This is a genomic window from Streptomyces sp. NRRL F-4489 (genome assembly GCF_001509485.1).
GTDB lineage: Bacteria > Actinomycetota > Actinomycetes > Streptomycetales > Streptomycetaceae > Streptomyces.
This window is the reverse complement of the sequence record NZ_LLZI01000057.1, coordinates 1-97,520: the sequence shown is the minus strand read 5'-3', so window position 1 is coordinate 97,520 and position 97,520 is coordinate 1. Positions and strand designations below refer to the sequence as shown.

Below are 97,520 nucleotides of genomic sequence, written 5' to 3'. Positions count from 1 at the left end.
CCACCCGCCCACCGCCACCACCGTGCCGCAACCGCCCCCGCTCCCGCCGTGCCCGGCCTCGGCTCAACTTTCAGCAGCGCCAGGTCTTGGGGGCTGTCGCGCTAGCCCGGTATGCCGTCGCGGCCTTCCGGCCGGCGGGACGGCTCCCGCTGGGGGGACTTCTCCCAGGGGTACGGCCAGCGCTTACGCGGATCCCGGGCCGTGATCGCCGGGGGCTCCCCGGCCTCGTCAGCGGACGCTCCCCAGGAATACCCCGCGCCACCCGAGCCGGAGGCCCTGCCGGCACCCGGCGCCCCGGCCGAACCGGAGCCCGCGGCACCCGCGGCCTGGCCCGCACCCGCGACGTGGCCCGAACCCGCGCCGCCCCGTGCTTCCGCCCCCTGGGGCCGTTCCCCGCCCGTGGACACGTCCGTCCAGTGCCGCAGGGCGCCCGCCTCCATGTCGATCTGATCGCTCAGCGCGGCCAGATCGTCGTCGGCGAACTTCCGGGCGCGGTCGCGCGCGGCCCAGCGCAGCGACTCCGCGGAGTGGGTGATGCGCTCCAGGCGCTCCCGCAGCTCGGGGAGTCTGGCGGCGATGGCGGCGCGGTCCGGCTCGCGCTCCAGCCGGCGGAGGTCGTCGTCCAGCTCACGGCCGTGCGCGCTGAGCCGTTCGAAGAGGCGGACCGCCTCGCCGAGCGACGGGTCGTCGGCGGAAGCGGTCCCCAGGACCTCCTGGGTGGCCCGCATGGACGTGCGCAGGGAGAGCCGGAGCTGCGCCAGCTCGCCGACCGCTCCGGGCTGGGTGAACTGCCGGGCCCGCAGCGTGGTGTCCTCGACCGTGCGCCGGGCCTGGGCGACCTTGCGGTCCACCCCGCGCTTGGCCGCCTGCGCCGCCTTGACCGTGAGGAACACCCCGGCGGCCACGAACAGCAGGAAGAGCAACCCGAAGATGGCGACGGCAACTTCCATGGCACTCCCCTGATGCGGTGTCGGCGGCGCCGCTTCTCCGCCGGCGCCCGTACCTCCACGGTAAACGCGCCGGACAGGTCGCGGGTTCCCTTCGAACCCCCAACCTGCCCGTAGGGGAAACCACCTATACGCCCGAGGGAGACCGGCCCGGCACGCGCCCCGCCGGGCCGCCCGAACCCGCGAATCCCCAGGTCAGAGCCCCGCCGCGAGTCGCGTCCACACCAGAAACCTGATCAACGCCGGGCCCCGCTCACGAGCGGGGTGCCCGAAACCAGCCCCAGGCCGGAGGCCGGACGGAAACCGAAGCCGGCCCCCGGCCGCGCCCCCGAGGCGCGAGACCCGAGGCCGGCCCGAAGCCGGCCCGAGGCCCCACCCGTCACCCAGGAACCACATTCACCAGCTTCGGCGCCCGGACGATGACCTTCCGGATGGCCGCGCCGCCCAGGGCCGCGACCACCGCCGGCTCGGCCAGCGCGGCCGCCTCCAGGTCCGCCTCCGAGATCGACGGCGCGACCTCCAGGCGGGCCTTGACCTTGCCCTTGACCTGGACGACGCAGGTCACCGTCTCGTCCACGACGTAGGCCGGGTCGGCGACCGGGAAGTCCGCGTGCACGACCGACTCGGTGTGGCCCAGCTTGCGCCACAGCTCCTCGGCGATGTGCGGGGCCAGCGGGGCGATCAGCAGCACCAGCCGCTCCGCGACGGTGCGCGGCACCGGGCCGCCCGCCTTGGTCAGGTGGTTGTTCAGCTCGGTGATCTTGGCGATGGCGGTGTTGAAGCGCAGGTTCGCCATGTCCTGGGTGACGCCGTCGATCGCCTTGTGCAGGGCCCGCAGGGTGGCCTCGTCCGGCTCGGTGTCGACCACGGTGGCCTCGCCGGTCGCCTCGTCCACCACGTTGCGCCACAGCCGCTGCAGCAGGCGGTACTGGCCCACCACGGCGCGGGTGTCCCACGGCCGGGAGACGTCCAGCGGGCCCATCGCCATCTCGTACAGGCGCAGGGTGTCCGCGCCGTACTCGGCGCAGATCTCGTCCGGCGTGACGGCGTTCTTCAGGGACTTGCCCATCTTGCCCAGCAGCCGGGAGACCTTGCCGCCCTCGTAGTAGAAGACGCCGCCGTCGTGCTCCTCGACCTCGGCAGCCGGGACGGCGATACCGCGGCTGTCCCGGTAGACGTACGCCTGGATCATGCCCTGGTTGTACAGCTTGTGGAACGGCTCGGCGGACGAGACGTGCCCCAGGTCGTGCAGCACCTTCGACCAGAAGCGGGCGTACAGCAGGTGCAGTACGGCGTGCTCGGCGCCGCCCACGTACAGGTCGACACCGCCGTGCGGCTGGCCCTCGCGCGGGCCCATCCAGTACTGCTCGACCTCCGGGTCGACCAGCGCCTGGTCGTTCTCCGGGTCCAGGTAGCGCAGCTCGTACCAGCACGAACCGGCCCAGTTGGGCATGGTGTTGGTCTCGCGCCGGAAGCGGCGGACCCCGCGCCCGTCGCCCAGGTCCAGCTCGACGTTGACCCAGTCCTCATTACGGGACAGCGGGGTCTCGGGCTGGGTGTCGGCGTCGTCCGGGTCGAAGGTGCGCGGCGAGTAGTCCTCGACCTCCGGCAGCTCCAGCGGCAGCATCGACTCGGGCAGCGGGTAGGCCACGCCGTCCTCGTCGTAGACGATCGGGAACGGCTCGCCCCAGTAGCGCTGGCGGCTGAACAGCCAGTCGCGCAGCCGGTAGTTGACGGTGCCCTCGCCGATACCGCGGGCGGTCAGCCACTCGGTGATCCGGGCCTTGGCCTCGGACACGCCCAGGCCGTCCAGGGAGATCTCCCCGCTCGCCGAGTTGATCAGCTTCGCGTCGTACGAGGCGAAGGCGTCGTCCCAGGTGGCGGGGTCGGTGCCGCGGCCGTCGGTGGGCTCGACGACGCACCGCACCGGCAGCTCGAAGGCGCGGGCGAAGGCGAAGTCGCGGGTGTCGTGGGCCGGGACGGCCATGATCGCGCCGGTGCCGTAGCCCATCAGGACGTAGTCGGCGATGAAGACCGGGACCCGCTCGCCGCTGACCGGGTTGGTGGCGAAGACGCCGGTGAAGACGCCGGTCTTCTCCTTGGCGTCGGCCTGCCGCTCGACGTCCGACTTGGCGGCGGCCTGCTTGCGGTACGCGGCGACGGCCGCGGCGGGCGTGGCGTGGCCGCCGGTCCACACCTCGTGGGTGCCCTCGGGCCAGGCGGCCGGGACGATCGAGGCGGTGCCCTCGCCGGCGATCAGCGGGTGCTCGGGGGCCAGCACCATGTAGGTGGCGCCGAACAGGGTGTCCTGGCGGGTGGTGAAGACGGTGATCTCCTGGCCGTCACCGACCGGGAAGTCGACCCGGGCGCCCTCGGAGCGGCCGATCCAGTTGCGCTGCTGCAGCTTGATGGCCTCCGGCCAGTCCAGCGCGTCCAGGTCGCGCAGCAGCCGGTCGGCGTAGGCGGTGATGCGCATGTTCCACTGGCGCAGCTTGGCCTTGAAGACCGGGTAGTTCCCGCGCTCGGAGCGGCCCTCGGCGGTGACCTCCTCGTTGGCCAGCACCGTGCCCAGGCCGGGGCACCAGTTGACCGGCGCGTCGGAGGCGTACGCCAGGCGGTACTCGCCCAGGATGTCGGCGCGCTCGGCGGCGGTCAGCTCCGCCCAGGGGCGGCCGTCCGGGGTGGGCCGGGTGCCGGCCTCGAACTGCGCGACCAGGGTGTCGATCGGCCGGGCCTTGTCGGCCTCCGGGTCGTACCAGGAGTTGAAGATCTGCAGGAAGATCCACTGGGTCCACTTGTAGTACGCGGGGTCGATGGTCTCGATCGAGCGGCGCTGGTCGTGGCCCAGGCCCAGGCGGCGCAGCTGGCGCCGCATGTTGACGATGTTGGCCTCGGTGGAGACCCGCGGGTGGGTGCCGGTCTGGACGGCGTACTGCTCGGCGGGCAGGCCGAAGGCGTCGAAGCCCAGGGTGTGCAGGACGTTGTGGCCCGTCATGCGGTGGTAGCGGGCGTAGACGTCGGTGGCGATGAAGCCCAGGGGGTGGCCGACATGCAGCCCCGCGCCGGAGGGGTACGGGAACATGTCCATGATGAACTTCTTGGGACGGGCCGCCGCCTCCGGGTCGCCGGCCAGCCGCCCGGTGGGGTTCGGGGCCTCGTAGGTGCCCGCCGCCTCCCAGAAGTCCTGCCAGCGTGCCTCGATGTCGGCGGCCAGCTCGGCCGTATAGCGGTGCGGCGCTGCCACCTCGGCAGCGGTGGTCGTCTCGCTCATCGTCCTCAAAGCTCCATCGATCGTCTCTGCCTGCGGCTGCTGCGGACACGGTTTCTGCGGATCTGCGGAAACAAAAATGCCCCTCGCTCAGGAGGGGACGCCGCGCCGATGCCGACCCGGGCGGCCACAGCGAAGGGCCCGGTCGGGACTGATCAGCGCGGCCCGCTAAGCAGAAGGCGTACGGCACACATGGCGTCAGGGTACCGCAGGGCGTACGGGGCCCGCGCCCGGGATTGCCCCGGCGCGGGCCCCGCCCCGATAGCGCCGCCCCGCCGCTACCGGGCCCGAGGGGTCGCGGACCAGTGGTACGGCGGAGCGGCGGCCGGTGTCAGCGGCGGTAGGAGCTGATGTAGCCGGCTCCCGGGCTGCCGACGCCGGTGACGTCGTCGTAGCCGACGGTGGCGTGCAGCGAGCTGTCCTTGCCCAGGCTGCGCAGCGAGGTGATGGTGCCCTTGCTCGCGTCGGTGCCGTTGGCGAAGTCCATCCGGACGACCGCCAGGTCGCGGCCGGCACCCAGCGGGTGGTCGGTCACGTCGTGGTACGCGGCGGTGCCGTAGCGCTGGTAGATCGCCGGGTTGGCGAAGCCGATGGCGATGCCGTGCCGGGCCTGCTGGGCCAGCGCCTGGACGCCGGCGATCACCGGCGCGGCCAGCGAGGTGCCGCCGATCCGGTACTCGTCGTAGCCGAGCTTGCCGTTCGGCAGGGTCTGGGTCTGGCCGACCAGGAAGCCGGTGTTGGGGTCGGCGACGGCCGCGATGTCCGGGACGGTGCGCTTCGCGGCGCCGCCGTTGGCCTTGGCCAGCACGTCCGGGACGATACCCCGCTGGTAGAAGGGCTGCGGCACGGTCTTGCTGGTGCCGCCGCCCGCGCCCCCGTTGAAGGCGCCGGGGAAGCCCGTCCAGTCGTTGCCGTCGGCGGACAGGACCGCCTTCTGGGTGCCCCAGCCGGTCTCCCACTGGTAGCTGTCGCCCTTGCCGACGGCCAGGGAGGTGCCGCCGACCGCGGTCACCCACGCGGAGTTCGCCGGGGTGTCGACCTGCTTGGTGCCGGTGTTGGCGACCTCGTCGCCGTTGTCACCGGAGGAGAAGTAGAAGCCGATGCCCTGGACCGCGCCCTGCTGGAAGATCTGGTCGTAGGCGGCCGCCGAGTCCGGGGTCTGGTTGGCCTCGATGTCGCCCCAGGAGTTGGAGACGATATCGGCCAGGTGCCCGTCGACGATCTTGCCGAGCGAGTCCAGCAGGTCGTCGTCCTGGCAGGAGGCCGCGCCGACGTAGACGATGTCGGAATCGGGGGCGACCGCGTGCAGCGCCTCGACGTCGAGGGTCTCCTCGCCGTACCAGCCGGCCGCGCCGCAGTCCTTGATGTGCGTGTAGTCGCTCGGCAGGACCTGCGACAGCTGGCCCTTGCGGTAGCGGGCGTCGCCGTTGCGGGCGGCGTAGGTCTGCGCGTCCTTGGCGATGGTCGGCGAGGCGTAGGCGTCGGTGATCGCGACGGTGACGCCCTTGCCGGTCCACTTCTTCGCCCCGTAGGCGGCGCGCAGCTGCTTGCCGGTGTAGCCCCGGACCGCGTACGGGGCCTTGCTCCCGTAGGCCGAGGGCAGCGACTGGTTCGTCCGCGAGCCGTAGTACGTGGAGAACGGCCCGGAGTTGCGGAAGACGGGCGACGGCGGCGGCAGTTCGGTGGAGTGGTGCCGGGCCATCCGGGGCGCGTTGTCCAGGCCGGTGACCGTCAGGACCGCGTCGGCCACCGTGGCGGGCGCGGAGGCGGTGGCGGACGGCGCGTGGTACGTGTGGCCGCTCTTGCGGTAGTTGTGCAGGTCGGTGGCGAAGGCCCGCTCGGCGGCCGCCGCGTCGCCGCTGACCGTCACATAGCGGCTGTTGGTGCCGGTGACCGCCAGGCCGGACTTCTTCAGCCAGGCGGTCACCCTGGCTATCTGGTCCTGCGTGGCGCCGTAGCGGGCGCGCACCTGGGCGGCGCTCAGGTACTTCCCGTACGCGGCGGAGTGCGGGTCGGAGACGGCCCTGGCGTAGTCGGCGAGGCCCTTGGCGTCCCGGCCGGCCAGGTAGACCCGGGCGGAGACCTGCGTGGCGGCCGCCGTGGCGCCCTGGTCGGCCCGGTCGGTGGCCCACTGCGGTTTGGTGCCCGCCAGGGCGTGCCGGCCGCCGTCGTGGCCCGCCGCGCCGGCGGTCGGGGCGCCGAGCGCGAGCGCTCCGGCGACCAGCGGCAGCGCCGCTGCCAGGGCCAGACCGGCGCGGGCGCGCGGTGATCCGGTGCGGATTGCTCTCATGTAACCCCCTGCTGTGGCGTTGCGGTGCGCTGCGTGGTGACGCCGCGCCGGTGCGCCGGTGCGCGACACCTGGTCAGCGGTGAATGCGTCGGATGTGACGCTCACGCGATTCGCCACTCTTTCGGTGAACCGTTCATGTCAGGGTTATGCGATCACCAAGAAGAGACCAAAGAGCGGTTCCAAGCGGGCGGAAACGGTCACCAGGGAACGGCCAACGGCCGGAATACGCCAGGTACTTGACGCGTCAGGCGCTTGACGCGACAGGGGGGCGGGGACGTGGCGCGGCAGGCAGGCGACCGGCGGGGAGATCGGTGCCGGCGGGGCCTGCCGTGCCGGCGGGCACTCGGCACCGGCGGACGCGTGCCGCGGTCGGAACGATTGCCGGAGCCGGACGGCCGACGTCATCGACCCACGCCCCACTGCCCCGGAACACAACACAGAGCGGGCCGCCCTTGACGGACGGCCCGCTCTGCCTTCTGTGGAGCTAAGGAGAATTGAACTCCTGACCTCCTGCATGCCATGCAGGCGCTCTACCAACTGAGCTATAGCCCCAGGTCTTGCCCCGCTGCGGTTTCCTTCCGGCTCCCCGCTGCGGCAACGCCTACATTACACGGACCCCCCGGCCTTCTGCCAAATCGGTTCCCCGGAGCCCTCCGGTGGGGCCCGGGGTACTGTCGGCAAGCCTGTCCGATTCGTCCTGGGGAGCCGTACGCCGTGACCGTGCCGGAGCTGGATCAGCCCACCGACCCCCGCGGCGCGCGCCGCGGCGCGGCCGCCGTCCGCCGCCATCCGGTGCTCGCCGCGGCGCTGGCCTGCCTGGCCTCCTTCACCGCCTTCTGGATCGCCCAGCGGCTGGCGCACGTCTCGATGGTCGACCTCATGGTCTACCGCGCCGAGGGCCAGACGGCCCGCGACGGCGCGGACCTCTACGACATGGTCGCCACCTCCGCCCGGCTGCCCAACACCTACCCGCCGTTCGCCGCGCTGCTGTTCATCCCGCTCACCTTCTTCGGCGTCCCGGTGATGCGCACGCTGGCCACCGCCGGGAACCTCGTCCTCCTCCTCGCCGTCGTCCACCTCTCCCTCCGCCTGGTGGGCCGGCCCCGGCGGCTGCCCCCGCTCGCCGCGACGCTCGCCCTCTCCGCGCTGCTGGTGTGGTGCGAGCCGGTCTGGACGACGCTCCGCTACGGGCAGATCAACCTGCTGCTCGCCGTCCTGGTGCTGTGGGACCTGACCCGCCGGAACGGCAACCGCTGGGCGGGCATCGGCATCGGCATCGCGGCCGGGATAAAGCTGACCCCGGCGCTGTTCGCGGTCTTCCTCGCGCTGGCCGGCGCGGTCACCGCCGCCCGCCGGCTCCGCGCCGGCGCCGGATGGCGCGCCGCCTGGAACCCGTGGCTGCGGCAGGCCGCCGTGGCCACCGGCACCTTCGGTGCCACCGCCCTCCTCTCCGCGGTCGTCCTCCCGCGTGACGCGCACCGCTTCTGGACCGAGATCGTCTTCGCCGCCGACCGGGTCGGCGAGGTGGAGATCACCGCGAACCAGTCGCTGCGCGGCGTCCTGGCCCGGCTGCTGCACACCCACGACCCCGGCGCCGCCTGGCTCGTCCTGGCCACCCTGGCGGCCGCCGCCGGACTGGCGCTGGCCGCCGCGGCGCTGCTCCGCGGCGAACGGGCCTGGGCGACCCTGACCTGCGCGGCCACCGCCCTGCTGATCAGCCCGATCTCGTGGTCGCACCACTGGGTCTGGGGCGTCCCGATGCTGATCCTGCTGGGCTCCGAGGCGATGCGGCACACGGGCCCCGCCGCCCGGCGCCGGTGGGCGGTGACCGGCGTGATGGGGCTGCTCTTCTGCTCGTTCGCCCTGTGGTGGGTGCCGCACCGCTGGCACCAGCACGAGGAACTCCACCAGAACGCCGGGCAGATGCTGCTCTCAGCGGTCTACCCGCTGGCCGGGACAGCCCTGCTGGTGATGACCGCGCTCCGCCTCCGGGAGCGTCCGACCGCCGCCACCACCAGCACGCAGGCACCAGAAGCGCCCAGAGCAGTTGAAGCGCCGGAAGTGGCGGCGGAACCCACGCCCGATTCACGACCCGCGCACTGATCACACCCCGCCCCCTGATCAGGCCGGCGCCCCATCCCCCGCCGCCTGCCATGCCGTTGCTCGCCATGCCTTCCCCCGTTCCGCGCGGCCGGCCGCGTCCAGCCGTGCCGTCCCCGTTGTCTGTGTGGCGTCCCGCCGGCGGGCGATCCCGCGGCGGTGACACAGCGTGAACGCCCGGCCGCGCGACGGCAGTTCCGGCTCACCGGAAATGAACGAAGATGAGCGGTAACGCTCGACGGATGCCCGCAACTGGCAGGCGAGGGACGGAAAGTGACCGCCCGGCAGGCGGCCGGGGCGGAAACGGCAGCACGCCCGGACCGCCGCCCGAAGAACGAAGGGCGAAGAATGAAGAGCGACGAGCCACGCCCCCCGGCCCCGGCCCCCGCCTCAACTCACGCCGTGGCGAAGGAGTAGAACCGTTTCAGCGTGCAGTGCTCGTCCAGCAGACGGCCGTAGATCGGCTCCCCGTCGAGTTCGCGGTAGGTCTCGATGGGATCGCCTTTTATGACCAGGGCGCGCGCGCATTCCTCGCACCAGTACTGGTAGTCGGCGTTGACCGGTTCCATATCGCGGACGATCGGCGTACCGCTGCCGCACCAGTCGCACTTCCTGCTGTGGGCGCCCATCCATCAGCTCCAACTGTGGCCGCAGGCCGTACAGACGTAGGAAACGCCGCCGTTGTCGCCCAGGACCTGCGCGACATGGGAGGAGCCGCAGGAGGGGCACTGGAGAGCCGCTCCCCCGGCGGTGCGCGCGGTGGCCGGGCCGGGCAGGTCGTCGACCTCCCCAAGGATGCTCGTGGGCATCGCGATCTCTCCTCCCCTGGCGGCGCCGTCCGATTCTGCCACGGACGGCGCACCAGGTCAGGTCCGCCCGCGGAGCATCCGGGCGGCCTTGCGGGCGCCACGGGCAGTGAGGTACGTCACGGCGGCGGATCCGGGCCCGCCGCACCGGGGAGCGCCCGCCCGCAACGCGAAGATCCCGCCTCCTGCTGGAGACGGGATCTTCCGGTTTGTGGAGCTAAGGAGAATTGAACTCCTGACCTCCTGCATGCCATGCAGGCGCTCTACCAACTGAGCTATAGCCCCGGGTCTTGTTCCGCTCCTCCGGGTTTCCCCGGCGGCGCCGCGAACAAGAAGAACTTTAGCCTGCGACCTGCCCAGATGTGAAATCCGGGTCCGGCCGGCCCTCTCGGGGGGCTCAGTCGTCGTCGCCGAGGACCGGCTCGGGCAGGGTGCCGGCGTTGTGCTCCAGCAGCCGCCAGCCGCGGGCGCCCTCGCCCAGCACCGACCAGCAGCAGTTCGACAGCCCGCCCAGGCCCTCCCAGTGGCGGGCCTCCAGGCCGAGCAGGCGCCCGATGGTGGTGCGGATGGTGCCGCCGTGGCTGACCACGACCAGGGTGCCCTCGTCGGGCAGCTTGTCGGCGTGGCGGAGCACCACCGGGGCGGCGCGGTCGGCGACCTCGGTCTCCAGTTCGCCCCCGCCGCGGCGCACCGGCTCACCGCGCTTCCAGGCGGCGTACTGCTCGCCGTACCGGGCGAGGATCTCGTCGTGCGTCAGGCCCTGCCAGGCGCCCGCGTAGGTCTCCCGCAGCGCGGCGTCGTAGGTGACGTCCAGGCGCGTCAGGGCGGCCAGCTCGCCGGCCGTGGCCACCGCCCGGCTCAGGTCCGAGGCGATGATGGCGTCCGGCCGCAGGGCGGCCAGCAGCCGGGCGGCGCGGCGGGCCTGGGCCCGGCCGGTCTCGGTCAGCTCGATGTCGGTCGAGCCCTGGAAGCGGCGCTCCAGATTCCAGGCCGTCTGGCCGTGGCGCCACAGGACGAGGCGGCGGCCCCGGCCGCCCTTGGTGCCGTTCAGCGCAGGTCTCCGTCCTCTTCGCCCGCGGCGGCGTGCGCGGCGGCCTTGCCGCGGGTGGCCTTGGCCTCCTCCGGGAGGTCGATCTCCGGGCAGTCCTTCCACAGGCGCTCCAGCGCGTAGAACACCCGCTCCTCGCTGTGCTGGACGTGGACGACGATGTCGACGTAGTCGAGCAGCACCCAGCGGGCCTCGCGGTCGCCCTCGCGGCGGACCGGCTTGGCGCCGAGGTCCTTGTTGAGTCGTTCCTCGATCTCGTCGACGATCGCCTTGACCTGGCGGTCGCTGGGCGCGGAGGCCAGCAGGAAGGCGTCGGTGATCGAGAGGACGTCGCTGACGTCGTACGCGATGATGTCGTGCGCGAGCTTGTCGGCCGCGGCCTGGGCGGCGGCGTTGATGAGCTCGAGGGAGCGGTCCGTGGCGGTCACAAGCGGCTTTCCGGGTCGGGGGGTGCCGCTCCGGAGGGCACGGGAGGCGCGGCGGAGCCGGTGGCGCACCGCGGTCCCGGGCTGCCGGATCGGCGGTCAGGTACCCCTCAAGGGTCTCACGGACCGCCGACAGTCCCGGCGGGGTTTTCCCGCCCGCCGGGACGCGGTGACATCGGCCCTGGTCAGCGCGGTGGCCGACCCGGTGCTCAGCCCTTGTAGTCCTGGCCGAGGATCACCGCGATATCGGCGTTGGCCTCGACCTTGCCCTGGCGGACGGCGCCGGCCGGCAGGCCGAGGGTCTTGGCGACCTCGGCGGCCTTGGCCTGCTGGGAGGCGTCCGCGTAGACGACCTGGGAGGCCGCCGCGGTGCCGGCGCTGCCGTCGTCGACGAAGGTGTAGCCGCCGTTGAGGAGCGCGACCTGGGCCTTGCCGGTGGCGGCCTTGGTGCCGGTGGCGTTGCGGACCGCGACCCGGGGCGTGGCACCGGGCGAGGTCTTCTTGACCGTGCCGCCCAGGATGTCCTTGACGACGCCGGCGGCGGTGCCCTGGCCCAGTGTCCCGTCGGCCTGTACGGGCAGCACCTCGGTGGTGTACTTGCCGGTCTTGGCCAGTTCCGCCCGCTGCGCCAGCGAGCTGCCCAGCTGGCCCTCGGTGAGCGGCGGGTCGAGGATCTGGAGCAGCGACTTCACGGTGGCGGTGGCGCCGTCCGCGTCGCTGGAGACCTTCTTCAGGGTGGCCTGCATGACCTGGCCGAACCGGGTCAGCTGCTTGGTCTGGTTCTCCCCCGGGCCCTGGTAGGTGGCGTACGCGACGGCCGCCTGCCCGTTGAGGAGCTGGCCGCTGCCCTGTTTGACCAGCGGGTCGTCGCCCTTCTTGGCGCCGGGGACGGCGGTGTCGGTGTCGACGGTGATGCCGCCGACCGTCTCGACGAGGTTCTCCAGGTAGGGCGTGTCCAGCCGCCAGCTGGCCTTGAGGTCGGCGCCCAGGAGGGTGTTGAGGGCCTCCCGGGTCGCGTCGGTGCCGTCGTCCTTGACGGACTTGCCCAGGGTCGTGGTGGTGCCGTCCTCCTTGGGGACGACGAGGCTGTTGGGCAGCAGCAGGGTGGTGCCCTTGCGGGTGGTCTCGTTGTCCACCAGGAGGGCGGTGGAGCTGGTGCCGGTCTTGGTGTCGCGGAGGTTCACCACCAGGACGTCGCGCTTCTGGCCGCCGGCCTCGGCCGCGGCGCCGCCGGTCCCGCCGGACAGTCCGGGCAGCTCGCCCGCCCACCACAGATAGCCGACGCCGCCGGCCACCAGGAGGGCCAGCACGACGCAGAGCGCGATGAGCCGGCTGCGGCCGCGCCGCTTGGCCTCCTCGCGCCGCTCGGTGCGGCTCTCGGTGAACTTCAGCCAGTCGATGACGTCCTCGGACTCCTCGTCCGGGTCCTCGACGAAGGCGAACTGCTCGGTGCGGTAGTCCTCGTCGGCCGCGCCCCCCTTGGCGCCGGGGGTGCCCTGCGGCCCGGTGGGCGCGGCGGGGGCGGGCGGCTCCTCGGGGGCGGTGGCCGGCGCGCGGTCCTGGTGCGGCTGCGGCTGCTCGTGTTGGGGCTCGTGGTGGGGGTCCCCGTAAGGGAGCTGTTCGTACGGCGGCTGCTGGGCCTGGTGCGGAATCCAGCCGTCCTGGTGGGGCGGCTGCTGCTGCGGCTGGGCGTACGGGTCGTACTGCTGGGGGTAGCCGGGCTGCTGCGGGGCCTCGGGGCGGCCGTAGGCGTCGTAGCCGTACTGCTGCTCGCCCGGGTACGGCTGCCCGTCCGGCGGCGCCTGGTGGCCGGGCGCCCCGTAGGGGTCGTACGGGTCGTAGGGGGGCGCGGCGGCGGGGGCGGCGGTCTGCCCGTAGGGGTCGTGGGGCTCCTGCCCGTAGGACTGCTGGGCCCCGTAGGACTGCTGCTGCCCGTACGACTGCTGCGCCCCGTAGGGCTGCGGCGCCTCCTGGTACACCGGCCGGCCGTACGCGTCGTAGGCGTGGCCCGGCTGCCCCTGCTCCCCGGGCTGTCCCGGCTGCCCCTGGTGCCCGTGCCGCTGGGCATAGGGGTCCTGGGCGTATGGGTCCTGCGGCCCGTACGGATCCTGTCGGTCGCTCACCGGTGCCCCTTTCCGTCTGCCCCGTCAGCGGTCGTCGCGGTACAGCTGCTTTTTGTCGATGTAGCGCACCACACCGTCCGGTACGAGGTACCAGACCGGATCCCCCTGGGCGACGCGCGCCCGGCAGTCGGTCGAGGAGATGGCCAGCGCGGGCACCTCTACCAGGGACACCGCGCCCTCGGGGAGCCCGGGGTCCGCGAGGACGTGCCCGGGCCGGGTCACCCCGATGAAGTGGGCCAGCGAAACCAGCTCCGCCGCGTCGTGCCAGGTCAGGATCTGGCTGAGGGCGTCGGCGCCGGTGATGAAGAACAGGTCCGCGTCGCGGTGCAGGGTCCGCAGGTCACGCAGCGTGTCTATGGTGTACGTCTTGCCGCCGCGGTCGATGTCGATGCGGCTGACGGAGAACTGCGGATTCGACGCGGTCGCGATGACCGTCATCAGATAGCGGTCCTCGGCCGGGGACACCTTCTTGTGGCTCTTCTGCCACGGGTGTCCCGTGGGCACAAAGATGACCTCGTCGAGGTGGAACTGGCTGGCCACCTCGCTGGCGGCGACCAGGTGTCCGTGATGGATCGGGTCGAAAGTGCCGCCCATCACGCCGAGCCGCCGCTTCACGGGCCCTGTGTGCTCTCCCATGCGTGCAGACCCTACTTGGCGGGGCGCGGTGCCGGGGGCCGGGGCCGGAAAGGCTTAGCGGTCGCGGTTGAAACGGGTGGTGATCCAGAGCAGGAGCAGCAGGATGACCAGGGCGCTGCCGCCGGTGACGGCGGGGTTCAGGCTCTCGTGGTTGCCGCCTCCGTGCCCGGCTTCGGCGAGGGAGACCAGGGACTGTGCGGCGGAATTCAGGCTCATCGTTGGCAGACCAATCCGGGCGGGTATTCGGACAGAGGCTTCCGCCACATCGTAAGCGCCACGTCACCGGGGGCTCACGCCGACTCCGCCCGAAGGCGTCCGGCCGGGGTCGCGCGGCTGCGCGGCGGGCTTCCGGACGGCCCGTTACGGACCGTTTCGCCCCTTCCGGCCCGTTCCGGGGCCCGGGGATCAGTCCTGGTTGCCGTAGCCGCGCAGCAGGAACCACGCGAGCAGCGCGGCGCCCACCACGCCCACGATGATCACGGTGCGCAGGATCCAGCCGGGGCCGCCGTCCCGGGAGGTCTCCTGGGCGGCGGCGAGCAGCAGGCTCGGGTGCGGCATGGCGATGGCTCCCTTTGCGTACGGGCCCCGTCGGGCTTTGGTGCACTCGCCAGCGTACGCCCGGGCATCCATTCGACTGTCAGTGGCGTCCTCTAGTCTGAATCCACGCAGTCGAACAGGGGGAGGCCCCAATGACGGAGAGCCCAGACGGCGGCGCGAGCGTACCGAGCCGGAACCGCAAGCGGTTCCCCGGTATCTCGTCGCGCTCCTACGAGCACCCGGCGGACCGCTCGGCGCTGGTCGCCCTGCGCAAGCTCAGCGGCTTCGACACCGTCTTCAAGACGCTCAGCGGCCTGCTGCCGGAGCGCAGCCTGCGGCTGCTCTTCCTGTCGGACTCGGTGCGCGTCGGCGACCAGCAGTTCGCCCATCTGCACGCCATGCTGCGCGACGCCTGCTACATCCTGGACCTCGAGAAGGTCCCGCCGATGTACGTCAATCAGGACCCGCAGCCCAACGCCATGTGCATCGGCCTGGACGAGCCGATCATCGTGGTCTCGACCGGCCTGATCGAGCTGCTGGACGAGGAGGAGATGCGGGCCGTCATCGGCCACGAGGTCGGCCACGCCCTGTCCGGGCACGCCGTGTACCGCACGATCCTGCTGTTCCTGACCAACCTCGCGACCAAGGTCGCCTGGATCCCGCTGGGCAATGTCGCGGTGATGGCGATCGTGGCGGGGCTGCGCGAGTGGTTCCGCAAGTCGGAGCTGTCCGCGGACCGCGCGGGCCTGCTGGTCGGGCAGGACCTCCAGGCGTCGATGCGCGGCCTGATGAAGCTGGCCGGCGGCAACCACCTCCACGAGATGAATGTGGACGCCTTCCTCAAGCAGGCCGAGGAGTACGAGGCCGGCGGCGATCTGCGGGACTCCGTGCTGAAGATCCTCAACCTCCTCCCCCGCAGCCACCCGTTCACCACCGTCCGCGCCGCCGAGCTGAAGAAGTGGGCCGCCAGCCGCGACTACCAGCGCATCATGGACGGCCACTACCCGCGCCGCGACGAGGACAAGGACGCCTCGGTCTCCGACTCCTTCCGGGACTCCGCGGCGCACTACGCCGAGTCGGTGCGCACCAGCAAGGACCCGCTGATGGGCCTGGTGCGCGATCTGGCGGGCGGCGCCGGGGACTTGGGTGGCAAGCTGCGCGACACCGTCTTCGGCACGCGGGCGAACGGCGCCAACGGCACCGGCCGCCCTAGTGGAGCGGATGGTCCGGAGTCGGCTGGCTAGCGGCCGAAAGCTCGCCGCACAGCGAGGCGTTGGCCCGGCCCCGGGCGTAGGGGTCGGTGCCGGCGGGCCGGCCGGAGCCGGCGTGCTGCCCGGCGAGCAGCGGGTGCAGCACCCCGGCCGGCTGCGCGGAGCAGGCCAGCGGCCCGGCCTGGAGGCTGCTCTGGACGACCGACAGCCGGTGGTCGGCGAGGTCGTCCCGGCCGATCCGGAAGTGCAGTTGGCGCCGGACGGTGACGAGCGAGGCGGCGCCCGGCGTCGGGGTGCCGGTATCCGGGCCCGCGGCGTCCGGCCGCGCTCCGGGGGCGAGCTGGACGGCGTAGACGAAGGTGTAGTCGGCGGCGACGTCGAGGGTGTCGGCGCTCAACTCCGTCGCCCTCATCGTGCCGTTGACGCGGACCTCGCGGTCCGCGAGGCGGACCTGGTGGGGGTCGAAGCGGACGAGCCAGCCGGTGGCGGCGTCCCGGCCGTTGTCGTCCGGGTGCGCCATGCTGCGGTCGAACTGGTCGAGCTGGCCGGTGTCCAGCAGCAGTCTGACGGGCCGTACGGCGCCGCCGGTCAGGGTCGCCGGGTCCACCGACGAGCGGACGAGGTAGTCCTTGGCGATGGTCAGCGCGTCGACGAGCTGACCATCGGAGAAGTGCGCGGTGCGCCGGAGGTCGGGGAGGTTGATGCCGGCCTCGCCGATGCGGTAGGCGGCCGCCGGGCTGTGGGCGAAGAGGTCGGCGGGGGTCGCGCCGGGGACGGTGCCGGGCGGCGCCAGCGGCACCACCGAGGAGCGCAGCAGCTCCGCCCGGACGGCCTCGGGGGTCTTGTAAGGGTGCCGGACGCCCATGTAGACGGCGGTGCCGAAGGCCAGCACGATCAGCAGCACGAGCAGGACGGCCTGCCGGGAGCCGCCGGGCCGGAGCCAGGTGTGGCGGGTCCGGACGGCCGGGGCGTGGTGCTCGCCCAGCCGCTCGTCGGCGGAGAACTCCTGAAGCCGCGCAGCGCGGACGAACCGCTCGTCGAAGACGACGGATCGGTATTCGTCGTCACCGCCTCCCGGGGCGCCGTCGGGCGTCCCTTCGGGAGGGTCACCAGGCCCGGTCATACAACAAGGGTAGGTCTGACGGGGCCGCCGTAAACGCCGGGAAGCGGCACGACTTCGCGTCAGTGCGGGGCCGGGCCGGCCGAGAACGAGGGGCGCGGCGGCGCGGACGCGGACGGCGGCAGGCCGGGGCGGGGGCTGCGGAGGGTGCCTGGGCCGCCCTCGGGAGGGGCGCCGGAGGGCGGGGTGTCGACGCCGGAGGAGCTGGCCGGCGGGGCGGGGCTCTGGCCGCGGCCGGCGGCGCCTCTGTAGACGGCGCTGAAGGCCAGGGCGACCAGGCCGACGCCCATCACCACGGCCAGCACCCAGGCCATCGGGCGGTGCCAGCGGGCGGTGCCGCGGTAGGGGCGCAGGGAGCCGCCGTACGGTCCGTAGGGGTCGTCCTCGGGGTCGTCGTCGCCGGCGGCGCGGGGGCGGGCGCCGGGGTCGCGGCCGTAGTCGTCGTCGGTGCCGAAGCCGGCTCCGGGGCGGGCGGCGGCCTCGGCCTCGGCGCGCGCCTCGGCGGCCGCCAGCATCCGCTCGACCGCCGAGGGCTCGTGGATCGTCGCGGCCCGTACGAAGTCCTCGTCGAAGACCACGGATGCGAACTCCCCGTCCGCCTGTCCGTGGCTCCCGTGGTGGTGCTCGTCGGGCTCTTCGCCGTCCGGGAACGGCGTGCCCCCCGCGTCGTCCGGCACCCGTCCAGGGTAGCCCCGACCGGACGTCTTGGGCAGGGAGAGAAGCGGCCGGAAGCGGCCGGACCGCCGGCGGAACGGGGCCGTCCGCCGGCGCCGGGTCAGCGGGTGTGGCCGTCGCCGGTGAGGATGTACTTGGTGGACGTCAGCTCCGGCAGGCCCATGGGGCCGCGGGCGTGCAGCTTCTGGGTGGAGATGCCGATCTCGGCGCCGAAACCGAACTGACCGCCGTCGGTGAACCGCGTCGAGGCGTTGACCGCGACGGTGGTGGAATCCACCAACTGGGTGAAGCGGCGGGCGGCGGCCTGGGAGCCGGTGACGATGGCCTCGGTGTGGCCGGAGGACCAGCGGCGGATGTGCGCCACCGCGGCGTCCAGGTCGGGCACCACGGCGGCCGCGATGTCGTACGAAAGATACTCGGCAGCCCAGTCCTCGTCGGTGGCCGGGGCGACCAGGCCGGGGCCGGCCTGCTGCCAGGCGGCATCGCCGTGCACCACGACGCCTGCCTCGGTCAGCGCCTCCAGGGCGCGGGGCAGGAACTTCTCGGCGATGCCGGCGTGCACCAGGACCGTCTCGGCGGCGTTGCAGACGCTGGGGCGCTGGGCCTTGGAGTTGACCAGGATGCCGATCGCCATGTCGAGGTCGGCGGCCTCGTCGACGTAGACGTGGCAGTTGCCGGTGCCGGTCTCGATGACCGGGACGGTGGACTCCTCGACGACGGTGCGGATCAGGGCGGCGCCGCCGCGCGGGATCAGCACGTCGACCAGGCCGCGGGCGCGCATCAGCTCGCGCACCGAGTCCCGGCTCTCACCGGGCACCAGCTGCACCGCGTCGGCCGGCAGCCCGGCGCTCTCCACGGCGCCGCGCAGGACCTCCACCAGGGCGCTGTTGGAGGCGTAGGCGGAGGACGAGCCGCGCAGCAGGACGGCGTTGCCGGACTTCAGGCAGAGGGCGGCGGCGTCGACGGTGACGTTGGGGCGGGCCTCGTAGATGATGCCGACGACGCCGAGCGGGACGCGGACCTGGCGGAGGTCGAGGCCGTTGGGCAGGGTGGAGCCGCGCACCACCTCGCCGACCGGGTCGGGCAGGGCGACGACCTTGCGGACGTCCTCGGCGATGGCGGCGATCCGCTCGGGGGTGAGGGTGAGGCGGTCCACGATCGCCTCGGAGGTGCCGGCGGCCCGGGCCTTGTCCACATCCTTGGCGTTGGCGGCGACCAGGGCGGCGGTCTGCGCGACCAGGGCGTCGGCGATGGCGAGCAGCGCGCCGTCGCGGGCCGTGCGCGGCAGCGGGGCGAGGGCGGCGGCCGCCTCGCGGGCGCGGCGGGCGGTGTCGAGGACGGGCGAGGACTGGGATGCGCTGCTGGTCATGGCCGCAGCCTAACGCCGCGCCGGGCGCCCGCCGCGCCGGATTCCACAGAGCGGGACGGCCGGTCGCACCGGCGGGCGGGGCCTGTGGACGGCGCGCCGGGCCCGGCGGGGTGCGGCGGCCCGCCCGCGTACGAGCCCGGCCCCGGCCCGCCCGCGTACGCCGCCGGGCGGGCCGGGCCCCGACCCGCCCGGCCGGCAGCCGCCCCCTAGGCGGACACCCCCTAGTACGGATGCACCCCCACCGGAGACGCCGGCGGCGGCCCGTAGCCCTCGGCGACGCGCTGGTGGTAGGTCTCCCGGTCGATGACCTCCAGGCCGACGATCTCCCAGGGCGGGAGTTTGGCGGTCGACCGGTGCTCGCCCCACAGCCGGAGCGCGACCGCCGCCGCGTCGTGCAGGTCCCGGGCCTCTTCCCAGTAGCGGATCTCGGCGTGGTCGTTGGCGTAGCGGCTGGTCAGCAGGAACGGATGGTCGTGGGCGAGCTGCTCCAGCGCCCGCCGGACCTCCTTCAGCGGGGCCTCGGCACCGGAGACGCTGAGCGTGACGTGCCACAGCCGGGAGGTCTCCCGGCGCTCGTCCTCCCGGGCCCGCGGTGCCGTCCGGTCCCGCTCCGCCCGCCGGGCGTCCTCCGGGCGGACGGCTCTCGCGGCGGACCCGACGCTGGTCAGTGTGCGCTCCGCCGTCCCTCGGGCCGGAGCCCCTGGGCGCCCTCGTGTCACCGGCGGCCTCCTGTGATGCGAATCGCTCCGCCCCTCGGGGTGCGGAGCCGACTGGTGCGGTCGTCCTTCGGCGTGACGCGCTCGCGCGCTGCGGGCGCCGCTCCCCCGTGGCGCCCGCAACAAAGTTGACCAGTCCGCGGCCGCCCGCGGGGCCGTTTTACCGAAGGTGCCCGGTGAAAGGCTGATGAAGGCCGGTCCCGTACGCCCGCCCCGGCCCCTGCGGGCCGAGCCCCCGCGCCCTACGGGTCAGTGGTCCAGCAGCACCAGGTCGTCGCGGTGCACGACCTCCCGCTCATACGCCGGTCCGAGCTCGCGGGCCAGATCCCGGGTGGAACGACCAATCAATCGGGGGATTTCCCGGGCGTCGAAGTTGACGAGTCCGCGGGCGACCGCGCGGCCGGCCGGGTCCCGCAGCTCCACCGGGTCGCCGGCCGAGAACTCGCCCTCGACGGCGGAGATCCCGGCGGGCAGCAGCGAGGACTTCCGCTCCACGACGGCCCGTACGGCACCGTCGTCCAGGACCAGGGCGCCGCGCGGCGTGGAGGCGTGCGCCAGCCACAGCAGCCGGTCGGCGGAGCGCCGGCCGGTGCGCAGGAAGTGGGTGCCGGTGGGGGCGCCGGCCAGCGCGTCGGCGGCGTGCACGGCGGAGGTCAGCACGACCGGGATGCCGGCCGCGGCGGCGATCCGGGCCGCCTCGACCTTGGTGACCATGCCGCCGGTGCCCACCCCGGACTTGCCCGCGCTCCCGATGGAGACGCCCTCCAGGTCCTGGGGGCCGGAGACCACGGCTATCCGGGACGTGCCGGGGGTGGCCGGGTCGCCGTCGTAGAGGCCGTCCACGTCGGAGAGGAGGATCAGCAGGTCGGCGCGGACCAGGTGGGCGACCAGGGCGGCCAGCCGGTCGTTGTCGCCGAAGCGGATCTCGTCGGTGGCGACGGTGTCGTTCTCGTTGACGATCGGCACCACCCCCATGGCCAGCAGCTGGTCCAGGGTGCGGCAGGCGTTGCGGTAGTGGCCCCGGCGGCTGGTGTCGTCGGCGGTGAGCAGCACCTGGCCGACCCGGCGGCCGTAGCGGGCGAACGAGGCGGTGTAGCGGGCGACCAGCAGGCCCTGGCCGACACTGGCGGCGGCCTGCTGGCGGGCCAGGTCCCGGGGGCGGCGGTCCAGGCCCAGAGGGGCCAGACCGGCGGCGATGGACCCGGAGGAGACCAGCACGATCTCCTTGTCCTGGTGCTTGGCCAGGACGTCCACCAGGGCGTCGACGCGGTCCGCGTCCAGTCCGCCGGCGGCGGTGGTCAGCGAGGAGGAGCCGACCTTCACCACGATCCGGCGCGCGGCCGCCACGCCCTCCCGGCGCGCGCCGCCCCCGGCCGAGGCCCCGTGGTCCGCCGCTCCGTCTTGCCTTGCCCCTGCCACCTGCACAACCCCTGTTGCTCGTGTCCGCGCGTCCCCGCTGCCCGCGGGGCCGCCGATGCGTCCCGTACAGCCGCAATCTACGGCAGCGGCCCCGGCGGCCGCCTCGCCATATCGCCTGGCGGACGCCCCGGTGGACACCGGGGCCGACGGCCGGCCCCCGATAGCCGCGCATGCCCGCCATCCAGGATGCCGAGCGCATGACCGTCATCCAGGACTACCAGCCGAAAAGAACTAAGACGGAAAACGGCACCCGAAGGTTGCGTTCGATTGGTCCGTTTCGCGGCGAAGAGCGCCACAGCAGATTGTCACCAGGGCCAACAAGGTCATACGGTCGGGTGTCCATCGGTCCCGTTTCGCCGCTCCGGCGGCGTCGCAGCGCGGGACCGGGCCGCCGTCCCCGGCCTCCCCCCATGCCCTTTCTGCTGCCAGGAGCCCTCCCCCGTGCTTTCCGCCGGAATCGCCCCCAGACGAGCCGTGCAGCTCGCGGCGCTGATCGCGATGATGGTCGCGTTCACCGCGCAGCTGGTCGGCGCGCTGCTGCCCGTCATTCCGCTGTTCATCGCCGCGTCCGTGGTCAACCTGGGTCTCGACCTGGTCCTCCAGCACCAGCAGCCCGGTCTGCTCTCCCTCCTGGGCCGGATCCGCTTCGATGTGACGGTGCGTCAGCTCTTGCGGGACATGCTGATACTGGTCGGCCTCCTGCACATCGACGGCATCAACCCCCTGGAGGAGCAGGCCCCCCTCACCATCACCCTGCTCGCCTTCTACGGCACCCACTTCGTGTGCCAGGCCGTCGCCGTCCTGGTGCGCCGGTCCCGCGCCCTGCCGTTCGTCACCCGCAACGTCGACGCGACCGCGCTGGGCCTGACCGACGCCCCGCCGCGGCTGCTGTACCGCCAGACCGGGCGGCGGCTGCTGCGCTTCTCGGTGCCCACCACCGCCGGCATGATGATCACCGCGGTGACCGGCAACGCCTTCTGGGGCGGCGCCGGCATCGGCGTGGCCCTGGTGCTCTCCGCCGCCGGCACCCTCTACCTGAGCACCTGGCTGCTGCCCCGCAAACAGGTCATCGGCGAGCAGCGCGCCCTGGAGTGGCTGGACGCCTGGCTGGCCGCCTACCGGCCCACGGTCGGCATGTACTTCTCCGGGGGCTCGGCCTCCGCCTATCAGGCCAACATGTGGCTGGGCACCCTGGCCGGGCTGGACGGCCGGCCGATCATCGTGCTGCGCGAGCGGTTCATGGTGCAGAAGATCGAGGCCACCGACATCCCGATCGTCTGCATCCCCAAGGTCGCCCACCTGATGCGCCTGGAGCACACCACCCTCAAGGTGCTGCTGCACCCGGCGAACTCCGGCAAGACCTCGCAGATCCTGCGGATCCCCTCCATCAAGCACGCCTTCATCAACCACGGCGAGAGCGACAAGCTCTCCTCCTGCAACCCGTACGCCAAGGCGTACGACGAGGTGTGGGTGGCCGGTCCGGCGGCCCGGGACCGCTACCAGCTCGCCGACATCGGCGTGGAGGACAAGGACGTCGTCGAGGTCGGCCGCCCCCAGCTGGCCCCGATCCGCCCCTACGAGGGCGCGCCCCTCGGCCCGTACACCACGGTGCTCTACGCGCCGACCTGGGAGGGCTGGGACGGCAATCCGGGCAACACATCGGTGATCCTGGCCGGCGAGAACATCGTCCGGGCGCTGCTCGCCGACCCCGGGGTGCGGCTGCTCTACAAGCCGCACCCGATGACCGGCTCGGTGGACCCGCGGGCGGGCGCCGCCAACGCCCGGATCCAGGCGATGATCGCCGAGGCCAACGCGCGCCGCGGCGGCCCGCTGCCCGGCCCCGAGGCCGCCGCCGAACTCGCCCGCCGCACCGCCGAACTGGACCGGCTGACCACCGCCGACTTCCGCAAGAGCGCCGACGAGCTGGAGCGGATGCGGCTCCAGAGCACCCCCGAGGCGGGCCGCGCGGCCGCCGTCGAGGCCGCCGTCGCCGCCTGGGAGCGGGCGTACTGGGACTCCTTCCCCGAGTGGGAGCACCAGGTCATCACCGACGCGCGCCCCTCCATCTTCGCCTGCTTCAACGCGGCGGACCTGCTGATCAGCGATGTCTCCAGCGTCGTCTCCGACTACCTGACCAGCGAGAAGCCGTACGCGGTCGCCAACACCTCCGGGCTGGCCGAGGACGACTTCCGGGCGCAGTACCCGACCGTGCGGGCGGCCACCGTCCTCGCGCCGGACGCGGCCGGGGTGCCGGCGCTGCTCGCCGCGGTCCGCGACCCGGCCCGCGACGGGCTGGCCGCGGCCCGCGCCGAGCTGAAGGAGCATCTGCTCGGCCCGTCCGACCCGCCCTCGGCGGTCCGCTTCAACGAGGCCGTGCTGGAGCTGTGCGCCAAGGCCGACGAGCGGCGCCGCCGGATGGAGAGCCGGCTGTCCGGCATCCCCGTCCAGCGGCAGGCCGCCGGCGCCGCCGGGACGGCCCCGCCGGCCACCGGTGGCGCCCCGGACGCCCCCGCCGCCGTCTAGCCCGCAGCGGGCCGCCCACGGCCCCGCACGGGCATGCACAAAGGCCCCGGGAGGAACGCTCCTCCCGGGGCCTTGCTACGTATCGGAACCGGCTCGTACGTGGCGGATCAGCTCGTACGCGTCAGGACGATCCCGTACGCATCAGAACGAGTCCGTACGCATCGGTCCTAGAACGGCGAGAAGCCGTCGTAGTCGCTCTGCGCCTCGTCGCGCTCCGCCTCGCGGTCGCGGCGCCGCTGCGCGGCCGGGCGGGGCGCCTCGAAGCGGTGGTCCTCACCGCGCCGGCCCAGCATCTCCGCGCCGGCCGTCACCGAGGGCTCCCAGTCGAAGACCACCGCGTCGTCCTCGGGGCCGATCGCCACACCGTCCATGGCGCGGGCGCCGGCCTTGAGGAGCGCGTCCTCGACGCCGAGGCGGTTGAGCCGGTCGGCCAGATAGCCGACGGCCTCGTCGTTGTTGAAGTCGGTCTGGCGGACCCAGCGTTCGGGCTTCTCGCCGCGGACGCGGAAGAAGCCGTCGCCCTCCTTGCTGACCGTGAAGCCCGCGTCGTCCACCGCCTTGGGGCGGATCACGATCCGGGTGGCCTCCTGGACGGGCTTGGCCGCGCGCGCCGCGGCGACGATCTCCGCCAGCGCGTACGACAGCTCCTTCAGGCCCTGGCGGGCGACCGCGGAGACCTCGAAGACGCGGTAGCCGCGCGCCTCCAGATCCGGGCGGATCATGTCCGCGAGGTCCTTGCCGTCCGGGATGTCGATCTTGTTGAGGACGACCACCCGCGGCCGGTCGTCGAGCCCGCCGTACTGGGCCAGTTCCTCCTCGATGACGTCGAGGTCGGAGACCGGGTCGCGGTCCGACTCCAGGGTGGCGGTGTCCAGGACGTGGACCAGCACCTCGCAGCGCTCGACGTGCCGCAGGAACTCCAGGCCCAGGCCCTTGCCCTGGCTGGCGCCGGGGATCAGACCGGGCACGTCGGCGATGGTGTAGACCGTCGCGCCGGCCGTGACCACGCCGAGGTTGGGCACCAGGGTGGTGAAGGGGTAGTCGGCGATCTTCGGCTTGGCCGCGGAGAGCACCGAGATCAGCGAGGACTTGCCGGCGCTGGGGTAGCCGACCAGCGCGACGTCCGCGACGGTCTTCAGCTCCAGCACGATGTCCCGGGTCTCGCCGGGCTCGCCGAGCAGCGCGAAGCCGGGGGCCTTGCGGCGGGCCGAGGCCAGCGCGGCGTTGCCGAGGCCGCCGCGGCCGCCCTGGCCCGCGACGAACCGCGTGCCCTGGCCGACCATGTCGGCGAGCACCTCGCCGTTGCCGTCCAGGACGACCGTGCCGTCCGGCACCGGCAGGATCAGGTCCTTGCCGTTCTTGCCCTCGCGGTTGTCGCCCGCGCCGGGCTGGCCGTTGGTGGCCTTGCGGTGCGGGTGGTGGTGGTAGTCGAGGAGGGTGGTGACGTCCTGGTCGACGACCAGGATCACATCGCCGCCGCGGCCGCCGTTGCCCCCGTCGGGGCCGCCGAGCGGCTTGAACTTCTCCCGGTGGACGGAGGCACAGCCGTGGCCTCCGTTACCCGCGGCGATGTGCAGCTCGACGCGGTCCACGAAGGTGGTCATGGTGGGGTGCCTCCAGATCAGCGGGGTTGTCTGCGTACGGAGCGGAATCGTCCGCTCACGACGGGGCCGCCCGGTGCGGGCGGAATGGTGTCGTCATAACGCGCCAAGGGCGGACCGGTCTTCCCGCTTCCGCGGAAAGAGGCGGTCCGCCCCTGGCGTGCTACGACGTACGTCCGGGCCCTCGTTACTGGGCGGCCGGGACGATGTTCACGACCTTGCGGCCGCGGAAGGTGCCGAACTGCACCGCGCCGGGCTGCAGGGCGAACAGGGTGTCGTCGCCACCGCGACCGACGCCCTTGCCCGGGTGGAAGTGGGTGCCACGCTGGCGGACCAGGATCTCACCGGCGAGCACGGTCTGACCGCCGAAGCGCTTCACACCGAGCCGCTGAGCGTTGGAGTCGCGACCGTTCCGAGTGGACGATGCGCCCTTCTTGTGTGCCATGTCTCCTCAGTCCCTTACTTCGCCGGAGCGTCGATGCCGGTGATCTTCAGCGCCGTGTGGAGCTGGCGGTGGCCGATCCGCTTCTTGTAACCGGTCTTGTTCTTGTACTTCTGGATCCGGATCTTGTCGCCCTTGTGGTGGTCGACGACCTCGGCCTGGACCTTGACGCCGGCCAGGACCCACGGGTCGCTGGTGACCGCGTCGCCGTCGACGACCAGCAGCGTGGAGAGCTCGACGGTGTCGCCGACCTTGCTGGTGGACATGCGGTCAACTTCGATGACGTCGCCAACAGCAACCTTCTGCTGGCGTCCGCCGGTGCGCACGATCGCGTACACGCGGAACTCTCTCTCGCTAGGTTTCGATCCTCTGACGCCAGCCGCTCTCACGGGCTCAGGGACGTCCCGTGGAATCCGGCCCGCACAGCGGCGGGCGGGACGAGCGGCCTCCCTCGGCGGGGCCGAGAGGTGTCTGCTCAGAAGTTGTGGTGCCATTCAGACACCGACGCTCAAGGTTACGGTGCCTTGACCGGGGGGTCAAACCGGCCCCGGGCCGCCGTGGAAGCGGCCCGGGGGCGGGTGCTGCTCGTCAGTCCTCCGCGGACGCCGGCGCCGCGGCCGCGGTCTTCTTGGCCGCCGCCTTCTTCGCCGTCGTCTTCTTCGCGGTGGTCTTCTTGGCCGCGGCCTTCTTGGCGGTGGCGGTGGTCTTCTTCGCCGCCGTCTTCTTGGCCGTGGTCTTCTTCGCCGCGGCCTTCTTGGCCGTGGTCTTCTTGGCGGCCGCCTTCTTCGCGGTCTTCTTGGCCGCGGGCGCCGCCTCGGCGGCCTCCGCGCCCTCGTCCGCACCGGCGGGCGCCTCGGCGGGCTCAGCGGCCTCCGGGGCCTCGGCAGGCGCCTCGGCGGCCGGCTCCGGCGCGGCGGCCGGCAGCACGATCGCGGCGGCCTCCTCGGCGGCGGTGCCCGGCGAACCGGCCGGTGCGGACACCCGGCGCACGGCCCGGCGGCGCGGACGCGGCGGCGCGGCCTCGGCGACCGGAGCGGCCTCCTCGGCGGGCGCGGCGGCCTCGGCGGCCGGCGCGGTCTCCGCGGCCGGCTCCGGAGCCTGCTCCGCCTCGGCCGGCGCGGCGGCCGGCAGCACGATCGCCGCGGCCTCCTCGGCGGCGGCCTTGGGCGCACCCGCCGGCGCCGACACCTTGCGGCTCGCCCGGCGGCGGCCCCGGCCGCGCCCGGCGGCGGCCTCGGCCTCGGCCGGGCTGCTGAACCACTCGTCCGTACCGTCCACCGACGGCTGCAGCTGCGCCTCGGTGACCGCGACCGGCTCCAGCTCCGGCGCCTCCTCGATGGCCGCCTCGACGGCCTCGGCCTCGGCGGGCTGCTCCGGCTGGGCGCCGTTCGCCCCGGCCTTGCCCTTCTTCTTGCGCTTGCCGCCGGCCGCCGGCTGGTCCATGTGGACGATCACGCCGCGGCCGTTGCAGTGCACGCACTGCTCGGAGAACGACTCCAGCAGGCCCTGGCCGACCCGCTTGCGGGTCATCTGGACCAGGCCCAGCGAGGTGACCTCGGCCACCTGGTGCTTGGTGCGGTCCCGGCCCAGGCACTCCAGCAGCCGCCGCAGCACCAGGTCGCGGTTGGACTCCAGGACCATGTCGATGAAGTCGATGACGACGATGCCGCCGAGGTCGCGCAGCCGCAGCTGGCGGACGATCTCCTCGGCCGCCTCGAGGTTGTTCCGGGTGACGGTCTCCTCGAGATTGCCGCCCTGGCCGGTGAACTTGCCGGTGTTGACATCGATCACGACCATCGCCTCGGTCTTGTCGATCACCAGCGAACCGCCGCTGGGCAGCCAGACCTTGCGGTCCAGCGCCTTCATCAGCTGCTCGTCGATCCGGTACGTGGCGAAGACGTCGACCTCGGAGGTCCACCGCTGGAGGCGGTCGACCAGATCCGGCGCGACGTGCGAGACGTAGCCGTGGATGGTCTGCCACGCCTCGTCACCGCTGACGATGACCTTGGAGAAGTCCTCGTTGAAGATGTCCCGGACGACCCGGACGGTCATGTCCGGCTCGCCGTAGAGCAGGCTCGGCGAGCTGGTCGAGGCCGCCTTCGCCTTCTTCTGGATCTCCTCCCACTGCGCCTGGAGCCGCTCGACGTCGCGGCGCAGCTCGTCCTCGCTGGCGCCCTCCGCGGCGGTGCGCACGATGACGCCCGCGTCCTCGGGGACGATCTTCTTGAGGATCTGCTTCAGCCGGGCGCGCTCGGTGTCCGGGAGCTTGCGGCTGATACCGGTCATCGAGCCCTCGGGCACGTAGACGAGGTAGCGGCCGGGCAGCGAGACCTGGCTGGTGAGCCGGGCGCCCTTGTGGCCGATCGGGTCCTTGGTGACCTGGACGAGGACGGACTGGCCGGACTTCAGCGCGGTCTCGATGCGGCGCGGGCCGTTGGCCATGCCCAGCGCCTCGAAGTTGACCTCGCCGGCGTAGAGCACGGCGTTGCGGCCCTTGCCGATGTCGACGAAGGCGGCCTCCATGGACGGCAGGACGTTCTGGACCTTGCCCAGGTAGACGTTGCCGACGTAGCTGGTGGCCTGCTCCTTGTTGACGAAGTGCTCGACGAGGACGTTGTCCTCCAGCACGCCGATCTGGGTGCGCTCGCCGCTCTGGCGGACCACCATGACCCGCTCGACGGCCTCGCGGCGGGCCAGGAACTCCGCCTCGGTGATGATCGGCACCCGGCGGCGGCCCTGCTCGCGGCCCTCGCGGCGGCGCTGCTTCTTGGCCTCCAGGCGCGTCGAGCCCTTGATGGACTGGACCTCGTCGGCGCCGGTGCCCTCGTCCTTCTTGCGGGGCTCGCGGACCTTGACGACGGTGCGCTCGGGGTCGTCGGTCTGCGCGGCCTCGACCTCGGCGGGCTCGCCGCTGCGCCGGCGGCGGCGCCGGCGGCGGCGGCTGCTGCTCGTGCTGCCGGCCTCGCCGGCCTCCGGCTCCTCCTGCTCGGCCTCGGCGCCCTCGGGCTCCTCCTCGGCCTCCTCGGCGGTCTCGGCGTGCTCGCCCTCGCCCTCGGCGGACTCCCCGCGGCGACGGCGGCGGCCACCCCGGCGGCGGCGGCGCGAGGGGCGCTCGCCCTCCTCGCCGGCCACGGCCTCGGCGTGCTCCTCCTCGGCCTCCTCGGGCTCCTCGGCGGGCTCGGGGGACTCGATGACCTCGGGCGCCACCGGCTCGGCGACCACGGCGGCGGGCGCGGCGGCCACCGGCTCGGCCTCGGGGGCCTCGGCGCGGCGGCGGCGCCGGCGGCGGGTGCCCGCGGCGGCCTCCTCCGGCTCCGGCTCGGCCGCGGCCGCCTCCATGCGGGCGGCGGCGTGCGCGGCGGCGGCGCTCTCCGGGGTCTGGAACATCGGCTCGGTGAAGACCGGCGCCTGGAAGACGGCCGTCGGCGGCCGCTGCGCCCGGCGGCGGCCGCGGGCCGGCGCGGGCGCCTCGGCGGCGGGCTCCTCCTCGGCGCGCGCGGCGGGCGCCTCGACCGCGGCGGCCTCGGCGGCCCGCTCGGTACGGCGGCGGGACCGGCGGCGCGGGGCCTCGGCCTCGGCGGGCTGCTCGGCGGCGGGCGCGGGGGTCTCCGCGGGCGCCTCCTCGGCGGCAGCCGGGGCACCGGCCGGAGCGGTGGCCTTACGGGTGGCGCGGCGACGCGTACGGGCCGGACGCGCCTCCTCCTCAACGGGAGCGGCGGCCTCGGCCACGGGCGTCTCGGCGGCGGTCTCCTCCGCCTCCTCCTCGGTCTCCTCGTCCGCCTCCTCGGCGGCGGGCTCCGGGGTCGCGGCCGGGGCGGTCACCTTGCGGGTGGCGCGGCGGCGCGTCCGGGCCGGGCGGGCCTCCTCCTCGGCGGGCGCGGCGGCGGCCGGGGCCTCGGCGGGCTGCTCGGCGGCGGGCGCGGCGGCCTCGGCGGGCGCCTCCTCGGCGGCGGCCGGGGCACCGGCCGGAGCGGTGGCCTTACGGGTGGCACGGCGACGCGTACGCGCCGGACGCGCCTCCTCCTCGGCGGGCGCGGCGGCCTCGGCCTCGGCCACGGGCGCCTCGGCGGGCTCGGGCGCCGCGGTCTCCTCGGCGGCCTCGCCCACGGGGCGCGGCGGTCCGGCGGGCGCGCTCGCCTTACGGGTCGCGCGGCGGCGCGGGCGGGCCGGACGGGCCTCGTCCGCGGCGGCCTCGGCGGCCGGCGCGGGGCTCTCGGCGGCCGGCGCGGGGGCCTGGTCGGCCGCCGGCTGCGCGGCCGCCGGTGCGGCGCCGGTCACGACGGCGGCCTCGGCGGTCTCCGCGGCCACGGGGGCCGGCGGGCCGGCCGGGCGGGACGCGGCGCGGCGCCGGCGGCGCGGCGGCAGGGTGTCGCCGGGCGACGTGCTGGTGGTGTCACCCGCGCGGTCCGCGGACCACGTGGATTCGGTGGGCTCAATGGATTCGAGCATGCGGGCGGTTCTCCCGTCACGCTCCCGGGCGCCGTCGCCTGTTTCCGGCCGCGGTCCGCGCTGGGCGCGGTTCCGCTGTCCGGGGCGCGGGCGCCGCACGGGAGCTGTCGTCTCGCTCGCCGGGCCCGTGGTCGGGCCGGCGAAAGTCTTCTGGTCAGTGCGTTCGCCGGACCGGGGTGGCACCCTGGCTGATCGGCGACGCGCGACGCGTCCTACGCGGTCCCTTCCCCGGAAATCGCCGGGGAGTCCCCACTCGCAGCCTGCGCGGTACTCGCCCCGGCGGCCGTGGATGCAGCGGCCGTGGCAGCGTCGCGATCGGGCGCCAGCGGGTCGGTCACCGCGCCGGTCTCCTCATCGAGCAGCCCCTGCGCCAGCCTGGTCACCGCTGCGGGGACCGGCGGCGCCAGGTCGGCCGTAACCCGGAGGCCGGACAGGACGTCGTCGGGTCGAACGGCAGGTGTCAGATGCCGAACAACCAGCCGCAGTATCGCACAGGCACCGCCGCCGGGCCTATCGCCCGGCGCGGGGGCCGTCGCGGCCCCCTCCGCCGGAAGGGCCTCCAGGCGCGCCACCGCTCCCCGGGCGTCGAAGGTGCGCAGGCCGTTCTTGGTGCGCCGTTCGACCGGCACCTCGGCGGCGGCGAGGAACGCCTGGACGGCGCGCCCGGCCTCCTCGGTGCCGACCCCGTCGAGCCGGAGCTCCCACACCGACGCCTGGAGCCGGTCGGCGAGGCCGCTGGTGCGGGCCTCCACCGCCTCGGTGACGTCGAGGCCGTCCGGCAGGGAGGCGTCGAGCAGGGCGCGGACGGTCTCGGGATCGCGGCGCTCGGTGAGCTGGATCTCCAGATACTCGGCCTCGCTGCCGGTGCCGGTCGGTGCGGCGTTGGCGTACGACACCTTGGGGTGCGGGGTGAAGCCCGCCGAATAGGCCATGGGGACCTCGGCGCGGCGCAGCGCCCGCTCGAAAGCGCGCTGGAAGTCGCGGTGGCTGGTGAACCGGAGGCGGCCGCGCTTGGTGTAGCGCAGTCGGATGCGCTGCACCGCCGGTGCGGGCGGCGGGCCTTCGGGCTGTCGCTTGCCCAGTGTTACGTCTCCTTGGTGTCAGGGCGCGGCTGGTGCCGCCCCGTCCGGACCGCCCCCGCGTCGGCGAGGGCACATCGCGCCCGGACGTCTTTACCTAGAGTACGTGCCACACCGCCGGACAGTTCCCGCCGGGGCACTCCGCCCGCCCGCCGCGCCCCGCCGACCCGCCGCAAACCACGCGGACGAGTGGCCCCGGCGGCGCGCGGCCCGTATGCCGCCCGGCCCGGCTCCGTACGGGTACGGGGCCGGGCCGGGCGGTCGGGCGTGCGGGGTGGTGGGCTACTTGACGACCGTCAGCGGCAGCAGCTTCTTGCCGGTCGGGCCGATCTGGATCTCGGTGCCCATCTGCGGGCAGACGCCGCAGTCGAAGCACGGGGTCCAGCGGCAGTCCTCGACCTCGGTCTCGTCGAGGGCGTCCTGCCAGTCCTCCCAGAGCCAGTCCTTGTCGAGGCCGGAGTCGAGGTGGTCCCAGGGGAGGACTTCCTCGTAGGTGCGCTCGCGGGTGGTGTACCACGCGACGTCCACGCCGAAGGCGGGCAGCGTCTTCTCGGCGGCCTCCATCCAGCGGTCGTACGAGAAGTGCTCGCGCCAGCCGTCGAAGCGGCCGCCGCCGTCGTAGACCGCGCGGATGACCGCGCCGATCCGGCGGTCGCCGCGGGAGAGCAGGCCCTCGACGATGCCGGGCTTGCCGTCGTGGTAGCGGAAGCCGATGGAGCGGCCGTACTTCTTGTCGCCGCGGATCCTGTCGCGGAGCTTGGCCAGGCGGGCGTCGGTCTCCTCGGCGGAGAGCTGCGGCGCCCACTGGAAGGGGGTGTGCGGCTTGGGGACGAAACCGCCGATGGAGACCGTGCAGCGGATGTCGTTGGACTTCGACACCTCGCGGCCCTTGGCGATGACCTTGGTCGCCATGTCGGCGATCTGGAGGACGTCGTCGTCGGTCTCGGTGGGCAGACCGCACATGAAGTAGAGCTTCACCTGGCGCCAGCCGTTGCCGTAGGCGGTGGCGACGGTCCGGATGAGGTCCTCTTCGGAGACCATCTTGTTGATGACCTTGCGGATCCGCTCGCTGCCGCCCTCGGGGGCGAAGGTCAGGCCGGAGCGGCGGCCGTTGCGGGTCAGCTCGTTGGCGAGGTCGATGTTGAAGGCGTCGACGCGGGTCGACGGCAGCGACAGGCCGATCTTGTCTTCCTCGTACCGGTCGGCGAGGCCCTTGGCGATCTCGCCGATCTCGGTGTGGTCCGCGGAGGACAGCGACAGCAGGCCGACCTCCTCGAATCCCGTGGCGGCCAGGCCCTTGTCCACCATCTCGCCGATGCCGGTGATGCTTCGCTCCCGGACGGGACGCGTGATCATGCCGGCCTGGCAGAAGCGGCAGCCGCGGGTGCAGCCACGGAAGATCTCGACCGACATCCGCTCGTGGACGGTCTCGGCCAGGGGGACGAGCGGCTGCTTGGGGTAGGGCCACTCGTCGAGGTCCATGACGGTGTGCTTGGAGACCCGCCACGGGACGCCGGAGCGGTTCGGTACGACGCGCGAGATGCGGCCGTCGGGGAGGTACTCGACGTCGTAGAACTTCGGGACGTAGACGTTGCCGGTCTTGGCCAGGCGGTAGAGGAGTTCGTCGCGGCCGCCGGGGCGGCCCTCCTCCTTCCAGGCGCGGATGATCGCGGTGATGTCCAGGACCGCCTGCTCGCCGTCGCCGATGACCGCGCAGTCGAGGAAGTCGGCGATCGGCTCGGGGTTGAAGGCGGCGTGGCCGCCGGCCAGGACCAGCGGGTGGTCCTCGGTGCGGTCCTTGGCCTCCAGCGGGATGCCGGCCAGGTCGAGCGCGGTGAGCATGTTGGTGTAGCCCAGCTCGGTGGAGAAGCTCAGGCCGAGCACGTCGAACGCGCCGACGGGCCGGTGGCTGTCCACGGTGAACTGCGGCACCTCGTGCTCGCGCATCAGCGCTTCGAGGTCCGGCCAGACGCTGTACGTGCGCTCGGCGAGCACGCCCTCCTGCTCGTTGAGGACCTCGTAGAGGATCATGACGCCCTGGTTGGGCAGCCCGACCTCGTACGCGTCGGGGTACATGAGCGCCCAGCGGACGTCACAGGAATCCCAGTCCTTGACGGTGGAATTCAGCTCTCCGCCGACGTACTGGATCGGCTTCTGCACGTGGGGGAGCAGGGCCTCAAGCTGTGGGAAGACCGATTCGGCAGGCATCTCGACGAACTTTCGTGAGCTGGCAAGGGCGACTCACAAGCGTAACCCGCCCGGCGGCGCCTCCCGCCACGCCGGCGGGGGCCCCGGGGGCGTGGGCTCGGACGGCTCCCCGGGGGCGGCGTCCGGGGCCTGCTCCCCGAGGGCGGCCAGGCGCGTGAACGCCGTCCACCGGGCCGGCAGGGCGCGTTCCAGGTCGGCGGCGCGGGCCTCCTCGCGGCCGTGGAGGAGGCCGAAGGTGAAGCCGCTCTCACCGGCCCGGTGGGCCTCCCCCGCCAGCTCGCGGAGGGCGGCGCGGGCCACCACGCCGTCCTGGTGGTCGCCGAGCAGCTGCTGGAGGTCCCTGGCGCCGGCGGCGGTCTCGCGGGCCGGGCGGCCGAGCGCCGGGGCGGCCGCCTCCGCGGCGTAGCGGGCGCGTTTGGCGGCCTTGCGGGCGCGGTGCAGGGCCGCGTCGCGGGCGGGTCCGGCGGGGGCCGCCAGGGCGGTCTCGACGCGGCGGGCCAGGCGGCGGCAGTCGCGGCGGACGGCCCGGGCGGCGACCGGGGACGCGGGGCGGGCGGCCGGTGCGCGCAGCGGCGGGGCCCGGAGGAGGGCGTGCAGGTCCTCCAGGAGGGCGAGGTAGCGCGGGGCGTCCAGGGCGGCGCGCACCCGGCCGCGGGCGCCCGCGCGGCGCCGGGCCGTCCAGGTGCGCAGCCGGGCCGCCACCGGGCCGATCCGCAGCGCGCGGGGTACGCCGGCCAGCGCGGCGGCGAGCCGGGCGGCCAGCACCTCCTGGTCCCGTCCGGCGCCCAACTCCTCGGCCAGCCAGCGGAGTTCGGCGCTCAGCGGGTCGGTGGCGGCCCGGTCCAGGACGGTGGCGTACGAGCGGAACGCGCTGCGCAGGCGGCGGGTGGCGACCCGCATCCGGTGCACCGCGTCGGGGAGTTCGCGCCGGACCGCCGGGTCCAGCTCGACGAGCGCCCGCACCTGGGCGCGGACGTAGCGGAGGACGAGGTCGCCGGCGGTGGTGCCGGGGGGCTCCTCGGGGTGCGCGGGGTGCCCGGTGCCCCCAGGGGCGGTCCCGGTGACGGCGGTCCCCTCCGGGGTGGCCCCGACCCCCGCGTCCCCGGTTGGCGCGGTCTCCGCCAGGGCGCGCGCCAGTTTGGACGGCGCCGCGGCCGGGCGGGCGCCCGCGCCGGTCAGCAGCCGGTCCACCTCGTCCAGCAGCCCCTGGTCCGCGGCGTCCCCGGCCAGCTCGACCTCGATCTCCCGCCAGCGGGCCCGCCCCACCGCCCCCTCCGGGTGCAGCCGGCGGGCCTCGACGTCGTCCACCGCGACCTCGGCGAGCGACCGGCCCTCCGCGTTCCGCAGGACGCGGACGGTGCGCCGGGTCCGCAGCCGGACCAGCGGGACCAGCGCCGCGCCCCGGGTGCGGGAGCGGACCAGGGCGGTCAGCGCGGGCGGCGGCGCCCCGGAGAGCGGCGCGCGGATCTCGTCGCGCACCGGGCCGGGCGCGCCGGGGAGCGCCACCGGGAGCTTGAGGTGCCAGCCGGCGTCCGGGCCGCCGGTGCGCCGCCGCAGGGTGACACCGTCAGCGGCCAGGCGCTGGTCGGCGGTGTCGTAGTAGACCGCGTCGAGGGTTTCGGGGTCGCGGGCGGTCGCGGTGGCGACGGCGGCGGCGCGGGTCAGGTCGGGCAGCGGGTCGGGGCCGGCGAGGGCGTCCGCCTCGTACTTCCGCTCGATCTCCCGCACGGTGACCGCCATGCCTCGAATCTAGCCAGCCACCAGGGGCCCGACCAGCGGCCGGAACGGGCCCGGCGGCGGTTCCCGCCCTTGGCGGGTGGCACCGCCGACACACGGTGTCTTACGGTGTGTGACAAGCCGTCCACACAGCGTGGCAACCGGCGTTCGACCGACACCGGGAGAAACCGTGCACCCCGAGACCGCAGCCGTCGCCCGGCCCCCGCTCCGCGCCGGGGCGGGCGCCCGCCCCTATCTGCTGACGGCGCCGAGCCGGCCCACCGCCCCGAAGACCGCCCGGGACTTCGTGGCGGCGGTGCTGCGCCGCGGCCCGCTCGCCCCGCTGCGGGAGACCGCCGTCCTGCTCACCTCCGAGGCGGTGACCCGGGCTCATCTGCGCACGCCGCCGTCCGCGGACATCCTGCTGCGGGTGCTGACCGGCCCCGGCGGCCTGCGGATCAGCGTGCACGACGAGGGGGCGGGGGCGGTCCCCGGGATGCGGACGCCCGGCGGAGAGGCCCAGGCCGCCCCGCCGGACCGCGATCCGGCGCACGGCCTGCTGCTGATCAGCCGGCTCGCCGACGACTGGGGCACGACCCCGTTCGAGGGCCCGCCGCACACCACGTCGCTGTGGTTCGAGCTGCGCACCGGCGGCTGACCGGGCGCGGACGGCGGCGGGCCGGGCCTCAGCGGGACGCCGAGACCGGCCGCTGGACGCGGATCGACTGGAGCAGCCCGATGGCGATCCAGACCGCGAACATCGACGTACCGCCGTAGGAGACGAACGGCAGCGGCAGACCGGTGACGGGCATGATGCCCAGCGTCATCCCGATGTTCTCGAACGCCTGGAAGGCGAACCACGCGATGATGCCGGCCGCCACGATCGTGCCGTACAGCTCGCCGGTCTCCCGGGCGATCCGGCAGGCGCGCCAGAGCACCACGCCCAGCAGCAGGATGATCAGGCCCGCGCCCAGGAAGCCCAGCTCCTCGCCGGCGACCGTGAAGATGAAGTCGGTCTGCTGCTCGGGGACGAACTGGCCGGTGGTCTGGCTGCCGTGGAAGAGCCCGGAACCGGTCAGTCCGCCGCCGCCGATGGCGATCCGGGCCTGGTTGGTGTTGTAGCCGACACCGGCCGGGTCCAGGCTCGGGTTGGCGAACGCGGCGAACCGCGCGATCTGGTACGCGTCCAGCAGCCCCAGCTGCCAGATGGCGACGCAGCCGACCACGCCGGTGCCCAGCAGGCCCAGGATCCAGCGGTTGGAGCAGCCGCTGGCGAGCAGGACGCCGAGGATGATGGCGCCCAGCACCATCACCGAGCCGAGGTCCGGCATCAGCATGATCACTCCGACCGGGATCGCGGCCAGCCCCAGCGCCTGGACGACGGTGCGGTGGTCCGGATACGGGCGGTCGCCGGCGTCCACCCGCGCGGCCAGGATCATCGCCATGCCCAGCGTGATGGTGATCTTGGTGAACTCCGCGGGCTGGAGCGAGAAGCCGCCGGGGATCGCCAGCCACGAGCGCGAGCCGTTGATGGTCGCGCCCAGCGGCGTCAGCACCAGCGCCGCCAGCACCACCGACAGGCCGAACAGGATCGGCACGGCGCCGCGCAGGGTGCGGTGGCCGAGCCAGATGGTGCCGGCCGCCAGCGCCACGCCGATCGCGGTGTTCAGCAGGTGGTGGACGAAGAAGAAGTACTCGTCGCCCTTGTTGAGTTCGGTGCGGTTGCGGGTGGCGGAGAAGACCAGCAGCGACCCCAGCAGGGAGAGCACCAGGCACGCCAGCAGCAGTATCCAGTCGAGCTTGCGCACCACGGAGTCGCGTGCCGTCAGCCGGCTCCACAGCCCCTGGTCGGGGCCGTAGCGGCGGACGGAGAAGGCCCGGGAGAAGAGCGGCGTGGTCACTGCTGGGGGCTCCCGGAGGGCGACGGCGACGGGTCGGGCGGCGGCGGCTGGATGGGCGGGGAGACGATGGTGCCGTCACTCTCGATCTTGGGGAGCTTGCTCTCCGGCTTCGGGAGCAGCGCCGCCTTGGGGTCGATCTCGCCCTTGTCGTTGACGCCGTAGAGCGCGTTGTAGATCTTGCGGACGGCCGGACCGGAGGCGCCGGAGCCGGTGCCACCCTGGGAGATGGTCATCACGATCGTGTAGTCCTTGGTGTACGTCGCGAACCACGAGGTGGTCTGCTTCCCGTAGACCTCGGCGGTACCGGTCTTGGCGTGCATCGGGATCTTGTCCTGCGGCCAGCCCTGGAAGCGCCAGGCGGCGGTGCCGCGCTCGGTCACGCCCTGCAGCGCGGCGTCGATCTGCTGGAGCGTCTTGGGGCTGTCCGGCAGCCGGCCGTGCGAGGCGGGCTGGATCATCCGCACCTTCTTGCCGTCGGGGCTGACGACGGCCTTGCCGACGGTGGGTGTGTAGAGGGTGCCGCCGTTGGCCAGCGCGCCGTAGATGACCGCCATCTGGATCGGGGTGACGAGGGTGTCGCCCTGGCCGATCGCGTAGTTGATCGAGTCGTAGGCGTGCAGCTTCATGCCTTCGAGGCAGTTCTCCCGGGCGAGCTTGGAGACGTAGTCATCGGCGTCCTTGGGGTGCGCGCACCAGCTGTCCTTGTTGGCCCGCCAGAACGCGTTCTTCCACTGGCGGTCGGGGACCCGGCCCTTGACCTCGTTGGGCAGGTCGATACCGGTCTCCTTGCCCAGGCCGAACTGGTGGGCGGTCTTGTAGAACCAGTCGCGCGGGTTCTTGACCGGCTTGTCGCCGCCGTCCTTCTTCCACTCGTCGTGCCCGAGGCGGTAGAAGACGGTGTCGCAGGAGACCTCCAGCGCCCGGCCCAGGCTGATGTCGCCCTGCGATTCGCCCTCGAAGTTCTTGAAGACCTGGCCGCCGATGCTGTACGAGCTGGTGCACGGGTAGTGGCCGTCGAAGGGGTAGCCGGCGTTCACCGCGGCCGAGGTCGAGATGACCTTGAAGATCGAGCCGGGGGCGGCCTGGCCCTGGATGGCGCGGTTGAGCAGCGGGTAGTCGGAGTCCTTGCCGGTGAGCTTGGCGTAGTCCTTGCCGGAGATGCCGCCGACCCAGGCGTTGGGGTCGTAGGTGGGGTTGGAGGCCATCGCCACCACCCGGCCGGTCTTCGCCTCCATCACCACCACGGCGCCGGAGTCGGCCTTGTAGTTGGTGCCGGTGTTGCGGTCGACCTGGGTGCGGGCGTCCTTCATCGCCTGCTCCAGCTCCTTCTCCGCTATGGCCTGGACGCGGGCGTCGATGCTGGTGATCAGGGTCGAACCGGCCTGGCCCTTGTCGCTCTTGGCCTGCCCGATGACCCGGCCGAGGTTGTCGACCTCGTAGCGGGTGACGGCGGCCTTGCCGCGCAGATACGTGTCGTACTGGCGCTCCAGGCCGGACCGGCCGACCTGGTCGGAGCGGAGCAGCGGTGAGGGGCCGTCCTTGGCCTTCTTGATCTCCTCGTCGGTGACCGGGGAGAGGTAGCCCAGGACCTGCGCGGTGTTGGCGTCGCCGGGGGCCGGGTAGCGGCGGACGGCGGTGGGCTGGGCGCTGATACCGGGGAAGTCCTCGGAGCGCTCGCGGATCTGCAGGGCCTGCTGGGTGGTGGCCTTGTCGGTGATCGGGATGGGCTGGTACGGCGAGCCGTTCCAGCAGGGCTGCGGGGTCTTGGCGTCGCAGAGCCGGACCTTGTTGCGGATCTCCTGGGCCGGCATGTTCAGCACCTTGGCCAGCCGGGCCAGGACGGCCTTGCCGCCGTCCTTCATCTTCATCAGGTCGGTGCGGCTGGCGGAGACCACCAGCCGGGTCTGGTTGTCGGCCAGCGGCACCCCGCGGGCGTCCAGGATGGAGCCGCGGGTGGCCGGGTCGATGACCTGCTGGACGTGGTTGGAGCGGGCCTTGGCCGCGTACTCCTGGCCGTTGCGGATCTGGAGGTACCACAGCCGGCCGCCGAGCGTCGCCAGCAGCGAGAAGACCAGGATCTGGATCGCGACCAGCCGGATGGTGACCCGGGACGTCTTCCCGGTCTCAGGAATGTTGCTCACAGCCGCTTGACCCCCTTGATGCCCTTGCCCCCCTTGCCGCGCCCGCCCCGGGCCGGTTTCGGCACCCGGCCGGTGCGCAGCGCCTTCATCGCGTTGCGGCTGGACTTCAGGCCCGTACCGGTCGTCAGCCAGCCGCCGGTGGCGGTGCCGCTCCCCCAGCCGGACCGCCCGGCCGCCGCCCCGCCGCTGTCGGTTGCCAGCGGATCGTGTTCGGTACGGCGCGCCACCGCCATCACCAGCGGCACCGTGAACGGTGCCAGCAGCAGGTCGTAGAGGGTGGCGCTGAGCACCAGCCCGACCAGGCCGACGTGGCGGGCGGCGGTGTCCCCGACCAGCGAGCCGACCCCGGCGTAGAGCAGCGTGGAGCCGACCGCGGCGCCGATGACGACCATCAGCGGCAGCGTCGCCGAGCGGTGCTGGCCGCCGTCCGGCTTGGTCAGGCCCGCGGCGTAGCCGATGACGCACAGCACCAGCGCGTACCGGCCGATGGCGTGGTCGGCGGGCGGCGCGAGGTCGGCGAGCAGTCCGGCGCCGAAGCCGATGAGCGAGCCGCCGACGTGGCCGTAGACCAGCGCGAGACCGACCACCACCAGCATCAGCAGGTCCGGGACGGCGCCCGGCAGATGGAGTCTGGCGAGGATGCCGACCTGGAGGATCAGGGCGACGACCACCAGCGGGGTGGCGAGCAGGATCCGGTTGATGCGCATCGGTCAGCTCCTCGGTGAAGCGCTCGCGGAGGGGGTGGCCGTGACGGTGACCGTCGGCGTCGGCCGGGGCTTGACCGGGGGCGGCAGGACGGTGTCCCTCGGGTCCTGGCGGGGCGGCTGGACGACCACGCCGACGACGTCGAGCGACGAGAACGAGACGAACGGCCGGACCTGGAGGCTGCGGGTCAGATCGCCGTTGAGCGGCTCGACCCGGGTGACCGTGCCGACCGGGACGCCGGGCACGAACGGCTTGTCCCTGCTGGAGCCGAAGGTGACCAGCCGGTCGCCCTTCTTCACGTCGGCCCGGCCGTTGAGCAGCTGGACGCGGAGCGAGTTGACGCCCTGTCCGTTGGCGAAGCCGATCTCGTTGGTCTTCTCCATCCGGGTGCCGACGGTGAACTCCGGGTCGGCGGCGAGCAGCACGGTGGAGGTGTGCGCGGTGACGGTGGTGATCCGGCCGACCAGCCCGTCGCCGTTGAGGACCGTCATATCGCGGGCGATGCCGTCGCGGCTGCCGGCGTCGATGGTGACGGTCCAGGAGAAGCCCTGCGCCGAGCCGATGGCGATGACCTCGGCGCCCTTGATGGCGTACTGGCCGGTGGCCGCGGTCTTGAGGATCTTGTCGAGCTCCGCGGCGCGGTTGCGGTCGCGGTCGGGCGAGCCGAGCTTCAGGCGCAGCGCGGCGTTCTCGTGCTCCAGCCGGCTGATCCGGCTGTGCCGCTCGCCGGAGTCCCGGACCGCGCTGACGGCGTTGCCGACCGGGTTGACGACGCGGGCCACGCCGCGCTCCACCGGGCCGAAGGCGGCGGCGGCCGCCTGCCGGGCGCCGTCGAGCGGGGACTGTTCGCCGCCTCGGATATCGACCGTGATCAGCGCGAACGCGATCGCTACCAGCAGCACCAGCAGCAGCCGGCTCTCTCGTGTGTCCCTCACGTGCGGCGGCCGTGTCCTTCCTCGTAGGACCGGCCGGCTGCGGGCCCCGCCGGTCTCGTTCGGGGGTTGAGCGTTGTGCCTTGCTGTGACGGGGCGGGGGTGCACCGTGTCTGTGGGAGCGTCGCGCCACGGGCCGGCTGCTCGTACACCAGGGTGCCCGGCCCCCGCGAACGCCGTGTGACGGGCGCGCGACGGGCCGGGGACCGCGGCGTCAGCGGCGCGGCTGGGAGTCCAGGACCTGCTGGAGCGCCTCGAACTCCTCGACGCACTTGCCGGAACCCAGCGCGACCGAGTCGAGCGGGTCCTCGGCGATGTGGATCGGCATCCCGGTCTCGCGCCGCAGCCGCTCGTCCAGGCCGCGCAGCAGCGCGCCGCCCCCGGTGAGAACGATGCCGCGGTCCATCACGTCACCGGACAGCTCGGGCGGGCACTTGTCCAGCGTCGTCTTGACCGCGTCGACGATGGAGTTGACCGGCTCCTCGATGGCCTTGCGGACCTCGGCCGCCGAGATGACCACGGTCTTGGGCAGGCCGGAGACCAGGTCGCGGCCGCGGATCTCGGTGTGCTCGTCCTGCTCCAGGTCGTACGCCGAACCGATGGTGATCTTGATGGACTCGGCGGTGCGCTCGCCGAGCAGGAGGCTGTACTCCTTCTTGATGTGCTGGATGATCGCGTTGTCCAGCTCGTCGCCGGCGACCCGGATCGACTGGGCCGTGACGATCCCGCCCAGCGAGATGACCGCGACCTCGGTCGTGCCGCCGCCGATGTCCACGACCATGTTGCCGGTCGCCTCGTGGACCGGCAGCCCGGAGCCGATCGCCGCGGCCATCGGCTCCTCGATGATGTGCACCTGGCGGGCGCCGGCCTGGGTGGACGCCTCGATGACCGCGCGGCGCTCAACTCCCGTGATTCCGGAGGGAACACAGACCACCACCCGCGGACGGGCGAGGTAGCGCCGCTTGTGGATCTTGAGGATGAAGTAGCGGAGCATCCGCTCGGTGATCTCGAAGTCGGCGATCACCCCGTCCTTCAGGGGCCGCACCGCGACGATGTTGCCGGGCGTCCGCCCGATCATCTTCTTCGCCTCGGCGCCCACCGCGAGGATGCCGCCGGTGTTGGTGTTGATGGCCACGACCGACGGTTCGTTGAGGACGATGCCGCGGCCCCTGACGTACACCAGCGTGTTGGCGGTCCCGAGGTCGACAGCCATGTCACGGCCGATGAACGACATGTTGTTCCCCATGAGGATACGTCTGGCCTTCCCAACTGGAGCGAATGCTTACTTTGAGGTCGGCAGGAGGTGATGCGCCGTACGGCGCGGAAGCCTCCATCGTAGTTCGTGTGGTACCCACCCGAACACGGCGGGAGGACGTTCCGCCATTGTCAGCCGTACACGCACCCGCCCCCCTTAATGGTGACGTCGTGTCGCGGGAACGCGTTCCCCCACGCCAGCCGGATACACCGAGGGGCGACCGATGATTTCATCGGTCGCCCCTGGTCACAAGGGGGTTGGCCGCTGACTTCCGATCAGGAATGCGCCGGGAAGAAAATCTTGATCTCGCGCTCGGCGGACTCTTCGGAATCCGAGGCGTGGATGAGATTTTCCCGGGTGATCGTTCCGAAGTCCCCACGAATGGACCCACTCGGCGCGGCAATCGGGTCAGTCGGCCCGGCCAGCGCGCGCACGCCCTCGATGACCCGCTCGCCCTCGACCACCATCGCGACGACCGGCCCGGACGACATGAACGCCACCAGCGGCTCGTAGAACGGCTTGCCGACGTGCTCGGCGTAGTGCTGCTCCAGCACCTCGCGCCCGAGGGTCCGCAGCTCCAGCGCCGTGATCGTCCACCCGGCCTTGCGCTCGATACGGCGGATGATCTCGCCGACGAGACCGCGCTGAACGGCGTCGGGCTTGAGCAGGACGAGTGTGCGCACGGAGGCTCCTCGGGGTGCGAATGATGATTCAACGGGTCAGGCTATCGCCTGGCCGTTACCCCAACGTTGCCGGGTTTCCCTCCGTACGGGTGCCTGTTTCTTCGCGCCTGCGGCGCGGGGCGGTTGCGCCTTCGGCGCATCGGGTCCGCTGCGCGGGGCTGTTCGGCCGCGGTGCCGGGCCTGCGGGCCAGGGGTCATTTCCGGGCACTCACCCTTAACAAGACGAACCGCACCAACCCACTCACGCCAGCCCCCACCGGCCGTATTCATGACCCCAACGGGAGGGGACGGGTCTCCGGGGGTGGTGTGTCGGACGTAAAGCGAAGCAGTCCGACACACCACCCCCGGAGACCCGGCACCGCACCCCGAAAAGCCCCGCGCAGCGGAATACAAGCGATGCGCCGCAGGCGCACACGAAACGACCCCCGCGGCGGGGAAGCCGACAACGTGGGAGGGCTCAGGCCCTCGCGGCCTTAATGGCGTCGACTTTGCGACCAAAGTGCACCGACGCCCACCAAAGCGCCGCGAACACCGCGCCGAGGAAGTACATCGTGGGCACGACCACCCCGCTGGCGATCAGGGCGACCTGGAGCGCCCAGCCCAACTGCACGCCGCCGGGACGGCTGAGCATGCCGCAGAGCAGGATGCTCAGGAGCATGGCGACGCCGCTGACGATCCAGATCGTCGTGCGCGGAATATCGGTGAGCTGCATGGCGACCAGGCCGGCGAAGCCGATCACGAAGAACTCGCCTATCAGGGTGGAGGCACACAGCGTGCGCATGGATCAGTTCCTTCCCAGGAGCAGGCGGGCCTCGCCGACCGTGATCACCGAGCCGGTCACCAGGACGCCGGCGCCGGCGTACTCGCCCTCCTCCTCGGCGAGGGTGATCGCGGCCTCCAGCGCGTCGTCCAGCCGGGGCTCGACCTGGACGCGCTCGGCGCCGAAGATCTCCACGGCGACGGCGGCGAGTGCGTCCGGATCCATCGCGCGGGCGCTGGAGTTACGCGTCACCACGACCTCGGCGAAGATCGGCTCGAACGCCTCCAGGACGCCGCGGACGTCCTTGTCGTCGCTGGCGCCGACCACGCCGATCAGCCGGCTGAAACCGAACGCCTCGGTGACCGTCTCGGCCGCCGCCCGGGCGCCGCCCGGATTGTGCGCGGCGTCCAGGACGACCGTCGGGCTGCGCCGGACGACCTCCATCCGGCCGGGCGAGGAGACCGAGGCGAACGCGGTGCGGATGGTGTCGATGTCGAGGGTGCGGGCGTGGCCGGCGCCGATGCCGAAGAACGCCTCGACGGCGGCGAGCGCGACCGCGGCGTTGTGCGCCTGGTGGGCGCCGTGCAGCGGGAGGAAGATCTCCGGGTACTCGCCGCCCAGGCCGCGCAGCGTCAGCATCTGGCCGCCGACCGCCACCTCGCGGGAGAGCACCCCGAACTCCATGCCCTCGCGGGCGACCGTGGCGTCCACCTCCACGGCGCGCTTGAGCATCACCGAGGCGGCCTCCACCGGCTGCTGGGCCAGTACGACCGTGGCGTCCTTCTTGATGATCCCGGACTTCTCGACGGCGATCTGCTCGGGCGTCTCGCCGAGCCGGTCGGTGTGGTCGAGCGAGATGGGGGTGATCACGGCGACGTCGCCGTCGATGACGTTGGTGGCGTCCCAGGTGCCGCCCATGCCGACCTCGACCACCGCGACGTCCACCGGGGCGTCGGCGAACGCGGCGTACGCCATCGCGGTGAGGACCTCGAAGAAGGAGAGCCGGTGCTCCTGCTGCGCGTCGGTCATCTCGACGTACGGGGCGATGTCCCGATACGTCTCGATGAAGCGCTCGGCGGAGATCGGGGCGCCGTCCAGGCTGATCCGCTCGGTGACGGACTGGACGTGCGGGCTGGTGTAGCGGCCGGTGCGCAGGTCGAAGGCGCCGAGCAGGGCCTCGATCATGCGGGCCGTGCTGGTCTTGCCGTTCGTCCCCGTGATGTGGATGGAGGGGTAGGCGCGCTGCGGGGAGCCGAGGATGTCCATGAGCGCGGCGATGCGCGCGGTCGACGGGTCGAGCTTGGTCTCACCCCAGCGGCCGCCCAGCTCCTCCTCGACGGCGCGCAGCGCGCGGTCGACCTCCGGGTCGGCGGGCCGGGCCGGGATCTGGTCCCCCTGCGGCGGGCCGGCCTGGGCGCGCAGGGTCCGGCTGCCGGCCTCGATCACCGCGAGGTCGGGGTCCCGGTCGGTCTCGGCCTCGACGAGGTCGTCGAAGGCGTCGGCCGGGTCGGGGGTCGGGTCGGGGTCGTCGTTCTGGGGGCGCTCGCTCACGACGACCAGTCTACGAGCCGCCACCGACAACGGGCCTGCGCCGCCCCCGCGCCCCTCGCCGCCGGGCCCCGCCCCGGCCGCGGCCCCGGCGCCGGTCAGGACAGCGCGGCCCGCATCATCGCCTTGGCGATCGGCGCCGCCAGCCCGTTGCCGGAGACCTCGTTGCGGGCCGCGTGCCCGTCCTCGACCATCACCGCCACCGCGACCCGGTGCCCCTTGCCGTCATCCGCGTACGAGACGAACCACGCGTACGGGGTGCCGCTGTTGTCGACGCCGTGCTGCGCGGTGCCGGTCTTGCCGCCGACCGTCACCCCGTCGATCTTCGCGTTCGAGCCGGTGCCCTTCTCCACAACGGTCTGCATCGCCGACCGCAGCTGCTCGGCGGTGCGCGCCGACATCACCTTGCGGTACGTCGTCGGGCTGTTCTGCTGGACGGTGTTGCCGCCGCCGTCGGTGAGCTTGTCGACCAGCTGCGGGGTCTTCAGATCGCCCCCGTTGGCGATCGCCGAGGCGACCATCGCCATCTGGAGCGGGGTGGCCTGGTCGTTGAACTGGCCGATGCCGGACAGCGCGGTCTGCGCCTGGTCCATGTCGGACGGGTACACGCTCTTGGCGGCGCGCACCGGGACGTCCAGCCTGGCGTCGTTGAAGCCGAACTTCTCGGCCTGCGCGGCCACCTTGTCCTTGCCCAGGTCCACCGCCATCTTGGCGAAGACGGTGTTGCAGGAGTACTGGAGCGCGGTGCGGATGGTGGCGTTCTCGCAGGGCGCCGAGGTCTCCTCGTTGGTCAGCTGGGTGCGGGTGTGGGGCAGGGTGTACGGGTCGGGGCTGGCGGTGGGCTGGTCCACCGAGGAGTACAGGCCGTTCTCCAGCGCCGCGGCGGCGACCACCAGCTTGAAGGTGGAGCCGGGCGGCAGCGGCTGGCGCAGCGCGCGGTTGAGGTTCGGCTGCCGGCCGTCCCGGGACAGCGCCTGCCACGCCTTCTGGTCGGCGGTGGACGATCCGGCGAACGCCCCCGGGTCGTACGACGGGGTGCTGACCATGCCCAGGATCCGGCCGGTCGCCGGGTCCAGCGCGATGGCCGCGCCGGTCTTGCCGCCGAGCGCGTCGTAACCGGCCTTCTGCACCTTGGCGTCGATGGTGGTGGCCACGTCGCCGCCCTTGGGGCGCTCGTGCAGCAGGGCGCCGGCGGGCGACTGGAGGCGGCTGTCGCTGCCGTCCATCAGGCCGCCGTAGAGGCTCTCCAGCTGGGTGCTGCCGAAGATCTGGGACGAGAAGCCGGTGACCGGGGCGTAGAGCGGGCCGTCCTTGTAGGTGCGCTTGTACTTGAGGGTGGAGGAGGTGGGCGCGGAGCCGGTGACCGGCTCGCCGTCCACGAGGATGTTCCCCAGCGGCGCGGAGTACTTGGCGATGTTCACCCGCGGGTTGTGCGGGTCGTCCTGGTAGTCGCTGGCCTTGGCGCCCTGGATCCAGGTGGCCCAGCCCATCAGCGCCAGGACGAGTGCCAGGCAGAAGACCGAGACCCGTCGCAGGGGTTTGTTCATGGCGCGGCTCCTCGGGGCGCAGGACGGACCTGACAGGTGTTTCCGCCGGAACTCCGGCATTCCGGTCCACCGTGCCTCGCGTTCATGAGAGCGTCATGAGAAGCACACCGCGGCGCGGTGTGAGCCATCCGTCCACCGGACCGGACAACCTTTCCGCCCTCCGGTGCCCTCTTGGTCGGCGGGGTGTGCACGCCCCCGGACGGACAACACCGCACACGTCGGGAAAGCAGGAGCTGATCAGGGGTGCCGGCAATCAGTCAGCGGATGCACTTGGTGCTGCTCACCGCCTGGACCGTGCTGTGGTTCGCGGTCGTCGAACCGCACGGCGGGTTCTCCTGGCACTACCTCCGCACCGGCGGGGAGCTCATCTACCAGGGCGGGGGCGGCACCGGCGGCCTCAACCTCTACGCGCACCACCCCGAGCTCCAGATGGGCCCGGTCAGCTTCCTGACCGCCGGGCTGTTCAACCCCTTCCCGGAGCAGACCGGCCAGTTCCTCGCCGCGGCGCTGATGTCCGCGCTGGGCCTGGTCATCCTGGTGCTGGCCGGCCGCAGCGCGGCCCACCACTTCCTGGGCACCGGCACCAACCACCAGCGGCTGCGCCAGCGGGTGCTGATCGCCGGCCTGGCGTTCATCCCGATGTGGATCGAGGTCGCGGTGCGCTTCGGGCACCTCGACGACGTCCTGGCGCTGTTCTTCACCACCCTCGCGGTGCGCGCGGTGACCCGCAGGAACGCCGCGCTGACCGGCGCGTTCCTGGCCCTGGCGATGGACTCCAAACCGACCGCGCTGGCCTTCGTCCCGCTGCTGCTGGCGCTCCCCCGGCACCAGTGGCTCAAGGCCGGGCTGTGGTGCGCGGGGCTGGTCGCGGTCGCCTGGCTGCCGTTCTTCCTCAGCGACAGCCAGTCCTTCGCCGCCGCCAAGTTCGCCATCCCCAACCACCCGGCGTCCGCGCTGCGCTGGCTGGGCATCGACGATCCGGAGACCCCCGGCTGGGACCGGCCCGCGCAGTTCGCGCTCGGCCTGCTGCTGGGCGGGATAGCCGTCTGGCGGGGCCGCTGGGCCGCGGTGGTGCTGCTCGGCGCCAACGCCCGGATCGTGCTGGACCCCAGCGTCTACACCTACTACACCGCGTCGGTGCTGCTGGGCACGCTGCTGTGGGACGTCATCGGCCAGCGCCGCCTGGTGCCCTGGTGGAGCTGGCTGGCGCTGCTGGTCCTCTACGGCAGTGTCTTCGCCGTCCCGGACGACTCCGCGCGGGGCCTGATCCGGCTGGCGTTCGTCGCCGCCTCCACCGCGTACGTGCTGCTGTGGCCGGTGCGGGAGCGCGGCGACCGCGGCGGCCGCCGGGGACGCCGCAGGCCCCCCGCCCGTACGGACGAGGGGCCTGCGGTGGGGTCCGCGGGGTCCGGCGCCTGGCCGGAGCCGCCGGCTATGCCGTGGGCAGAGCCGCCAGCTGCGCGCTGATCCGCTCGATATCGGCCTCGGCGGCCGCCTTGCGGGTCCGGATCTTCTCCTTGACCTGCTCGGGGGCCTTGGCGAGGAACGCCTCGTTGCCGAGCTTGGCGGTGGTCTGCGCCAGCTCCTTCTCGGCCGCCGCCAGGTCCTTCGCCAGCCGCTTGCGCTCCGCCTCGACGTCGATCGCGCCGGAGAGGTCCAGTGCGACGGTGGCGCCGGCGACCGGCAGGGACGCGGTGGCGGTGAAGTCCTCACCGGCCGGCGTCAGGCGCAGCAGCGACCGCATCGCGGTCTCGTGCGGCGCCAGCGGCGTACCGGCCAGCTCCAGCCGCGCCGGGACCTTCTGACCGGGCTGGAGGCCCTGGTCGGAGCGGAACCGGCGGACCTCGGTGACGACCTGCTGGACGGTCTCGATCTCCCGCTCGGCCGCCGCGTCCCGGAAACCGCCCGGCGCGTCGGCACCGGGAACGGACACCGCGGTCGGCCACTGCGCGATAACGATCGACTCGCCGCCGGTCAGCGCCGTCCACAGCGCCTCGGTGACGAACGGGACGACCGGGTGCAGCAGCCGCAGCGTGACGTCGAGGACCTCGCCGAGGACCCGGCGCGAGGCGTCCGCGGCCGGGCCGCCGGCCTGGAAGGTGGTCTTGGACAGCTCCACGTACCAGTCGAAGACCTCGTCCCAGGCGAAGTGGAAGAGGGTGTCCGACAGCTTGGCGAACTGGTAGTCGTCGTAGTACGCGTCGACCTCGGCGACGACCGCGTTCAGCCGGGAGAGGATCCAGCGGTCGGCCGCCGACAGCTGATCGGCCGCCGGGAGGCCGCCGTCCACCGTCGCGCCGTTCATCAGCGCGAAGCGGGTGGCGTTCCAGATCTTGTTGGCGAAGTTGCGGGAGCCCTGGACCCAGTCCTCGCCGATCGGGACGTCGACACCGGGGTTGGCGCCGCGGGCCAGGGTGAAGCGGACCGCGTCGGAGCCGTAGGTGTCCATCCAGTCGAGCGGGTTGACCGCGTTGCCGAAGGACTTCGACATCTTCTTGCCGAACTGGTCGCGGACCATGCCGTGCAGCGCGATGGTGTGGAACGGCGGGGTGCCGTCCATCGCGTAGAGGCCGAACATCATCATCCGGGCGACCCAGAAGAAGAGGATGTCGTAGCCGGTGACCAGGACGGAGTTCGGGTAGAACTTCTCGACGCTCGGGGTGTGCTCGGGCCAGCCGAGGGTGGAGAACGGCCACAGGCCGGACGAGAACCACGTGTCGAGGACGTCGGTGTCCTGGTGCCAGCCCTCGCCGCCCGGCGGCTCCTCGTCCGGGCCGACGCAGACGACCTCGCCCTCCGGGCCGTACCAGACCGGGATGCGGTGGCCCCACCACAGCTGGCGCGAGATGCACCAGTCGTGGAGGTTGTCGACCCAGCCGAAGTAGCGGGACTCCATCTCCTTGGGGTGGATGGCGACCTTGCCGTCGCGGACCGCGTCGCCGGCCGCCTTGGCCAGCGGGCCGACCTTGACCCACCACTGCATCGACAGCCGCGGCTCGATGGTGGTCTTGCAGCGCGAGCAGTGCCCGACGGAGTGGGTGTACGGGCGCTTCTCGGCGACGATCCGGCCCTCGGCGCGCAGCGCGCCGACGATCGCCGACCGGGCCTCGAAGCGGTCCAGCCCCTGGAACGGGCCGTGCGCGGTGATCACGCCGCGCTCGTCCAGGACGGCCAGGCTCGCCAGGTCGTGGCGGCGGCCGATCTCGAAGTCGTTGGGGTCGTGGGCGGGGGTGACCTTGACGGCGCCGGTGCCGAACTCCGGGTCGACGTGCTCGTCGGCGACGACCGGGATGCGGCGGCCGGTCAGCGGCAGCTCGATCTCGGTGCCGACCAGGTGCGCGTACCGCTCGTCGTCCGGGTGGACGGCGACGGCGGTGTCGCCCAGCATCGTCTCGGCGCGGGTCGTCGCCACCACGATCGAGGCGTCGCCGTCGCCGTAGCGGATGGAGACCAGCTCGCCGTCGTCGTCCTGGTACTCCACCTCGATGTCGGAGATGGCGGTCAGGCAGCGCGGGCACCAGTTGATGATCCGCTCGGCGCGGTAGATCAGCTCGTCGTCGTAGAGCCGCTTGAAGATGGTCTGGACGGCCTTGGACAGGCCCTCGTCCATCGTGAAGCGCTCACGGGACCAGGCGACGCCGTCGCCGAGGCGCCGCATCTGCCCGGAGATCTGGCCGCCGGACTCCTTCTTCCACTGCCAGACCCGCTCGACGAACTTCTCCCGGCCGAGGTCGTGGCGGGAGACGCCCTCCTTGGCCAGCTCGCGCTCGACGACGTTCTGGGTGGCGATACCGGCGTGGTCCATGCCCGGCTGCCACAGCGTCTCGTAGCCCTGCATCCGCTTGCGGCGGGTCAGGGCGTCGATCAGCGTGTGCTCGAAGGCGTGGCCCAGGTGGAGGCTTCCGGTGACGTTCGGCGGGGGGATGACGATGGTGTACGGCGGCTTCTCGCTCTTCTCGTCCGCCTCGAAGTAGCCCCGCTCTACCCAGCGCTCGTACAGCGGCCCCTCTACATCGGCCGGCGTGTACTGAGTCGGCAGTTCGGGGGCGCTGTGCTTGGGCTGCTGAGTGTTCTCGGTCACGACCGACAGTGTACGGGCGGGGATGTCGCGGCTTCGAATCGGTTTCGGCCCCGGGGCTCCGGCCGCCGGCGGCGTCGTACAGGATGGCGGGAGCGCATCACATCACGCCCGGCGCCCGGGTGCCGCCCGGCATCCCGGCGCCACCGCAGTCACGAGGGGAACCGCTCCATGAGCTTCAACCAGCCGCCGCCGGGCCCGTACGGGCAGCAGCCCCCGCAGCCGGGCCCCTACGGCCAGCCGCAGCCGCCCGCCCCGCAGCCCGGCTACGGCTATCCGCCGCAGGGCGGCCAGGTCCCTCCGCAGCAGGGCTACGGCTACCCCCAGCAGGCACCCCAGCCGCAGTACCCGCAAGCGCAGTTCCCGCAGCAGGCGCAGGCGCCCTACGGCCAGCCCCAGCAGCCGGACCCGTACGGCCAGCAGGCCCCGTACGGCGGCCAGCAGACCCCCTACGGGACGATCCCGCAGGGCGACCCGGAGACCGGCGGCGGCAACGGCAAGAAGATCGGCCTGATCATCGGCGCGGTCGCGGTGGTCGCGGCCATCGGCGTCGGCGCGTACTTCGTCTTCGGCTCCGGCGGCCAGGTCAAGCCGTACACCATGGTCCTGCCGGACAAGCTGCTCAGCGGGCAGTTCAGCAAGGTCGAGAAGCCCGGCGGCGCCGGCGGCACCGGTGCCGAGGACTTCTCCAACGACAAGGAGGCCAAGGCGCTCGGCATCACCGAGAGCAAGGGCGTCCTGGGCAACTACAAGAACGACAGCGGGATGCTGCTCCAGGTGGTCGGCGTCTACGGAAAGGTCGGCGACCCGCAGGGCACCGTGACCCAGATGTTCGCCAAGATCGACGAGAACACCAAGAAGTCCACCCACGGCGCCAAGATCGAGGACGTCACGCCGGTCACCGCGTACTCGCCGGACGGCTTCGACGGCGACGTGATGAAGTGCCGCACCCAGAAGATCGAGGTCGCCCAGGGCGGGGTGACCGTACCGGTCACCGCCTCCACCTGCATCTGGGGCGACAACAGCGCCATCGGCGTGGTGCAGGAGATCGCGGCACCGGGCCCCGGCGGCGGCGCCACCACCCCCGGCGCCGAACAGCTCTCCCAGACCACCGCCAAGGTCCGCAACGAGGTCCGCAAGGAGAAGTAACCGCGACCGCGTACGCGACCGCCCGGCAGCAACGGCGCTGCCGGGCGGTCGGGTTGGGCGGGCGGGGCGCGGTCAGGCGCTCTTCTCGTGCGGTTCGCCGGAGTCGCCGCGGGTGCGCGGGACCAGCGTCGGGTTGACGTTGGAGCGGACCACGTCGGCGGTGATGACCACGCGGGCGACGTCCTTGCGGGACGGGATCTCGTACATCACCGCCTGGAGGACCTCCTCCATGATGGCGCGCAGACCGCGGGCGCCGGTGCCGCGCAGGATGGCCTGGTCGGCGATGGCCTCCAGGGCCGGGCGGTCGAAGTCCAGCTCCACGCCGTCGAGTTCGAAGAGCCGCTGGTACTGCTTGACCAGGGCGTTGCGGGGCTCGACCAGGATCTGGAGGAGCGCCTCGCGGTCGAGGTTGTGGACCGAGGTCAGGACCGGCAGGCGGCCGATGAACTCCGGGATCATCCCGAACTTCACCAGGTCCTCCGGCATCACGTCCTGGAGCTGGTCCTTGGCGTCGATCTCGCGCTTGGAGCGGATGGTGGCGCCGAAGCCGATGCCCTTGGCGCCGGACCGGGCCTCGATGATCTTCTCCAGGCCGGCGAAGGCGCCGCCGACGATGAAGAGGACGTTGGTGGTGTCGATCTGGATGAATTCCTGGTGGGGGTGCTTGCGGCCGCCCTGCGGCGGCACGGAGGCGGTGGTGCCCTCCAGGATCTTCAGCAGCGCCTGCTGGACGCCCTCGCCGGAGACGTCCCGGGTGATCGACGGATTTTCGCTCTTCCGGGCGACCTTGTCGATCTCGTCGATGTAGATGATGCCGGTCTCGGCCTTCTTGATGTCGAAGTCCGCGGCCTGGATCAGCTTCAGCAGGATGTTCTCGACGTCCTCGCCGACGTAGCCGGCCTCGGTGAGCGCGGTGGCGTCGGCGAAGGCGAAGGGGACGTTGAGCATCCGGGCGAGGGTCTGGGCGAGCAGCGTCTTGCCGGAGCCGGTGGGGCCGAGCAGCAGGATGTTGGACTTCGCCAGCTCGATGCCCTCGTCGCCGCGGCCGGGGCCGTTCTCGCCCGCCTGGACGCGCTTGTAGTGGTTGTAGACGGCCACCGAGAGCGCCTTCTTGGCGGGCTCCTGGCCGACGACGTAGCCGTTGAGGAACTCGTAGATCTCGCGCGGCTTGGGGAGTTCCTCCCAGCGCACCTCGGAGGTCTCGGCGAGCTCTTCCTCGATGATCTCGTTGCAGAGGTCGATGCACTCGTCGCAGATGTACACACCAGGTCCCGCGATGAGCTTCTTCACCTGCTTCTGGCTCTTTCCGCAGAACGAGCACTTGAGCAGGTCGCCGCCGTCACCGATGCGTGCCACGAGGTGAATCCCCTTCGCCTGGGATCCGCATTGCTCCGCGGACCCGGGTGCTTGCCTATCGACGGTACCTTGCCGGGCCCCCCGTACGGGCCCCCCTTGGACCGACTCGGTTCACTCGGTCCAAGGGGGCAACACTCCGGCGCATTTCGCGCAGTCCGCGAGAAGTTCGCGGGAAGAACGCGGTCAGACGGAGACGGAGGACTTCCGGGTGGACACGATCTGGTCGACCAGACCGTACGCCAGGGACTCCTCGGCGGTCAGGATCTTGTCCCGCTCGATGTCCTCGCGGATCTTCTCGATCGGGGTGGAGGAGTGCTTGGCCAGCATCTCCTCCAGCTGGACGCGCATCCGCTGGATCTCGCGGGCGGCGATCTCCAGGTCGGAGACCTGGCCGCGGCCGGTCTCGCTGTACGGCTGGTGGATCAGGACCCGGGCGTTGGGCAGCGCCATCCGCTTGCCCGGGGTGCCGGCCGCCAGCAGCACGGCCGCGGCGGAGGCCGCCTGGCCCATGCAGACCGTCTGGATGTCGGGCTTGACGAACTGCATCGTGTCGTAGATCGCCGTCAGGGCCGTGAAGGAGCCGCCGGGGCTGTTGATGTAGACCGAGATGTCGCGGTCCGGGTCCATCGACTCCAGGCACAGCAGCTGCGCCATGACGTCGTTGGCCGACGCGTCGTCGATCTGCACCCCGAGGAAGATCACCCGCTCCTCGAAGAGCTTCGCGTACGGGTCGTACTCGCGCACGCCCTGCGAGGTGCGCTCGACGAAGCGCGGAACGATGTAGCGGGCTTCGGCGGGCATGCCGGAGAACTCGGCCTGCGGCCGCTCGTACAGACCGCTTCCGGGGTAGTTGTTCATCTGGAAGTTCACCGTCCTGGTGGCGGAGTGGGCTGGGGGTCGACTGCGGGGCGTGGGCCGGGAGCTCAGGCCCCGGTGCCGCCCCCGCCCGGAACGCCGGCGGCGGAGGGCATGACGTCGTCGATGAGGCCGTATTCCTTGGCCTCCTCGGCGGAGAACCAGCGGTCGCGGTCGGCGTCCCGGGTCCACTGCTCCAGCGTCTGGCCGGTGTGCAGGGCGGAGAGCTCGCCGAGGCGCTTCTTCGTCCGCAGCAGCTGCTCGGCGTGGATCTTGATGTCCGAGGCCGAACCGGCCAGGCCCGCCGAGGGCTGGTGGATGAGGATCTCCGCGTTCGGCAGCGCGAAGCGCTTGCCCGGGGTGCCGGCGCTCAGCAGGAACTGGCCCATCGAGGCGGCGAGGCCCATGGCGATGGTCACCACGTCGTTCTTGATGTACTGCATGGTGTCGTAGATCGCCATGCCCGCCGTGACGGAACCGCCCGGGGAGTTGATGTAGAGGTAGATGTCCTTGTCGGGGTCCGCGGCGAGGAGAAGCAGCTGCGCCGTGATGCGGTTGGCGATGTCGTCGTCGACCGGCTGGCCGAGGAAGATGATCCGCTCGCCGAGCAGCCGGTTGTAGACCTGGTCGCCGAGGCCACCGTAGGCAGGCTCAGCGGCGGCGGAAGGCATCGGGATCGTCACGTGTCCACCTGCTCGTTGTCGGACGGCTCGGGGCCGTCTTCAGCGTCGTCTTCTGGGGCCGGGGACCGGAGCCGCGCCATGCGCCCGGCGTACTTTCCGAGACTCCCCTGCCCTCGTATCTACGGACCCTAACGCGCTGGTCGGCGGGCGCCATCCCGGAGCGAGAACTGTTCGCTGTGAGCGCAGGCTCACGGACCGGGACGACACACGGGCCCGAACACGCGGACGTGCGCGTTCGGGCCCGTGATCAGCCGGTCGGCGAAGCCGCCGGGGGCGTATCAGCCCTCGGACTTCTCCGCCTGCTCGCCGGCCTCGGCACCCTCGGTCCCGGCGGCGGCCTCGGCGGCCTCCGCCTCCTCCTCGTCGTCCAGGTCCACGACCTGGCCGTTGGTGTCCTTCACGGTCGCGGCCTCGACGACCACCGCGAGGGCCTTGCCGCGGGCGACCTCGCCCACCAGCATCGGCACCTGGCCGCCCTCGACCACGGCCTGGGCGAACTGGTCGGGGGACATGCCGGAGGACTGGGCGCGCCGCATGAGGTGCTCGGTGAGCTCCTCCTGGCTGACGTTCAGCTTCTCCTTGTTGACCAGCTCGTCCAGGACGAACTGGGTCTTGATGCCCTTCTCCGCCTGCTCCTTGGTCTCGGCGTCGAACTCTTCCTCGGTCTTGCCCTGGATCTCCAGGTACTTCGCGAGGTCGAGGCCCATCTGGCCGAGCTGGTGGTGCTCGAGGTTGTGCTTGCGGGTGCGGATCTCGTCCTCGAGCAGCTTCTCGGGGATCGGGACCTCGATCAGGCCGAGCAGCGCCTCCAGGACCTTCTCCTGCGCCTGGGTGGCCTGGTCGAACTTCTTCATCCGCTCCAGGCGCTTGCGGCTGTCGGCCTTGAGCTCCTCGAGGGTGTCGAACTCGCTGGCCATCTGGGCGAACTCGTCGTCCAGCTCGGGGAGTTCGCGGACCTTGACCTCGGTGACGTCGACCTTGACCTCGGCCTCCTTGCCCTGGGCGGAGCCGCCCTTGAGCTCGGAGGTGAAGGTGGCGCTGCCGCCGGCCTCCAGGCCCTTGACGGCCTCGTCGATGCCGTCGAGGAGCTCACCGGAGCCGATGGTGTAGCTGACGCCCTGGGCGACGCCGTCGGCCAGCACCTCGCCGTCGACCTTGGCCTCCAGGTCCACGGTGACCACGTCGCCGTCCTGGGCGGCGCGCTCGACCGGGGTGGTGGAGGCGAAGCGCTCGCGCAGCTGCTCCACGGACTTCTCGACGTCCTCGTCGGACACCTCGACGGCGTCGACCTCGACCTCGATGCCGGAGTAGTCCGGGATCTCCAGGGCCGGGCGGATGTCGACCTCGGCCGTGAAGGCGAGCAGCTCGTTGTCCTTGAGCTCGGTGATGTCGACCTCGGGCTGGCCGAGGACGTTCAGCTCGGCCTCGTTGACCGCCTCGGTGTAGAACTTCGGGAGCGCGTCGTTGACGGCCTCCTCCAGCACGGCGCCGCGGCCGAACCGCTGGTCGATGACGCGCGCCGGGATCTTGCCGCGGCGGAAGCCCTTCACCGTGACCTGCTGGTTGATCTTCTTGTACGCCGCGTCGAGGCTGTCCTTGAGCTCCTCGAAGGGCACCTCGACAGTGAGCCGAACCCGGGTCGGGTTCAGGGTCTCCACGGCGCTCTTCACGGTTCGGTCTCCTTGGGCTGACTTTGGGGTTTTGCCTTGAGATCCGCCGGCTCCGGCATGTCCCGGTCCGGCCGATCGCGCCCGGTGCGAAGGCATACGGGCACGCAGATTGCATAGTAACCGCAAGGAGGAGGGCACCGACAACGCGATCTTGAAGGGCCTCTTGTACCGGTTTGTGCCGGTGGCTGCCCGCTTTCGGCCGTACGGCGTGCGGCGGGACGGATGCCTGGACTGGTCGGGGTGGCCGGATTCGAACCGACGACCTTCCGCTCCCAAAGCGGACGCGCTACCAAGCTGCGCCACACCCCGTCGGTGCGACACGTAGGGTACATGCCCGCGGACCGTACGGCTGCCCGTTATCGGGAGCGTGATGCGGTGCGCGGTCCGCGCGCGGGGCGGTGAGTGATCCGGGGCGCGACGCGGTGTGCGGCGGAGGGGCTTCACCCGCTACGATGCTCTGCGTGCCGGGGTCCCGCCGACCGCGGCGCACGCGGGCGTAGCTCAATGGTAGAGCCCCAGTCTTCCAAACTGGCTACGCGGGTTCGATTCCCGTCGCCCGCTCGTCGCGGGAAAGCCCCGGGCCATCGGTCCGGGGCTTTCCCCGTTTTCCGGCGCTTGCCGTGGGGTGCGTACGACCGCTTCTCTTCGGCGTACCGGAGTCTCTAGGGTGGCGGCATGGAGATCTGGATCAATCCCGCGTGCTCCAAGTGCCGGGCCGCGGTGGGCATCCTGGACGCCGAGGGCGCGCGGTACACCGTGCGGAAGTATCTGGAGGAGCCGCCGACCGCCGCCGAACTGCGCGCGGTGCTGGGGCGGCTGGGCCTGGAGCCGTGGGACATCACCCGGACCCAGGAGCCCGAGGCGAAGGCGCTGGGCATGGGGGCGTGGGGGCGCGGCGACGCCGAGCGGGAGCGGTGGATCGAGGCGCTGGCCGCCCATCCGCGGCTGATCCAGCGGCCGATCATCACCGCGGACGACGGCTCGGCGCTGGTGGGGCGCAGCGAGGAGGCCGTCCGCGACGCGCTGGCGCGGACCGGGGGTGGACGGACCCCCTGAGTCCGGCCCGCGGACCCGGACCTAGAAGGTGATGTGGTTGATGGTCTGGGCGATGGAGTTCAGGAAGCGGTTGATCGCCGGCGCCATGCCCGTGGAGGCGAGGAAGAAGCCGAAGAGTATGGCGACCAGCGCCGGGCCGGCCTTGATCGCCTTCTGTCTGATCAGGACGATCAGGATGATGCCCAACATCAGCACAACGGACAGCGACAGAGCCACAACTGATCACACCCTCGGTCGGAACGCCTCACCGGCCCTGGGGCATGCCGCGCACACCCCCGGCACCCATCGTGCCATCAACTCCCTGCCCACCGCAGGCGGGTGACGAATCATCGGCCAACGCTTTGCTCGTTTGCAGACGTTCGCAACAGACCCCTTCCGGACGGTCCGGCGGGCCCGGGGAGCGGGGTGGGCCGGTCCGCAAAACCTCACGCACCGCCCTACAACGGTCACCGGCCAGTGCTTCGGCAAAGTAATCGTTGACCGTTTCTTGACGGGGTCTTGGCCGGGGCGCCGGCGGGGAATGTCCGATCCGCGTGCCGGGCGGCCGGGCGGCGGCCCCCGCGGCGGTCGGCCCGTGCGCCGTCAGCCGTCGCGGGAGATCAGCAGCAGCGCGCGGTCGTCGTTGACGTCCTTGGCGACGGCCTCGATCAGATGCCAGGCGGCGCCGGTGAAGCCGGTGTGGACATAGCGCTCGGCCTCGCCGGTCAGCCGGTCGATGCCCTCGGCGATGTCCCGGTCGGCGGCCTCCACCAGGCCGTCGGTGAACAGCATCAGCACGTCGCCGGGGCGCAGCGTGCCCTTGACCGGGTCGAACTGCGCGCCGTCGTAGACCCCGAGCAGCGGCCCCTCCCCCGCCTTCTCCTCCCAGCGGCCGGTGCCGGCGCTGAGCTGGAGGGCGGGCAGATGGCCGGCGGAGAACAGCTCGTAGTCGCCGGACTCCAGGTCCAGGACGAGGTGGACGGAGGTGGCGAAGCCCTCCTGCCAGTCCTGGCGCAGCAGATAGCCGTTGGCGGCGGGCAGGAAGCCGTGCGGCGGCAGCGAGCCGAGCAGGCCGCCGAAGGCGCCGGAGAGCAGCAGGGCGCGGGAGGCGGCGTCCATGCCCTTGCCGGAGACGTCGGTGAGGACGACCTCCAGGATGTTGCCGCCCTGGGTGCGGGAGGCCACCACGAAGTCGCCGGAGAAGGACTGGCCGCCGGCCGGGCGGAGCGCCATCTCGCGGTGCCAGCCGGCCGGGAGTTCGGGCAGCTTGCTCTGCACCCGGATGCGTTCGCGCAGGTCGAAGAGCATCGTGCCGCCGCGTCGCCAGGGCACCCCGACCCGGCTGCGGAACTGCGCGACCAGCAGCCCGGACAGGCCGACCGCGGCGACCACCAGGACCGTGCCCGGGGTGATCCGGTCCGGACCCTCGTCGTACGGGCCGAACAGCGCGGCCTCGACGATCAGGGCGGCGGCCGAGGCGGCGTACAGGACGAGGAGGTTGGCCGGGCGCAGCAGCAGGCCGCCGGCGAAGATCGGGAGGGCCAGCGCGGCCGGCGCGATCCACTGGGGGTGCCAGAGGGTGCCGCCGGCGATGGCGGGGACGGCGGCGAGCAGCACGGCCAGTGCGAGCCAGTCGGAGCCGTCGCCGCGGAAGTAGTCGACGCCGGCCTTGCGCATGGCGACGCGGACCCGGTGCAGACGCTTGTGCGTCCGGGCCCTGAAGGATTCCGCTCCCGCGCCGCGTGTCATTGCTCTGGGACCTTATCCACCCGTTCGGCGGCGCGTCGATTCATTGCACGTCACCCGGTGGATTTCCAGGAATTCGCGTTCGAAATGCGGTCGCGTGGCCGGAGCGGATGCTGCTAGGGATGGCGTATGACAGCAGAGGTGCGGCTGGTGCGGGAGGCCGATCTGGCGGCCTGGTTCGAGACCGTGGACGTGGCGTTCGGCGGGCTCAGGGAGTCGGCCGAGCGGGCCGCGTGGTGGCGGTCGGTGGTCGAGCCGGAGCGGGCGCTCGCGGCGTGGGACGGCGGCGGCATCGTCGGGACGGCCGGGTCGTTCTCGTTCGGACTAACGGTGCCGGGCGGCGCGGAGGTGCCGGCCGCCGGGGTCACGCTGGTCGGCGTCCTGCCCACGCACCGGCGGCGCGGGGTGCTCACGCAGCTGATGCGGCGCCAGCTGGACGGCGTACGGGAGCGCGGGGAGCCGCTGGCGCTGCTGACCGCGAGCGAGCCGGCGATCTACGGGCGGTTCGGGTACGGCCCGGCCACCTGGGAGCTGCGGATGGCGGTGGACACGGTGCGGCTGGCCGCCCCGGAGCCGCCCGGCGCGGACGGGGTGCGGTTGCGGCTGGCGGATCCGGTGGCCGCGCTCCCGGAGTGCGAGCGGGTCTACGCCGCGCTGGTGCCGGGCCGGCCGGGCATGCTGGCGCGGCGGCCCGGCCGGGACCGCCAGGGGGTGCTCGACCCGGAGGGCGAGCGGGACGGCGCCGGGCCGCTGCAGTGCGTGCTGGCCGAGGTGGACGGCGAGGTGCGGGGGTATGCCCGGTATGCCGTCAAGCCGGGCTGGGACGACGCCGGGCCGTGCGGGACGGTGCAGCTGCGCCAGCTCGACGCGCTGGACCCGGTGGTCCACGCGGCGCTGTGGCGCTATCTGTTCGGGATCGACCTGACCTCGTCCGTGGTGGCGCGCGGCCGGCCGGTGGACGACCCGCTGCCGCATCTGGTGGCGGACCAGCGGCGCTGCGGACTCGGGCTGCGCGAGGGGCTGTTCGTGCGGCCGGTGGAGGTGGGGGCGGCGCTGGCGGCGCGGACGTACCGGACGCCGGTGGACGTGGTGCTGGAGGTCGCCGACGCGTTCTGCCCCTGGAACGCCGGGCGGTGGCGGCTGTCCGGCGACGCCCGGGGCGCCCGCTGCGAGCGGACCACCGATGCGGCCGAACTGGCGCTGTCGGTACGGGAGTTGGGGTCGGCGTATCTGGGCGGCTGCACGCTGACGGCACTGGCCGGGGCCGGGCGGGTGCGGGAGCTGCGGCCGGGGGCGCTGGCGGCGGCGTCGCTCGCGTTCGGGTCGGAGGTGGCGCCCTGGCTGCCGCACGGGTTCTGACGCGGGGCCGGGCGGCGCTTACGGGCGGGCGGCGCTCACGGCCGGGCGGCGGCGGGCTGGCAGGTGGGGCACCAGAAGAGGTTGCGGGCCGCGAGCCCGGCGGTGCGCACCGCGTCGCCGCAGAGGAGGCAGGGCGCGCCGGTGCGCCGGTAGACGTAGACCTCGCCGCCGTGGTCGTCGACCCGGGGCGGGCGGCCCATGGCCTCGGGGGTGTGCTCGGGGCGGACGGTGTCGATCCGGTTGTTCCGCACGCCCTCCCGCATCAGGGCGGCCAGGTCGGCCCAGATCGCGTCCCACTGGTCGCGGCGCAGGTCGCGGCCGGGGAGGTAGGGGTCGATACCGTGCCGGAAGAGGACCTCGGCGCGGTAGACGTTGCCGACGCCGGCGATCACCTTCTGGTCGAGCAGCAGCGCGGCGACGGTGGTGCGGCTGCGGGAGATCCGCCGCCAGGCGCGGTCGCCGTCCTCGCCGGGGCGCAGCGGATCGGGGCCGAGCCGGTCGTGTATCGCCCGCTTCTCGGCGTCGGTGATCAGCGCGCAGGTGGTGGGGCCGCGCAGGTCGGCGTGGTGGCCGTGGCCGGTCAGCCGCAGCCGGACGGTGTCGGTGGGCGGCGGGGGCGGCGCGGTGCCGAAGCCGAGCTTGCCGAAGAGGCCGAGGTGGATGTGGACCCAGCGGTCCGGGCCGAAGCCGAGGAAGAGGTGCTTGCCGTGTGCCTCGGCGGTGTCCATGACCGCGCCGTCGATGAGGGCGGCGCCGGCGGCGAACTTGCCCTGCGGGCTGGTCGCCCGGATCGTGCGGCCCTCGAACCGTTCCCGGTGGTCCAGCGCGAGGCGGTGGATGGTGTGCCCTTCGGGCATCGGGTGCGGTCCTCCGGAGGTTGCGTTCTGTGGCGCGGCCCGTGGGGCCGGTCGCGCCCACCCGTTCCCGCTGAAAGCGGAACGAACGGGCACGAACCGGCCGCCAGGCGTCAGTCCTGCTGCGGGTGGTGGGCCGGGATCGGGGGGAGCTCGCCGGTGGTCTCGTAGGCGGAGAGCATCTCGATGCGGCGGGTGTGGCGCTCCTCACCCGAGTACGGGGTGGCCAGGAAGACCTCGATGAAGCGGGTGGCCTCCTCGGTGGTGTGCATCCGGCCGCCGACGGAGACGACGTTGGCGTTGTTGTGCTCCCGGCCGAGCTTGGCGGTCTCCTCGCTCCACGCCAGCGCGGCGCGGACGCCCTTGACCTTGTTGGCGGCGATCTGCTCGCCGTTGCCGGAGCCGCCGATCACGATGCCGAGGCTGTCCGGGTCCGCGGCGGTCCGCTCCGCGGCGCGCAGGCAGAACGGGGGGTAGTCGTCCTGGGCGTCGTAGATGTGCGGGCCGCAGTCGACGGGCTCGTGGCCGTTGGCCTTGAGCCAGTCGACGAGGTGGTTCTTGAGGTCGAAGCCGGCATGGTCGGAGCCGATGTACACGCGCATGGGCATGAGTGTGGCATGCCGCGCAGCGGGTAGGGCCCACCGGGGCGGTGACCCGCCCGGCCGCCGCGGCCTGCGGCTTCGGACAACCCGCCGGTAACGGCAACGATACGGATTCGGGTCTTCCAAACGGTCGTTTACAAGGTTCTAATGCCTGGGTTCGACACCGAGAACCACGAAGGACGGTGCACATGGGCGCGCACCCGCCTGCCTCCCCCGCGGTCCCCACTGCCGGCCAACCCGGCAACGGCTCCGCGGACCGGTCGCCCGACGGGCTCCAGGCCGGACTGAAGAACCGCCATCTCTCCATGATCGCCATCGGCGGGGTGATCGGCGCCGGCCTGTTCGTCGGATCCGGCGCCGGCATCAAGGCCGCCGGGCCGGGCATCCTGCTCTCCTACGCGCTGACCGGGCTGCTGGTCGTGCTGGTGATGCGGATGCTGGGCGAGATGGCCGCGGCCTCGCCGACCTCCGGGTCGTTCTCCGCGTACGCGGACCGGGCGCTGGGCCGGTGGGCGGGCTTCACCATCGGCTGGCTGTACTGGTTCTTCTGGTCGGTGGTGCTGGCGGTCGAGGCGACCGCGGCGGCGGCGATCCTGACCGGCTGGATACCGGCGGTGCCGCAGTGGGCCTGGGCGCTGCTGGTGATGATCGTGCTGACCGGCACCAACCTGGTCTCGGTGGGCTCGTTCGGCGAGTTCGAGTTCTGGTTCGCCGGGATCAAGGTCGTGGCGATCGTGATCTTCATCGTGGTGGGCGCGCTGGCGATCTTCGGGCTGCCGCCGGGGCACCACGCGGTGGGAACCGCCAATCTCCTCGGGCACGGCGGGTTCCTGCCGAAGGGCCCGGGGGCGATCCTCTCCGGCATGCTGCTGGTGGTCTTCTCGTTCATGGGCAGCGAGATCGTCACGCTGGCGGCGAGCGAGTCGCCGAACCCGGTCGTGGCCGTCCGCAAGGCCGTCAACAGCGTCATCTGGCGGATCGCGCTGTTCTACATCGGCTCGATCGCGGTGATCGTGACGCTGCTGCCGTGGGACGACCCGGAGGTGGCCAAGAGCCCGTACGTGGCGGTGCTGAAGTCGCTGCACATCCCGTACGTGGACGTGGTGATGGACGTGGTGGTGCTGACCGCCGTGCTGTCCTGCCTGAACTCCGGCCTGTACACCGCGTCCCGGATGGCGTTCTCGCTCGGTGCGCGCGGCGACGCGCCGAAGTCGTTCGCGACGGTCAACAAGGGCGGCGTCCCGGCGGTGGCGATCTGGGCGTCGGTGGCCTTCGGCTTCATCGCGACGATCTTCAGCTACACCTCGAAGGACACCATCTTCCAGTTCCTGCTGAACTCCTCGGGCGCGGTGGCGCTCTTCGTCTGGCTGGTGATCTGCGTCTCGCAGCTGCGGATGCGGCGGGTCCTGGAGCGGGAGACGCCGGAGCGGCTGACGGTGCGGATGTGGCTGTACCCGTGGCTGACGTACGCCACCATCGCGCTGATCGTCTTCGTGGTGGGCTACATGTTCTACGACAAGGACGGCCGGGAGCAGATGGTGCTGTCGGTGGTGGCGGCCGTGGTGGTGCTGGCCGCCGGGCTGGTGCTCCAGCGGCGGCGGCCCCGCGAGGCGGAGGCGCCGGAGCAGGTGTGACTCTTCGGAACACGGCGGGGCCCGCACCTCTTTCCCGAGGTGCGGGCCCCGCCGCGTATCCGGTGCCGGGCGGTCAGGCGCGGCGGCCGGCCAGCTTCCAGGCGGCCGGCAGCGCGCCCATCGCCAGGGCGATCTTCACCGCGTCGCCGATCAGGAACGGCACCATGCCGACCGCGATCGCCTGGCCGAGGGACATGCCGGTGGCGAACGCCAGGTACGGGACGCCGATCGCGTAGATCACGGCGTTGCCGGCGGCCATGGTGGCGGCGGTGCGCAGCACCCCGCGGTCGCCGCCGCGGCGGGCCAGCGCGCCCACGGCGGTGGCGGCCAGCAGCATGCCCAGGACGTAGCCGAAGGTGGCGCCGCCGGCACCGGAGGCACCGCCCGCGAACCACGGCAGGCCGGCCATGCCCGCCAGGGCGTAGAGGGCCAGCGAGAGCAGGCCGCGGCGGGCGCCGAGCGAGGCGCCGACGAGGAGGGCGGCGAAGGTCTGGGCGGTGACCGGGACCGGGGAGCCGGGGATCGGGACGGCGATCTGGGCGGCGATGCCGGTGAGCACGGCGCCGCCGCCGACCAGCGCGGCGTCGCGGACGCGGGCGCGGGTGGCGGTGGCGGCGGGCAGCAGGTCGGCGAGGACGGCTCCGGGCCGGAGGGCGGGGGCGGCTGTACTCATCAGGGACTCCGCGGGTGTGAGGAGGACCGGTCCGACAGGGCCGGTCCGGCGGGACGTGATGACGGTAGTTCAGGCGGACGGCGGCGGACATGGTGTGGCGGTGACAAAGCCGCACCGTTCCGCTCGGTGACTTCCGGACAACGGTCAGCATGCCGGAGGCGGCCCGGCCGCGGTACGTCTTCGCAGGTCACGTGATGCTCGTCACGGCCGGGCCGCTGGTCCGGTGCCGGTTTTGTGGTAGCCCGGGGCGGCCGGGGACACTGGGACGGCTCCGCGGTCAGCTGTGGAGTTCCCCCAAACCGGGCGGGTCCTTCCGGGGGCCCGGCCCTTTGCGCACCTTGCGAAAGTGACGAACCGATGCACGACGCACCGCCCCTGGTCGAGAAAGAACCGCTGTCCGCGGGGCTCAAGCAGCGCCATCTGACGATGCTGGGCCTGGGCGGGGTGATCGGCGCGGGGCTGTTCGTGGGCTCCGGGGCGGGGATCGCGGTGGCCGGGCCGGGGATCGTGCTGTCGTATCTGATCGCCGGGGCGCTGGCGATGCTGATCATGCGGATGCTCGGGGAGATGTCGGCGGCGATGCCGGCGTCGGGGGCGTTCTCGGTGCACGCGGAGCGGGCGCTGGGGCGCTGGGCGGGCTTCAGCGTGGGCTGGCTGTACTGGTTCCTGCTGGTGGTGGTGCTGGCGGTGGAGGCCACCGGCGCGGCGCAGATCGCGCACGGCTGGGTGCCGGCGGTGCCGCAGTGGGGCTGGGTGCTGCTGTTCATGGTGTTCTTCACCGCCGCCAATCTGGCCGCGGTGAAGAACTTCGGGGAGTTCGAGTTCTGGTTCGCGGCGCTGAAGGTCACCGCGATCGTGCTGTTCCTGGTGCTGGCCCTGCTGGCGGTCTTCGGCGTGCTGCCGGACACCGCGCCGGTCGGGCTGGCCAACCTCACCGGCCAGGGCGGGTTCCTGCCGCACGGCTGGGGCGGGGTGGTCTCCGGGGTGCTGGCGGTGGTGTTCGCGTTCGGCGGGCTGGAGGTCGTCACCATCGCGGCGGCCGAGTCGGACGATCCGGCGCGGGCGGTGGGCCGGGCGGTGCGCAGCGCGGTCTGGCGCATCCTCTTCTTCTACGTCGGGTCGATGCTGGTCATCGTCACCGTGCTGCCGTGGTCGTCGATGCGGCCGGGCAAGAGCCCGTATGTGATGGTGCTGGACCACATCGGGGTGCCGGGCGCCGGGCAGATCATGAACATCGTGGTGTTCGTGGCGCTGCTGTCGGCGCTGAACGCCAATCTCTACGGCTCCTCGCGGATGGTGTTCTCGCTGGCCGAGCGCGGGGAGGCGCCGCGCGGGCTGCTGAAGGTGTCCGGGGGCGGGGTGCCGGTCCGGGCGGTGCTGGCGTCGGTGGCGTTCGGTTTCGTCTCGGTGCTGCTGAATCTCAAGTGGCCGGATTCGGTGTTCCTCTATCTGCTGAACGCGGTCGGCGCGGTGCTGCTGTTCGTCTGGGGGCTGATCGCCGTCTCGCAGCTGCGGCTGCGGCCGCGGATCGAGCGGGAGGCCCCGGAGCGGCTGGTGCTGCGGATGTGGGCGTTCCCGTATCTGACGTGGGTGGCGCTGCTGGCGATGGGCGCGGTGATCGTGCTGATGCTGACCGATGACACCGCCCGGCCGCAGCTGCTGTGGTCGGCCGGGGCGACCGCGGCGGTGCTGGTCGTGGCCGGTCTACGGGAGTTGAGGGACCGTCGGGCCCGGGCCTGAGGGCCGCGGGGGCGCCGCCCGCTGACGGGACGGCACTCCGGGCGTCCCGGGCGCTTCCGAGACGTACGTCACATCCCCTCGCATTCGACGATCAATCAGACACGCTCGGTCACGATCGCGTCTGAATACCGAACAATCGCTGCACGACTGTTGCCCTCAGCGGACAGGGACGCTCAAACTGAGCCAGCTTTGCCGACGACCCCGGAGTTGAGCCGTCCGCGGCACCGGGAAAACGCAGTTTCGCCCCGCCCGCATCTCACCTACTGGGACAGGTACGACATGAATCGGACACCCCCGTCCGCCGCGTCCGCCGGTGCGCGGTCCACCGCGGCCCCGGGCGCAGCCCAGGACGGCGGCGCGCTGTCGCACGGCCTCAAGCAGCGCCATCTCTCCATGATCGCCCTCGGCGGGGTGATCGGCGCCGGGCTGTTCGTCGGCTCCCGCGCGGGCATCGCGGCGGCCGGCCCGTCCATCGTGCTGGCCTACGCGGTCTCCGGCGCCCTGGTCATGCTGGTCATGCGGATGCTCGGCGAGATGTCCGCGGCCCACCCGGCGTCCGGTTCCTTCTCGGTGCACGCCGACCGGTCCATCGGCTCGTGGGCCGGCTTCACCGCGGGCTGGATGTTCACCGCGCTGCTGTGCGTGGCGGTGGCGGCCGAGGCGCTGGGCGCCGCGGACGTGCTGCACCAGTGGTTCCCGGCGACCCAGCCGTGGATGTGGGTCCTGCTGATCATGATCGTCTTCACCGCGACCAACCTCACCGCGGTCGGCAACTTCGGCGAGTTCGAGTTCTGGTTCGCCGCCCTGAAGGTCGCCGCGATCACGGTCTTCCTGGTCCTGGGCGTGCTGGCCATCTTCGGCCTGCTGCCCGGCACCTCCGCGCCCGGCGCCTCGAACCTGACCGGCCACGGCGGCTTCCTGCCCAAGGGCGTGGACGGCCTGATGGTCGGCGTGCTGGCGTCGGTGTTCGCCTACGGCGGCCTGGAGACGGTGAGCATCGCGGCCGCCGAGTCCGAGGACCCGGTCCGCGGCGTGGCCCGCGCGGTGCGCACCGCGATGTGGCGGATCGCGCTGTTCTACGTCGGCTCGATGGCGGTCATCGTCACCGTCATCCCGTGGAGCGCGCCGTCCATCGCCAAGAGCGGCCCGTACGTGGCGGTGCTGGACTACCTCAAGATCCCGGCGGCCGGCCAGATCATGAACGTGGTCATCCTGATCGCCCTGCTCTCCGCGGTGAACGCCAACATCTACGGCTCGTCCCGGATGGCGTACTCCCTGATCGCCCGCGGCCAGGGCCCGGCGTTCCTGGGCCGGGTCACCGGCGGGGTGCCGCGCCGCGCGGTGCTGCTGTGCGCCGCGTTCGGCTTCCTGGCGGTGCTGTTCAGCTTCTGGTGGCCGACCACGGTCTTCCAGTGGCTGCTGAACATGGTCGGCGCCGCCACCCTGGTGGTCTGGGGCTTCATCGCCGCCGCCCAGCTGCGCACCCGGCGGAAGCTGGAGCGCGAGGCGCCGGAGAAGCTGGTGGTCAAGATGTGGGCGTACCCGTATCTGACGTGGGTGGCGCTGGCCGGGATCGTCGCGGTGCTGGTGCTGATGCTGCGCGACGACAGCCAGCGGATCCAGCTGCTCTTCACCGGCGGCTTCGGCATCGTGCTGGCGGTCACCGGGCTGATCCGGCAGCGGACGCTGGCCCGCCGGTAGGCGCGCGGCCGCTCCCCCGCGACCCCCGAAAGGCGGGGCGGGACCTCCTTCCGAGGTCCCGCCCCGCCTTCGGTCTTTGGGACCAAGACGGCAGCCACGACGGGCCCGTGATCACTCCTGCTGGTAGCGTGCTCTTGCACAAGGATTGCAACTACGGCGACTACGCAGCTTGGAGGCGGGGCCGGTATGGCGACCTACACTCTTCCTGAACTCCCCTACGACTACTCGGCGCTGGCGCCGGTCATCAGCCCGGAGATCATCGAGCTGCACCACGACAAGCACCACGCGGCGTACGTCAAGGGCGCCAACGACACCCTGGAGCAGCTCGCCGAGGCCCGCGACAAGGACCAGTGGGGCAGCATCAACGGCCTGGAGAAGAACCTCGCGTTCCACCTCTCCGGCCACATCCTGCACAGCATCTACTGGCACAACATGACCGGCGACGGCGGCGGCGAGCCGCTGGAGAAGGACGGCGTGGGCGAGCTGGCCGACGCCATCGCCGAGAACTTCGGCTCGTTCGCCAAGTTCAAGGCCCAGCTGTCCAAGGCATCCGCCACCACGCAGGGCTCCGGCTGGGGCGTCCTGGCCTACGAGCCGGTGACCGGCCGCCTCATCGTCGAGCAGATCTACGACCACCAGGGCAACGTCGGCCAGGGCTCGGTGCCGATCCTGGTCTTCGACGCCTGGGAGCACGCCTTCTACCTGCAGTACAAGAACCAGAAGGTGGACTTCATCGAGGCGATGTGGAAGGTCGTCAACTGGCAGGACGTGGCCAAGCGGTACACGGCCGCCAAGGAGCGCGCGAACAACCTGCTGCTGGCCCCGTGACCCGGTAGCGACCGAGGACGGCCTGCCTCGTGATCGTCTTCTCACCCTTCACGCGGGCAGGCGCGTAAAGGGCGGAGCCCCCTGCGAGGACGTGACTCGCCAGGGGGCTCCGCCTGTTCCGGCCGGGCGTCAGTCGAACTTCGGGGCTTCCGTGCGCGTCCGCTTGATCTCGTAGAAGCCGGGGATGGAGGCGACGGCGAGGGTGCCGTCCCAGAGCTGGGCGGCCTGGTCGCCCTTGGGAGCCGGGGTGACCACCGGCCCGAAGAACGCGATCTGCTCGCCGTCCGGGCCGGGAACGGCGATCACGGGCGTGCCGACCTCCTGGCCGACCAGGTCGATGCCGGCCTTGTGGGAGGCGCGCAGCTCGGCGTCGTAGGTGTCCTTGTCGGCGTACTCGATCAGCTCGGCCGGCAGGCCCGCGTCGGCCAGGGCCCCGGCGATGGACTCGCGGGTGATGCCCTCGCCGCGGTTGTGGAAGCGGGTGCCGAGGGCGGTGTAGAGCCTGCCGACGACCTCGTCGCCGTGCAGCTGCTGGGCGGCGATCACCACCCGGACCGGGCCCCACGCCTTGCCGCCGGGGCGCATGTTCTCGGCGTACTGCTCGGGGAGTTCACCGAGCTTGTTCTCGTTCAGCACGGCCAGGCTCATGACGTGCCAGCGCACCTGGACCGGGCGGACCCGCTCCACCTCCAGCATCCAGCGGGAGGTCAGCCACGCCCAGGGGCACAGCGGGTCGAACCAGAAGTCGGCCGGGGTCTTCGCGGTCTCGGACACGGGATCTCCTCAGTGCGTACGTGGTCCTGCGGTGCTTGCGTGCACGCTTCAACCGCGGGGGTGCGTGCCATGATTCCCCGTGTTCGATATCCGAGACGAGGGTGAGGGAGGCACACCGTGCCAGGCGAGAATCTGTCCCGGGACGAGGCACGTGAGCGGGGCCGGCTGCTGACGGTCGACGGGTACGACGTGGCGCTCGACGTCCGCTCAGCGGTCGCCCGGGGTCCCGAGGCGGACACCTTCCGCTCCCGGACCACCATCCGCTTCCGCTGCGCCGAGCCGGGCGCGTCGAGCTTCGCCGACCTCCTGGCGCCCTCGGTCACCTCCGTCACCCTCAACGGCCGCGCGCTGGACCCGGCCGCGGTCTTCGACGGCACCCGGATCGCGCTGGACGGCCTGGCCGCGGAGAACACCCTGGTCGTGGACGCGCGGTGCGCCTACAGCCGGACCGGCGAGGGCCTGCACCGCTTCATCGACCCCGAGGACGGCGAGGTCTACCTCTACACCCAGTACGAGCCCGCCGACTCCCGCCGGGTCTTCGCCAACTTCGAACAGCCCGACCTCAAGGCGCCGTTCACCTTCGAGGTCACCGCGCCCGAGGGCTGGCTGGTGCTGAGCAACGGCGCCCAGGAGGGCCCCACCGAGGGCGGCACGCACCGCTTCGCCACCACCAAGCCGATCTCCACGTACATCACCGCCGTGGTCGCCGGGCCGTACCACTACGCCACCGACACCTACCGCCGGATCTTCGAGGACGGCACCGATCTGACCGTCCCGCTGGGCGCGCTGTGCCGCAAGGGCCTGGCCCGGCACTTCGACGCGGACGAGATCTTCACCGTCACCAAGCAGGGCCTGGACTTCTTCCACGACCACTTCGACTTCCCGTACCCGTTCGGCAAGTACGACCAGGCGTTCGTGCCGGAGTACAACCTCGGCGCGATGGAGAACCCCGGCTGCGTCACCTTCCGCGAGGAGTTCATCTTCCGCGGCAAGGTCACCGAGGCGTCGTACGAGCGGCGGGCCAACGTCATCCTGCACGAGATGGCGCACATGTGGTTCGGCGACCTGGTCACCATGCACTGGTGGGACGACCTGTGGCTGAAGGAGTCCTACGCGGACTTCATGGGCAGCTTCGCGCAGGTGGGCGCGACCCGCTTCACCGACGGCTGGATCACCTTCGCCAACCGCCGCAAGTCCTGGGCGTACCGCGCCGACCAGCTGCCCTCCACCCACCCGGTCACGGCCGACATCCGCGATCTGGAGGACGCCAAGCTCAACTTCGACGGCATCACCTACGCCAAGGGCGCCAGCGTCCTCAAGCAGCTGGTGGCGTACGTCGGCCAGGACGCGTTCCTGGAGGGCGCGCGGCGCTACTTCAAGCGGCACGCGTACGGCAACACCCGGCTGGCCGACCTGCTGGCGGTGCTGGAGGAGACCTCCGGCCGGGACATGGCGGCCTGGTCGCGGGCGTGGCTGGAGACGGCCGGCGTCAACTCCCTGACCCCGCAGGTGACGTACGACGCGCAGGACCGGATCACCGAGCTGAGCATCCTCCAGGAGGCGTCGCCGGACCATCCCCAGCTGCGGCCGCACCGGGTCGCGGTGGGCCTGTACGGGCGCTCCGAGGACGGTTCGGCGCTGGTGCGCCGGGCCCGCGCCGAGGTGGACGTCACCGGTCCGCGGACGGCCGTGCCGGAGCTCGCCGGGGCCGAGCGGCCGGACCTCATCCTCGTCAACGACGACGACCTCACGTACTGCAAGACCCGCTTCGACGAGGGGTCGCTGGAGACCCTGCGGGCCCGGCTCGGCGAGCTGACCGACCCGCTGGCCCGGGCGCTGTGCTGGGCGGCGCTGTGGGGGCTGACCCGGGACGGGCTGATGCCGGGCCGGGACTTCCTGGAACTGGTGCGGCGCTTCGCCGGCGGGGAGAGTGTGATCGGCGTGCTCCAGTCGGTGCTGGGGCAGGCGGAGGCGGCGCTGGAGCACTATGTGGCGCCGGAGTTCCGCGAGCGGGCGGCCCGGGAGCTGTCCGAGAGCGCGCTGCGGGAGCTGCGGCTGGCCGAGCCGGGCAGCGGCCATCAGCTCAGCTGGGCCCGGCACTTCGCCGCGGTGGCCACCACCCCGGCCGACCTCCAGCTGCTCCAGGGCCTGCTGGACGGCACCGCGCGGATCGACGGGCTGGTGGTCGACCAGGAGCTGCGCTGGGCGTTCCTGCTGCCGCTGGCGGCGCACGGGGCGGCCGATGAGGAGCGGCTCGCGGGCGAGCTGGCCCGCGACGACACCGCGTCCGGCAAGCGCCACCAGGTGCGCTGCCTGGCCGCCCGCCCCTCGGCGGAGGTGAAGGCGGCCGCCTGGGCGGACGTGGTGGAGTCCGACGCGCTGTCCAACGCCCTGGTGGAGGCGACCATCGCCGGTTTCGCCCGCCCTGCGCAGCGGGAGCTGCTGGTGCCGTACGCGCCGCGGTACTTCGCGGAGATCGAGCGGATCTGGCGGGAGCGGTCCATCGAGATCGGGATGGCGGTGGTGCGCGGGCTGTTCCCGGCCTGGCAGGTCGACCAGGGCGCGCTGGACGCCGCGGACGCCTGGCTGGCCGGGCATCCGCAGGCGGCGCCCGCGCTGCGCCGGCTGGTGCTGGAGGAGCGGGACGACCTGGCGCGGGCGCTGCGGGCACAGGCTTGTGACGCGGCGGCCGGGCCGCGGCCGTGACCCGGGCCGCGACCAGCCCTGATCGGCCGTCGAACGCCCGTACTTGAGGGCAGGATTGTCCCGCTTGTGCCACAGGCGGGTAACAGCGGTTAGGGGGGAGAGCGGGGCCGGGCATCGACCCGGCATGAACCACGACACCCCGCTCTCCCCCGTCCCGCTGCACCACCTCGCCGACGGCAGCTGCCCGGTCCTGACGACCCATCAGCTCCGGGCGCACGGGGTGGCGCCGGCCGAGATCGCCGACCGCTGCCGCCCCGGCGGGCCCTGGCAGCAGCTGCTGCCCGGCGTCCACCTGCTGCACCAGGGGCCGCCCACCAGCCAGGAGCGGCTGCACGCCGCGCTGCTGTACGCGCGCTACCGCGGCCCGTCGGTGCCGGCCCAGCCGCGTACCCCGGAGACCGCCCGGGAGCCGATGATCACCGGGCTGGCGGCGCTCGCCCTGCACGGCTTCGCGGCCGCGCCGCCGCTTTTGTCCCTGGACCGCATCGAGGTGCTGGTGGCGCGGACCCGGCGGCTGCGCTCGGCCGGTTTCGCGCGGATCGTCCGGGGCGCGGAGCTGCCGGTCCCGCAGCAGGTCACCGGCGTGCCCACGGCGCCGGCCGCGCGGGCGCTGGCGGACGCGGTGGCCGGGCTCGCGGACGGCGCGGTGGTGCGCCGGCTGCTGACCGAGGCGGTGCGCGGGGGGCACTGCGAGGCCGCCGCGGTGGTCCGCGAGCTGACCCGGGCCCGGCTGCTGACCCGCCCGCACGTGGTGGACGCGGTGGACGCCCTGATGGCCGAGGGCCGGGCGCTGGCCGAGCAGCGGCTCTACGACGCGGTGCGCGCGTACGGGCTGCCGGAGCCGGTGTGGAACGTGGACCTGCGGCTGCCCGGCGGCCCGTACCTGGGCGGGGTGGACGCGTACTGGCCGGAGTACGCGGTCGCCGTCGAGATCGACACCCGCGCGCCCCGGCCGGCCGCCGGCGACGCAGACGACGCCGGGGAGCTGTGCACCGCTCCAGGGGACGAGCACCAGGACCGCCTCGAACGGCTCGGCGTCATCGTCGTCCGCTGCCGTCCGCGCACCCTCCGGGAGGCCCCCGAGCAGCAGGCCACCGTGATCCGCACCGCCCTGATGGCCGCCGCCGACCGCGAACCGGCCGCGTACCTCACGGTCCTCCCCCGCTGACCACGTTCGGCGATTCCCCGCACACCGTCCGTGTCCGCCCCCTCGTCCCGATCTCCACCCACTGGAACGGATTGGACAAGGCGACGGGTCTCACACACATGATGGGAGAGCCACTGAGCAGGTGTTCCCACCAGACACCCGGAGCCCGGCCGGCGGGCCGGGGCAGAAAGAAGGAGTCCCATGAGGATCGGAATCGTCGGAGCCACCGGTCAGGTCGGCGGTGTGATGCGGCGGATTCTCGCCGAGCGCAACTTCCCCGTCGAGCAGCTGCGGCTGTTCGCCTCGGCCCGGTCCGCGGGACGGACGCTGCCCTGGCAGGACACCGAGATCACCGTCGAGGACGCGGCCACCGCCGACTACTCCGGCCTGGACATCGTGCTCTTCTCGGCCGGCGGCGCCACCTCGAAGGCGCTGGCGCAGAAGGTCGCCGACGCCGGCCCGGTCGTGATCGACAACTCCTCGGCCTGGCGCCGCGACCCGCAGGTCCCGCTGGTGGTCTCCGAGGTCAACCCGCAGGCCATCACCGACCGCCCCAAGGGCATCATCGCCAACCCGAACTGCACGACCATGGCCGCCATGCCGGTGCTGCGCCCGCTGCACGAGGAGGCCGGGCTGGTCTCCCTGGTCGTCGCCACCTACCAGGCGGTCTCCGGCAGCGGCCTGTCCGGCGTCGCCGAGCTGGACGGCCAGGCCCGCAAGGTCATCGAGCAGGACGCCACCAAGCTCACCCACGACGGCGCGGCCGTGGAGTTCCCGGCCCCCGACACCTACGTCCGCCCGATCGCCTTCAACGTCCTGCCGCTGGCCGGCTCGATCGTCGACGACGGGCTGAACGAGACCGACGAGGAGCAGAAGCTCCGCCACGAGAGCCGCAAGATCCTGGACATCCCGGAGCTGAAGGTGTCCGGCACCTGCGTCCGCGTCCCGGTCTTCACCGGCCACTCCCTCCAGATCAACGCCCGCTTCGCCCGCCCGCTCTCCCCCGAGCGCGCCCAGGAGCTGCTGGCCGCCGCGCCCGGCGTGGCCCTCTCCGACGTCCCCACCCCGCTCCAGGCCGCCGGCCAGGACGCCTCCTTCGTGGGCCGGATCCGCCGCGACGAGACCGCCGAGAACGGCCTGGCGCTGTTCGTCTCCAACGACAACCTCCGCAAGGGCGCCGCCCTCAACGCCGTCCAGATCGCCGAACTCGTCGCCGCCGAACTCCGCGACTGACCCACCCCGCACCACGACCCGGGGCCCGCACGGACACGTTCCGCCGGGCCCCGGGGGCGTTTCGGAGTCCTTGCGCGATCCTCACCCCTCTTGGGGCAGCCCCGCCTCCTGACGGAGGGCTGCGAGCTCGTGCCCCCGGATCCGGGCCTCGTTCTCCGCGCGCACCCGTGCACGGGCCTGCTCAGCCTCCTGAGAAGCCATCCGCGGGTACCGCTCACACGCCTCGGCGCGCACCTCGCGCCACGAACGCCCCTTCATCCCTCGTCCTCCGGCTTCCCGCTGTCCTGTTGCCGTATCGGAGCAGCCGGGCGGGCCTTGTCGTCCTCGCTTCCGCGCGCCGGCCCGTAGTCGGCCGGGTAGATGTCACCGCACCCCATCGGCCGGCCCGTCCGCCGTGAAGCGGTCCCAGAACGCGGCGTCCTGGCTCGCGTCCCACTCGGTGAAGGCGGCTGCGTAGTCGGCCCGGAGCTCGGCCGCGCGCGGCTGCTCGATGGCGGCGTGGGTGGCGGCGGATCGCGATGCGACCCCGGTCCGGGTCGGGTACGCGTCGAGGTAGGCGGCGTTCCCTTCGGGAAGGCCGGCGCTGGTCTCCATGGCGGAAGGATCCCGGGGAGGAGCCTCCCTTGCCACCCGTTATCCGGCCGCCGCTGCCCCACCGGGCCGCCGCACCTCGAACTGGAAGCAGCCGTATTCCACGGCGCGGACGTGGACGAGGGCGACCTGCGGGTCGGTGAAGGCGTCGGCGAAAGCGGCGTCGAAGGCGGGGGCGGGGTCGGCGGGGATCTCGAGGAGGCGGCCGCCGGTGATGCGGCCCTGGTGGTCGTAGCGGCGGAGGGTGCGCAGGGCGCCGGGGCGGGCGAAGGGGTAGTGGGCGGGTGAGGGGGGCGGGCCGGCGCACGGGCGGGCGTGGAGGAAGACGGGGCCGGCCTCGTCGTAGGCGCCGGGGGTGGCGCCGGTGGCGGCCGCCCAGCGGCGCAGCGGGGCGTAGGAGACGAGGGCGACCTCCTCGCCGGGCTCGATGGGGCGCAGGCAGCAGCGCAGGGGGCTGCCGACGCAGTCCAGGGGCGTGCCGTCCGGGCGGGCGGTGAACGGCTCCATGGGGCGTCCGGAGTCGTCGGTGGTGCGCAGTTCCGCGAGTGCGGCGGGCGGGATCGCCAGCGGTGTGTACGTGGTCATGGGGCCAGGATCGGCGCCGCGTCGCCCGTGGGGCTGGCGGGAAGCGGACGTCGTCCTCGGCGGGGCGGTCCGTGGAAGGATGGCCGGACGATGCGATGACGATCGGTAAGGAGAGGGACGCGTGCCTGGTACGAATCTGACCCGGGAAGAGGCGCGGGAGCGGGCGCGGCTGCTGACCGTGGACGCGTACGAGATCGAGCTGGATCTGAGCGGGGCGCAGGAGGGGGGCACGTTCCGGTCGGTGACGACGGTGCGGTTCGACGCCGCCGAGGAGGGGGCGGAGACCTTCATCGATCTGGTGGCGCCCACCGTGCACGAGGTCGTGCTCAACGGCGCCGCGCTGGACGCCGCCGCGGTGTTCCAGGACTCGCGGATCGCGCTGGCGGGGCTGCGGGCCGGGCGCAACGAGCTGCGGGTGGTGGCCGACTGCGCCTACACCAACACCGGTGAGGGGCTGCACCGGTTCGTGGACCCGGTGGACCAGCAGGCGTACCTCTACACGCAGTTCGAGGTGCCGGACGCCCGGCGGGTGTTCGCCAGCTTCGAGCAGCCGGACCTGAAGGCCACCTTCCGCTTCACCGTGACGGCGCCCAAGGGCTGGACGGTGATCTCCAACTCGCCGACGCCGGAGCCGGGCGGCGCGGACGGCACGGTCTGGGAGTTCGCGCCCACCCCGCGCATCTCCACGTACATCACCGCGCTGATCGCCGGCCCGTACCACAGCGTGCACAGCACCTGGGAGGGCGAGGGGCGCTCGGTGCCGCTGGGCATCTACTGCCGGCCGTCGCTGGCCGAGCACCTCGACGCGGAGGAGATCTTCGCGGTCACCCGGCAGGGCTTCGACTGGTTCCAGGAGAAGTTCGACTACGCCTACCCGTTCGCCAAGTACGACCAGCTGTTCGTACCGGAGTTCAACGCGGGCGCGATGGAGAACGCGGGCGCGGTCACCATCCGCGACCAGTACGTCTTCCGGTCGAAGGTGACCGACGCGGCGTACGAGGTGCGGGCCGAGACGATCCTGCACGAGCTGGCCCACATGTGGTTCGGCGACCTGGTCACCATGGAGTGGTGGAACGACCTGTGGCTGAACGAGTCGTTCGCCACGTACACCTCGATCGCCTGCCAGGCGTACGCGCCGGGCAGCAAGTGGCCGCACTCGTGGACGACGTTCGCCAACTCCATGAAGACCTGGGCGTACCGGCAGGACCAGCTGCCGTCCACCCACCCGATCATGGCGGAGATCCGCGACCTGGACGATGTCCTCGTCAACTTCGACGGGATCACCTACGCCAAGGGCGCCAGCGTGCTGAAGCAGCTGGTCGCGTACGTCGGGATGGACGAGTTCTTCCAGGGCGTGCAGGCGTACTTCAAGGCGCACGCGTTCGGCAACACCCGGCTGTCGGACCTGCTCGGGGCTCTGGAGAAGACCAGCGGCCGGGACCTGGCGACCTGGTCGAAGAAGTGGCTGGAGACCGCCGGCATCAACATCCTGCGGCCGGAGATCGCGGTCGATGACGACGGGACGGTCACGTCCTTCGCGGTCCTCCAGGAGGCGCCCGCGCTGCCGGCCGGCGCGACCGGCGAGCCGGTGCTGCGCCCGCACCGGATCGGCATCGGCTACTACGACCTGACCGGCGGCAAGCTGGTCCGCACCGGCGGTATCGAGCTGGACGTGGACGGCGAGCGGACCGAGGTGCCCTTCCCGGCGGGCTTCCGCCGCCCGGACGTCATCCTGCTCAACGACGGCGACCTGTCGTACGCCAAGGTGCGGCTGGACGAGCAGTCGCTGAAGGTCGTCACCGAGCACCTCGGCGACTTCACCGAGTCGCTGCCCCGGGCCCTGTCGTGGGCGTCGTCCTGGGACATGACCCGGGACGCCGAACTCCCCACCCGGGACTACCTCTCGCTGGTGCTCTCCGGCATCGGCAAGGAGACCGACATCGGCGTGGTGCAGTCCCTGCACCGCCAGGTGAAGCTGGCCCTGGACCTCTACGCGGCGCCCGAGCGGCGCACGGCGGCCCTGGCCACCTGGACGGACGCGGCGCTGGAACACCTGCGGGCGGCCGCGCCGGGCAGCGACCACCAGCTGGCCTGGGCCCGCGCGTTCGCGGCCGCGGCCCGCGACGACGCCCACCTGGACCTGCTCCAGGGGCTGCTGGACGGTACGGCGGAGATCCCCGGGCTGGTCGTGGACACCGAGCTGCGCTGGGCGCTGCTGGAGCGGCTGGCGGCCACCGGCCGGGCCGACGAGGCGGCGATCGCGGCGGAGCTGGAGCGGGACAAGACCTCGGCCGGCGAGCGGCACGCCGCGACGGCCCGCGCCGCCCGGCCCACCGCGGAGGCGAAGGCGGAAGCCTGGGCCTCGGTCGTGGAGTCCGACACGCTGCCCAACGCGGTGCAGGAGGCGGTCATCGCCGGCTTCGTCCAGGCCGACCAGCGGGAGCTGCTGGCGCCGTACGCGGCGAAGTACTTCGAGGTGGTCAAGGACGCCTGGGAGTCCCGCAGCCACGAGATGGCGCAGCAGATCGTGATCGGGCTCTACCCGGCGCTGCAGATCTCCCAGGAGACGCTGGACGCCACGGACGCCTGGCTGGCCAAGGCCGCGCCGAGCCCGGCGCTGCGCCGGCTGGTGACGGAGTCCCGGGCCGGTGTCGAGCGGGCGCTGAAGGCACAGGCGGCGGACGCGGCGGCCGGGGCCTGACCGGCTGACGGCCTGGCCGGTTATACGGCGGCGGGCGTGCCCCGGGACCTTTCGGTTCCCGGGGCACGCCCGTCTTTTCGCGCGGAGGTGGAGTCGCCCGGCGGACGGGCGTCAGGTGCGTGGCCGTCCGCCGGGCGGGCAGGGGGGCCCGCCGCTCACGGGGAGCGCGGGGAGGCCGCCGGGCCCCGTCCCCTCCTGCGGGGCCCGGCGGGTGGCGGCGTCGCTCAGCCGCTCAACTCGTCGAAGCGGCGGACGAGTTCGGCCCGGCCGGCCTCGGTGAGGTCGCCGTGGACCCGCATCCGGGCCAGGCCGCCGTCGGGGTAGACGTCCAGCCGGACGTGGGTGGCGGTGACCCGGCGGGGCAGTACGAAGCGGTGCGGGGTGTCGGGCTGGAGCTTGGTCTTGGGCAGGATCTCGAACCACGAACCCTCGTCGTCCGGGGTTCCGTCGCAGCCCGAGAGCCGGGCCCAGCCGGCGGAGTTGCCCTTGAGGTAGGCGGTGTCGATCTCCACCGCGCGGATCTCGCCCTGCGCGGCGAGCTTGAAGCGCACCCAGTCGTTGGTGCCGCGGACCCGGCGGCGGCGGTTCTCCCAGCCGTCGTCCATCTTGCGGGACAGGTCGGGCTGGATGATCTGGGTGGGCGAGGAGTAGAAGCGGTCCGAGGCGTCCTCGACGGTGCCGCCGTGCATGACCGAGGCCAGGTCGAGGGTGCCGAGCACGTCCAGCCACTCCGGGTCCGGTACGACCTCGCCGTAGACCCGGAGGCGGGCTATGCCGCCGTCGGGGTGCTGCTTGAGGCGGAGGTGGGTGAAGCGGCGCTCGGCGGTGACCTCGAAGCCGTTGGCGGCGTGGCCGCGGACCGGCGTGCGCGGGACGATCTCCTCCCACTTCACGTCGTCGGCGAGCAGGTCCTCGGGGCTGGGGCTGCCGGGCAGCGCGGTGGCCTCGACGGTGACCTGCTGGGGGTAGTTGCCGCGGAAGTGGGCGGTGTCGACGATGACGCCGCGGATCACGCCGGGGGCGGCGAGGCGGATCAGCGCCCAGTCGTGCTCGTCCTCGGCCGGGAAGGGGTGGTCGCCGTCGGCGCCGCGGCGGCGCCGGGTCTCCCAGCCGTCCATGATCTTGCCCTTGTGGCCGAAGTGCTCCGGGTCGAAGACCGCCGGAGTCGGCTTCAGCAGATTCTCCCGCTCGGCGAAGAACTCGTCGTTGGCGGCGATCACGCCGGCGCCGAAGCGGCGGTCGGCGAGGTCGACGAGCGAGGTGAAGGCGAAGTCGCCGCCGCGGTAGTCGGCGTACGGATCGCCGCCCGCGTACGGGCTGGCGTCGTTGGCGTGCGGATCGGTGGAATCGGCGGCCGGGGTGGCGGACATGCGGTTCCCTTCTGCGCTGGGGGTGCGGAGCCGGTGACCGCTCCACCGTCGCAGCGGGGGACCACTCAGGTCCATCGAAAGTTTGCGGACAATATCTTCAGCCGGACTGAAAGGTCGCGGGTCCGCCGTCGCCGCCGGTCCGGCCGCCGGCCGCCTGGGCGGCGGCGGCCTGGCGCAGCGCGGCCAGCACCCGGGCCAGGCCCGGCGCCCCTTCGGAGCCGCGCCGGGCGGCGGCGACCACATGGCGGCGCGGCTGGTCGGCGTGGAGCACCCGCAGCGCGACGCCGCTGCCGTGGCCGGGCGCCCGCAGGCCGCCGGCGGTGGCCATCCGGGGCACCAGCGCCACCCCCATTCCGGCCGCCACCATGGCCCAGATCGCGCTCCAGTCGGCGGCCGCGTGCGCCTGCTCCGGGACGAAACCGGCGTTCTCGCAGGCGGTGGTGGTGATCTGCGACCAGGGGCCGCTGCTGCCGAAGATCCACGGCTCGCCGGCCAGGTCGGCCAGGCGCAGGCCCGGCTCGGCGGCCAGCGGATGGCCGGCCGGCAGCGCCACGTCCAGCGGATCGGCGAGCAGCGAGACCCGGCTGAACTTCGGGTCGCGCGGGGTCGGCGCGTGCGCGGCCAGCGACAGCGCCAGATCGACGCTGCCCTCGGCCAGCAGCTCGTACGCGGCCTCCGCCTCGGCCTCCCGGACGGCCACGGCCAGCCCCGGGTGGGTGCGGCGCAGCTCCTGCACGGCGGGCACCACCAGCGCCGGGATGGCGGTGGAGAACGCCCCGACCCGCACCTGCCCGGCCTCCCCCTGGAGGTAGCCCAGCAGATCCGCGTCGGCCCGTTCGAGCTGCGCGAAGACCGCCTCGGCGTGCCGCAGCACCAGCTGGGCGGCGCCGGTCAGCCGGACCCGCCGGCCGTGCGCCTCCAGCAGCGTCACGCCCAGGGACTTGGCGAGCCCGGTCAGCTGCTGCGAGACCGCCGAGGGCGTCATGTGCAGCGCCTCGGCGGTCGCGGTGACCGTGCCCAGCTCCTGGAGGGTGCGCAGGATCCGCAGCTTCTTGATGTCCCAGTCGGCCATGCGGGCAGCGTACGCACCCGGTGCGGCCGGTCCGGTCACCGCGGGCGGCCCGCCGCCCCCAGGGCCACCCCGGCGACGATCAGGGCCATGCACAGCACCTGCACCGCGCCGACACCCTCGCCCAGCAGGGCCAGCGAGAGCAGTGCCACGCACACCGGCTGGAGGTAGTAGACCGCTCCGGCGCGGGCCGCGCCGACCAGGGCGATGGCCTTGTTCCAGGTGAAGAAGGCCAGGGCGGAGGAGCACACGCCGATGTAGAGCAGCGGGCCGGCCGTCCCGGCGGTGAGCGGGAAGCCGCCCTCGACGGCCAGGCTGACCCCGTAGGCGGGCACCAGCATCGCCGCGCCCAGGGCGAAGGTCATGAAGAGGAACGCCAGTCCGCCGATGCCCTCGGGGCGGCGGCGCAGCAGCGCGCTGTAGCCGGCGAAGGTGGCGGTGGCGGCGACCATCCACAGGTCGCCGGTGGCGAAGTCCAGGTGGAGGACGGCGGTGGGCGAGCCCTTGCCGACCAGGGTGACGACGCCCAGCAGGGCGAGGACCATCCCGGCGGTGCGGCGGGCGCCGAGCGGTTCGCGGCCGCCGCGCCTCCCGCCGATCAGGTCGAAGGCGGCGATCATCATCGGCGAAGCGGCCGCGATCATCGCCATGTTGGTGGCCGAGGTGGTCCGCCCGGCCGTGTAGATCAGGGTGTTGAAGAGCGTGACGCCCAACAGGGCGGCCAGCGTGAGGAATCCGAGGTGCCGCCGGATCACCGGCCACTGGCGGCGGACCTGCCCCAGGGCGAACGGGGCGACCGCCAGCAGCGCGATGATCCAGCGCCAGAAGGCGGTCTGGACCGGCGGCACGGTGGCGTGCAGGGCGCGGGCGATGACGAAGTTGCCGGACCAGACGACGGTCGCCGTCAGGGCCAGCCCCAGGCCGATGGCCTGGGTGGACGGTATGCGGTGGACTCGGGCCCGCTCCAGGACTGCCACGGTTTCCTCTCCCTCGGTGGTGGATACGGATCCACCGTGGCAGTCGGCCACTCATCAGGTCCATCGAATACTTCAGACGGTTTCTTTCAGCAGAACTGAAAGAACGCTCCGACCTATCGGCTTTACAGCCTCAGCCGCGGGCCGCCCGCCGGGCCAGGATCGCGGCCTGCCGCTCGTCGAAGCGGCGCGCCTGCCCGTCGAGCCCGTCCATGTACGCGCCCAGCTCCTCCTGGGCCGCCAGGCCCTCCGGGCCGAGTCCGCCGCGCTCCAGCACCTTCAGGTGGCGCAGCACCGGCTGGAGCACGTCGTCGTGGTGGATGCGGAGGTTGTAGATCCCGCCGAGCGCCATCCGGGCCGCGGCCCGCTCGAAGCCGGGCATGCCGTGGCCGGGCATCCGGAAGCCGGTGACCACGTCCCGCACCGCGCACATCGTGCGGTCCGGGGCCAGCTCGAAGGCGGCGCCGAGGAGGTTGCGGTAGAAGACCATGTGGAGGTTCTCGTCCGTGGCTATCCGGGCGAGCATCCGGTCGCACACCGGGTCGCCGGAGTGGTGGCCGGTGTTGCGGTGCGAGATGCGGGTGGCCAGCTCCTGGAACGCGACGTAGGCGATGGAGTGCAGCATGCTGTGGGAGTTGTCGGACTCGAAGCCGGCCGACATGTGCGCCATCCGGAACCGCTCCAGCTCGACCGGGTCCACGGCGCGGCTGGTGAGGAGGTAGTCCCGCATCACGATGCCGTGCCGGCCCTCCTCCGCCGTCCAGCGGTGGACCCAGGTGCCCCAGGCGCCGTCCCGGCCGAAGAGGGTGGCGATCTCGTGGTGGTAGCTGGGGAGGTTGTCCTCGGTGAGGAGGTTGACCACCAGCGCCGTGCGGCCGATGTCGGTGACCTTGGACTGCTCGGGCGCCCAGGGCTCGCCGTCCATCACACCGTCGAAGTTCCGCCCGTCGCTCCACGGGACGTACTCGTGCGGCATCCATTCCTTGGCGGCCTTCAGATGGCGGTTGAGCTCCTTCTCGACGACCTCTTCGAGGGCGTACAGCAGGCGGGTGTCGGTCCAGGCGGCCTGGCCGGGCGCTCCGTCGAGGCGGTCGGGGGCGATGGTCAAGGGGCACTCCTGGGGACGGGGGACCTACGGCTGCGTAGGTTGTGACTTACGGATCCGTAGGTTACGGCATCGTAAGTACGGCCCGGGTAAACGTCTCACCACGATCGGCCCCGGTAAACACGCAAAAGGGGCGCCCGCCGGTCCGGGAAGGAACCGGCGGGCGCCCCTGGTCGAAAGGCGTCCGCGGCGCGGGTGCGGGCCCGCGCGGGACGGGTGGGTCAGCCCTTGGTCTTGGCCTGCTTGCGGGTCTTGTCGGTCGCGATGACCAGCCCGGCGATGATCAGGAAGAGCACGATGGGTGCGGCGACGTAGAGGCCGAGCGTCTGCGCCACGTTCAGGCCCGGACCGGGGTCGTCACCGTCGTCGCGGGTGAGCGCAAACGCGGGGGACGACATCAGCAGCATCAGCGCGGTGCCGGCGGTGATCGTTCCGGCGCGCAGGGCGGTGTTCTTGACCTTGTTGCTCACCCGTTCAACGTAGCGGACCGTTCCGGACCCCGCGCGTCCGGGGTGGCCCTCCCCGCATCGGGGCAGGCCGCGGGCCCGGTGGCGGCGCCGGAGAACTCGCGCATCAGGGCGTGCAGCCGGGGCGAGGCGGCCAGCTCCTCGAGGGTGCGGGGGCGGCCGTCCGGGCCGGCGATCGGCAGGCGCCAGTTCGGGTACTCGCGCCAGGTGCCGGGGACGTTCTGCGGGCGGCGGTCGCCCACCGCGTCCGGGAGCCAGACGCCGATCATCCGGGCCGGGGTGCGCAGCAGGAAGCGGTGCACGGCCCGGATCACCGCCTCCTCGTCGCCGGCACCCTCGGGGAGCAGGCCGTGCCGGGTCAACTCCCCTATCCACTCGCGGAGTTCGTACGCGGCCCGGCGGTGTTCGCGGTCCGGGGGGCCGGCGAGCAGGCCGAGGCGGGCGCGCAGGGTGACGTCCTCGCCGGTGAGCCGGGCGGCGGTGGGCGGCAGGTCGTGGGTGGTGACGGTGGCCAGGCAGCCGGCCCGCCACTCGCCGGGGGCCAGGATGCGGGCCTCGCCACCGGCCGGCCCGTCCCCCTCGGGGGCGTCACCGTCCGCGCCCGCCCCGCCCCCGTAATCCCGCTCGAACCACAGCACCGAGGTGCCCAGGACGCCGCGGTCGGCCAGGGCCTCGCGGACGCCGGGCTCGACGGTGCCCAGATCCTCGCCGATCACCGCGGCGCCGGCCCGGTGCGCCTCCAGGGCGAGCGCCGCGAGCATCGCCTCGCCGTCGTAGCGGACGTAGGCGCCCTCGGTGGGCGGGCGGCCCTCGGGGATCCACCAGAGCCGGAACAGGCCCATGACGTGGTCGATACGGAGCGCGCCGGCGTGCCGGAGCAGACCGCGCAGCAGCTCGCGGTACGGGGCGTAGCCGGCCGCGGCCAGCGCGTCCGGGCGCCAGGGCGGCAGGCCCCAGTCCTGGCCGTGCGGATTGAAGGCGTCCGGGGGCGCGCCGATGGACATCCCGCTCGCGTAGGCGTCCTGCTGGGCCCAGGTGTCGGCGCCGGAGGGATGGACGCCGACCGCGAGGTCGTGGACGAGGCCCACGGCCATCCCGGCCTCGCGGGCGGCCCGCTGGGCGGCGGCGAGCTGCTGGTCGGTGTACCACGCGAGCCGGCAGTGCACGTCCACGCGGTCCAGCAGCCGGTGGCGGGCCCGGGCGGTCTCCGGGGAGCGGGGGTCGCGCAGGGCGGCGGGCCAGGCGCGCCAGTCGGGGCCGTGCGCCTCGGCCAGCGCGCACCAGGTGGCGTGGTCGTCCAGGGCGCGGCCCTGTCCGGCCAGGAAGTCGCAGTAGGCGGCGCGGCGGCCGGGGCTGAGCGGGACGGCGCAGAGCAGCTCCAGCGCCTCGCGTTTGAGGGCCCAGACGGCGTCGCGGTCGATCAGCTCACCGCGTTCCAGGACGCCGTCGCGCAGCTCGCCGGCGCGCGCGGCGAGGGCGTCGGCGCGGGCCCGGTCCTCGCCGGTGAGCCGGGCGTACTCGGGGATGTCCGCGATCCGCAGATGCACCGGGTCGGGGAAGCGGCGCGAGGAGGGGCGGTACGGCGAGGGGTCGGTGGGGGCGCCGGGGACGGCCGCGTGGAGGGGGTTGAGCTGGAGGAATCCGGTGCCCAGGGCGCGCCCGGACCAGGCGGCGAGGTCGGCGAGGTCCCCGAGGTCGCCCATGCCCCAGGACTGGCGGGAGAGCAGCGAGTACAGCTGGACGAGGAAGCCGTGGCTGCGGCCGGGCGGGGCGGGCACGGCGTCCGGCGCGACCAGGAGGCGGGCGCGGGCCGTGCGGCCGTCGGGGGCGTCGGCGGTCAGCTCGTGCGCGCCCAGGGGGAGGGCGCCCAGGGGGCCGGGGTGCGCGCCGCCGTCCCGTACTTCCGCGCCGAGGAGCGCGCCGTCCTCGGTGCGGACGCCGAGGACGGTGCCCTCGGGGAGGTCCGGCAGGCGGGGCGGGTGCCCGGCGCGGGCGGTGACGGTGGGGGGCAGCAGGGCGCGGCCGGCGCTCGCCTCGTGGGCGTCCAGCGCGGCCCGCACGGCCTCGGGGGTGGAGGCGTCGACTCCCAGCGCGGCCAACACGGCGACGAGGGTGTCCTCGGGGACGTGGACGGTGCGGCCGGGCGCGGGGTCGTAGGAGGTGGCGATGGCGTGGAGCCGGGCGAGCCGGGCACGGCCCATGGCTGCTCAGACCTCCATCGGCTCCGTACCGAAACCGGCGGCGGCCGGTTCGCTGGTCAGCGGAAGCTCGGCGGTGATGGGGACCTCGCTGGTGAGCGGGGCGGCGTCGGCGAGCGGGGGCTCGCTGGTGAGCGGCGGCTCGGTGAAGCCGAACGAGCCGGAGCCCTCGAGGCCGGAGTCGGGGCCGGAGATCCCGTCGAACAGCCGGGGCTCGCCGGTCGGTTTGGCGGCCAGTGCGTCGAGGAGCAGTTGAGCGGATGCGGCCACGAGGGGCCTCCCGTTCATCGGTAATGGGACACGTCTGCCCTACCCAGCCGACACGGGTGCAGACGTGTCCACCCAGTAAACGTGTCTCACGTCACATTAGAACGCGCGCAGGCGATTTCGCGGCGGGAAGCGCCGGGCGGCGCACAGAACGGGCGGACGGCGGGCGCGGGGCGCAATTTCTGCGGTGTGATGGCGTGTCATGACCTCGTCATCTCCTCTTGGGGGCGGACCGCTCGCGGCCCGCCCGGGGGCGCCGCCCGGGCCCGGTTGACACCCTCACCGGCACAATGGTGGGCTCGCGGCCGACGCCGGAGTCCGCGCGGGCGACGGCGGCACCAGGGGGAGCCGGCGTACGCCGGTGAGCAGGAGAGACGGGGACGAGGAGCGACCGTGCGAGTCCGGGGCGTATGGGGCGGCAGGGCCGGTTCGGGCGGCAGGGGCGGCGGCCGGGCGCGGGTGGCGGGGACCACCGCGCTGGCCGCGGCGGTGATCGGCGGACTGCTCGGCGGGGCGCCGGCCGTCCAGGCGGCGCCCGCCGGACCCGCCGCCGGTACCCCCGACGGGCCCGGCCGGCCCGCCGACGCCGGGCCCCCGCCCGCGGTCTGGCCGCGCCCCCAGTCGCTGCGGCAGCTGGGCCCGGCGGTCCGGCTCGGCCCGGCGGCGGTCCTGGTGGCGCCGCCGGACACCGATCCGTACGCCCTGGACGTGCTGCGCGGGCTGCTGCGGGACGCCGGGGTGCGCACCGTCCGGCAGGCCGCGCCGGGCGACCGGCTGCCCGCGGACGGGCCGGTGGTGCTGGCCGGCGGCGCGCCCGCCGAGGACGCGCTGCGGGCGCTGCGGGTCCCGCCCCGCGGCGATCTGCCGTCCGGCGGCTACCGCCTCGCGGTCGGGGAGGTCGCCGGGCGGGACACCGTCGCACTGGACGGCGCCGGGCCGGACGGCCTCTTCCACGCCGCGCAGACCCTGCGGCAGCTGGTGGCGGACGGTCCGGACGGAAGCCGCCAGCTCGCGTCCGTGGCCGTCCGGGACTGGCCGGCCACCCCGGTGCGCGGCACCGCCGAGGGCTTCTACGGGCAGCCGTGGACCCAGGCCCAGCGGCTGGCCCAGCTGGACTTCATGGGCCGCACCAAGCAGAACCAGTACCTCTACGCCCCGGGCGACGACCCCTACCGGCAGGCCCGGTGGCGCGACCCGTACCCGGCGGCCCGGAGGGCGGACTTCCGGGCGCTGGCCGAACGGGCCCGCGCCAATCACGTCACGCTGGCGTGGGCGGTGGCGCCCGGCCAGGCGATGTGCCTGTCCTCGGAGGACGATCTGCGGGCGCTGCGCCGCAAGGTGGACGCGATGTGGGCGCTGGGGGTGCGCGCCTTCCAGCTCCAGTTCCAGGACGTCAGCTACAGCGAGTGGCACTGCGCCGCCGACGCGGAGACCTTCGGGTCCGGTCCGCGGGCCGCCGCGAAGGCGCAGGCCGGCGTCGCCAACGCGCTGGCCCGGCACCTCGCCGAACGCCACCCGGGCGCGGCCCCGCTGTCCCTGATGCCGACCGAGTTCTACCAGGACGGCGCGACCGCGTACCGCTCGGCGCTGGCGGCGGCGCTCGACGACCGGGTGGCGGTGGCCTGGACGGGCGTCGGGGTGGTGCCGCGCACCATCACCGGCGGCGAACTGGCCGCCACCCGCGAGGCGTTCGGCCACCCGCTGGTCACCATGGACAACTACCCGGTCAACGACTACGCCCGGGACCGGATCTTCCTCGGCCCCTACACGGGCCGCGAACCGGCCGTCGCCACCGGCTCGGCGGCGCTGCTCGCCAACGCCATGGCGCAGCCGCTGGCGTCCCGGATCCCGCTGTTCACCGCCGCCGACTACGCCTGGAACCCGCGCGACTACCGCCCCGAGCGGTCCTGGGAGGCGGCCGTCGACGACCTGGCCGGAACGGACCCCGCGGCCCGTACGGCGCTCCGCGCACTGGCCGGGAACACGACGTCGTCGCTGCTCGGCCGCACCGAGTCGGGCTATCTGCAGCCGCTGATCGACCGCTTCTGGGCGGCCCGCGCGGCCGCCGTCACGCGGGGGCGGCCCGGTGGCGACCCGGAGTTCGCCAAGGCCGCGGCGGCGCTGCGGGCGGCGTTCGGCACGATGAGCGCCGCGCCGCGCGGCCTGGCGTCCGACCTGCGGGCCGAAGTCGGGCCGTGGGCCGAGCAGTTGGCGCGCTACGGGACCGCCGGGCAGCGCGCGGTGGACACCCTGCTGGCGCAGGCGCGGGACGACGGCGACGCGGCCTGGGCGGCGCAGCGCGAGGTGCTGCGGCTGCGGGCGGAGGCCAAGCGGAGCCCGGCGACGGTCGGCCAGGGCGTGCTGGCGCCGTTCCTGGACCGGGCGCTGGCCGAGGCGGACGCGTGGACCGGCGCCCGCGGCGGCGCCCCGAGCCCCTCCCCCGGCGACGGCCGGGCGTCGCTGACCGTGCCGTTCCCCCGGGTGCGGCCGCTGACCGCCGTCACCGCGCTCACCGAGCCGGGCCCGGACGCCGGCGCGGTGTCCCTGGAGGCGCATGTGCCGGGCGCCGGCTGGCAGCGGCTGGGCGCGCTGTCACCGACCGGCTGGACGGAGGCCCGCACCGGCGGGCTGCGCGCCGACGCGGTGCGGCTGGCCTGGGACGGCGGCCGGGCGCCGACTGTCCGGGCCCTGACGCCGTGGTTCGACGACGCCCCGCCCGCCGGTGTGGAGCTGTCCCGCACCGAGACCGACATCCGGACCGGCGGCCGGGCCACCGTGGAGGCGCGGATCTCCTCCCGCCGCCCCGGGCCCGTCCACGACAACCTCAAGATCACCGCGCCGGAGGGCTTCACCGTACGGGCGCCGGACGAGCTGACCGCGCCGCGCGGCGGCACCGCCGTCGTCCCGCTGACCGTGGACGTCCCCGCGGACGCCCGCTCCGGGACGTACCGGATCACCGTCGCCTTCGCCGGGCAGCGCGCGGAGCTGGCCCTCCGGGTCTTCCCGCCCACCGGCGGCCCCGATCTGGCGCGCGGCGCGGCCGCGACTTCCTCCGGTGACGAGACCGCCGACTTCCCGGCCTCGGCGGCCACCGACGGCGACCCGGACACCCGCTGGTCCTCGACCGCCGACGACCGCGCCTGGCTGCAGTTCACCCTGCCGCGGCCGACCCGGCTCGGCCTCGTCGTCCTGCACTGGCAGGACGCGTACGCCGCCGCCTACCGCGTCCAGGTCTCCGCGGACGGCCGCGCCTGGCGCACCGCCGCGACCGTGCGCGACGGCCGGGGCGGCCGGGAAGCCGTCCGGATGGACGCCCCGGACACCCGCTACGTCCGCGTCCAGGGCGACCGCCGGGCGACCCGCTTCGGCTACTCGCTGTGGGGGGTGGAGGCGTACGCGGTGACGGGGGGCGGCTGACGGGCCCGGGGGCGGGCCCCGCCATGGGACCCGCCACCGACCCCGCCAACACAAAAGCCCGGAACTATGCCGATACGGCATCGATCCGGGCCAACGCGTCATCCGCGCCGTACGGCTGCAAGTAGGGCAGCCAGCGCGGGTCCCTATGCCCCGTGCCGATGATCCGCCAGGCCAGTCCGGACGGCGGGGCGGGCTGATGGCGCAGCCGCCAGCCGATCTCGGCGACATGGCGGTCGGCCTTGACGTGATTGCAGCGACGGCAGGCGGCGACGACGTTCTCCCAGGTGTGCTGGCCGCCGCGGCTGCGGGGGATGACGTGGTCGACGCTGGTTGCGACACCACCGCAGTACATACAGCGCCCGCCGTCCCGGGCGAACAGCGCGCGCCGGGTCAGCGGGACGGGGCCCCGAAAGGGCACTCTCACAAAGCGCTTCAAGCGGACCACGCTCGGAGCCGGTACGGCACGGGTTGCGCTGTGCATCAGGGCGCCGGATTCCTCAAGGCTGACGGCCTTCTCATTGAGGACGAGGACGAGCGCGCGGCGGAGCGGTACGACGCCGAGCGGCTCGTACGACGCGTTGAGGACCAGGACATGCGGCACGGGTGCCTCCTTGTACGCCGGCGGCGCGTGGCTCGCGCCGGGACGATCTCCCCACAGTGTCCCCCGGTGCCTGGTCAGAGCGCCACCATGACCAGGTAACGGGCCGGAGGTGTTTTCCACCACAGCCGCACATACCGCTGCGGAACGGGCTCTTTCCGGCCGTCCCGGGGCGTCCTTGATCGAACACAGGGGCGGTCCGCCCCCGTTGCCCCGTTAGTGTGGTAGATCTGCCCGGCCCGCCGGGTCCCGCGAGGCACGTCTGCCGGGCCCCTCGGGTCCCGCGAGCGGTCCGGGCCTGCTGTCCCTCACGGAAGGTCCCGCTGTGTACTGGTCCGCCCCGCCGGCCGCCGCCGTGCCGCCGCTGCGCACCGCCGCGTCCGGCTCCACCGGTCCTACCTCCCTCGACGAGGCAACCCAGAAGGCCACCAACGCCGCCGACTGGATCCAGGCGAACTGGGGGACGTGGCTCACGTCCGCCCTGCAGATCATCCTGATCATCGTGATCGCGGTGGTCCTGCGGCATGTGATACGCCGCACCATCACCAAGCTCATCGAGCGGATGAACCGCACCGCGGCCGCCGCCCAGCACACCGCGCTGGGCGGGCTGCTGGTCAACGCCGAGCGGCGGCGGCAGCGGTCCGAGGCGATCGGTTCGGTGCTGCGCAGCGTCGCCTCGTTCGTGATCATGGGTACGGCGGCGCTGACCGTCCTCTCCGTCCTCCAGATCAACCTCGCGCCGCTGCTGGCCAGCGCGGGTGTGGCGGGCGTGGCGATCGGTTTCGGCGCCCGGAACCTCGTCACCGACTTCCTCTCCGGCGTCTTCATGATCCTGGAGGACCAGTACGGCGTCGGCGACGAGATCGACGCGGGCGTGGCCACCGGCACGGTCATCGAGGTGGGCCTGCGGGTCACCAAGCTGCGCGGCGCCAACGGGGCGATCTGGTACATCCGCAACGGCGAGGTGAAGCGGATCGGCAACCTCAGCCAGGGCTGGTCCACCGCCACGGTGGAGGTGCTGGTCGCCGCCGACCAGGACCTGGCGCGGGCCCGCGCGGTGATCACCGAGGCGGGCGAGGCGATGTCCAAGTCCGAGCCGTGGAACGAGCAGCTGTGGGAGCCGGTGGAGGTGCTGGGCCTGAGCGAGGTGTCGGTGGACACCGTCACCATCACCGTCTCGGCCAAGACCATGCCGGGCAAGGCCGCGAGCATCGAACGCGAACTGCGCTGGCGCATCAAGCACGCCCTGGACGCGGCCGGCGTCCACCTCGCCCCGCGCCCGCCGGCCCCGGCGGACGAGGAGGCCCCCGCCGACCCGTCCGCCACCGTGGCCGCCCCCTCCGCCCTGGGCAACCCGTCGTCCCCGCAGTCCGAGGCCGCGACTCCGATCCCGGCGCCGCAGCCGGCCCCGGCATCGCCTGCAGCCGGCCCGCAACTGGGGAAGTGACGCGGGGTCAGTCCGCCTTCCGACGAAGGCTCGCGGGGCGTGTGACGCAGCTCACACGTCCCGCTGTCATACGTACCCGGGTCCCGCTCCGTATGGGAGATGTCGGCACCGACCGACACCAACGACGGAGAAGGAGACTTCACCATGAAGATCCGCAATCGCGTGGCCACGGGGGCCGTCGCTTCGGTCCTGATGCTCGGCGGCGCGGCGGCCCTGACCGCCGCCGCCCCCGCGTCCGCGGCGCCCCACCCCCGGATCCAGAACGCCCTCACCTGCACCACGACCACCGACGGCCGCCGCGGCACCGCCGACTGCACCAACAACACCAACCGCACCATCGCCTTCCGGGTGACCGTGGTCTGCGGCTGGTGGCCGGACCAGGTCGGCCCGTGGCGCACCCTCAACCCGGGCGCCCGCGACCACTCCGAGGCCACCTGCGACGGCGGCACCGGCGTCGGCAGCGTCAACTGGGAAGAGGGCTGAGCCGGTTAGCGAACGCTGAGCCCCGATGAGGCGAGGGGGCGCATCGGCCGGGGGCCGGTGCGCCCCCTTTTCGCGTAAACCACCCTCCCGGTCATTGACGGGTGCGCGGGGTGCGGCCTACCTTCCTTGGCAGCGATTGGAAAGTTTCCTAACAGACGTCCGGCAGTCGTCCTGGCGGACGTCCTCACAGTCGTCTCTCCAGGCGGTGTCCGGGTCGTTCCGGACGGATCACGGGGTGGGCAGCAGCCATGGCCGCAGCAGGACAGGGAACACCGGGTACGCCGGGCACACCGCGGGTGCTGCGGGCCATGAACGACCGGGCCGCGCTGGATCTGCTGGTGTCGCAGGGGCCGTTGACGCGTACCCAGATCGGCGAGCTGACCGGGCTGTCCAAGCCGACCGCCTCCCAGCTGCTGGCCCGGCTGGCCGCCGCCGGGCTCGTCCGGACGACCGGCAGCGTCACCGGGCGGCCCGGGCCCAGCGCGCAGCTCTACGAGATCGACCCGGCGGCCGGCTACGCCGCCGCGCTCGCCGTGGACCAGCTGGGCATCACCGCGGCCGTCGCCGACATCACCGGGCAGGTGCTCGGCGAGGCGCGGGTCGGCGCGGACACGGTCCCGCCGGACGCCCCCGACCTGACCGCCCGGCTGGTGACCGCGGCCGTGGACGGCGCGCTGGCCAAGGCCGGGCTGGACCGCGGCCGGCTGCACCGCGCGGTGATCGGCACGCCCGGCGCCCTCGACCCGCGCACCGGCCTGCTCCGCTACGCGCCCCACCTGCCCGGCTGGCAGTCGCGAGCGCTGAAGGAGGAACTGGCCGAGGTGCTGGGCCTCCCGCTGGACATCGAGAACGACGTCAACCTCGCCGCGGTGGCCGAACAGCACGACGGCGCCGCCCAGGACTTCGACGACTTCGTGCTGGTCTGGGTCGACGAGGGGGTGGGCGCCGCGATCGTGCTGGACGGGCGGTTGCTGCGCGGCGCCACCGGCGGCGCGGGCGAGATCGGCTATATGCCGCTGCCCGGCGCGCCGCTGGCCCGGGACGGCGACCGCAGCGCGGCCCGGCCGGACGCGGGCGGCGGCTTCCAGCGGCTGGTCGGCGCGCCCAGCGTCATCGCGCTGGCCCACGAGTACGGCGCCCCGGAGGTCCGGACCGTCGCCGGGGCGCTGGCCAGGGACGACGTGCGGGCCGAGGTGGCGCGGCGGCTGGCGACCGGGCTCGCCGCGGTGGTCGCGGTGGTCGACCCCCGGCTGGTGGTGCTCTCCGGGGAGGTGGCGCAGGCCGGCGGGGAGGCGCTGCGGGCCCTGGTCGAAGAGGAGTTCACCGGGCTCGCGCTGCCCCGGCCGGAGCTGCGGATCAGCGATATCGAGGGCGATCCGATCCTCACCGGGGCACTGCGGGTCGCGCTCGCGCAGACCCGCGACGCGGTGTTCGACACGGGGTGAACCCCGTTTCCGTGTACGGCGAACGAGCTGGTCCGGTAAGTGCCTTACGTCCCAGGTGTCTTGCGCCCGGGCGCCCTGTGCCCCCAGGAGCCTTACGTCCCAGGTGCCTTACGCCCCTCGGCTGAGGAGGTTCGCATGCGACTGCCGTTCTCCGGTGCCCGGCCCGGTGCCCGGGCCCGTACGCCGGGGTCGCGCGCCCGGCCCCGGGCGGCGGCGGTGCTCGCCGCGTACGGGCTCGTCGCCGCCGGGCTGCTCGCGGCCGCCGGCTGCGCCCGGCCGAGCGTCGGCAGCGACCGCGACGACCCCACCGCACCGGTCACCCTCACCTTCTGGCACGGATGGTCAACGCCCGCCGAGGTCAAGGCCATTGACGACAGCATCGCGCGATTCGGGAAACGCCATCCGAACATCACGGTGAAAACGGTCGGCAATGTCTCGGACGACACCATGAACCAGGCGCTGCGGGCCGGCGGCGGCGACGCACCCGACGTCGTGTCGTCGTTCACCACCAACAACGTCGGGCAGTACTGCTCGTCCGGAATGTGGGCGGACCTCGACCCGTTCCTGGCGAAAAGCGGGATGGTGAAGGAGAAAATCTTCCCGAAGACCCTGCTCGACTACACGCGGTATCGCGGCCGGCAGTGCGCGCTGCCGCTGCTCGCCGACACCTACGGGCTGTACTACAACAAGGACGCGTTCCGGAAAGCCGGGATCAGCCGGCCCCCGCGCACCATGTCCGAGCTGAAACGGGACGCCGTGAAACTGACCCGGCGCACCGCCGGCGGCTCGTACCGCCAGCTCGGTTTCATGCCCAACTTCCGGCTCTACCAGAACAGTCCGGACCGGCTCTTCGCGCAGTGGGGGCCGAGGTATTTCGACCGGAACGGAAAGGCCCGGCTGGCCGACGACCCGGCGACCAAGGAGTTCTTCACCACCCAGCGGGCCCTCATCGACGCCCAGGGCGGTTACGGACCCACGGAGAAATTCCGCGCCACCTTCGGCGACGAGATGTCCTCGCAGAACGCCTTCCTCACCCAGAAGGTGGCCATGCACATGGACGGCGAATGGCGCGGTCTGATGCTCCGCGCGGCCAAGGCGCCGTTCGACTGGGGCGTGGCGCCGATGCCGGTGCCGGACGACCGGGCGGACACCTACGGGCGGGGCTACCTCACCGGGACCGTCGCCGGTATCGCGCACAGCAGCAGGCACCAGAACGCGGCCTGGGAGCTGGTGAAATTCCTGACCACCGACACCGATCAGGTCGTCGCCTTCGCCAACGCCATCCACAACGTCCCCTCCACCAACGCCGCGCTCGCCTCGCCGAAACTGGACGCCGACCCGGAATTCCGCGCCTTCCTCGACATCGCCCGCAATCCGCACTCCACCGCCCTGCCGCCGTCCAACAACGGCGCCATGTACGTCACGTCCCTCCAGGACTTCTCCTACGCCGTGGAGGCCGGAAAGGTCCCCGATCTCGACGCCGGACTGCGCCGGCTCGACGCGCGGATCGACGCCGACAACCTCCAGTCCGAGAACTGACGGAGCCACCATGGCAGCCACCGCCTCCCCCGCCCCGGCGCTGCGCCGCAAACGCCGCCGGGAACGCCTGCGCATCCTCGGTTTCCTCTCCCCCTGGCTGGTCGGTTTCGCGGTCTTCTTCGGCTATCCGCTGATCGCCACCGCCTATTTCTCCTTCCTCCACTACAACCAGATCGAACCGCCCACCTTCGTCGGCCTGCGGAACTGGAAATACGTCCTGACGCACATGCCGCTGTTCGGCCCGGCGCTGTGGAACACCCTCTGGCTGGTCGTGGTGATGGTGGCGCTGCGGGTGGTCTTCGGGCTGGGCATCGGCCTGCTCGTCACAAAGATCAAATCGGGGGCGGGATTCTTCCGTACGGCCTTCTACCTGCCGTATCTGGCGCCGCCGGTGGCCGCCACCGTCGCGTTCGTCTTCCTGCTCAACCCGGCCACCGGGCCCGTCAACGGCGTCCTCGGCGCGCTCGGCCTGCCGGAGCCGGAGTGGTTCAACGACCCGGCCTGGGCGAAACCGTCGCTGGTCCTGCTCTCGCTGTGGGGCATCGGCGATCTGATGGTGATCTTCATGGCGGCGCTGCTGGACGTCCCGAAGGAGCAGTACGAGGCCGCCGAACTGGACGGCGCCGGCGCCTGGGCCAGATTCCGCTACGTCACCTGGCCGTCGATCACCCCGATCGTGCTGTTCGCGGTGATCACCGGCGTGGTGCAGACCATGCAGTACTACACCCAGGCGCTGGTCGCCGGGAAGCTCGCCTCCGGCGTCTCCATCGGCCCCGGCTCGGTCATCCAGCCCGGCTATCCGGACCACTCCACCCTGACCGTGCCGCAGCTCATCTACTCGCTCGGCTTCCAGAACTTCAACACCGGCGCGGCCTGCGCGCTCTCCCTGGTGCTGTTCGCCCTGGCGATGGCCGTCACCACCCTGCTGCTGCGCAACCGCGCGGGGCTGCTCCGGGCGGAGGACTGATGCGTACCTGCTCCTGGCGGAGGGCTGATGCCGTACCCGCTCCTGGTGGAGGACTGGCGGCAGGCCCACGGCCGTACGACCGAGGACGGACGCGAGAAGCCACGGACGCGACAAGGACGGACGGACGCGAGATGACGACGAGCGCTGCCACGGGCACCGCCACGGCCACGACCACGCTCACCCGGCGGTGGCGCCCGGTCCGGACCCGCCCGCCCGGCGCGTCCGGCACCGCCGGAGCCCCGGCCGCCCGCGCCCGCCGCACCCGGCTGCTGCACTGGATCGCGGTGCACGCGCTCGCCGTCGCCGCCGCGCTGTTCTTCCTGCTCCCCTTCGTCTTCATCGCCCTGACCGCGGTGATGTCCGACGCGCAGGCGATGAGCGGCGACCTCTGGCCGCAGGCATGGCACTGGTCCAACTACACCACCGTCCTGACCACCCCCGGCTTCCTCTCCTGGTGGCGGAACTCCCTGCTCTACGCGGGCCTGGGCACCCTCTTCACGGTCTGCTCGGCGGTCCCGGTCGCCTACGCGCTGGCCCGCTTCCGCTTCCGCGGCCGCCGCACCGCGCTGGTCCTGGTCATCGCGACGATGATGCTGCCGCCGCAGGTCGTCGTCGTGCCCATGTACCTGGTGTGGGCGCAGCAGCTGCACCTGACCGGCTCGCTGTGGCCGCTGATCATCCCGATGGCGTTCGGCGACGCCTATTCGATCTTCCTGCTCCGGCAGTTCCTGCTGACCATCCCGCAGGAGTACGTCGAGTCGGCGAAGGTGGACGGCTGCGGCGAACTCCGCACCCTGCTGCGGATCATCGTCCCGATGGCCCGCCCCGGGATCGCCGCGATCGCCCTCTTCCAGTTCTTCTTCTGCTGGAACGACTACTTCGGCCCGCAGATCTACGCCGCCCAGAACCCGGCCGCCTGGACGCTCTCCTACGGCCTGGAGTCCTTCAAGAGCGCGCACAGCGTCAACTGGAACCTCACCATGGCCGCGACGGTGCTGGTCATGGCCCCCGTCATCCTCGTCTTCTTCTTCGCGCAGAAAGCCTTCGTCGAAGGCGTCACACTCACCGGAGTGAAGGGCTGAAAACGGACATGCTGCCAACTTCCGGGGCGCGCTCCCCGTACTCCAGCATCAAGATCGCGGTGGTCGGCGGCGGTTCGACCTACACGCCCGAACTCATCGACGGCTTCGCGCGGTTGCGGGACGTCCTGCCGGTGGCCGAACTCGTCCTGATCGACCCGGACACCGAACGGCTGGCGCTGATCGGCGCGCTGGCCCGCCGGATCTTCGCCGCCCAGGGGCACCCGGGCCGGATCACCTGGACCGACGACCTCGACGCCGGACTCGACGGGGCGCACGCCGTCCTCCTCCAGCTGCGGGTCGGCGGGCAGGCCGCGCGCAACGAGGACGAGACCTGGCCGCTGGGGTGCGGCTGCGTCGGCCAGGAGACCACCGGGGCGGGCGGGCTCGCCAAGGCGCTGCGGACCGTCCCCGTCGTGCTGGACATCGCCGAACGCGTGCGCCGCCGCTGCCCGGACGCCTGGATCGTGGACTTCACCAACCCGGTGGGCATCGTGACCCGCGCACTGCTCACCCACGGCCACAAAGCGGTCGGACTGTGCAACGTGGCGATCGGTTTCCAGCGGAAGTTCGCAAACCTGCTCGGCGTGGCGCCGGAACGCGTCGAGCTCGACCACGTCGGCCTCAACCACCTCACCTGGGAACGCGCCGTCCGCGTCGACGGCACGGACGTCCTCCCCACCCTCCTGGCCGAACACGGCGACGCCGTCGCCGCCGACCTCCGCATGCCGCGCGCCCTCCTCGACCGCCTCGGCGTCGTGCCGTCCTACTACCTGCGCTACTACTACCAACACGACGCGGTGGTGGAGGAACTCCGCACCAAACCCTCCCGCGCCTCCGAGGTCGCCGCCCTCGAACGCCGCCTCCTCACCCTCTACGCCGACCCCGCCCTCACCCAAAAACCCACCCTCCTCTCCCAACGCGGCGGCGCCTACTACTCCGAGGCCGCGGTAGCCCTGACGTCAGCACTCCTGGGCGGGGACGCGGGCGCGGCAGCCTATGCGGGCGCGGGATCGGGAGCCTGGGCGGGTGGGGGCCGCGGGGCGGGTGCCGGGGGCGTTGTCAGTGCGGGGGGCGTTGGCGGTGCGGGTGCGCGTGCCGGGGTGGGTGCCTCTGCGGGAGTCGGCGGTGGCGCGGGTGCGGGTGCGGGCCTCGTTGGCGGCGCGGGTGCTGGGGGTGACCTCGGCGGTATGGGTGCGGGGGACGGTGCCGGGG

Annotated in this window: 77 protein-coding genes and 4 tRNA genes; 25 read left to right on the top strand and 56 right to left on the bottom strand. The window is 72.9% G+C overall.

Annotated elements, in window-relative coordinates:
• Nucleotides 1–101: 101 nt before the first annotated feature.
• The 4 genes from ADL22_RS07415 to ADL22_RS07400 all read right to left on the bottom strand — a co-directional run bounded on the left by ADL22_RS07415 (nucleotide 102) and on the right by ADL22_RS07400 (nucleotide 7,057).
• Nucleotides 102–950, bottom strand: coding sequence for a hypothetical protein (locus tag ADL22_RS07415; protein WP_066974941.1), 849 nt, complete (start codon nucleotides 948–950; stop codon nucleotides 102–104).
• 376 nt (nucleotides 951–1,326) lie between these two features.
• Nucleotides 1,327–4,218 (bottom strand): leucine--tRNA ligase, encoded by a 2,892-nt coding sequence (gene leuS, locus ADL22_RS07410; RefSeq protein WP_066974939.1) that lies wholly within the window; start codon nucleotides 4,216–4,218, stop codon nucleotides 1,327–1,329.
• Nucleotides 4,219–4,546: 328 nt separating this feature from the next.
• Entirely contained in the window at nucleotides 4,547–6,505 is a 1,959-nt protein-coding gene (locus ADL22_RS07405) for a S53 family peptidase (RefSeq protein ID WP_066974937.1), read from the bottom strand.
• Nucleotides 6,506–6,984: 479 nt separating this feature from the next.
• Nucleotides 6,985–7,057 (bottom strand) — tRNA-Ala (locus ADL22_RS07400).
• A gap of 162 nt (nucleotides 7,058–7,219) precedes the next feature.
• Between ADL22_RS07400 and ADL22_RS07395 the strand changes: the two genes are divergently transcribed.
• Complete coding sequence (locus ADL22_RS07395) at nucleotides 7,220–8,608, top strand: glycosyltransferase 87 family protein (RefSeq protein ID WP_107116238.1); 1,389 nt, start codon at nucleotides 7,220–7,222, stop codon at nucleotides 8,606–8,608.
• A gap of 392 nt (nucleotides 8,609–9,000) precedes the next feature.
• Here ADL22_RS07395 and ADL22_RS07390 read toward each other — a convergent pair whose 3' ends face one another.
• From ADL22_RS07390 to ADL22_RS35665, 9 genes are all read right to left on the bottom strand, one after another.
• On the bottom strand, nucleotides 9,001–9,234 hold the full coding sequence (locus ADL22_RS07390; protein ID WP_004571982.1) for a hypothetical protein: 234 nt from the start codon (nucleotides 9,232–9,234) through the stop codon (nucleotides 9,001–9,003).
• A 3-nt stretch (nucleotides 9,235–9,237) separates the two neighbouring features.
• Nucleotides 9,238–9,414: a hypothetical protein gene (locus tag ADL22_RS35675; protein ID WP_199836238.1), complete on the bottom strand. Its 177-nt coding sequence runs from the start codon at nucleotides 9,412–9,414 to the stop codon at nucleotides 9,238–9,240.
• Between the two features lie 209 nt (nucleotides 9,415–9,623).
• Nucleotides 9,624–9,696: transfer RNA gene (locus ADL22_RS07385), tRNA-Ala, on the bottom strand.
• Nucleotides 9,697–9,808: 112 nt separating this feature from the next.
• Nucleotides 9,809–10,462: a histidine phosphatase family protein gene (locus ADL22_RS07380; RefSeq protein ID WP_066974953.1), complete on the bottom strand. Its 654-nt coding sequence runs from the start codon at nucleotides 10,460–10,462 to the stop codon at nucleotides 9,809–9,811.
• A complete protein-coding gene (gene rsfS, locus ADL22_RS07375) occupies nucleotides 10,459–10,887 on the bottom strand; it encodes a ribosome silencing factor (protein WP_066974935.1) in 429 nt (142 codons plus the stop codon). The genes ADL22_RS07380 and rsfS overlap by 4 nt, the downstream gene beginning before the upstream one ends.
• A 206-nt stretch (nucleotides 10,888–11,093) precedes the next feature.
• Nucleotides 11,094–13,007 (bottom strand): LCP family protein, encoded by a 1,914-nt coding sequence (locus tag ADL22_RS07370; RefSeq protein WP_066974933.1) that lies wholly within the window; start codon nucleotides 13,005–13,007, stop codon nucleotides 11,094–11,096.
• 24 nt (nucleotides 13,008–13,031) lie between these two features.
• Nucleotides 13,032–13,643 (bottom strand): nicotinate-nucleotide adenylyltransferase, encoded by a 612-nt coding sequence (gene nadD, locus ADL22_RS07365; RefSeq protein WP_066974931.1) that lies wholly within the window; start codon nucleotides 13,641–13,643, stop codon nucleotides 13,032–13,034.
• A gap of 54 nt (nucleotides 13,644–13,697) precedes the next feature.
• The gene (locus ADL22_RS35670) at nucleotides 13,698–13,859 is read right to left on the bottom strand and encodes a hypothetical protein (protein WP_199836237.1); all 162 of its coding nucleotides are present in this window, start codon (nucleotides 13,857–13,859) and stop codon (nucleotides 13,698–13,700) included.
• A 189-nt stretch (nucleotides 13,860–14,048) separates the two neighbouring features.
• Nucleotides 14,049–14,201 (bottom strand): hypothetical protein, encoded by a 153-nt coding sequence (locus ADL22_RS35665; protein WP_199836236.1) that lies wholly within the window; start codon nucleotides 14,199–14,201, stop codon nucleotides 14,049–14,051.
• A gap of 131 nt (nucleotides 14,202–14,332) precedes the next feature.
• Here ADL22_RS35665 and ADL22_RS07360 point away from each other — a divergent pair, with 131 nt between their 5' ends.
• Nucleotides 14,333–15,424 carry a M48 family metallopeptidase gene (locus tag ADL22_RS07360; protein WP_066974929.1) on the top strand — a complete coding sequence of 364 codons (1,092 nt, stop codon included), beginning with the start codon at nucleotides 14,333–14,335 and terminating at the stop codon, nucleotides 15,422–15,424.
• On the opposite strand, the gene ADL22_RS07355 is transcribed toward ADL22_RS07360, so the two are convergent.
• From ADL22_RS07355 to proB, 5 genes are all read right to left on the bottom strand, one after another.
• The gene (locus ADL22_RS07355; protein WP_066974927.1) at nucleotides 15,390–16,514 is read right to left on the bottom strand and encodes a hypothetical protein; all 1,125 of its coding nucleotides are present in this window, start codon (nucleotides 16,512–16,514) and stop codon (nucleotides 15,390–15,392) included. The genes ADL22_RS07360 and ADL22_RS07355 overlap by 35 nt on opposite strands.
• A 59-nt stretch (nucleotides 16,515–16,573) precedes the next feature.
• On the bottom strand, nucleotides 16,574–17,188 hold the full coding sequence (locus ADL22_RS07350; RefSeq protein WP_066974925.1) for a hypothetical protein: 615 nt from the start codon (nucleotides 17,186–17,188) through the stop codon (nucleotides 16,574–16,576).
• A gap of 98 nt (nucleotides 17,189–17,286) precedes the next feature.
• Nucleotides 17,287–18,555 (bottom strand): glutamate-5-semialdehyde dehydrogenase, encoded by a 1,269-nt coding sequence (locus ADL22_RS07345; RefSeq protein ID WP_066974923.1) that lies wholly within the window; start codon nucleotides 18,553–18,555, stop codon nucleotides 17,287–17,289.
• A gap of 221 nt (nucleotides 18,556–18,776) precedes the next feature.
• The gene (locus ADL22_RS07340) at nucleotides 18,777–19,274 is read right to left on the bottom strand and encodes a hypothetical protein (RefSeq protein ID WP_066974921.1); all 498 of its coding nucleotides are present in this window, start codon (nucleotides 19,272–19,274) and stop codon (nucleotides 18,777–18,779) included.
• Between the two features lie 246 nt (nucleotides 19,275–19,520).
• Complete coding sequence (proB, locus tag ADL22_RS07335; RefSeq protein WP_066974919.1) at nucleotides 19,521–20,618, bottom strand: glutamate 5-kinase; 1,098 nt, start codon at nucleotides 20,616–20,618, stop codon at nucleotides 19,521–19,523.
• Between the two features lie 513 nt (nucleotides 20,619–21,131).
• Here proB and ADL22_RS07330 point away from each other — a divergent pair.
• The gene (locus ADL22_RS07330) at nucleotides 21,132–23,213 is read left to right on the top strand and encodes a hypothetical protein (RefSeq protein WP_066974917.1); all 2,082 of its coding nucleotides are present in this window, start codon (nucleotides 21,132–21,134) and stop codon (nucleotides 23,211–23,213) included.
• A 167-nt stretch (nucleotides 23,214–23,380) separates the two neighbouring features.
• Here ADL22_RS07330 and obgE read toward each other — a convergent pair whose 3' ends face one another.
• From obgE to ADL22_RS07295, 7 genes are all read right to left on the bottom strand, one after another.
• Nucleotides 23,381–24,817, bottom strand: a complete 1,437-nt coding sequence (obgE, locus tag ADL22_RS07325; protein WP_066974915.1) for a GTPase ObgE — start codon at nucleotides 24,815–24,817, stop codon at nucleotides 23,381–23,383.
• Between the two features lie 184 nt (nucleotides 24,818–25,001).
• Nucleotides 25,002–25,259 (bottom strand): 50S ribosomal protein L27, encoded by a 258-nt coding sequence (gene rpmA / locus ADL22_RS07320; protein WP_066974913.1) that lies wholly within the window; start codon nucleotides 25,257–25,259, stop codon nucleotides 25,002–25,004.
• A gap of 14 nt (nucleotides 25,260–25,273) precedes the next feature.
• Nucleotides 25,274–25,594 carry a 50S ribosomal protein L21 gene (gene rplU, locus ADL22_RS07315; RefSeq protein WP_039636442.1) on the bottom strand — a complete coding sequence of 107 codons (321 nt, stop codon included), beginning with the start codon at nucleotides 25,592–25,594 and terminating at the stop codon, nucleotides 25,274–25,276.
• A gap of 250 nt (nucleotides 25,595–25,844) precedes the next feature.
• Nucleotides 25,845–29,705 (bottom strand): Rne/Rng family ribonuclease, encoded by a 3,861-nt coding sequence (locus ADL22_RS07310; protein WP_066974911.1) that lies wholly within the window; start codon nucleotides 29,703–29,705, stop codon nucleotides 25,845–25,847.
• A 212-nt stretch (nucleotides 29,706–29,917) separates the two neighbouring features.
• Complete coding sequence (locus ADL22_RS07305; protein ID WP_066974909.1) at nucleotides 29,918–30,745, bottom strand: TIGR03936 family radical SAM-associated protein; 828 nt, start codon at nucleotides 30,743–30,745, stop codon at nucleotides 29,918–29,920.
• A gap of 321 nt (nucleotides 30,746–31,066) precedes the next feature.
• Nucleotides 31,067–32,992 (bottom strand): TIGR03960 family B12-binding radical SAM protein, encoded by a 1,926-nt coding sequence (locus ADL22_RS07300; protein ID WP_066974907.1) that lies wholly within the window; start codon nucleotides 32,990–32,992, stop codon nucleotides 31,067–31,069.
• A 33-nt stretch (nucleotides 32,993–33,025) separates the two neighbouring features.
• The gene (locus ADL22_RS07295) at nucleotides 33,026–34,732 is read right to left on the bottom strand and encodes a CYTH and CHAD domain-containing protein (protein WP_079063905.1); all 1,707 of its coding nucleotides are present in this window, start codon (nucleotides 34,730–34,732) and stop codon (nucleotides 33,026–33,028) included.
• Between the two features lie 166 nt (nucleotides 34,733–34,898).
• Between ADL22_RS07295 and ADL22_RS07290 the strand changes: the two genes are divergently transcribed.
• Nucleotides 34,899–35,366, top strand: a complete 468-nt coding sequence (locus tag ADL22_RS07290; RefSeq protein ID WP_066974905.1) for an ATP-binding protein — start codon at nucleotides 34,899–34,901, stop codon at nucleotides 35,364–35,366.
• A gap of 28 nt (nucleotides 35,367–35,394) precedes the next feature.
• Here ADL22_RS07290 and ADL22_RS07285 read toward each other — a convergent pair whose 3' ends face one another.
• From ADL22_RS07285 to ADL22_RS07245, 9 genes are all read right to left on the bottom strand, one after another.
• Nucleotides 35,395–36,609 (bottom strand): FtsW/RodA/SpoVE family cell cycle protein, encoded by a 1,215-nt coding sequence (locus tag ADL22_RS07285; protein ID WP_066974903.1) that lies wholly within the window; start codon nucleotides 36,607–36,609, stop codon nucleotides 35,395–35,397.
• Nucleotides 36,606–38,750, bottom strand: coding sequence for a penicillin-binding protein 2 (gene mrdA / locus ADL22_RS07280; protein WP_066974901.1), 2,145 nt, complete (start codon nucleotides 38,748–38,750; stop codon nucleotides 36,606–36,608). Before mrdA ends, ADL22_RS07285 begins: the two co-directional genes overlap by 4 nt.
• Nucleotides 38,747–39,457 (bottom strand): rod shape-determining protein MreD, encoded by a 711-nt coding sequence (gene mreD / locus ADL22_RS07275; protein WP_066974899.1) that lies wholly within the window; start codon nucleotides 39,455–39,457, stop codon nucleotides 38,747–38,749. The genes mrdA and mreD overlap by 4 nt, the downstream gene beginning before the upstream one ends.
• A 3-nt stretch (nucleotides 39,458–39,460) precedes the next feature.
• The gene (gene mreC, locus ADL22_RS07270) at nucleotides 39,461–40,390 is read right to left on the bottom strand and encodes a rod shape-determining protein MreC (protein ID WP_066974897.1); all 930 of its coding nucleotides are present in this window, start codon (nucleotides 40,388–40,390) and stop codon (nucleotides 39,461–39,463) included.
• A 211-nt stretch (nucleotides 40,391–40,601) separates the two neighbouring features.
• A complete protein-coding gene (locus ADL22_RS07265) occupies nucleotides 40,602–41,621 on the bottom strand; it encodes a rod shape-determining protein (protein ID WP_003985182.1) in 1,020 nt (339 codons plus the stop codon).
• Between the two features lie 296 nt (nucleotides 41,622–41,917).
• On the bottom strand, nucleotides 41,918–42,325 hold the full coding sequence (gene ndk, locus ADL22_RS07260) for a nucleoside-diphosphate kinase (RefSeq protein ID WP_066974896.1): 408 nt from the start codon (nucleotides 42,323–42,325) through the stop codon (nucleotides 41,918–41,920).
• Nucleotides 42,326–42,782: 457 nt separating this feature from the next.
• Entirely contained in the window at nucleotides 42,783–43,106 is a 324-nt protein-coding gene (locus ADL22_RS07255) for a DUF4233 domain-containing protein (protein ID WP_066974894.1), read from the bottom strand.
• Nucleotides 43,107–43,109: 3 nt separating this feature from the next.
• Nucleotides 43,110–44,636: a bifunctional tetrahydrofolate synthase/dihydrofolate synthase gene (folC, locus tag ADL22_RS07250; RefSeq protein ID WP_066974892.1), complete on the bottom strand. Its 1,527-nt coding sequence runs from the start codon at nucleotides 44,634–44,636 to the stop codon at nucleotides 43,110–43,112.
• A 95-nt stretch (nucleotides 44,637–44,731) separates the two neighbouring features.
• The gene (locus ADL22_RS07245) at nucleotides 44,732–46,180 is read right to left on the bottom strand and encodes a peptidoglycan D,D-transpeptidase FtsI family protein (protein WP_066974890.1); all 1,449 of its coding nucleotides are present in this window, start codon (nucleotides 46,178–46,180) and stop codon (nucleotides 44,732–44,734) included.
• Nucleotides 46,181–46,444: 264 nt separating this feature from the next.
• On the opposite strand from ADL22_RS07245, the gene ADL22_RS07240 reads away from it, so the two are divergent.
• The gene (locus ADL22_RS07240; protein ID WP_066974889.1) at nucleotides 46,445–47,647 is read left to right on the top strand and encodes a hypothetical protein; all 1,203 of its coding nucleotides are present in this window, start codon (nucleotides 46,445–46,447) and stop codon (nucleotides 47,645–47,647) included.
• On the opposite strand, the gene ADL22_RS07235 is transcribed toward ADL22_RS07240, so the two are convergent.
• A complete protein-coding gene (locus tag ADL22_RS07235) occupies nucleotides 47,613–50,261 on the bottom strand; it encodes a valine--tRNA ligase (protein WP_066974887.1) in 2,649 nt (882 codons plus the stop codon). The two genes, ADL22_RS07240 and ADL22_RS07235, sit on opposite strands and share 35 nt — an antisense overlap.
• 168 nt (nucleotides 50,262–50,429) lie before the next feature.
• Between ADL22_RS07235 and ADL22_RS07230 the strand changes: the two genes are divergently transcribed.
• Nucleotides 50,430–51,407 (top strand): hypothetical protein, encoded by a 978-nt coding sequence (locus ADL22_RS07230; RefSeq protein ID WP_066974885.1) that lies wholly within the window; start codon nucleotides 50,430–50,432, stop codon nucleotides 51,405–51,407.
• Nucleotides 51,408–51,479: 72 nt separating this feature from the next.
• On the opposite strand, the gene clpX is transcribed toward ADL22_RS07230, so the two are convergent.
• The 5 genes from clpX to ADL22_RS07205 form a co-directional block, all read right to left on the bottom strand.
• Complete coding sequence (clpX, locus tag ADL22_RS07225) at nucleotides 51,480–52,763, bottom strand: ATP-dependent Clp protease ATP-binding subunit ClpX (protein WP_066974882.1); 1,284 nt, start codon at nucleotides 52,761–52,763, stop codon at nucleotides 51,480–51,482.
• Nucleotides 52,764–52,946: 183 nt separating this feature from the next.
• Nucleotides 52,947–53,621: an ATP-dependent Clp protease proteolytic subunit gene (locus ADL22_RS07220; protein ID WP_066974951.1), complete on the bottom strand. Its 675-nt coding sequence runs from the start codon at nucleotides 53,619–53,621 to the stop codon at nucleotides 52,947–52,949.
• Nucleotides 53,622–53,686: 65 nt separating this feature from the next.
• Nucleotides 53,687–54,289 carry an ATP-dependent Clp protease proteolytic subunit gene (locus ADL22_RS07215; protein ID WP_107116239.1) on the bottom strand — a complete coding sequence of 201 codons (603 nt, stop codon included), beginning with the start codon at nucleotides 54,287–54,289 and terminating at the stop codon, nucleotides 53,687–53,689.
• 290 nt (nucleotides 54,290–54,579) lie between these two features.
• Nucleotides 54,580–55,971, bottom strand: a complete 1,392-nt coding sequence (gene tig / locus ADL22_RS07210; protein ID WP_066974879.1) for a trigger factor — start codon at nucleotides 55,969–55,971, stop codon at nucleotides 54,580–54,582.
• Between the two features lie 232 nt (nucleotides 55,972–56,203).
• Nucleotides 56,204–56,280: transfer RNA gene (locus ADL22_RS07205), tRNA-Pro, on the bottom strand.
• Nucleotides 56,281–56,461: 181 nt separating this feature from the next.
• On the opposite strand from ADL22_RS07205, the gene ADL22_RS07200 reads away from it, so the two are divergent.
• Together ADL22_RS07200 and ADL22_RS07195 are read left to right on the top strand one after the other, a co-directional pair.
• Nucleotides 56,462–56,532: transfer RNA gene (locus tag ADL22_RS07200), tRNA-Gly, on the top strand.
• A gap of 114 nt (nucleotides 56,533–56,646) precedes the next feature.
• Complete coding sequence (locus ADL22_RS07195) at nucleotides 56,647–57,027, top strand: arsenate reductase family protein (RefSeq protein ID WP_066974877.1); 381 nt, start codon at nucleotides 56,647–56,649, stop codon at nucleotides 57,025–57,027.
• Nucleotides 57,028–57,048: 21 nt separating this feature from the next.
• Here ADL22_RS07195 and ADL22_RS07190 read toward each other — a convergent pair whose 3' ends face one another.
• Both ADL22_RS07190 and ADL22_RS07185 read right to left on the bottom strand, forming a co-directional pair.
• The gene (locus tag ADL22_RS07190; protein WP_066974875.1) at nucleotides 57,049–57,243 is read right to left on the bottom strand and encodes a hypothetical protein; all 195 of its coding nucleotides are present in this window, start codon (nucleotides 57,241–57,243) and stop codon (nucleotides 57,049–57,051) included.
• Nucleotides 57,244–57,609: 366 nt separating this feature from the next.
• The gene (locus ADL22_RS07185; RefSeq protein ID WP_066974873.1) at nucleotides 57,610–58,755 is read right to left on the bottom strand and encodes a PP2C family protein-serine/threonine phosphatase; all 1,146 of its coding nucleotides are present in this window, start codon (nucleotides 58,753–58,755) and stop codon (nucleotides 57,610–57,612) included.
• Between the two features lie 126 nt (nucleotides 58,756–58,881).
• Between ADL22_RS07185 and ADL22_RS07180 the strand changes: the two genes are divergently transcribed.
• The gene (locus ADL22_RS07180) at nucleotides 58,882–60,111 is read left to right on the top strand and encodes a GNAT family N-acetyltransferase (RefSeq protein WP_066974871.1); all 1,230 of its coding nucleotides are present in this window, start codon (nucleotides 58,882–58,884) and stop codon (nucleotides 60,109–60,111) included.
• Nucleotides 60,112–60,146: 35 nt separating this feature from the next.
• Here ADL22_RS07180 and ADL22_RS07175 read toward each other — a convergent pair whose 3' ends face one another.
• Nucleotides 60,147–60,968 carry an Fpg/Nei family DNA glycosylase gene (locus ADL22_RS07175; protein WP_066974869.1) on the bottom strand — a complete coding sequence of 274 codons (822 nt, stop codon included), beginning with the start codon at nucleotides 60,966–60,968 and terminating at the stop codon, nucleotides 60,147–60,149.
• 110 nt (nucleotides 60,969–61,078) lie between these two features.
• Nucleotides 61,079–61,567 (bottom strand): ribose-5-phosphate isomerase, encoded by a 489-nt coding sequence (locus ADL22_RS07170; protein WP_066974949.1) that lies wholly within the window; start codon nucleotides 61,565–61,567, stop codon nucleotides 61,079–61,081.
• A gap of 188 nt (nucleotides 61,568–61,755) precedes the next feature.
• Here ADL22_RS07170 and ADL22_RS07165 point away from each other — a divergent pair, with 188 nt between their 5' ends.
• Complete coding sequence (locus tag ADL22_RS07165) at nucleotides 61,756–63,201, top strand: amino acid permease (protein ID WP_066974867.1); 1,446 nt, start codon at nucleotides 61,756–61,758, stop codon at nucleotides 63,199–63,201.
• A 73-nt stretch (nucleotides 63,202–63,274) separates the two neighbouring features.
• Here the strand turns inward: ADL22_RS07165 and ADL22_RS07160 are convergent, their stop codons facing one another.
• Entirely contained in the window at nucleotides 63,275–63,874 is a 600-nt protein-coding gene (locus ADL22_RS07160) for a biotin transporter BioY (RefSeq protein WP_066974866.1), read from the bottom strand.
• A gap of 357 nt (nucleotides 63,875–64,231) precedes the next feature.
• On the opposite strand from ADL22_RS07160, the gene ADL22_RS07155 reads away from it, so the two are divergent.
• The 3 genes from ADL22_RS07155 to ADL22_RS07145 all read left to right on the top strand — a co-directional run bounded on the left by ADL22_RS07155 (nucleotide 64,232) and on the right by ADL22_RS07145 (nucleotide 68,143).
• Nucleotides 64,232–65,614 (top strand): amino acid permease, encoded by a 1,383-nt coding sequence (locus ADL22_RS07155; protein ID WP_066974864.1) that lies wholly within the window; start codon nucleotides 64,232–64,234, stop codon nucleotides 65,612–65,614.
• Nucleotides 65,615–65,893: 279 nt separating this feature from the next.
• Nucleotides 65,894–67,315: an amino acid permease gene (locus tag ADL22_RS07150; protein WP_066974862.1), complete on the top strand. Its 1,422-nt coding sequence runs from the start codon at nucleotides 65,894–65,896 to the stop codon at nucleotides 67,313–67,315.
• A 186-nt stretch (nucleotides 67,316–67,501) separates the two neighbouring features.
• Nucleotides 67,502–68,143, top strand: a complete 642-nt coding sequence (locus tag ADL22_RS07145) for a superoxide dismutase (protein WP_066974860.1) — start codon at nucleotides 67,502–67,504, stop codon at nucleotides 68,141–68,143.
• 129 nt (nucleotides 68,144–68,272) lie between these two features.
• Here ADL22_RS07145 and ADL22_RS07140 read toward each other — a convergent pair whose 3' ends face one another.
• Nucleotides 68,273–68,917: a DsbA family protein gene (locus ADL22_RS07140; protein ID WP_066974858.1), complete on the bottom strand. Its 645-nt coding sequence runs from the start codon at nucleotides 68,915–68,917 to the stop codon at nucleotides 68,273–68,275.
• 117 nt (nucleotides 68,918–69,034) lie between these two features.
• Between ADL22_RS07140 and pepN (ADL22_RS07135) the strand changes: the two genes are divergently transcribed.
• From pepN (ADL22_RS07135) to ADL22_RS07125, 3 genes are all read left to right on the top strand, one after another.
• Nucleotides 69,035–71,623: an aminopeptidase N gene (gene pepN, locus ADL22_RS07135; RefSeq protein WP_066974857.1), complete on the top strand. Its 2,589-nt coding sequence runs from the start codon at nucleotides 69,035–69,037 to the stop codon at nucleotides 71,621–71,623.
• Between the two features lie 124 nt (nucleotides 71,624–71,747).
• Nucleotides 71,748–72,791 carry a hypothetical protein gene (locus tag ADL22_RS07130; protein ID WP_066974855.1) on the top strand — a complete coding sequence of 348 codons (1,044 nt, stop codon included), beginning with the start codon at nucleotides 71,748–71,750 and terminating at the stop codon, nucleotides 72,789–72,791.
• A gap of 180 nt (nucleotides 72,792–72,971) precedes the next feature.
• Nucleotides 72,972–74,003, top strand: coding sequence for an aspartate-semialdehyde dehydrogenase (locus ADL22_RS07125; RefSeq protein ID WP_066974853.1), 1,032 nt, complete (start codon nucleotides 72,972–72,974; stop codon nucleotides 74,001–74,003).
• A 363-nt stretch (nucleotides 74,004–74,366) separates the two neighbouring features.
• Here the strand turns inward: ADL22_RS07125 and ADL22_RS07115 are convergent, their stop codons facing one another.
• Nucleotides 74,367–74,597 carry an antitoxin gene (locus ADL22_RS07115; protein ID WP_066974850.1) on the bottom strand — a complete coding sequence of 77 codons (231 nt, stop codon included), beginning with the start codon at nucleotides 74,595–74,597 and terminating at the stop codon, nucleotides 74,367–74,369.
• 39 nt (nucleotides 74,598–74,636) lie between these two features.
• The gene (locus tag ADL22_RS07110; RefSeq protein WP_066974849.1) at nucleotides 74,637–75,179 is read right to left on the bottom strand and encodes a DUF1203 domain-containing protein; all 543 of its coding nucleotides are present in this window, start codon (nucleotides 75,177–75,179) and stop codon (nucleotides 74,637–74,639) included.
• A gap of 121 nt (nucleotides 75,180–75,300) precedes the next feature.
• Here ADL22_RS07110 and pepN (ADL22_RS07105) point away from each other — a divergent pair, with 121 nt between their 5' ends.
• Nucleotides 75,301–77,880, top strand: a complete 2,580-nt coding sequence (gene pepN / locus ADL22_RS07105; protein WP_066974847.1) for an aminopeptidase N — start codon at nucleotides 75,301–75,303, stop codon at nucleotides 77,878–77,880.
• A 224-nt stretch (nucleotides 77,881–78,104) separates the two neighbouring features.
• Here pepN (ADL22_RS07105) and alc read toward each other — a convergent pair whose 3' ends face one another.
• The 7 genes from alc to ADL22_RS07070 all read right to left on the bottom strand — a co-directional run bounded on the left by alc (nucleotide 78,105) and on the right by ADL22_RS07070 (nucleotide 85,333).
• Nucleotides 78,105–79,250 carry an allantoicase gene (alc, locus tag ADL22_RS07100; RefSeq protein WP_066974845.1) on the bottom strand — a complete coding sequence of 382 codons (1,146 nt, stop codon included), beginning with the start codon at nucleotides 79,248–79,250 and terminating at the stop codon, nucleotides 78,105–78,107.
• A gap of 97 nt (nucleotides 79,251–79,347) precedes the next feature.
• Complete coding sequence (locus ADL22_RS07095) at nucleotides 79,348–80,322, bottom strand: LysR family transcriptional regulator (RefSeq protein WP_066974843.1); 975 nt, start codon at nucleotides 80,320–80,322, stop codon at nucleotides 79,348–79,350.
• A 35-nt stretch (nucleotides 80,323–80,357) separates the two neighbouring features.
• Nucleotides 80,358–81,287, bottom strand: coding sequence for a DMT family transporter (locus tag ADL22_RS07090; protein ID WP_420711545.1), 930 nt, complete (start codon nucleotides 81,285–81,287; stop codon nucleotides 80,358–80,360).
• A 139-nt stretch (nucleotides 81,288–81,426) separates the two neighbouring features.
• Nucleotides 81,427–82,401: an acyl-ACP desaturase gene (locus ADL22_RS07085; protein ID WP_066974841.1), complete on the bottom strand. Its 975-nt coding sequence runs from the start codon at nucleotides 82,399–82,401 to the stop codon at nucleotides 81,427–81,429.
• Between the two features lie 218 nt (nucleotides 82,402–82,619).
• Nucleotides 82,620–82,868, bottom strand: a complete 249-nt coding sequence (locus ADL22_RS07080; protein WP_066974840.1) for a hypothetical protein — start codon at nucleotides 82,866–82,868, stop codon at nucleotides 82,620–82,622.
• Nucleotides 82,865–85,066, bottom strand: coding sequence for a 4-alpha-glucanotransferase (malQ, locus tag ADL22_RS07075; protein ID WP_066974838.1), 2,202 nt, complete (start codon nucleotides 85,064–85,066; stop codon nucleotides 82,865–82,867). Before malQ ends, ADL22_RS07080 begins: the two co-directional genes overlap by 4 nt.
• 6 nt (nucleotides 85,067–85,072) lie before the next feature.
• Nucleotides 85,073–85,333, bottom strand: a complete 261-nt coding sequence (locus tag ADL22_RS07070) for a hypothetical protein (RefSeq protein WP_066974836.1) — start codon at nucleotides 85,331–85,333, stop codon at nucleotides 85,073–85,075.
• A 456-nt stretch (nucleotides 85,334–85,789) separates the two neighbouring features.
• Between ADL22_RS07070 and ADL22_RS07065 the strand changes: the two genes are divergently transcribed.
• Nucleotides 85,790–88,747, top strand: a complete 2,958-nt coding sequence (locus tag ADL22_RS07065; protein WP_066974834.1) for a beta-N-acetylglucosaminidase domain-containing protein — start codon at nucleotides 85,790–85,792, stop codon at nucleotides 88,745–88,747.
• A gap of 64 nt (nucleotides 88,748–88,811) precedes the next feature.
• Here the strand turns inward: ADL22_RS07065 and ADL22_RS07060 are convergent, their stop codons facing one another.
• Nucleotides 88,812–89,348: an HNH endonuclease gene (locus tag ADL22_RS07060; protein ID WP_066974832.1), complete on the bottom strand. Its 537-nt coding sequence runs from the start codon at nucleotides 89,346–89,348 to the stop codon at nucleotides 88,812–88,814.
• A 322-nt stretch (nucleotides 89,349–89,670) separates the two neighbouring features.
• On the opposite strand from ADL22_RS07060, the gene ADL22_RS07055 reads away from it, so the two are divergent.
• The 7 genes from ADL22_RS07055 to ADL22_RS07025 form a co-directional block, all read left to right on the top strand.
• The gene (locus tag ADL22_RS07055) at nucleotides 89,671–90,792 is read left to right on the top strand and encodes a mechanosensitive ion channel family protein (RefSeq protein WP_066974830.1); all 1,122 of its coding nucleotides are present in this window, start codon (nucleotides 89,671–89,673) and stop codon (nucleotides 90,790–90,792) included.
• Between the two features lie 144 nt (nucleotides 90,793–90,936).
• The gene (locus tag ADL22_RS07050) at nucleotides 90,937–91,275 is read left to right on the top strand and encodes a hypothetical protein (RefSeq protein WP_066974828.1); all 339 of its coding nucleotides are present in this window, start codon (nucleotides 90,937–90,939) and stop codon (nucleotides 91,273–91,275) included.
• A gap of 248 nt (nucleotides 91,276–91,523) precedes the next feature.
• Nucleotides 91,524–92,720, top strand: a complete 1,197-nt coding sequence (locus tag ADL22_RS07045) for an ROK family protein (RefSeq protein ID WP_234430579.1) — start codon at nucleotides 91,524–91,526, stop codon at nucleotides 92,718–92,720.
• Between the two features lie 216 nt (nucleotides 92,721–92,936).
• Nucleotides 92,937–94,259: an ABC transporter substrate-binding protein gene (locus ADL22_RS07040; RefSeq protein WP_066974943.1), complete on the top strand. Its 1,323-nt coding sequence runs from the start codon at nucleotides 92,937–92,939 to the stop codon at nucleotides 94,257–94,259.
• 10 nt (nucleotides 94,260–94,269) lie between these two features.
• Nucleotides 94,270–95,226 carry a carbohydrate ABC transporter permease gene (locus ADL22_RS07035; RefSeq protein WP_066974826.1) on the top strand — a complete coding sequence of 319 codons (957 nt, stop codon included), beginning with the start codon at nucleotides 94,270–94,272 and terminating at the stop codon, nucleotides 95,224–95,226.
• 131 nt (nucleotides 95,227–95,357) lie between these two features.
• Entirely contained in the window at nucleotides 95,358–96,308 is a 951-nt protein-coding gene (locus tag ADL22_RS07030) for a carbohydrate ABC transporter permease (protein WP_066974824.1), read from the top strand.
• A gap of 47 nt (nucleotides 96,309–96,355) precedes the next feature.
• A partial coding sequence (locus ADL22_RS07025) for a hypothetical protein (protein WP_234430581.1) occupies nucleotides 96,356–97,520 on the top strand: 1,165 nt, incomplete at its 3' end.

Coding starts and splice junctions, on each gene's coding strand:
- ADL22_RS07415 (WP_066974941.1), bottom strand. CDS start 950: ATGGAAGTTGCCGTCGCCATCTTCGGGTTGCTCTTCCTGCTGTTCGTG.
- leuS (WP_066974939.1), bottom strand. CDS start 4,218: ATGAGCGAGACGACCACCGCTGCCGAGGTGGCAGCGCCGCACCGCTAT.
- ADL22_RS07405 (WP_066974937.1), bottom strand. CDS start 6,505: ATGAGAGCAATCCGCACCGGATCACCGCGCGCCCGCGCCGGTCTGGCC.
- ADL22_RS07390 (WP_004571982.1), bottom strand. CDS start 9,234: ATGGGCGCCCACAGCAGGAAGTGCGACTGGTGCGGCAGCGGTACGCCG.
- ADL22_RS35675 (WP_199836238.1), bottom strand. CDS start 9,414: ATGCCCACGAGCATCCTTGGGGAGGTCGACGACCTGCCCGGCCCGGCC.
- nadD (WP_066974931.1), bottom strand. CDS start 13,643: ATGGGAGAGCACACAGGGCCCGTGAAGCGGCGGCTCGGCGTGATGGGC.
- ADL22_RS35670 (WP_199836237.1), bottom strand. CDS start 13,859: ATGAGCCTGAATTCCGCCGCACAGTCCCTGGTCTCCCTCGCCGAAGCC.
- ADL22_RS35665 (WP_199836236.1), bottom strand. CDS start 14,201: ATGCCGCACCCGAGCCTGCTGCTCGCCGCCGCCCAGGAGACCTCCCGG.
- ADL22_RS07360 (WP_066974929.1), top strand. CDS start 14,333: ATGACGGAGAGCCCAGACGGCGGCGCGAGCGTACCGAGCCGGAACCGC.
- ADL22_RS07355 (WP_066974927.1), bottom strand. CDS start 16,514: ATGACCGGGCCTGGTGACCCTCCCGAAGGGACGCCCGACGGCGCCCCG.
- ADL22_RS07345 (WP_066974923.1), bottom strand. CDS start 18,555: ATGACCAGCAGCGCATCCCAGTCCTCGCCCGTCCTCGACACCGCCCGC.
- obgE (WP_066974915.1), bottom strand. CDS start 24,817: ATGACCACCTTCGTGGACCGCGTCGAGCTGCACATCGCCGCGGGTAAC.
- rpmA (WP_066974913.1), bottom strand. CDS start 25,259: ATGGCACACAAGAAGGGCGCATCGTCCACTCGGAACGGTCGCGACTCC.
- ADL22_RS07310 (WP_066974911.1), bottom strand. CDS start 29,705: ATGCTCGAATCCATTGAGCCCACCGAATCCACGTGGTCCGCGGACCGC.
- ADL22_RS07300 (WP_066974907.1), bottom strand. CDS start 32,992: ATGCCTGCCGAATCGGTCTTCCCACAGCTTGAGGCCCTGCTCCCCCAC.
- ADL22_RS07295 (WP_079063905.1), bottom strand. CDS start 34,732: ATGGCGGTCACCGTGCGGGAGATCGAGCGGAAGTACGAGGCGGACGCC.
- mreD (WP_066974899.1), bottom strand. CDS start 39,457: ATGCGCATCAACCGGATCCTGCTCGCCACCCCGCTGGTGGTCGTCGCC.
- ADL22_RS07265 (WP_003985182.1), bottom strand. CDS start 41,621: ATGTCGTTCATCGGCCGTGACATGGCTGTCGACCTCGGGACCGCCAAC.
- ADL22_RS07255 (WP_066974894.1), bottom strand. CDS start 43,106: ATGCGCACGCTGTGTGCCTCCACCCTGATAGGCGAGTTCTTCGTGATC.
- ADL22_RS07245 (WP_066974890.1), bottom strand. CDS start 46,180: ATGAACAAACCCCTGCGACGGGTCTCGGTCTTCTGCCTGGCACTCGTC.
- ADL22_RS07240 (WP_066974889.1), top strand. CDS start 46,445: ATGCACTTGGTGCTGCTCACCGCCTGGACCGTGCTGTGGTTCGCGGTC.
- ADL22_RS07230 (WP_066974885.1), top strand. CDS start 50,430: ATGAGCTTCAACCAGCCGCCGCCGGGCCCGTACGGGCAGCAGCCCCCG.
- ADL22_RS07220 (WP_066974951.1), bottom strand. CDS start 53,621: ATGAACAACTACCCCGGAAGCGGTCTGTACGAGCGGCCGCAGGCCGAG.
- ADL22_RS07215 (WP_107116239.1), bottom strand. CDS start 54,289: ATGCCTTCCGCCGCCGCTGAGCCTGCCTACGGTGGCCTCGGCGACCAG.
- ADL22_RS07195 (WP_066974877.1), top strand. CDS start 56,647: ATGGAGATCTGGATCAATCCCGCGTGCTCCAAGTGCCGGGCCGCGGTG.
- ADL22_RS07185 (WP_066974873.1), bottom strand. CDS start 58,755: ATGACACGCGGCGCGGGAGCGGAATCCTTCAGGGCCCGGACGCACAAG.
- ADL22_RS07180 (WP_066974871.1), top strand. CDS start 58,882: ATGACAGCAGAGGTGCGGCTGGTGCGGGAGGCCGATCTGGCGGCCTGG.
- ADL22_RS07175 (WP_066974869.1), bottom strand. CDS start 60,968: ATGCCCGAAGGGCACACCATCCACCGCCTCGCGCTGGACCACCGGGAA.
- ADL22_RS07170 (WP_066974949.1), bottom strand. CDS start 61,567: ATGCGCGTGTACATCGGCTCCGACCATGCCGGCTTCGACCTCAAGAAC.
- ADL22_RS07165 (WP_066974867.1), top strand. CDS start 61,756: ATGGGCGCGCACCCGCCTGCCTCCCCCGCGGTCCCCACTGCCGGCCAA.
- ADL22_RS07160 (WP_066974866.1), bottom strand. CDS start 63,874: ATGAGTACAGCCGCCCCCGCCCTCCGGCCCGGAGCCGTCCTCGCCGAC.
- ADL22_RS07155 (WP_066974864.1), top strand. CDS start 64,232: ATGCACGACGCACCGCCCCTGGTCGAGAAAGAACCGCTGTCCGCGGGG.
- ADL22_RS07150 (WP_066974862.1), top strand. CDS start 65,894: ATGAATCGGACACCCCCGTCCGCCGCGTCCGCCGGTGCGCGGTCCACC.
- ADL22_RS07145 (WP_066974860.1), top strand. CDS start 67,502: ATGGCGACCTACACTCTTCCTGAACTCCCCTACGACTACTCGGCGCTG.
- ADL22_RS07130 (WP_066974855.1), top strand. CDS start 71,748: ATGAACCACGACACCCCGCTCTCCCCCGTCCCGCTGCACCACCTCGCC.
- ADL22_RS07125 (WP_066974853.1), top strand. CDS start 72,972: ATGAGGATCGGAATCGTCGGAGCCACCGGTCAGGTCGGCGGTGTGATG.
- ADL22_RS07115 (WP_066974850.1), bottom strand. CDS start 74,597: ATGGAGACCAGCGCCGGCCTTCCCGAAGGGAACGCCGCCTACCTCGAC.
- ADL22_RS07110 (WP_066974849.1), bottom strand. CDS start 75,179: ATGACCACGTACACACCGCTGGCGATCCCGCCCGCCGCACTCGCGGAA.
- alc (WP_066974845.1), bottom strand. CDS start 79,250: ATGTCCGCCACCCCGGCCGCCGATTCCACCGATCCGCACGCCAACGAC.
- ADL22_RS07095 (WP_066974843.1), bottom strand. CDS start 80,322: ATGGCCGACTGGGACATCAAGAAGCTGCGGATCCTGCGCACCCTCCAG.
- malQ (WP_066974838.1), bottom strand. CDS start 85,066: ATGGGCCGTGCCCGGCTCGCCCGGCTCCACGCCATCGCCACCTCCTAC.
- ADL22_RS07050 (WP_066974828.1), top strand. CDS start 90,937: ATGAAGATCCGCAATCGCGTGGCCACGGGGGCCGTCGCTTCGGTCCTG.
- ADL22_RS07045 (WP_234430579.1), top strand. CDS start 91,524: ATGGCCGCAGCAGGACAGGGAACACCGGGTACGCCGGGCACACCGCGG.
- ADL22_RS07035 (WP_066974826.1), top strand. CDS start 94,270: ATGGCAGCCACCGCCTCCCCCGCCCCGGCGCTGCGCCGCAAACGCCGC.
- ADL22_RS07030 (WP_066974824.1), top strand. CDS start 95,358: ATGACGACGAGCGCTGCCACGGGCACCGCCACGGCCACGACCACGCTC.